95 protein-coding genes and 1 pseudogene (1 of these 96 running past the window's edge) are annotated in these 115,343 nt (G+C 53.4%); 22 read left to right on the top strand and 74 right to left on the bottom strand.

The window, feature by feature from the left end; translation table 11 throughout:
- From GYMC10_RS06225 to GYMC10_RS33200, 9 genes are all read right to left on the bottom strand, one after another.
- Window positions 1–594 carry the 5' portion of a sensor histidine kinase gene (locus GYMC10_RS06225; protein ID WP_012819368.1) on the bottom strand. 540 nt of this gene lie to the left of the window's left edge, so only the first 594 of its 1,134 coding nucleotides appear in the window; the start codon lies at window positions 592–594; the stop codon falls past the left edge of the window.
- 87 nt (window positions 595–681) lie between these two features.
- Window positions 682–1,758 carry a fatty acid desaturase gene (locus GYMC10_RS06220; RefSeq protein WP_012819367.1) on the bottom strand — a complete coding sequence of 359 codons (1,077 nt, stop codon included), beginning with the start codon at window positions 1,756–1,758 and terminating at the stop codon, window positions 682–684.
- Window positions 1,759–1,886: 128 nt separating this feature from the next.
- The gene (locus GYMC10_RS06215) at window positions 1,887–2,885 is read right to left on the bottom strand and encodes a Gfo/Idh/MocA family protein (RefSeq protein WP_012819366.1); all 999 of its coding nucleotides are present in this window, start codon (window positions 2,883–2,885) and stop codon (window positions 1,887–1,889) included.
- Between the two features lie 50 nt (window positions 2,886–2,935).
- Window positions 2,936–3,391, bottom strand: coding sequence for an acyl-CoA thioesterase (locus GYMC10_RS06210; protein WP_012819365.1), 456 nt, complete (start codon window positions 3,389–3,391; stop codon window positions 2,936–2,938).
- 285 nt (window positions 3,392–3,676) lie between these two features.
- A complete protein-coding gene (locus tag GYMC10_RS06205; protein WP_012819364.1) occupies window positions 3,677–4,672 on the bottom strand; it encodes an ABC transporter permease in 996 nt (331 codons plus the stop codon).
- Entirely contained in the window at window positions 4,669–6,159 is a 1,491-nt protein-coding gene (locus GYMC10_RS06200; protein ID WP_041622108.1) for a sugar ABC transporter ATP-binding protein, read from the bottom strand. The genes GYMC10_RS06205 and GYMC10_RS06200 overlap by 4 nt, the downstream gene beginning before the upstream one ends.
- A 144-nt stretch (window positions 6,160–6,303) precedes the next feature.
- A complete protein-coding gene (locus tag GYMC10_RS06195; RefSeq protein WP_012819362.1) occupies window positions 6,304–7,425 on the bottom strand; it encodes a sugar ABC transporter substrate-binding protein in 1,122 nt (373 codons plus the stop codon).
- 322 nt (window positions 7,426–7,747) lie between these two features.
- Window positions 7,748–8,383: an SGNH/GDSL hydrolase family protein gene (locus GYMC10_RS06190; protein WP_009589707.1), complete on the bottom strand. Its 636-nt coding sequence runs from the start codon at window positions 8,381–8,383 to the stop codon at window positions 7,748–7,750.
- A gap of 211 nt (window positions 8,384–8,594) precedes the next feature.
- On the bottom strand, window positions 8,595–10,337 hold the full coding sequence (locus GYMC10_RS33200) for an ABC transporter ATP-binding protein (protein WP_012819361.1): 1,743 nt from the start codon (window positions 10,335–10,337) through the stop codon (window positions 8,595–8,597).
- Window positions 10,338–10,482: 145 nt separating this feature from the next.
- On the opposite strand from GYMC10_RS33200, the gene GYMC10_RS06180 reads away from it, so the two are divergent.
- From GYMC10_RS06180 to GYMC10_RS06170, 3 genes are all read left to right on the top strand, one after another.
- The gene (locus tag GYMC10_RS06180) at window positions 10,483–11,925 is read left to right on the top strand and encodes an ABC transporter permease (RefSeq protein ID WP_012819360.1); all 1,443 of its coding nucleotides are present in this window, start codon (window positions 10,483–10,485) and stop codon (window positions 11,923–11,925) included.
- Window positions 11,926–11,938: 13 nt separating this feature from the next.
- Window positions 11,939–13,447 (top strand): ABC transporter permease, encoded by a 1,509-nt coding sequence (locus GYMC10_RS06175; protein ID WP_012819359.1) that lies wholly within the window; start codon window positions 11,939–11,941, stop codon window positions 13,445–13,447.
- 82 nt (window positions 13,448–13,529) lie between these two features.
- The gene (locus GYMC10_RS06170) at window positions 13,530–15,350 is read left to right on the top strand and encodes an ABC transporter substrate-binding protein (RefSeq protein ID WP_012819358.1); all 1,821 of its coding nucleotides are present in this window, start codon (window positions 13,530–13,532) and stop codon (window positions 15,348–15,350) included.
- Window positions 15,351–15,726: 376 nt separating this feature from the next.
- Here GYMC10_RS06170 and GYMC10_RS06160 read toward each other — a convergent pair whose 3' ends face one another.
- From GYMC10_RS06160 to GYMC10_RS06095, 14 genes are all read right to left on the bottom strand, one after another.
- Entirely contained in the window at window positions 15,727–16,269 is a 543-nt protein-coding gene (locus GYMC10_RS06160; RefSeq protein ID WP_012819356.1) for an alpha/beta fold hydrolase, read from the bottom strand.
- 342 nt (window positions 16,270–16,611) lie between these two features.
- Window positions 16,612–19,170: a beta-mannosidase gene (locus tag GYMC10_RS06155; RefSeq protein WP_012819355.1), complete on the bottom strand. Its 2,559-nt coding sequence runs from the start codon at window positions 19,168–19,170 to the stop codon at window positions 16,612–16,614.
- Between the two features lie 154 nt (window positions 19,171–19,324).
- Window positions 19,325–20,341 carry a glycosyl hydrolase gene (locus GYMC10_RS06150; RefSeq protein WP_012819354.1) on the bottom strand — a complete coding sequence of 339 codons (1,017 nt, stop codon included), beginning with the start codon at window positions 20,339–20,341 and terminating at the stop codon, window positions 19,325–19,327.
- A gap of 250 nt (window positions 20,342–20,591) precedes the next feature.
- Window positions 20,592–21,587, bottom strand: a complete 996-nt coding sequence (locus GYMC10_RS06145; protein ID WP_012819353.1) for a carbohydrate ABC transporter permease — start codon at window positions 21,585–21,587, stop codon at window positions 20,592–20,594.
- Between the two features lie 49 nt (window positions 21,588–21,636).
- The gene (locus GYMC10_RS06140; protein ID WP_012819352.1) at window positions 21,637–22,536 is read right to left on the bottom strand and encodes a carbohydrate ABC transporter permease; all 900 of its coding nucleotides are present in this window, start codon (window positions 22,534–22,536) and stop codon (window positions 21,637–21,639) included.
- Window positions 22,533–25,109 carry a DUF5696 domain-containing protein gene (locus GYMC10_RS06135; protein WP_012819351.1) on the bottom strand — a complete coding sequence of 859 codons (2,577 nt, stop codon included), beginning with the start codon at window positions 25,107–25,109 and terminating at the stop codon, window positions 22,533–22,535. The genes GYMC10_RS06140 and GYMC10_RS06135 overlap by 4 nt, the downstream gene beginning before the upstream one ends.
- Before the next feature lie 14 nt (window positions 25,110–25,123).
- Window positions 25,124–25,744 (bottom strand): Yip1 family protein, encoded by a 621-nt coding sequence (locus GYMC10_RS06130; RefSeq protein ID WP_041621936.1) that lies wholly within the window; start codon window positions 25,742–25,744, stop codon window positions 25,124–25,126.
- The gene (locus tag GYMC10_RS06125) at window positions 25,725–27,188 is read right to left on the bottom strand and encodes a gluconolactonase (protein ID WP_041621935.1); all 1,464 of its coding nucleotides are present in this window, start codon (window positions 27,186–27,188) and stop codon (window positions 25,725–25,727) included. Before GYMC10_RS06125 ends, GYMC10_RS06130 begins: the two co-directional genes overlap by 20 nt.
- A gap of 12 nt (window positions 27,189–27,200) precedes the next feature.
- A complete protein-coding gene (locus GYMC10_RS06120) occupies window positions 27,201–28,112 on the bottom strand; it encodes a carbohydrate ABC transporter permease (protein WP_009589726.1) in 912 nt (303 codons plus the stop codon).
- A gap of 4 nt (window positions 28,113–28,116) precedes the next feature.
- Complete coding sequence (locus tag GYMC10_RS06115) at window positions 28,117–29,085, bottom strand: carbohydrate ABC transporter permease (protein WP_012819350.1); 969 nt, start codon at window positions 29,083–29,085, stop codon at window positions 28,117–28,119.
- Between the two features lie 12 nt (window positions 29,086–29,097).
- Complete coding sequence (locus GYMC10_RS06110) at window positions 29,098–32,055, bottom strand: extracellular solute-binding protein (protein ID WP_012819349.1); 2,958 nt, start codon at window positions 32,053–32,055, stop codon at window positions 29,098–29,100.
- A 61-nt stretch (window positions 32,056–32,116) separates the two neighbouring features.
- Window positions 32,117–33,484 (bottom strand): ABC transporter substrate-binding protein, encoded by a 1,368-nt coding sequence (locus GYMC10_RS06105; RefSeq protein ID WP_012819348.1) that lies wholly within the window; start codon window positions 33,482–33,484, stop codon window positions 32,117–32,119.
- Between the two features lie 419 nt (window positions 33,485–33,903).
- A complete protein-coding gene (locus tag GYMC10_RS06100; RefSeq protein WP_009589697.1) occupies window positions 33,904–34,947 on the bottom strand; it encodes a LacI family DNA-binding transcriptional regulator in 1,044 nt (347 codons plus the stop codon).
- 223 nt (window positions 34,948–35,170) lie between these two features.
- Window positions 35,171–36,085, bottom strand: coding sequence for a hypothetical protein (locus tag GYMC10_RS06095; RefSeq protein ID WP_012819347.1), 915 nt, complete (start codon window positions 36,083–36,085; stop codon window positions 35,171–35,173).
- A 380-nt stretch (window positions 36,086–36,465) separates the two neighbouring features.
- On the opposite strand from GYMC10_RS06095, the gene GYMC10_RS06090 reads away from it, so the two are divergent.
- Complete coding sequence (locus GYMC10_RS06090; RefSeq protein ID WP_009594975.1) at window positions 36,466–37,515, top strand: S-layer homology domain-containing protein; 1,050 nt, start codon at window positions 36,466–36,468, stop codon at window positions 37,513–37,515.
- Between the two features lie 85 nt (window positions 37,516–37,600).
- On the opposite strand, the gene GYMC10_RS06085 is transcribed toward GYMC10_RS06090, so the two are convergent.
- Both GYMC10_RS06085 and GYMC10_RS06080 read right to left on the bottom strand, forming a co-directional pair.
- Window positions 37,601–38,026 (bottom strand): VOC family protein, encoded by a 426-nt coding sequence (locus GYMC10_RS06085; protein WP_012819346.1) that lies wholly within the window; start codon window positions 38,024–38,026, stop codon window positions 37,601–37,603.
- Window positions 38,027–38,134: 108 nt separating this feature from the next.
- Window positions 38,135–39,031, bottom strand: coding sequence for a putative RNA methyltransferase (locus tag GYMC10_RS06080; protein ID WP_012819345.1), 897 nt, complete (start codon window positions 39,029–39,031; stop codon window positions 38,135–38,137).
- A 432-nt stretch (window positions 39,032–39,463) separates the two neighbouring features.
- Between GYMC10_RS06080 and GYMC10_RS06075 the strand changes: the two genes are divergently transcribed.
- The 3 genes from GYMC10_RS06075 to GYMC10_RS06065 all read left to right on the top strand — a co-directional run bounded on the left by GYMC10_RS06075 (window position 39,464) and on the right by GYMC10_RS06065 (window position 41,782).
- On the top strand, window positions 39,464–39,979 hold the full coding sequence (locus GYMC10_RS06075) for a DUF6773 family protein (protein WP_012819344.1): 516 nt from the start codon (window positions 39,464–39,466) through the stop codon (window positions 39,977–39,979).
- A gap of 25 nt (window positions 39,980–40,004) precedes the next feature.
- Window positions 40,005–40,202, top strand: coding sequence for a helix-turn-helix transcriptional regulator (locus GYMC10_RS06070; protein WP_009594955.1), 198 nt, complete (start codon window positions 40,005–40,007; stop codon window positions 40,200–40,202).
- A 128-nt stretch (window positions 40,203–40,330) separates the two neighbouring features.
- A complete protein-coding gene (locus tag GYMC10_RS06065; protein WP_012819343.1) occupies window positions 40,331–41,782 on the top strand; it encodes an erythromycin esterase family protein in 1,452 nt (483 codons plus the stop codon).
- A 150-nt stretch (window positions 41,783–41,932) separates the two neighbouring features.
- Here the strand turns inward: GYMC10_RS06065 and GYMC10_RS06060 are convergent, their stop codons facing one another.
- The 3 genes from GYMC10_RS06060 to GYMC10_RS06050 all read right to left on the bottom strand — a co-directional run bounded on the left by GYMC10_RS06060 (window position 41,933) and on the right by GYMC10_RS06050 (window position 43,762).
- Entirely contained in the window at window positions 41,933–42,604 is a 672-nt protein-coding gene (locus tag GYMC10_RS06060) for a DUF4097 family beta strand repeat-containing protein (RefSeq protein ID WP_012819342.1), read from the bottom strand.
- Between the two features lie 146 nt (window positions 42,605–42,750).
- A complete protein-coding gene (locus GYMC10_RS06055; RefSeq protein ID WP_012819341.1) occupies window positions 42,751–43,236 on the bottom strand; it encodes a helix-hairpin-helix domain-containing protein in 486 nt (161 codons plus the stop codon).
- 37 nt (window positions 43,237–43,273) lie between these two features.
- Entirely contained in the window at window positions 43,274–43,762 is a 489-nt protein-coding gene (locus GYMC10_RS06050; RefSeq protein WP_012819340.1) for a DinB family protein, read from the bottom strand.
- Between the two features lie 111 nt (window positions 43,763–43,873).
- On the opposite strand from GYMC10_RS06050, the gene GYMC10_RS06045 reads away from it, so the two are divergent.
- The gene (locus GYMC10_RS06045) at window positions 43,874–44,821 is read left to right on the top strand and encodes a helix-turn-helix transcriptional regulator (RefSeq protein WP_012819339.1); all 948 of its coding nucleotides are present in this window, start codon (window positions 43,874–43,876) and stop codon (window positions 44,819–44,821) included.
- Window positions 44,822–45,041: 220 nt separating this feature from the next.
- Window positions 45,042–45,704, top strand: coding sequence for a CatB-related O-acetyltransferase (locus tag GYMC10_RS06040; protein ID WP_012819338.1), 663 nt, complete (start codon window positions 45,042–45,044; stop codon window positions 45,702–45,704).
- Window positions 45,705–45,834: 130 nt separating this feature from the next.
- Here the strand turns inward: GYMC10_RS06040 and GYMC10_RS06035 are convergent, their stop codons facing one another.
- From GYMC10_RS06035 to GYMC10_RS06000, 8 genes are all read right to left on the bottom strand, one after another.
- Window positions 45,835–46,998: an N-acetylglucosamine-6-phosphate deacetylase gene (locus GYMC10_RS06035; RefSeq protein ID WP_012819337.1), complete on the bottom strand. Its 1,164-nt coding sequence runs from the start codon at window positions 46,996–46,998 to the stop codon at window positions 45,835–45,837.
- Window positions 46,991–47,782, bottom strand: coding sequence for a glucosamine-6-phosphate deaminase (locus GYMC10_RS06030; protein WP_012819336.1), 792 nt, complete (start codon window positions 47,780–47,782; stop codon window positions 46,991–46,993). The genes GYMC10_RS06035 and GYMC10_RS06030 overlap by 8 nt, the downstream gene beginning before the upstream one ends.
- A 17-nt stretch (window positions 47,783–47,799) precedes the next feature.
- Window positions 47,800–48,828 (bottom strand): Gfo/Idh/MocA family protein, encoded by a 1,029-nt coding sequence (locus GYMC10_RS06025; RefSeq protein ID WP_012819335.1) that lies wholly within the window; start codon window positions 48,826–48,828, stop codon window positions 47,800–47,802.
- Between the two features lie 54 nt (window positions 48,829–48,882).
- Window positions 48,883–49,893 carry a Gfo/Idh/MocA family protein gene (locus tag GYMC10_RS06020; RefSeq protein WP_012819334.1) on the bottom strand — a complete coding sequence of 337 codons (1,011 nt, stop codon included), beginning with the start codon at window positions 49,891–49,893 and terminating at the stop codon, window positions 48,883–48,885.
- Entirely contained in the window at window positions 49,890–50,756 is an 867-nt protein-coding gene (locus GYMC10_RS06015; protein WP_012819333.1) for a sugar phosphate isomerase/epimerase family protein, read from the bottom strand. The genes GYMC10_RS06020 and GYMC10_RS06015 overlap by 4 nt, the downstream gene beginning before the upstream one ends.
- A 55-nt stretch (window positions 50,757–50,811) precedes the next feature.
- Window positions 50,812–51,636, bottom strand: coding sequence for a carbohydrate ABC transporter permease (locus GYMC10_RS06010; RefSeq protein WP_009594969.1), 825 nt, complete (start codon window positions 51,634–51,636; stop codon window positions 50,812–50,814).
- 63 nt (window positions 51,637–51,699) lie between these two features.
- Window positions 51,700–52,665 carry a carbohydrate ABC transporter permease gene (locus tag GYMC10_RS06005; protein WP_012819332.1) on the bottom strand — a complete coding sequence of 322 codons (966 nt, stop codon included), beginning with the start codon at window positions 52,663–52,665 and terminating at the stop codon, window positions 51,700–51,702.
- A gap of 29 nt (window positions 52,666–52,694) precedes the next feature.
- Entirely contained in the window at window positions 52,695–54,059 is a 1,365-nt protein-coding gene (locus tag GYMC10_RS06000) for an ABC transporter substrate-binding protein (protein WP_012819331.1), read from the bottom strand.
- A 194-nt stretch (window positions 54,060–54,253) separates the two neighbouring features.
- On the opposite strand from GYMC10_RS06000, the gene GYMC10_RS05995 reads away from it, so the two are divergent.
- Together GYMC10_RS05995 and GYMC10_RS05990 are read left to right on the top strand one after the other, a co-directional pair.
- On the top strand, window positions 54,254–56,122 hold the full coding sequence (locus GYMC10_RS05995) for a sensor histidine kinase (RefSeq protein WP_012819330.1): 1,869 nt from the start codon (window positions 54,254–54,256) through the stop codon (window positions 56,120–56,122).
- A complete protein-coding gene (locus tag GYMC10_RS05990; protein ID WP_012819329.1) occupies window positions 56,100–57,161 on the top strand; it encodes a response regulator in 1,062 nt (353 codons plus the stop codon). The genes GYMC10_RS05995 and GYMC10_RS05990 overlap by 23 nt, the downstream gene beginning before the upstream one ends.
- A gap of 16 nt (window positions 57,162–57,177) precedes the next feature.
- Here GYMC10_RS05990 and GYMC10_RS05985 read toward each other — a convergent pair whose 3' ends face one another.
- On the bottom strand, window positions 57,178–57,705 hold the full coding sequence (locus tag GYMC10_RS05985) for a GrpB family protein (protein ID WP_012819328.1): 528 nt from the start codon (window positions 57,703–57,705) through the stop codon (window positions 57,178–57,180).
- 186 nt (window positions 57,706–57,891) lie between these two features.
- Window positions 57,892–58,440, bottom strand: coding sequence for an NAD(P)H-dependent oxidoreductase (locus GYMC10_RS05980; RefSeq protein WP_012819327.1), 549 nt, complete (start codon window positions 58,438–58,440; stop codon window positions 57,892–57,894).
- A gap of 248 nt (window positions 58,441–58,688) precedes the next feature.
- Between GYMC10_RS05980 and GYMC10_RS05975 the strand changes: the two genes are divergently transcribed.
- The 3 genes from GYMC10_RS05975 to GYMC10_RS05965 all read left to right on the top strand — a co-directional run bounded on the left by GYMC10_RS05975 (window position 58,689) and on the right by GYMC10_RS05965 (window position 61,185).
- A complete protein-coding gene (locus GYMC10_RS05975; protein ID WP_012819326.1) occupies window positions 58,689–59,072 on the top strand; it encodes a winged helix-turn-helix transcriptional regulator in 384 nt (127 codons plus the stop codon).
- 371 nt (window positions 59,073–59,443) lie between these two features.
- Window positions 59,444–59,989 (top strand): PadR family transcriptional regulator, encoded by a 546-nt coding sequence (locus tag GYMC10_RS05970; RefSeq protein WP_012819325.1) that lies wholly within the window; start codon window positions 59,444–59,446, stop codon window positions 59,987–59,989.
- A gap of 44 nt (window positions 59,990–60,033) precedes the next feature.
- Window positions 60,034–61,185 (top strand): MFS transporter, encoded by a 1,152-nt coding sequence (locus GYMC10_RS05965; protein ID WP_012819324.1) that lies wholly within the window; start codon window positions 60,034–60,036, stop codon window positions 61,183–61,185.
- Window positions 61,186–61,198: 13 nt separating this feature from the next.
- On the opposite strand, the gene GYMC10_RS32180 is transcribed toward GYMC10_RS05965, so the two are convergent.
- Window positions 61,199–61,435, bottom strand: coding sequence for a hypothetical protein (locus GYMC10_RS32180; RefSeq protein ID WP_144374205.1), 237 nt, complete (start codon window positions 61,433–61,435; stop codon window positions 61,199–61,201).
- On the opposite strand from GYMC10_RS32180, the gene GYMC10_RS05960 reads away from it, so the two are divergent.
- Window positions 61,427–62,053, top strand: a complete 627-nt coding sequence (locus GYMC10_RS05960; protein ID WP_012819323.1) for a DUF3298 and DUF4163 domain-containing protein — start codon at window positions 61,427–61,429, stop codon at window positions 62,051–62,053. The two genes, GYMC10_RS32180 and GYMC10_RS05960, sit on opposite strands and share 9 nt — an antisense overlap.
- Window positions 62,054–62,169: 116 nt before the next feature.
- Here GYMC10_RS05960 and htpG read toward each other — a convergent pair whose 3' ends face one another.
- The 16 genes from htpG to GYMC10_RS05880 form a co-directional block, all read right to left on the bottom strand.
- The gene (gene htpG, locus GYMC10_RS05955) at window positions 62,170–64,047 is read right to left on the bottom strand and encodes a molecular chaperone HtpG (protein ID WP_012819322.1); all 1,878 of its coding nucleotides are present in this window, start codon (window positions 64,045–64,047) and stop codon (window positions 62,170–62,172) included.
- Between the two features lie 249 nt (window positions 64,048–64,296).
- Window positions 64,297–65,538 carry an MFS transporter gene (locus GYMC10_RS05950; RefSeq protein ID WP_012819321.1) on the bottom strand — a complete coding sequence of 414 codons (1,242 nt, stop codon included), beginning with the start codon at window positions 65,536–65,538 and terminating at the stop codon, window positions 64,297–64,299.
- A gap of 54 nt (window positions 65,539–65,592) precedes the next feature.
- Window positions 65,593–68,691, bottom strand: a complete 3,099-nt coding sequence (locus GYMC10_RS05945) for a glycoside hydrolase family 2 TIM barrel-domain containing protein (RefSeq protein ID WP_012819320.1) — start codon at window positions 68,689–68,691, stop codon at window positions 65,593–65,595.
- 150 nt (window positions 68,692–68,841) lie between these two features.
- On the bottom strand, window positions 68,842–69,654 hold the full coding sequence (locus GYMC10_RS05940; RefSeq protein ID WP_012819319.1) for a carbohydrate ABC transporter permease: 813 nt from the start codon (window positions 69,652–69,654) through the stop codon (window positions 68,842–68,844).
- Complete coding sequence (locus GYMC10_RS05935; protein WP_012819318.1) at window positions 69,651–70,664, bottom strand: carbohydrate ABC transporter permease; 1,014 nt, start codon at window positions 70,662–70,664, stop codon at window positions 69,651–69,653. Before GYMC10_RS05935 ends, GYMC10_RS05940 begins: the two co-directional genes overlap by 4 nt.
- A gap of 23 nt (window positions 70,665–70,687) precedes the next feature.
- Window positions 70,688–71,965, bottom strand: coding sequence for an ABC transporter substrate-binding protein (locus GYMC10_RS05930; RefSeq protein ID WP_012819317.1), 1,278 nt, complete (start codon window positions 71,963–71,965; stop codon window positions 70,688–70,690).
- Window positions 71,966–72,106: 141 nt separating this feature from the next.
- Entirely contained in the window at window positions 72,107–73,282 is a 1,176-nt protein-coding gene (locus GYMC10_RS05925; RefSeq protein WP_049788674.1) for a response regulator, read from the bottom strand.
- Window positions 73,260–75,005 (bottom strand): sensor histidine kinase, encoded by a 1,746-nt coding sequence (locus GYMC10_RS05920; RefSeq protein ID WP_012819315.1) that lies wholly within the window; start codon window positions 75,003–75,005, stop codon window positions 73,260–73,262. Before GYMC10_RS05920 ends, GYMC10_RS05925 begins: the two co-directional genes overlap by 23 nt.
- A gap of 217 nt (window positions 75,006–75,222) precedes the next feature.
- On the bottom strand, window positions 75,223–76,929 hold the full coding sequence (locus GYMC10_RS05915) for an amylo-alpha-1,6-glucosidase (RefSeq protein ID WP_012819314.1): 1,707 nt from the start codon (window positions 76,927–76,929) through the stop codon (window positions 75,223–75,225).
- Window positions 76,930–77,208: 279 nt separating this feature from the next.
- Window positions 77,209–77,907: a DUF308 domain-containing protein gene (locus GYMC10_RS05910; RefSeq protein ID WP_235201749.1), complete on the bottom strand. Its 699-nt coding sequence runs from the start codon at window positions 77,905–77,907 to the stop codon at window positions 77,209–77,211.
- Window positions 77,894–78,493, bottom strand: a complete 600-nt coding sequence (locus GYMC10_RS05905) for a TetR/AcrR family transcriptional regulator (RefSeq protein WP_012819312.1) — start codon at window positions 78,491–78,493, stop codon at window positions 77,894–77,896. The genes GYMC10_RS05910 and GYMC10_RS05905 overlap by 14 nt, the downstream gene beginning before the upstream one ends.
- A 171-nt stretch (window positions 78,494–78,664) precedes the next feature.
- On the bottom strand, window positions 78,665–78,862 hold the full coding sequence (locus tag GYMC10_RS05900; protein WP_009594397.1) for a hypothetical protein: 198 nt from the start codon (window positions 78,860–78,862) through the stop codon (window positions 78,665–78,667).
- 20 nt (window positions 78,863–78,882) lie between these two features.
- Complete coding sequence (locus tag GYMC10_RS05895; RefSeq protein WP_012819311.1) at window positions 78,883–80,091, bottom strand: hypothetical protein; 1,209 nt, start codon at window positions 80,089–80,091, stop codon at window positions 78,883–78,885.
- Complete coding sequence (locus GYMC10_RS05890) at window positions 80,088–80,555, bottom strand: RNA polymerase sigma factor (protein WP_012819310.1); 468 nt, start codon at window positions 80,553–80,555, stop codon at window positions 80,088–80,090. The genes GYMC10_RS05895 and GYMC10_RS05890 overlap by 4 nt, the downstream gene beginning before the upstream one ends.
- Window positions 80,556–81,074: 519 nt before the next feature.
- Window positions 81,075–82,031 carry an NAD-dependent epimerase/dehydratase family protein gene (locus GYMC10_RS05885; protein ID WP_012819308.1) on the bottom strand — a complete coding sequence of 319 codons (957 nt, stop codon included), beginning with the start codon at window positions 82,029–82,031 and terminating at the stop codon, window positions 81,075–81,077.
- A gap of 122 nt (window positions 82,032–82,153) precedes the next feature.
- Entirely contained in the window at window positions 82,154–82,672 is a 519-nt protein-coding gene (locus GYMC10_RS05880) for a TetR/AcrR family transcriptional regulator (RefSeq protein WP_012819307.1), read from the bottom strand.
- 246 nt (window positions 82,673–82,918) lie between these two features.
- On the opposite strand from GYMC10_RS05880, the gene GYMC10_RS05875 reads away from it, so the two are divergent.
- Complete coding sequence (locus GYMC10_RS05875; RefSeq protein ID WP_012819306.1) at window positions 82,919–83,386, top strand: DinB family protein; 468 nt, start codon at window positions 82,919–82,921, stop codon at window positions 83,384–83,386.
- 124 nt (window positions 83,387–83,510) lie between these two features.
- On the opposite strand, the gene GYMC10_RS05870 is transcribed toward GYMC10_RS05875, so the two are convergent.
- The 7 genes from GYMC10_RS05870 to GYMC10_RS05840 all read right to left on the bottom strand — a co-directional run bounded on the left by GYMC10_RS05870 (window position 83,511) and on the right by GYMC10_RS05840 (window position 93,818).
- Window positions 83,511–84,242, bottom strand: coding sequence for a nucleoside phosphorylase (locus GYMC10_RS05870; protein ID WP_009594362.1), 732 nt, complete (start codon window positions 84,240–84,242; stop codon window positions 83,511–83,513).
- A 1-nt stretch (window position 84,243) separates the two neighbouring features.
- The gene (locus tag GYMC10_RS05865) at window positions 84,244–84,918 is read right to left on the bottom strand and encodes a sulfite oxidase-like oxidoreductase (RefSeq protein WP_012819305.1); all 675 of its coding nucleotides are present in this window, start codon (window positions 84,916–84,918) and stop codon (window positions 84,244–84,246) included.
- A gap of 91 nt (window positions 84,919–85,009) precedes the next feature.
- Entirely contained in the window at window positions 85,010–85,933 is a 924-nt protein-coding gene (locus GYMC10_RS05860) for an ABC transporter permease (RefSeq protein ID WP_012819304.1), read from the bottom strand.
- Entirely contained in the window at window positions 85,917–86,984 is a 1,068-nt protein-coding gene (locus tag GYMC10_RS05855; protein WP_012819303.1) for an ABC transporter permease, read from the bottom strand. Before GYMC10_RS05855 ends, GYMC10_RS05860 begins: the two co-directional genes overlap by 17 nt.
- Entirely contained in the window at window positions 86,984–88,477 is a 1,494-nt protein-coding gene (locus tag GYMC10_RS05850) for an ABC transporter ATP-binding protein (protein WP_012819302.1), read from the bottom strand. Before GYMC10_RS05850 ends, GYMC10_RS05855 begins: the two co-directional genes overlap by 1 nt.
- Before the next feature lie 69 nt (window positions 88,478–88,546).
- Entirely contained in the window at window positions 88,547–89,584 is a 1,038-nt protein-coding gene (locus GYMC10_RS05845) for a BMP family protein (RefSeq protein ID WP_009594391.1), read from the bottom strand.
- A 391-nt stretch (window positions 89,585–89,975) separates the two neighbouring features.
- Complete coding sequence (locus GYMC10_RS05840) at window positions 89,976–93,818, bottom strand: S-layer homology domain-containing protein (protein ID WP_012819301.1); 3,843 nt, start codon at window positions 93,816–93,818, stop codon at window positions 89,976–89,978.
- A gap of 191 nt (window positions 93,819–94,009) precedes the next feature.
- Between GYMC10_RS05840 and GYMC10_RS05835 the strand changes: the two genes are divergently transcribed.
- The gene (locus GYMC10_RS05835) at window positions 94,010–96,631 is read left to right on the top strand and encodes a LuxR C-terminal-related transcriptional regulator (RefSeq protein ID WP_012819300.1); all 2,622 of its coding nucleotides are present in this window, start codon (window positions 94,010–94,012) and stop codon (window positions 96,629–96,631) included.
- 89 nt (window positions 96,632–96,720) lie between these two features.
- Here the strand turns inward: GYMC10_RS05835 and GYMC10_RS05830 are convergent, their stop codons facing one another.
- Entirely contained in the window at window positions 96,721–98,073 is a 1,353-nt protein-coding gene (locus tag GYMC10_RS05830) for an MATE family efflux transporter (protein WP_012819299.1), read from the bottom strand.
- Between the two features lie 397 nt (window positions 98,074–98,470).
- Between GYMC10_RS05830 and GYMC10_RS05825 the strand changes: the two genes are divergently transcribed.
- Window positions 98,471–99,745: a chitinase gene (locus tag GYMC10_RS05825; RefSeq protein ID WP_012819298.1), complete on the top strand. Its 1,275-nt coding sequence runs from the start codon at window positions 98,471–98,473 to the stop codon at window positions 99,743–99,745.
- Between the two features lie 121 nt (window positions 99,746–99,866).
- Here GYMC10_RS05825 and GYMC10_RS05820 read toward each other — a convergent pair whose 3' ends face one another.
- Complete coding sequence (locus tag GYMC10_RS05820; protein ID WP_012819297.1) at window positions 99,867–100,232, bottom strand: MmcQ/YjbR family DNA-binding protein; 366 nt, start codon at window positions 100,230–100,232, stop codon at window positions 99,867–99,869.
- Window positions 100,233–100,379: 147 nt separating this feature from the next.
- Between GYMC10_RS05820 and GYMC10_RS05815 the strand changes: the two genes are divergently transcribed.
- Window positions 100,380–100,772: a hypothetical protein gene (locus GYMC10_RS05815; protein ID WP_012819296.1), complete on the top strand. Its 393-nt coding sequence runs from the start codon at window positions 100,380–100,382 to the stop codon at window positions 100,770–100,772.
- A gap of 81 nt (window positions 100,773–100,853) precedes the next feature.
- Complete coding sequence (locus GYMC10_RS05810) at window positions 100,854–101,609, top strand: YheC/YheD family protein (protein ID WP_012819295.1); 756 nt, start codon at window positions 100,854–100,856, stop codon at window positions 101,607–101,609.
- Between the two features lie 113 nt (window positions 101,610–101,722).
- On the opposite strand, the gene GYMC10_RS05805 is transcribed toward GYMC10_RS05810, so the two are convergent.
- The 7 genes from GYMC10_RS05805 to GYMC10_RS05775 form a co-directional block, all read right to left on the bottom strand.
- Window positions 101,723–102,109 (bottom strand): RidA family protein, encoded by a 387-nt coding sequence (locus GYMC10_RS05805; RefSeq protein WP_012819294.1) that lies wholly within the window; start codon window positions 102,107–102,109, stop codon window positions 101,723–101,725.
- Window positions 102,110–102,191: 82 nt separating this feature from the next.
- The gene (nhaC, locus tag GYMC10_RS05800) at window positions 102,192–103,706 is read right to left on the bottom strand and encodes a Na+/H+ antiporter NhaC (protein ID WP_012819293.1); all 1,515 of its coding nucleotides are present in this window, start codon (window positions 103,704–103,706) and stop codon (window positions 102,192–102,194) included.
- A 148-nt stretch (window positions 103,707–103,854) separates the two neighbouring features.
- The gene (locus GYMC10_RS05795; protein ID WP_012819292.1) at window positions 103,855–105,027 is read right to left on the bottom strand and encodes a MalY/PatB family protein; all 1,173 of its coding nucleotides are present in this window, start codon (window positions 105,025–105,027) and stop codon (window positions 103,855–103,857) included.
- Window positions 105,028–105,084: 57 nt separating this feature from the next.
- Window positions 105,085–105,756 (bottom strand): transcriptional regulator, encoded by a 672-nt coding sequence (locus GYMC10_RS05790; protein WP_012819291.1) that lies wholly within the window; start codon window positions 105,754–105,756, stop codon window positions 105,085–105,087.
- 343 nt (window positions 105,757–106,099) lie between these two features.
- Window positions 106,100–106,609, bottom strand: a complete 510-nt coding sequence (locus tag GYMC10_RS05785) for a CYTH domain-containing protein (RefSeq protein ID WP_012819290.1) — start codon at window positions 106,607–106,609, stop codon at window positions 106,100–106,102.
- Window positions 106,610–106,739: 130 nt separating this feature from the next.
- Window positions 106,740–107,204, bottom strand: coding sequence for a DinB family protein (locus tag GYMC10_RS05780; RefSeq protein ID WP_012819289.1), 465 nt, complete (start codon window positions 107,202–107,204; stop codon window positions 106,740–106,742).
- A gap of 197 nt (window positions 107,205–107,401) precedes the next feature.
- On the bottom strand, window positions 107,402–107,716 hold the full coding sequence (locus GYMC10_RS05775) for a hypothetical protein (RefSeq protein WP_012819288.1): 315 nt from the start codon (window positions 107,714–107,716) through the stop codon (window positions 107,402–107,404).
- 273 nt (window positions 107,717–107,989) lie between these two features.
- On the opposite strand from GYMC10_RS05775, the gene GYMC10_RS05770 reads away from it, so the two are divergent.
- The gene (locus GYMC10_RS05770) at window positions 107,990–108,964 is read left to right on the top strand and encodes an aldo/keto reductase (RefSeq protein WP_012819287.1); all 975 of its coding nucleotides are present in this window, start codon (window positions 107,990–107,992) and stop codon (window positions 108,962–108,964) included.
- 86 nt (window positions 108,965–109,050) lie between these two features.
- Here GYMC10_RS05770 and GYMC10_RS05765 read toward each other — a convergent pair whose 3' ends face one another.
- A complete protein-coding gene (locus GYMC10_RS05765; protein ID WP_012819286.1) occupies window positions 109,051–113,109 on the bottom strand; it encodes a tail fiber protein in 4,059 nt (1,352 codons plus the stop codon).
- A gap of 263 nt (window positions 113,110–113,372) precedes the next feature.
- On the bottom strand, window positions 113,373–114,311 hold the full coding sequence (locus GYMC10_RS05760) for an aldo/keto reductase family protein (RefSeq protein WP_012819285.1): 939 nt from the start codon (window positions 114,309–114,311) through the stop codon (window positions 113,373–113,375).
- Window positions 114,312–114,471: 160 nt separating this feature from the next.
- On the opposite strand from GYMC10_RS05760, the gene GYMC10_RS05755 reads away from it, so the two are divergent.
- Window positions 114,472–114,810, top strand: coding sequence for a winged helix-turn-helix transcriptional regulator (locus GYMC10_RS05755; protein WP_009594357.1), 339 nt, complete (start codon window positions 114,472–114,474; stop codon window positions 114,808–114,810).
- 143 nt (window positions 114,811–114,953) lie between these two features.
- Here GYMC10_RS05755 and GYMC10_RS05750 read toward each other — a convergent pair.
- Window positions 114,954–115,160, bottom strand: a pseudogene (locus tag GYMC10_RS05750) (KGG domain-containing protein); the annotation flags it as partial.
- Window positions 115,161–115,343: the final 183 nt, after the last annotated feature.

Here is a 115,343-nt window from a genome sequence, read left to right as displayed (position 1 = left end):
GATAAGAGACAGCTTTTGCCCCAGCGTATCATGCAAATCCCGGGCAATGCGCTGGCGTTCCTCCAGCTTCACCAATTCCGAAATCCGTTTGTTCGCATCCTCCAGCTGGCCCTGCAGCTGATCGTTCTTATTCCGGTTATAGTTTGTCACAGGGAGCAGTATAACCCCTACCACACTCACAAGCACGAATGGCAGCTGCGTGATGAAGAACGGATTCCGCGTTAACAATCCATAATTCACCGTAATAATGGTCGTAACCAAGTGGATGGAGTACAGCGTGATAAACCCGGCCTTATTCTTGATGTTCCCGATGAAGAATGCCAGGAACAGCGAAAAATAGATATATCCGAATACCACGGACATCGTAACCGATATTAAAATTTGCAGACTCGTCCAGAAATAGACGAGCCAGCCTTTGGACAGAAATGACAGCACATAGAAAGCGAAGAACATCACGATCATCAGAACGCCGATCACGATCTGATAGGTCGAGGTCGACCGGAAGATGAAATAGAACGGAAGGATGTAGAAGACAACCCATACGTAAGGGCTCAGTCCCGTGCTTTTATGAAAGATCTGATACCATTTCTGCATGGAGTCCCACCTTCTGTCGATTCAAGCTTAATTCATTTACTAGCCTTAGCGAATCCGTGATCCATTATAGCATCATGACTCAGGAATCTATTCGCGCTGGACCCTGGGTCTTGGGCTCGCCAGGTTCTTCTCCGCCTTCGCCAGTGCGGATTCCTGCGGTTTACGAAGCGACCGACGCGCTTCCTTAAAGGTGACAAACACCTTTTTCTCTTCATCCCACAGACGGAAACGAATGGACTTCAAACTGGTCTTCAGCGTAATCGTGGTTGCCTTCTGCAGCGGAGGAGCGGCTTCATGCGCCTTCTCCAGGTTATAGTTAGGCACCTTCGGGCTTAAATGGTGAACATGATGGAAGCCGATGTTGCCGGTGATCCATTGCAGAACCTTCGGAAGTTTGTAATAAGAGCTGCCTTCTACGGCTGCATTGATATAACTCCACTCTTCATCATGCTCGTAATACGTTTCCTCGAATTGATGCTGCACGTAGAACAACCAAATGCCAAGCATCCCGGAAACCATGAAGATCGGAGCTTGAACGAGCAGAAATGCCTGCCATCCGATCGCCCAGCACAACAATGCATACAAAGCGACAATCAGAATATTCGTTGTATAGTTACTGATCTTCTCCTTGCGTCTCGCGCCTTTGCGGTTGAAACGGTAGGAGATCAGAAATATGGCGATGGGACCCAGACCGAACATCACGATCGGGTTACGGTACACCCGATAGTACAGACGCTGCCAAAAGGAAGCTGCCCTATATTCTTCAACGGTTAATACCCACATATCGCCGATTCCCCGCTTATCGAGATTGCTGCTCGTCGCGTGATGGATCGCGTGGGTGTTCTTCCATTGCTCGTAAGGGCACAGCGTAAGCACGCCCGTAATCGTGCCGAGAATTTTGTTAGCCTTGCGGCTCTTGAAGAAAGATCCGTGACAGCAGTCATGGAATATGATAAACGTCCGGACAACAAAACCCGAAGCAACCACGGCTATGGGAATGGTTAGCCAGTACGATACGGATAAGCTTAAATAGGCTGCATACCATAGCAGTATCAATGGAACCAGTGTATTGAAAAGCTGACCTATACTCGCCTTCGTGTCAATTTCTTCATAAGGGGCAACATTCTTTTTCAAGCTGGACAATTTGTTATCGGGTTTAGCCATAGTTGTCTTCCTCCTCGAAATGAAGCGCAAGGACGTTATCAAGCTATCACGCACTTGTCTAATTTAAGTATAGTTAGAATGTCATGCGCGTCGTAGTCATAAACGTCATTTCGGGAGTATGACAAATATCATATATCGGTGCGGGAATCCGCCGGGAACCGCAGTCCGATCTGGCTTCTGGCTTCCTGCATAATTTCGGCCGTAATGAGCGAGTTGGCATGGGTGTTGATTGAACTTTCCCGTTCGCCGCACCGGATCAAATCGATAAATTCCCGGGCTTCGTAATACATCGATTCATGCGTTTGCAGCTGGGTCACGTTCTCGATGGTGCCGTCTCTGTAGCGGATCTTCACATCGTACGGCTGATTGATTTTGTCGATGATCATCGTGCCGTTCTCGCCCTGAATTTCGGTAGGGGCAAGGGAATCGCTGATTTTGGAATGCATGATGACGGCATCCATCTCGGGATAGGACAACAGCAGACTGCCTTCGCCGTCAACCCCGGAAGACAGCATATAGCCGGAAGCCTTCACCGTGTCCGGTTTTCCGAACAGGGTCACCATCGGGTACAGGCAATAAATCCCCAGGTCCATTAGAGAGCCGTTGGAATATTCAGGGTTGAACGCATTCAGTACTGTCCCCTGCTTGAACGCGTCATAACGGGAGGAGTATTGGCAATAACTTGCAAAATAACGCCGTATCGGGCCCAGCTTGTACAAGTTGTCCCGGACGGTCTTGAAGTTCGGCATCAGCGTCGACTTCAATGCCTCCATCAACAGAACGTCATTGTTCTTCGCGGCTTCGATCATGGCGGCCACTTCGACCGCGTTGGAAGCCATCGGCTTCTCGCAGAGGACGTGTTTCCCGTGGTTCATGCATAAGATTGCCTGGTCCACGTGATAGGAATTCGGACTCGCAATGTATACCGCATCAATTTCGTCATCCTGCACCATTGCCTCAAGATCCGTGTAGACCTTGGGATCCGCGTACTTAGCCGCAAAAGCCCTGCCCTTCTCTTCCGTACGGGAGTATACGGCAGCTAGAATAAATTCTTCCGTCTCCAGTGCCGACTGGAGAAACCTCTCGGTGATCCAGTTTGTGCCGATAATGGCAAAACGGATGTTCATCCCTTATCCCTTCCCTTCATGGTTTATCCTGATTGATCTTTGTCGTTGGCTTACATCCATCCTTCAAAAGCCGAAATTCGTTCGCGTGCCGAATCCGGAATCGGCGTGCTCTTGCCTGAAGCGGTCTCGATGAGCACGATGGTTCCGCGGCCGGCTGCCTTCAAGGCGCCGTCCACTACGATCGCATATTGAATGTCCATGGAGGAGCGTCCGATCTCAGCCACCCGCACATGAAGCCTAAGCGGGTCCTTCAGATACATTTGCGCCAAATACTGGCACTCCAGATCCGCAACAACCGACACCTTTTGATCGCCGAACAGCTCGTCGGTCAATCCCAGATTCTCGAAATATTCAATGCGTCCCTGCTCGAAATACATGAAATAACTGACGTTATTGACATGACCCAGCATATCCGTTTCGCAATACCTAATCTTTATCGGAATTTCAAAGTGAAACGTGTCCATCCAGGACTTGGGATCCGGTTGTATGAAGGTTGTTTTTTTCATGATGAGTCCCCTTTCTCTTTATAAGAGGGAAATGTATGTACAATGCTAAACCAGTCTTATACAAGGATAATGAATACCCGCTGCGTCCGTCAACTAAATAACCAAATGATGGATATTATCCCTGACGCCCTTGGAATATGGCTTGAATTCATTTTCCTCCCATAGGTTGCCACCTACAGAAACAATCCATGAAAAAAACCATCCGCCCCCGATCAGGATCACGGGAGGGATGGTCTCGATAGTATGAATGGAACTAGGTGGGTCAAAGCATGTGCCGATTCGTCATCAATGTCTCTTCTTATAGTAGGTTAGGGCAAGCGCGAGCGCCAGCACCGAGCCCTTGACGATATCCATCGCATAATACGGCACGGACAGCATGATCAAACCGTTTTGCAATATACCGATCAACACAGCGCCGACAAAGGTCCCGAGCGCGTTCGGCTTGCCGGCTCCGAATACGGAGTATCCGATGAAAGTCGCGGCAACGGCATCCATAAGATAAGGTCCGCCGGAGTTGACCTCGGCCGTCATAACGCGAGCCCCGAGGATAATCCCGCCGATGGCGGCAAACAAGGCGGAGACCAGATAAGCGATCAGGCGGTATTTACTCACCGGGATCCCGGATAAAGCCGCCGCTTCGCGGTTGCCCCCGATCATGTACATGTACCGTCCGTGTTTCGTATAGGTCAGGAACAGATGGACCACGAGGACCACGAGAACCATAATGATAATGATCCATGGCACCTGCCCGATTTTCTCGAACAGCGCCGGAATTTTACCGGTGGCAAAGTCCCCGCTCGGCATGATCATATTCTGGGAGATGGTAGCGCCCCGGGTATACGTCAGGGCAACGCCCTGGAAGATAAACATCGTCGCCAGGGTCATCAGCATGTCGTCGATCTTGAAATTGATGACCAGAAACGCGTTGATCAGCCCGACGGCCAGGCAGAACAGCAGCGTGAGGCCGATGCCGATGCCGATGTTTTGCCCGTGCCAGACGAACATGGATATGACCAGCGCGTTTGCCAGGGAGGCCGTTGAGCCGACGGACAGGTCAAAGCCGCCAACGGCGAGCGATACGGTCAGTCCTACGGCAATGATCGTCACGATCGAGATCGAACGGAGAATGTTAATAATGTTGCTTGTATTCAAAAAGTTGTCGGCAACGGTCCCGAATACGAGAATAAGTACGAATACCGTAATCAACGTGCCGTATTTATACAGAAAATCGAATGCGAAGCTAGCCGCCGGCTTCTCCTTAACAGGTCTTGCTGTATTCATGTCAACCCGCCTCCTGTGCAGTAAAGCAATAATTCCTCTTCATTCGTTGACCGCGTTGTCAGCTCCTTCGTGATGCGGCCGTCATACATTACATACACCCGGTCGGTGATGCCCACGATTTCCGACAGCTCGCTTGTAGCGTACAGCACGCATTTCCCCCGCTTGGCCAGCTCGGCCACCAGCTTGAAAATATCCCGCTTCGCGCCAACGTCAACGCCCTTGGTCGGCTCATCGAAAATATACACGTCCGCGTCGGCCAGCAGCCATTTGCCGATCGCCACCTTCTGCTGGTTGCCCCCGGACAGGTTTCTCACCCGCGCTCTCTCGCTTGGAGTTTTGATCCCGAGCGACTCGATCATCTCTCTCGCCGCCTGTTTCTCCCTGCCAAAGCTTAGCCAGGAACCCCATTTGGAAAATTGGGACAGCACCGCGGCCGTTAAATTGACGGACACCGGCTCTTCCACGAACACGCCTTCCCGGCGGCGCTCCTCGGGTACGAGCGCAATGCCGTTCCGCACGGCATCATGCGGCGAGCGGATGCGCAGCTTTTTTCCATCCAGTATCATCTCGCCGGTTGACGTGCCGGAAGCCCCGAATACCGCCCGGCACAGCTCGGTTTTCCCGGCCCCGACAAGGCCTGCCAAACCGACGATCTCCCCTTGGCGGAGGCTCAGATCAACGCCGTTGATTTTGCCCGGGTCGTACATGCCTTTTACCTCTAACCGCGCAGGACCGATGTCTCGCTCGATGTGGGGAAACTGCTGGTCCATCTTGGAGCCCAGCATGTATTCCACCACTCTCGGCTGATCGATATTCGCGATGCGGTCGCTCTTCACCAGCAAACCGTCCCGCATGATCGTAATGTCATCGCAGATTTCGTACAGCTCCGGCAGCCGGTGAGATATGAAAATAATGCCGACTCCGTCCTGCTTCAGCTTGCGCACCAGCTTGAACAGCTGCTCCGTCTCGCTATGGCTGAGCGGCGCGGTCGGCTCGTCCAGCACCAGAATGCGGCACTGTTTTGAAACGGCTCTGGCGATCAGCACCATCTGCTTCTCCGCCAGCGTCAGCTCCGAAATCAGCTTTTTGACCGGGACCCGGATATTCATCCGCGCAAGAATCGATTCGGCTTCCCGATGGAGCTCCTTCCAACGGATCAAGTGCCGTTTGCCCATATCGTGAACCGTCCGGTCGAGCATGATGTTCTCGCCGACCGTCAGGTTCGGAATGAGCGCGGTATCCACCTCTTGATAGACGATCTGAATGCCCAGGTCCTTTGCTTCCTTCGGTGAACGGATGTCCGCCTTGCTCCCGTCGATCCAGATCTCGCCCTCGTAATGGGTATACGCTCCCGATAGGATCTTCATTAAGGTAGACTTTCCTGCGCCATTCGCGCCGATCAACGCATGAGCCGTCCCCGCAGTCGTCTGAAAATCAACATCGGTCAACGCCTTAACGCCTGGAAAAGAGATCGATATGTGCTTCATTTGAAGTAAGGGTGCCGCTCCCGAATTGTCGGTCGAGCTGGCAGTTGTTGGCTCCATCACGCTTCGCAAGTGTATTCTTCCCTTCAAATAGGATAGGGCGCCCCTATCGATGACCGACAAGAGCGCCTGTATGAATATTGCTGTTTATTTGCCGCCTGCTTCTTTCAATGCCTTCATCCAGTCCTCTTCGAATTCCGTGCTTGTTCCCCAGCTCGGGATAATATCGGCCAAGTTAACCATGTTGACCGCTTCGGTAGCACCCTCGAGGCCAGAGCGCTCGATCAATACAGGCTCCAGATTATACGTAGCAGGCGTTTCCTCGCCTGCAATCTTCTTAGCCAGCAAACGAACGTTGATGGCGCCGATCATCTTCGGATCTACGGCTGCGGTAGCCACCCAAGGGCTGTCCGGTTTCTGGATCAGCTCCAGGTCCGCGTTGGATACGTCGATGCCGTAAATCTTAACCTCGCTGCGTCCCGCTTCCTCCAGCGCTCTGGCCGCGCCGATGGCGAATGCATCCCAGGTTGCGAAGATTGCATCGATTTCGCCCTTCGGATATTTCGTCAGGATAGCGGATACCGCGTTTTGCGTTTCCAAGGAAGTCTGGTCACTCGCTACGCCGAAACGCTCCACTTCCTTGATGCCCGGGTTGTTCTTCAGCGTTTCCTGGTATACGGCATTACGACGCACCATCGGCGGGAATCCGTCTACCCAGAGGTAAACGATGTTGGCCTCCGGCCCTTGCTCTTCAATCAGCTTGTCCAACGCCAGCTTTGCGAGCTGCTCGTCATCCTGCGATGTCTGGGTTACCCCTGCAATGTCACCGATCTCCGGCAAGGAGTCGAAGGTGACGACCGGAATTCCCTTTTCGGTAATCTTCTTCACGTCCTGAACCGATGCAGGATCGTCGCCATGCGATATGATAAATCCATCGTAGTCGCTGTCAATGGCTTGCGCGATCGCGTCATGGAATTTAGCGGAGTCTCCATTCGCCGAGAAGGTATCCACCTTAAACCCGAGAGCCTCGCCTTCCTGCTTCGCCCCTGCCAAAAATTGAGCCGTGTGGTCATCGCCTCCGATTTTCCGAACGACCATCAATTTCACCGGATCCTTCTCGGCAATGCCTGCCGGCAGGTTCTCGACCTTGTCCGCCAGATTGCCCGACGCGCTGCCGCCGCCGCTGCCCGATTCGGCGCATCCGGTCAATACGATCACAAACGCCAGCGCCAGCGCCGATAATTTCCTTACATGTTTCATGGCTTTCATGTTCTCTCTCCCCCTGTTTTCCGTAAAAAAGACGAATATTAATTAATACAAGTAATCCTATAGGATTTAAAAGGAGGCGTCAACCATTATTTTTTTCGCTTTAATGCATTACACCACATACGCAAAAAAAATGAAAGTGATTTCTAACATTTCTAATTGTATCGGCAGCTATGAACCCATATTTCATACCTATAGCTATTCTCATTTAAAAAAAGAGATCGGGCACGACATTCGCGCCCGATCTCTTTCCATTAGGAGCACGGATTCCGTGCATCCAGCGTTTGTTGCTTCCAGCTTCAGCTCTAAGACCAACCGTTAAGCGTTAGCCCAAAGAAACGCCCATCGTTTCGAGCCAGGCCTTCGCGATCAGGCCGTGTCCGGCCGGTGACGGATGCACGCCGTCCGGCGCCCAGAAGGCAGCCTCGCGACGCACCGACGCCGCAGCGAACAATCCGTCCAGCGGCACCAGGAGGGCTCCGTATTCCACCGCCAATTCGCGGACCGCCGTGATTTTCGGATCCAGATCCTCGCGCCAAGCTCTCCGATCCTCCGGATGAGGCAGCACGAACGGTTCAACCAGAATCAGCTTGGCGTCCAGCGCTTCTTTCGTCCGTTCGATCAATTTGCGGTACCCGGCTTTATAATCCTCGGTGCTTGTCGGGTCCCCGCTATCATATCGGCGCCAAGTGTCATTGATTCCGATATAGATGGATACCCAGTCCGGCTTCAGGTCCAGGCAATCCTCCTGCCATCTGTTATTCAAGTCGACGACCCGGTTTCCGCTGATCCCTCTATTCAAAAAGGTAACGTTCAACTCAGGAAATTTCATGCCGAACAACGAGTCGATCAATAGCGGGTAGCCGTTCCCCAAGCTGCCGGAAAAGTTGCGGTCGCGACCGCAATCCGTAATGCTGTCCCCTTGAAATAATACGACATCCCCTTGCTGCAAACGATTCATTCCACTTCCTCCTCATCGGTATGTTGCTATTGTGCGTACACTTGGAAATTCGTAGGCTCATGTGTAGTGAGAACGCTTCCTAACATTTAAATATTTGCCGTGCAGGGCTCAATTCCTTTTTATGAACCCTGCAAATCGTCGATTCGCATCGATTTTTTTGGATAAAAAAAACCTGCCCCGACTCCGGTCGGGACAGGTTTGTTCTATTCGATTAGGCTCCGGTCGGCATGGCCACCCAGTGGCCTTCCGATACTTCCACAAGCTCGGAATGCTCCAGATTATATTTATCCTCTCCGGTGCGTTCTTCCAGCAGGACCCGCTTCTTCTTGGATTCGATCTTCGGATCGGGCACCGGAATCGCCGCAAGCAAGGACTTCGTATAATCATGCTGCGGATTGGAGTAGAGCTCCTCGCTTTCCGCAAGTTCGACGATCTTGCCCATATACATAACGGCAACGCGGTCGCTGATATGCTTCACCATCGACAGGTCGTGCGCAATGAACAGATAGGTCAAGCCCAGACGGTGCTGCAGCTCCTCCAGCAGCTTCACGATCTGCGATTGGATCGACACGTCGAGCGCGGAGAGCGGCTCATCGCACACGATGAATTTCGGCTCGACCGCCAGCGCCCGCGCAATCCCGATCCGCTGGCGCTGGCCGCCGGAGAACTCGTGCGGGTAGCGCGTCGCATAAGCCGGATCCAGTCCGACCATATCCAGCAGCTCCTCGACCCGTTTCTTCCGCTCCTGCTTGCTGCCGGTTAACTTATGGACATCCAGCGCTTCGCCGATAATGTCCACGACCTTCAATCTGGGATTCAGCGAAGCATACGGATCCTGGAAGATCATCTGCATATGGCGCCGCATGGCCTTCATTTCCGAAGGGGAGAGGCGATTCACGGACATCCCCTGATACAGCACTTCTCCGCCCGTCGGCTGATGAAGTCGAAGGATGGCCCGTCCCGTCGTTGATTTTCCGCTGCCGGATTCGCCGACGACCCCGAGGGTCTCCCCCGCCTGAATATGAAAGCTGATATCATTCACCGCTTTAAGCACATTCCCTTTGCCCATATCAAAATACTGCTTCAGGGATTTCACCTCTAACAGCGGTCCTTTGTAATCCGTGCTTGGCACGATGATCGGCGCCGGCTTCGCTTTCTTCTTCTCGTCGAGGCGCGGTAGCGCGTTTAACAGCTTCAAGGTATAGGGATGCTGAGGATTCTCGAAGATCTCCTCCGTCGTTCCCGTCTCCACGATCACACCGTCTTTCATCACGGCCACGCGGTCGCACATGCCCGCCACAACGCCGAGATCGTGCGTGATCAATATAATGGAGGAACCGAAGCGCTCCTGCATATTTTTCATCAGATTGAGGATTTGGGCCTGAATCGTTACGTCAAGCGCCGTCGTCGGCTCGTCCGCAATCAGCAGCGCAGGTCGGCACGCCAGGGCGATGGCGATCATCACCCGCTGCCGCATGCCGCCCGAGAACTCGTGCGGGTATTGATTATACCGCGCTTCGCTGTTCGGGATGCCGACCAGCTTGAGCATGTCAATCGCCTGCTGCTTCGCTTCCTGCTTGGACAGCTTCTGGTGTTTGACCAGACTTTCCGATATTTGTTCCCCGATGCGGATGGTCGGATTCAGCGAGGTCATCGGGTCTTGAAAAATCATCCCGATATCGCGTCCCCGGATGCTCTCCATCTCCTTCTCGGTTTTCTCGGCCAGGTTCTGGCCAAGGAACAGGATCTCTCCATCCTTCATATAAGAAGGCGGGGAAGGCAGCAGCCGCATGATCGAGCGTGCCGTGACGCTTTTGCCGCTCCCGGATTCTCCGACGATACCGAGAGTCTCCCCTTTCTTCACTTCAAAGCTGACCCCACGCACCGCGTGAAATTCTGAATCACGGGATTGAAAGGCCACGCTCAAATTTTTAACCTGCAATATCGGTTCCAACTCTGCTCACCTGCCATTATGCTTATGTCATTAAAGTAATATACTCTACAACTCTTATAATCTATTGACTTTTAAAATAGGCTAAAATAAAATATACTATATCACTCGGAATAATGCAATTTGAAACAAGGAGGAAAGGCACCTTATGGGGGGGACAGAAGCAGCAAGACCAAACAGACTCATAAGTTCGATAAGCAGCACATACAGTAAGATCCTTCTGAATCCTTCATATAGATACTTACTATTATTATTGGGAGCGCCCGTGAATCTCGTGGTCTTCCTATTTTATTTGGTCCAGAGAAAGAAGGATGACTACGCGGCGGCTGAGAACCGCATACGCAGCGAGATGCTGGCCGCCGGATATCTGGAGGCCCTTCGCTCCGAGATGATGGAGCAGCAGAAACGCAAGCATGAGTTTTTCAAGCAAAAAATCAGCGAGGCTCAGCTCCGGCAGGAAGTCGATAAGATCGCAGAGGCAAGGTTCCGTGAAGTCCTCAAGGATCGGACCGCCAAGGACCTGAAGCTGAACAATCGCAAACGGCTGACTCTGGCCGATACGTTCGGTTCTCTCATCGAGAACCCGTTGTTCTTCATTATATCACTTATTCCGGGCTTGCTGATGTACATCCTTATTTTTTTGTACAGCAATCCCTATCTGAAATATATTTTGGAGAGACTCGTGATGACGGTATTCGTTATCTTTGGCGTAGCGGTCCTCGTCTTTACGATTCTTCACTTGTCGCCGTTCAACCCCGCGGCCAACATATTGGGCGAGACGGCAACGCCGGAACAGATTGCGGCTTTCAACAAAATGCACGGACTCGATCAGGGCTATCTGACGCAGCTGTGGAACAACATTAAAGGCATCGCATATTTCGATCTCGGCAAATCCTTCTCGGGCAACGAAGAGATTACCTCCAGCATCGCCAGAAAGTTTCCGATCACGCTGACGCTTACGGTCATTTCGTTGATCATCGCGATTGCGATCGCATTGCCGATCGGGATTATCTCGGCCACGAGACCGAATTCGTTCTTTGACTATACGTTTATGTTCATCGCGCTGATCGGGCTGTCCATTCCGAACTTCTGGCAGGGACTGATCTTCATCCTGAATTTCTCGATCAAGCTGCAGTGGCTGCCCGCCACCTTCAATCCGGAGAACTGGCTGTCCATGATCATGCCGGTGATCGTGCTCGGGACGGGACTTACCGCTTCGGTGGCCCGAATGACGCGCTCCTCCACGCTGGAAGTCATTAATGAAGATTATATGATCACAGCCAGAGCAAAGGGGCTGGGCAAGCGCACCATTCTGATGAAGCATGCTGTCCGCAATGCCATCATTCCGATCATTACCGTCATCGGACTTCAGTTCGGCGGGATGCTCGGCGGTTCCGCTGTTACGGAGAAGGTATTCAACATCAGCGGTATCGGCAGCTATATCGTGGATAAACAATTTATCCCTGACATCCCGGCCATCATGGGCGGCGTGGTTTACACCGCCATCACCATATCGCTGGTGAACGTCATCATCGATATCTTGTACGCATTCTTCGATCCACGGATCAGGTCCAAGATGAAACAATACTAAAGCAGGTGTACTCATGATTAAGAAGCTTCTTTCCAAACCAGAAACCAAACACCAGCTGAAATCCTCACACGAGTACAGTCAAGCCAGCTTCACATGGGTTATCTCTCTGACCTTAACGGTGATCCTGCTTCTGAACAGCTTTGATTTCACTGGGGGAACCATCAAACCGTGGGTGTTCGCCGCCTTTGCGGCATATGCACTGTTTACGATCATACAGATCATCATTACGCTGCTGATCCGAAGGGATCTTCAAAGGGACGGAGAAATCCGGCGCTTGACCAGGATCCTGGGTTACGTTCAGCTGCTGAGCATCGTTACGGGGAATCTGTTTACCGTCACGTTCGGTTTCAATCTGATCAAAAAACAGAAGCCTCCCGAATATACGATTGCCGTTTACATGCTGCTAACCCAGCTGTTTGCCATCGCGATATCGGCGCTGAATCTGTTCAAGCCTTACGTCTCGAATACGTTCCTGCCGGCCATGGCCGTGCTTCTGGTTATAGCCGTCGTTCAGCTGATCGCGCTTATCCTCGTTGCCAGGTACGTAAAATCGAATTATGCGCATCCGGCATTGACCTGGCTTGCTTTTCCGATCATTCTGACTGCGGCAACGGGCAATATTTTTGCTCTGGTGCTTGGCATCAACCTGCTTGCGAAGATCCGCAAGAACGGCAATCCCGCGATGACCCGCTGGGGCGACGTATGGGTAAAGCTTACTGCCAATTCGACGGCCATGTCCGGACTGTTCTTCGTGATCTTCCTGTTCTGCCTGTCGGTGACCAGTCTGTTTACCTTCGATTACAGCATTGCGATCGATAACAACTACAGCGCCATCCTGCAGCCGCCAAGCCTGGCGTACCCCTTCGGTACGGACAACTTCGGCCGGGATTTGTTCTCCCGGATCGTATTCGGGGCCCGCATCTCGCTGATCGTCGGATTCGCTTCTACGGCGATTCCGGTTGTCATCGGCGGCATTCTCGGTGCCGTCTCAGGCTACTATGGCCGCCATACCGACAACGTCATCATGCGATTGCTGGACGTGCTGTACGCCATTCCGGGCATCCTGCTCGCCATTGCGATCATTGCCGCATTCGGAGCCAATACCGTCAACCTCATTCTGGCGCTCAGCGTAGGAGCTATACCGACTTATGCAAGAACCATGAGGGCGAATGTGCTCCTGGTCTCCACCTTTGAGTACGTCGATGCGGCCAGAGCTTTCGGCTCGAGCAATTTTTCGATCATTTTCAAGCATATCGTTCCCAACTCGCTCGCGCCCATGATCGTCAAATCGACGTTAACCATTGGTGCAGCCGTCATCTCGACGAGCAGCTTGAGTTATCTGGGTCTCGGCGTCGAGCCGCATATCCCGGAATGGGGGAATATCCTGAAGATCGGAAGCACGTACCTTGAGACGCATTCGTATCTGGCGATTTATCCGGGTCTGGCCATCATCGCGCTTGTCCTGTCCTTCAACTTTCTGGGCGACGGACTGCGGGATGCGCTTGATCCGAAGCTCGATTAAAGCTTTTCGTGCCCTGGGCACACTAACGTTGGTTTCAAAAAATATTTTATATATATATATACAACTCAGGAGGGTATCACCAATGAAAAAGAGTTCCTTGCTGTTATTGTTTCTCTCGCTAGTCATCGTACTGGCCGGATGCAACGTAACAACCAAAGATGATGCACAGCAAAATCAGCAAGAACCAGCGGATACAGCTACAGACACATCCGCTGTTAATATTGAATTGCTTGGCATGAGCTCTAACGAATCCGATGTCAACATCATTCGCGACCAGCTCACCAAGAACGGCTTCAACGTGAAGCTGAATCTGCAGCCGGACTACGGCAGCTTCAAGGCACAGCAGGATGCCGGCAATTACGACATCGCGCTGTCCAGCTGGACAACCGTAACGGGTAACCCTGACTATGCCGTTCGTTCCCTGTTCAAAACCGGCGGCGACTACAGCATCATGTCCGACGAGGAAGTGGACAAGCTGATCGACCAAGCGGCCACGCAAACGCCGGAAGACGCCGTTGAGACTTACAAGCAGCTGGAACAACGTCTGGTAACGGACAAAGCTTACATTGCTCCATTGTACATCTCCCTGAAGAGCCAAGCGTTCAACAAGGATGTGCTGGACGAGAATTCCGTTCGTCTTTCGAAATCCCGTTCCCTGCCTTGGGAAGCCGTCGATTTCAAAGACCAATCCAAGCGTGCGACGCAGCCGCTGATTCTGTCCCAATCGATCTCTGAACTGACTTCGCTTGACCCGATCAAGGGCAACGACGGTTCCATTAACATCATCAACACCAACATGAACGTACGTCTGATCAACCTGACCGACGATGACAAGATCACGTCCGAAGGCTCGCTGTCTTATAACCATGCCATCGGCGAAGGCAACTCGGAGTACTACTTCATTCTTAGAGACGACATTAACTTTGCAAAAATCACGAACAAAAAAGCGGAAGATTCCGGCGAACGCGTAGGCGCGGACGATGTCATCTTCTCCATGAACAGAGCGAAAGACAAAAATTCGGTGCCTGATCATCGTACCTACACGCTTCACGAGCACATCAACACCGTTGAAGCCGTAACCGACCTGAGCGTACTGGAAAACACCAAGGTTTCCGGCGGCAGCGAAAGCGTCAAGGAAGCACTGGAAGCCGGCTTGGATACCAAGATCGCTTCCCTCGTGGGCGACAAGAATCAAGCAAGCACGAAAGACGGCAAATACCAAGTCATCAAATTGACGACAACCGAGCCGTTCCCGCAAGTATTGAACTACCTGGCTCACCAATCGGCCGGTATCGTATCGAAGAAGCAAGTTGAATCCATCAATACGTATGACGTTGAGAAATTCGACGTGAACAAAGACATCCCTTACGGCGACCAGAACACGGTAACCGAAGGCGATAAATACAACAACACGCTGTATGCGAGCGGTCCGTATATCCTGTCTTCCAAGAATGACTATGAAGCCACCTTCTTCAAAAACCCTGGCTACATGAAGGGCACGGAGCACGAACCGAAAATCGAGCAAGTGAAAGTACGCTTTATCAAAGATGCGGACAGCACGCTCTCCGCACTGCGCAGCGGCGAAATCCACCTGTACTACGGCGTGCCGGAAACGAAATACGACGTAGTGAAAGGCGACAGCAAGCTGAAGCTGCAAACGATCGAAAGCAACGCCGTATCCTACTTGCTGTTCAATACGAAGAACCGCGATGTGGCGACAAGCGACGATCTGAGAAGAGCGGTGCTTTACTCGATCAACCAGGATGAAATCCTGGCCTACTACAACAACAACAAAATCAAAGCCTACTCCACCGTCAGCCCGATCGTCAAAACGGGCAACGAGCTGGTGGCCGATCCGGCGAAGGTGAAGGAATTCTTGAGCGCATATAAAGCGAGCAAGTAAAAAAAGAGGACGACATTAGCGAAAAGCTGATGTCGTCTTTTTTATGCGAGATTTATATGGACGGCCGCTTTACTTCTGGGTGGCTCCCATAGCATCGCAATGGGAGTGAGAAATTCTTCTGCATCGCTCTGGTTATTTGCATCGCTCCGCATGCGGATGATTCTTCCGATCTCTGTTGCCCCCAGATTTCCATGAATGGATTTTCTAAATGTAGAAATCCGGTGGCAAAGGAGCCCGCTTCGCTTCTCCAGAATCATTCCGCCTTCTCCGCTGAAGTCTGGCATGGACGGGCTGACTTTGGAAGCATATTCGAAGTTGCTTTTTAAAGATCAAAAGGACCGATGATTAGCCACGCGCAGCAAATGTCGTCCCTTTTTTATATCCGCTTGATATCGTCTACAAGCTCGGGCAAGCCCTCGCGGAAGTAGTGATCGTCACCCTCGTATACCCGGGTGACGGCCTCGGGAAGCTGCTTCGCGTAGTGCTGAGCATGTGCAAAAGGCACCACCGGGTCGTGCAGGCTGTGGTATAGGAAGAGGTTCGGGAGTTGCGGCAGCTTGGAAACAAATGAATCGGACAATGCATATTCTTCGTTTTGCCAATCGTCGTCTTTGCCCCAATAAGGGGCGGCAATCAAAAACAATCCAGAGACGGTTAGCTGCCCGTCTTCTTCCGAGAGGTGTTTCAACAGAATGGAACCGCCGAGGGAATGACCTACCAGCAGCACCTCCCCATCCAATGCCTTGATTTCATTGACAATCTGCGCTTTCCACAGAGCGTAATCCGGATCCGGCATGCCGGGAGATAAGACATGATAAGCTTCACCGAGCTGTTCTTGTAAATGGTCGATCAAGCCGCTGCTTCCTTGGCGGTTGCCTTGCGGGCCGGCACTATGGATGAACAAAACTTGTTTTTTCATGATCCGTCTCCTTCCCGAGCTTTGTTAATGGGTATGAGCATGTCCAACAGGATGTGTACCAACCTAGAATAACCGATAGCAGCATGCCGGACTTCTTTTCGTTTGCTGAAATCTGACCCCATCCGACCTGTATCAGAAACCCTTGGCATACCCTTTACCATATAAAGGTATGTCGAGTTCAAGGTGTCGAACCCGGGATCCCCCGCTTATGATGACGCCAACAAAGAAATGGTTTGCCGTTTCAGCATCAAATTCATGGCTCCATTAAAGACAAACAAAGCCGCCCCTGCACCGGAATCGGTTGTAGGGGCGGCTCTTTTTAGCGAATGATTGCAGGATGAATTACACGGTCTGCACCATCGCCGGGTCGATGCAATCGGCCATGGACCGAACCTCGGCCCGGCCCGGCTTATCTGTTACAAATGCCTGCTCTCCGTTATCTCGGCGGCTGAAGGATACGGTCACCGGGATGCCCGGAATCAGGTCAAAGAAGTTATCGCTGTAGAAGCCTTCCGCTTCGGCGGACAGCCATACGTGGCGGGCAAGCACGTTGCTCTCCAGCACGAACGTCGCGCCGTCGCTTCCCTCGACTTCTTTTACGCTGATGGTCGGGCTGTGCAGACGAAGATGCTTGTCGTTCACGAAATAGAATGTTTTGCTGTCAATCACGTCTCCATCCTGAAGCCATTGCGCCAGGAGCACAACCTCGGATGGATCATGTCCGTGGAGCAGCTCATCGGCCGCAGCCCGGAATACGACGAGCGACGCTTGCTCTTCCGCACGGATCGGCTGCTCGGATCCATAGAGCTCTTTTCCGTTAAAATCGAATAACTGAACCTTCAGCGTGCCCTGGACCGCTTCTGAAATATCGGATACGAGATGAACCCGAATCTCTTGTTCCTTGGATTCGATCGAGAGACTGACATCCCGGAAGCAGCGCTTGGCCACATACTGCAGCGCCTTCCATCTGCCGAGATAATCCATGCCTGCCCACGAAGCGACCGGCCAGCAGTCGTTCATCTGCCAATACAGCGTGCCCATGCAATACGGCTTGTTGCGGCGGTGGGCTTCGATCGCCGTCTTCATCGCTTCGGCCTGCTGGATCTGGCTCATGTACAGGAAAGCCTCGAAATCCTTCGGCTCGTTATAATATTGATCCATGTAACTCTTGATCAAGCGGTTGCCGGCGCCGTTCTTCTGATGCGCCAGCATGACCTTCGACTCCAGCTCCATATCGCGATCTTCCGCATATGTCCGCACCGTCTTCGGTTCCGGGAAGGACTGGAACCCGTATTCGCTCATAAATCGGCCGACGTAAACGTTGTAGTTGTCAAACGGCTCCGTGTTATGCCACACGCCCCAGTAATGAATATCCCCGCTCGTTGTGGAAGGATTGGCATGCTGCTCCTTGTCATGGCTGAGCGATACCAGCGGGGAGGAAGGCCAATACTCTGCTCCCGGAGCATAACCGGTTACGGCCTCAGGAAGAATTTCGTGGAATACCTTTTCGTAGTCGCTCCAGATCTTTTCGCGGAGCTCCTCGGTATAGTCCTGCTTCCAGCCCCAGCCGCCCTTCTCCTCATAGTGCGCCCAAGCGGAATCAATCTCGTTGTTGCCGCACCAGAGCACGATGCTCGGATGATTCCGCAGACGGACCAGGTTCTCCTCCGCTTCCAGCCGCACGTTCTCCAGAAACGCCTCGTCGCCTGGATACATGCTGCAAGCAAACATGAAATCCTGCCATACCATAAGCCCGTATTCATCACACAGATCGTAAAAAACGTCCTCTTCATAAATGCCACCGCCCCATACGCGCAGCATATTCATGTTCGATTCCGCTGCGGACGCGATTTCATGGCGGTAGCGTTCCGCCGTCACTTCCGTTATGAAGCTGTCGTTCGGAATATGGTTCGCTCCCTTGGCAAACACAGGCGTGCCGTTGAGCTCGATGTAAAAGGACGTGCCGCGGCTATCCTGTTCACGCACCAGCTTGACGCTGCGCAGGCCGGTCCGAACCTTTTTCTCCGCAACGGTCCGTTCTCCTTCCGCCAGCTCGGCATGGAACGAATACAGATGGGCCTCGCCCAGGCCGCGGCACCACCACAGCTTCGGCTCCGCAAGCGCAAGGCTCAATTCAACCGAATGACGGCCTTCTTCCAGCCGAACATCCTGTTCCCATGTCTGGCCGCCTGCACTTACCCGAAGCACGCCCTGCAAAGCATGCTCCGCTGCAATGGAGGCAACGGCCGTAACCCTGGCCATTTCTGCCGTAACCTCATCCTGGCGAATAAACAAATCATCCAGTCTGACTTCGGACCAAGCCTCGAGCCTGGCTTCCCGCCAGATCCCGCTGGTCACAAAACGCGGTCCCCAATCCCAGCCGTAATGATAAGGCGCTTTCCGGGCAAAAATACTTACTTTCTGGTCGCCCATCCCGCCAACCTCGGACTGGTCATTCGAAGCAGGCAGCGGATATCCGAGCTTCTCAAGCTTCGGCAGATCCTCCTGGATCGGAGAACGGAAGCGGATCTTAATCACATTTCCCGAATCCTTGAGCTGCGATTTCACATCGATCCGCCATGAACGGAACATATTATCCGCGAAAAGCACCTTCGTTCCGTTCACGAATACGTCCGCGTAGGTATCCAGGCCGTCAAATACGAGTTCAATGCGGGATTGGGCGCTCAAATTCGAATCCAAATCAAACGACGTCTCATATTCCCAATCCTTCTTATCGATCCACTGCAGGTCATGCTCATTCGTCCCGTAGAAGGGATCGGGGATGATGCCATTCTTCAGCAGGTCGGTATGAACGCAGCCCGGCACCTGGGCCGGAAGCCACTCGGATTCGTCGCACGCTTTGAATTTCCATTGATTTAAAGTCATAACGTTAAAATTCATGATAGTCTCTCTCCATCTCTATATATTGATTTTGATGCGGTTCGGTCATACTGCATAGCTGACGCGGCTTCTTTCGCACATCAGCTCGTTCTCCACGCTACGATCAGCTTCCCGGCGAGCGGCCTATAATCGGCATGCCTCACAGATGAAGCCGTCAGCCTTTCAGATCCGGAAGTTCATCCAGCGTGACCGTATACGGATGATGATAGGTGCGAATCAGCTGCAACTCATCCGTATACTCTTCTGAATACCTCCGGTTATTTCCTTCCCCTGTGAACACAAAGTTTCCATACCATGTGCAATTCCATGCCCACGGGCATCCGTCCTCCTGCATGAGATCGGGGTCGGGTATGACACCGTTCTCGGTCAGGGCAATGATTTTTGCCGCATCTGTATACGATGCAGCGGTACGGAACCGCTCGGATTGCGAGCCGTAATCCCGGGCAGGCGGATAAATGTCCTCACCGATAATATCGACGTAGGAATCGCCCGGATACCAATCCTTGTGCTGCCCGTTCCATACCCAGATCAGGTTGTTCAATTCGTGGTGATGCGTCATGCGCTCGTACATCAGCTTCCAAAGCGCGATGCAAGGCTCAGGGCCTTTGGCCCCCCACCAGAACCATCCGCCCGATGCCTCGTGAAGCGGTCTCCACAGCACCGGGATGCCGGCATCCTGCAGACGCTTGAGCTCGGCAGCGATCGCATCGATATCCCGGATGATAAGGCCGTACTCTTCCGATGATGGCTCCGCCATCGCCCGTGCGATATCAAAGGTTGTCGCATTGGTATAAAAGCCTCTGCCCCAGGTCCGATCCGGCGGCAAATCCACCAAATCCTTCGGGGCGTTCCAGTGCCAGCAGAAGGTCACGATCCCGCCGCGATTCCACCACTTTATCGCCAGATCCGTGTCCTGACACTCGGCTCCGCGCTCCACCCGTGAAGGCGAGTAATTCATGAAATCGAATCCGCCGACGGCAGGGTATTTTCCCGTGACCTCGTGGATCATGTCGAACTCCGGCGTGGATACAACGCCAATCTGCTGCCCTGTCAGCATCCGTTTGCCGTAGATGCTGCACAAATACCCCATTAACCGTTTGGCTTGATCGGAAGCGGCCGGGTTGATCAGGTTCGGCTGGACCTCAAAGCGGGTGCTGCTTGCTTTTGTCATGCGATTCACTCCTGTCCTGTAATTGCCGTATGGATGAAAGATCCTACAGATTTCCTTCATCCGTCATACAAATGGCACAGCCCGATTCCTGCGGCATACCCATCAGACAAGCACAAAACCTGTCTCACGCACCGCACTCATCATGCGACACGGCATCTCTCCTGCATCATGGCATCCATCCTGCAACATAACGTCTATCCTGTAACACGATATCTATCCTGCGACATAACCACCTGTCCTGCAGCAGCCACTACCCGACAACACCGGTACGCTCCACGCTCTCCACAAAATGGCGCTGCACGAACAGATACAGTCCGATCAGCGGCAGGATGGCCAGTAAAATTCCCGTATCCACCACGAGGGCCACATAGTTCGGATCGGCTTTGGCCGATGAACCGAGTCCCATCAGCGCCGGGAGAAACTGGTTCGCGTCCGCGGGCAGGGAAGCGATCTTCAGCGGCATCAGCGACTGCTCGCTCATAAAGAGCGAGGTATAGAAGGTGTCGTTATACTGCCAGACGAACGAGAACAGGGTCACCGTAATGAGCGGCGGAATCGCATTGGGCAGCATGATCGCAAAAAACGTCTTAATCCCGCCTGCACCGTCAATCAACGCCGCTTCCTCAATCTCCTTCGGGAGCCCCCGGAAAAATTGACGGAAGATATAAATGAACAGTCCGGCCTTAAGCCCGGTGGCCGTAGCCGAAGTAATGATCGAGGGCCAGTAGCTGTTCAGCAGATTAACACCTTCTTTTCCGGTAAACATGTGAACCAGCCCCAGAATATCAAAGCTGCGAAAATGCAAATACATCGGCACCATCAGCGTGCTCATCGGAATCAAGATCGTCAGCACGACCAGGCCGAACAGCAGATTGCTTCCTGGAAAGGTGAACCGGGCAAAGCCATACCCGGCAAGCGCGGTCGACATCGTGGTCAGCAGCATCGTGATGAATACGTAAATCATCGTGTTCAGCAGCAGCGGCCAATAATCCAGCAAGTCGAGCACGAGCTTGAAGTTATCCAATGTGAAATGCACCGGAATCATATAAATCGTTGGATTATAAATATCCTGTTTGTCTTTAAACGCCACAGAGAACTTGGAGATGATCGGATAGATAATGATGAATGTAATGCCGATGATCAGCAGATAGCGGAACACTGCCCACAGTATCGGCAGCGCCTTGTTCTTGAACCGGTTCATTCGTTCCTGAGCCGTTTCGTCCGAGCGATCCCGAATCGATGCCATAAGGACCTCCTTTTTTCCTGCACCAAGTCAGTCAGGAATCTCTTTGCCATTAGTTTTGATAAAAGGTTTTCCTTGAGACGATGATTCCCATCAACACCAGCAGCAAGCTGATAACGATGGTATACAGCCACGCCATCGCGGCACTGAGCCCGAAATTCTGCGTTTTGAAGGCCGTCTCATAAATCGTTCGGGTCACGGTGCTGTCCGCGAACGAATCGATGATGGTATAAATCATGTTCGTCAGGATGAGCGGGCTCACCATCGGAAAGGTGATTTTCCAGAACGATTCATAAGCGGTCGCCCCTTCAATCTTCGCGACCTCGTACATCGAGCCCGGGACGGCCTGCAGGGCGGCAAGGAAGATCAGAATCTGCACGCCCGAGCTGCTGATAATATCGTAGATCCTCATGACCGCCCCGATAATATACTCGGTTACGGTAATGGGAAATCCGGCCTCGGATAAGATGCGCACCATCGATAGCACATTGAATTGCCCGGAGGCTTGCCCGAGCTCCTCCGCCACCGTCGCGTTTCCGACCAGATTGATCAGGCCGGAGGTTTCCGCTGCTGAAATCGCGCCTGACGCCAGAATGACCGGCAGGAAGAAGATCGCTCTCGCAAGGGCTCTCCCCCGGAATTTCTGATTCAGCAGAACGGCCGAGAACAGACTGAAAAACAAGATCAGCGGAACGTCCACCACCATGCCCAGTATCGATTCCGTCAGGATCCGGTTGAAGTTCGCGTCCACGAACAGCGCGGTGTTGAAATTGCCCCAACCTACCGGCTCCAGCTCATAGCCTGTGGGAGAGATGTTCAATTTACTGAAGCTGAACAATATGGACTGAAACAGAGGCCCGGCAAACAAAAAGATAAAGCCGATCAACCATGGCGCGATGAAGAGGATTCCGAGCATGGATCTTTTCTGAGTCAGGGACAATCTCATTTTCATGCCCGGTCACCACCTACAGCGTAATTTTGCGGTTCCACCAGGACCCCGTTAACCTCAACCGCTTGATCGGTATAATTGATCAGAATCGAGGCGCCGTTCTCGTACCTTACTTCCACCACGCCGCCTTCATGCCGCTTATGCTCCACCATCCGCTGCGTCCGGAGCGGCGCCAGCACCTCGTTCAACTCTTGGTACAAGGAAACCGCTTCTTGGAACCAATCCTTGTAATGCGTGGAGTACATATCATCGAAACGCGTATACTTCAGCTTTGAGCTTTGTTCATAAGACCATAGGAAATGCGGAGCCGTTCCCAATTCCAGCGACTGCAGGAGCCCTTTGCGCAAATGTTGTTCATCCAGGTTATTGACCGCCGCTCCCGCATAATCCAGGTAGCCGTGAATGACCATTTGATAAAACGGCACGGCTTCATCCGTCAGCCCGAATCCGCTGCTCGACGTCGGGACATCGAGCACGTGGCCCGCATATGGCCAGCTGTAAGCATTAGCACCGGAAACCATCGTATCCGGGTATGCCTCGTGCAGCGCCTTCAGCTGATCGGTCACGATAAACTTCGCGGTTTCTCGGAAAACCACCCGCTGCACCCGGTAATCGGAGCTCAGGACATCGCCCAGGTCCCGCAATGACACGGCCCCCATGCCAAACCGTTCATATTGCCTTGTGAATCGGTCCACGTAATAGGGAAGCTTCGCCGGCGACATCAGGTTGTACGTGCCGTAATACGAGTTCATCCGGTTCGTGTTCCGGTCATACGGATGCAGCGCTGCCGTTTCCCTGGTCACGAAACGGGAGGCATCGGATGACGGCGTAAACGCCCCATCGTCATGGTAGACACGCTGTAAGGCAACATCGGGATAAAGCCCGCCGCCGGCGTCCTGCAATTGCTTGGACAGCGCCTTCAGCCCGGCGGCGTTTCCGACAACGCTGTCCGTCTTTACCTTCACCGGGGTTTTGTGATGGACGCCTTTGCCAAACCAGCCGAGGTAACGCATTCGGAGATTGGCGATGCCCTCGCCGTTCAGAAGAGCGGCAATCTCGCCTGCCTGCTCGAAGGTGGTCATCGAGACGACGGCATCATACGGTACGCCCAGAAAAGATCTCCGTTTATCCACGCTTCCCAGCATATCGAGATAGAATGGAATCCCCTCCGCTTCTTTCAGGGGAATCAGCTTGTTTTCCTTCGCAAGCGTTTCCTGATACAAGCGGGCCATGCCGGAGTAGCTTGCCTCTTCACCGGACAGGAAACGGTATTTGACGGACAGCTTCCCGTTGTACAGCTTGTCATTCAACAGCTGGATTTCCTGCACCGTACTTCCGGTGTAAAGCTCCAGCATATCCTCGCCGCGCACGGCAAAGCTGCTGAATACATGATTGTACGAATTCTGCTTCCCGCCGATATCGGCGGACACGCTCGCGATGGCGTCGCCTTCTTCAATCACGGCAAACCAGCCGCCGTCCCCGTTCTTCATGCCGAACACGGGCATTCGTGCCTGCTCGGCCACCTGTCCGCGGCTGCTGCTGTTATTATTCGGATCGGTGCCGTATAGACGCTGCACGTACTGTTCTTCCTTCACTTTGCCGTTATTCAGGTGGATCAGGCTGCCGCTGCCGTCCGGCACCAGCATATAACCCTCGGCCTTCGTTCCCGCCGCTCCGAAATAGCGAAGCAGCTCCACGCTGCGCAGGCGGTGATTCTCGCTTTCCGTTACCTGGTCAAGCGGTATCGTAACGACAAGCGAATCCTCTTCCAGCCGGTATTCGAGCGGAATCTTGAACTGCGGCTTCGAAGAGGCGCTTGCGGCGGCTCCCCCGCCCGCTTCGTTATCATAGGCAAGATCCTCCGCGGTGTAGCCGGCCTGCTCGAACGCGCCCAGCATTTTTTTCAGCACCAGCTCCTTCTTGATCTGGTCGTCCAGGCGCTCCAGCATCGCAGGGTTATCCTTCATGGGGTAATACCGCGCCTGCACGTATCTGGCCAATGACGCATCCAGCTTGCTGACCACCTTCTCCTGCAGCCGGTCCTGGGAGATGTATTTCGGCAAGGCGTCGATCCCGAGCGAGACATCTCCCAGCGTATACGTGACGCGAACGCCGTTGTCCAAGCCTTCCGCCGTATAGTTCCCGTTCATCACGCTCCACGTATAATTCGGATAAGACTCAAGCGTGCCGATCCCATCCCGGAACGTCAGCGTCAATTGCGAAGACAGCACTTCCTTCTCAAAAGGCGAAGCCATTCCGTCCTCCATCCGGTCTGGCGGATTGCTGTACCATACCGTATCGCTCCGCTTATCCCGTACCGCGACTTCGGTCGTATCCGGATGATAGTACAGCGCAAGCGCCTTTGTTTCCGCTACCAGATCCATGCCGGGCACGCCGCCTGTCAAATCGTTCAGGGCGGAGAGCTCCCTACCCTGCGCCGTCTCAGTCGCCGCAGCACTGTACGCAGCGACGTCGACCGCCGGCGCTCCCCGGTTCGCGTAGATCAGAAAGCTCGCAGCCATGCACGTTATAACGGTACATGCAAGCACCGTGTACAGCCATTTTCTTTTTTTCACGGCCCACGGCCTCCTTATTGCCTGAAAATGATCTCTCGGTAAACGTTGACAACGAACGTGTAAATCTGCTGCAGCATGCTCAGAACGAGCGTACCCAGAAATACGATAATGCCCATGACGATCAAGCTCAGAAACATCGTGACGACCGTTTTGCCGGCCGTGTATTGGTGGACCGTCATCGTGCCGACAAAAAGCAGCCCGATAAACCAGATCGCTGCTACCGTCGTTAGCAGATAATAGAACACGGTCTCTTCCTGGACCATGAACCGGCTCGCCAGCGTCATGGGCGGATAGATCAGAACCATCGGAATGAGGGCATATGCGCTGGCCATCACGATCTCCTTAAACTTCCCTTCCCCGCCCATGAGCGTGGTGACCGACCAGTTGGAGACGCACCACAGGAAGAACGGGAGGACGATAAATATCAGTTCGTCGATGCTGCTCAGCGTCCGCGGATCATTGTAGTTGACCAGAAATCCCGCATACTGCCGCTGCAGAATCGTGGCAATGACCACGAGCGCCAATACGAGATAAGCCACCCCGAGCCGTCCCCGGTTTTCGTACTTCAGGTCCCAATATCCGTCGAAGGGGTGAACGATCAAATGAAGGGGGAATTTAAGATAGTCCTGCTTCATGCTTTCCTGCCCTCCTTTGCTTTCGATATCTTACCGTTCTATAGACCGCGTAGAGCAGCAGGCCCCCGGTCCCTGCCGATAAAAAGGTGCCGAAATGCTCCTTCATGACCTCCCTGCGATATCGTTTATACGCCACGGAATAGTTCTTGCGGTCCATGCCCAGCTCAAAATATTGAAGGGCTTCCTTGTTCTCCCCCTTCATGAGCTTCGCTTTCCCGATGCCGATATACGCGATGTCATAATTCGCATTGAGCTGAAGCACGTGTTCCCAATACCTTTCCGCCTCCGCGTCTTCTCCCCGGTAATGGTTGCGGACGGCAAGGTTAACCTGCTTCCCGAACTCGGTCGGCTCGAACATGACGATGCTTGCCTTTCCCCGGTCCAGCACAAGCTGGCGGTCTCCAAGCCGTTCAATCGCTGCCGGCGTCTTCAATAGGCCCAGCTGATTCCCGATGCCGCCGTAGACATACAACAGGTTTCCGGTCTCATCATAGGTGAAGACGCGTCCTTGGGTAGAGTCCAGCGCGCTGTACATCCCGTCGCCGAGCACCTTAATATCAACGAATTTGGATGGCCCTACCGTTCTTCGATAATAAATATCTCCCGCAACCGGAAAGTAGCCGAAGCGCTTTAGCACATCCTCTCCCGAGGGATTGAGGCGTTTCAACGGTTCCTTGGATCCGACGTCAATATTCGTGGCATAGACGAACCCCTTGCCGTCCATATCCAGATTGGAGAACTCGGTCGGGATGAACAGTCTCATCTGGGCTTTCTGCGCGCTCGTCGATACCAATCTCCAGAAATAATCGCCATAATCGCGCTTTACCTTAATCGTTCCGACGTAGCCGAGAAAGGTACCCTCCTCCTCGAACTGCATAATGCCTTCGTAAACGCCGCGGGCGACGACGAATACCCGTTTGGCCTCATCCACCGCCACTTTCAGGGGAATGAATTGAAAGCCTTGAGGCAGCACATCCGACTCCGGCTGCTCCATGATGCGGACAAGCGCCCCTTCCGCCGTCAACACGACAACCCGCTGATGATCCGTATCCGCAACATAGATCTGCTCATCCCCGTCAATGAAGATGCCGGCAGGATTTGCAAAACCGTCCTCTTTCCCTTCGTTCATGAAAGAATCAATGACCCGGATCACGTTCCACGCATCGTCCAGGACGACGATCCGTTTGTTCCCGCTGTCCAGCACGTAGATGTTTCCGGCTTCCGACACATGCATATCGCTCGGATCCAAGAAATCTCCAATGCCCAGCTCCTTCCCCGTAACGGCGCGTTCCGGCAAATAAGCGGCAGGCACGGCAACCGTTTCCTCCCAATAGTTGTAGATATAGCTCTCGTACGGAGCACTGGCGGAGACGCTCCCCGGCATTAGGCCGGTGAGCAGCAGGGAGGCCGCCGCGAGAGTTAGCAACCATTTTTTTGCTGACATCTGATCCCCTCCCTAATCCTTCATCCCGGAGGTCGCCATCGTCTCGATGATCCGGCTCTGCGAGAACAGAAAGAGCACAATCGGCACGCTCATCAGGATGACTGCCACGGCCGCGCCTGCGCCGGCCCGGGAAATACCGCCCAGAATGATCTGATTGGATGCATAGTGCAGGGTCTTGAGCTGCTCGCTGTAAATAAAGCCGTTGCCGTCGGTTCCCCACAGGATCTGGAACAGCAAAATGATCAGCGTGAGCCATGCCGGCTTCACGTTCGGCATCACGATGGACCAGAAGATCCGGTATTCGCTGGCTCCGTCGATTTTGGCCGCTTCCAGCAAGGCATCCGGTATCTGTTCCATGAACTGCTTCATTAGATATAACCCTAGCGAATAGCCGAAAGCCGGTATAATGACGGCCCAGTAGGTGTCGATGAGCCCCAGCCACGACAGGATCATATAATTCGGCGTCGCCGTAACGACCGGCGTGAACATCAGCGAGAGCACGACGACCTGGAACAGGAACACCTTGCCCGGAAACTTGTGTTTGGCCAGCGGGTAAGCCGCGGCGGATGCAAAGATCACATGCCCGACAATGCCGACCCCGGTTATGAAGACCGTATTGAAGATATACCGCGAGAACGGCACCCAGGACTGGCCGAGCAGATTGATCAGATCGGAAAAGTTATTCCATGTCGGATTGCGGACAAACAGCGTCGGCGGAAACAGGAAAATCTCGTCCAGCGGCTTGAACGCGTTGTTGATGGCGTACACCAGGGGCAGCGCCATGAAAGCGCCGAACACCGCCAGCAGCGCAAACAGGGAGAAGGTGCCCATGAACGAGCGGTTTACCCGTTTGCTGCGAGCTTTAAGCCTGACGTTCAGCAGGCGGCCGTCCCGTTTTTTCGGAAGTTCGTATGTAACCCTCACGCGTCTACTCACCTACCTTGCGCAGCAATTTTTGGACGATCAGGTTGGTTCCCACCATCAGGATGAACAGCACGGTCGCAATCGCCGACGCAAAACCCATCTCGAAGCGCGTCGTGCCGAAATCGATGAGATGCGTGACGATGGTTTCCGCCGCGTAGTTCACGCTCGGGAAACCGGCCAGCGCAATCGATACGTCGGCCACGGCAAACGATGTCGTAAGCTGGATGACCGCGCCGAACATAAGCTGCGGCCGCATCGAAGGCAGCGTTATGAACCACAGCTCCTGCCAGCGGTTGCGGACTCCGTCCACGGCACCCGCTTCGTAGAGCGTTTTATCTACGGTTTGTAGTCCGGCGATGAAGGCCAGGAAGCCGGTTCCGAGGCTGAGCCACAGCTGGACCAAAATGATAATCGGCATGATCAACGCTTCGGTTTTCAGCCATTGGATCGGCTCCAGGATGAGGCCCAGCTTAATCAGCATGCCGTTCGCTATGCCGTAGCGATCACCCGAGAAGATCATCAGCCAGATGAAATAAATGTTCCCCGAGATCGAAGGCGCATAGAAGATCAGGGTCATGAACGCCCGCAGCCGCGGACCCAGCTCATTGATGACCCAGGCAAACAGGAAGCAGGCCAAATAACTGATGGGTCCTGTTATGGCGGCAAAGAGCAGCGTGTTCTTCAGCGCGACCAGAAAGATATCGTCCTCCAGGAACAGGCGCGTATAATTATCCCAGCCGACAAACCGCGGAAACTCCAGCATATTGAAATACGTAAAGCTTAGAATCATCGAAATGACGACCGGAAAAACGGTAAACAGCGTAAACAGGATCATATAAGGCGCAAGCAATATATAGGAATGCTTGCTGGCCTTCATCTCCGCCAGCTTCCGCTTCCACCAGGATTGCGGCTTGACGGGGCGGATAGCGGCAGACATCGTAACCTCAGGATCCTGAAGGCTGGCATTATGCAATTTGGACTCCCCCTATTCCTGCAGCTCGCCGAATTCTGCTTGCTTGGTCCGGATTTCGTCGTGAATATACTGCACCGAATCCATCAAGGCCTCCCGCGGCTCGATGCCGCTGATGACCGCACGATAGAAGGCATTGAACAAATGCCTGCCCGTCGAATAGCCGCCCGGCACCTCGGGTATTCCCTGAACCCATTCAAATTGGGATTTCAAATTCTCATAGTCGGCTACCGGCCATGGCAGACTGTCCAGCGCCTTGATGTTGGCGGTCGGATAGCGGGCGGCCGCGCCCATCAACCCTTCCATTTCACGGCCGAAATCCGTCTGTGTCGCATCGCTGGTCCACCATTTCAAGAATTCCCAAGCCGCATCCTTGTCCTTTGCATCGTCCAGCATCAGCACGGCGCTGCCGCCGCTCGGTACGGTGCGGTCAATCGTGCCGTCCGCCTGAACGGTTCCAGGCACGGGGGCGAAACCCCATACGCCGCGGATTTCCGGCGCGAACACGGACAGCTGGTTATAGGTGGTGTAATCGGAGATGCCGATCGGCATCTGTCCGGTACGGAACCGGTTCGCAAAATCGTATTCCCGCTCCAGCTTGTAGTCGGTGTAATACTCCGTCCACTGTTTAAATGCTTCCAGCCCGATCTTGGAGTCCAGATCCGACTCCCGGTCGTTGTTTCGGTAGAAATGCCCGCCGGATTGCATCAGGAGCGCCGCATACATCGAATTCGGCGGCAGCGTGGTCCACTGATCCGGTGCCTGCGCCACGACGGGAAGACCGAATTGCATATGATTTTTGTTCAATACGGCAAGCAGGCTGGCCACATCGTCCCAAGTCTTCGGAACTTCAAGACCCAGCTCCTCCAGCACGTCCTTCCGGTAGAACATCATGTTGAAGGTTTGCGTCTCCGGCAGCGCATATACGCCGCTGCGGTATCGGTATGGCACCAAGGCGCTGTCCCGGAATCTGGCAGCCACCGATTCGAAGTCAGGGAATTGCGTCAGGTCCGCCGCGGCATTCCGCATGGCAAAGTTCACCGGGAGGTCATTGCCGATCTGCATCGCGACCTCAGGTCCCTGTCCCGACAAAGTGGCGGGGAGCAGCGTCCCCATGTTCACCAGCTTCAGATTCACGTTGATGCCGGTCTCCGGCGTAAAGGTCTCGTCGATCATCGCCTTGATGGTATTGGCCTGATCACGGCCGCTGCCGATCCATACGGTGATTGAACGCTGATTCTTCTCATCCGTGACGTTACCGATATTGTTGTAATCAATGAAGAAGGAGCTGAAGAACGTCGACGCCTCATGCTTCACCTTATCGGCCGCCCCCAGTCCGCTCATCGGCAGCTTGGCATCGGCTGATGCAACATAGAGGGCATCGATCTCCAGCGGCTGCTCCCGTGCCTGCTGCAGCCATGTTCCGAGTCCGCCGGTATTCGTCTTGTAGGCCTCCAGCCTGCGCGGAATCGTATCCGGCTTCTCGATCATCTCATCCAGCTGAAGCGCCATGGTCTTCAGCAGTGCCTCCTGGTCGCCGGATTGACCCGACAGCTCAACCAATCTGGCCGCGACCGCCTTCAGTCTGCCGCTTTCGTACCGGAAAACTTCCAGCAGCTCCGGTATCCGCTGCTCTACACGGTAATCCCGGAATTCATCCGGATTCGTGCCGGTGATCATCAATATTTTGCGGTACATGGCATTCAGGTTAAGCAGACTGTCCTCCACCTCATGAATGAGGGGAGCGAATTCACCCAGACTCGCCTCGAGGCGTAACACATGCTTACCTTGCTCCAACCGGAACAGATAAGGTTCATCGCCCCCAAGCACGTCCATGCGATATCCGTTCTTAAAGCGGAAAGCGACGTGGTTCATTTCTTCAAACGGAACCTTCCCGTCGATCGTCAGCTTTCGCGTCGAGTACATGCCCCTTACAAAATTTTGCTGCGATTTGAATGCTATCTTATAGAGCCCGCTCTCCGGGACGTCCAGTTCCCATTCGATCCACTTTCCGGGCAGCCGCCAGTTGAAGCCGCCGATGGTGTTGATTCGGACTTTCGACGCGCTGTAAGGGCTGACGCTCGGACTCGAACGCTCGCTTAGCGGATACAGGGTCGGCGAGGATTTGGCGACTGCGTCCTCTCCCTGAATCGCCAGCAAGGTGCCTTCATTTCTTCGAATCCCTTCAGCCTCATACTGCCGGTACAGCTCGGCATACGTCGGCGGAATCTCCTGCTGGAACAGCTTGAGTTCCCCGATAACCATCGGTTCCCGCGCTGCCGTCAAGGATAGGGTATGCTCCCCCTCCTCAAAGTAAAAAAGAAGCGGCTCCGTGATGTAACCATCCGCATCCTGCAGCACTGACCTAGTCCAAGCGGGACGTTCGATTTGTTTCGGCCTCAGGTCATTGCCCTGGTTATCCTGATCGATGCCGTCCTTGGTGTTGTCCCATATCCGGTCGAATTGCAAATAGGCGGCCTCCTGAAAGGGGACCTCCCCGTCGATGCGAATGGAACGCTCAATGGAGGAACTCTTTCCTTCCACCGGATAATAGAGCAGGGACAGATTGTACAATCCCTCCTCCTCTACATGAACCTTCCATTCCACCTCACCCTTCTCCCCCGTAAACAGCGAGGTTCCGGGTTGGCCCTCATAGGCTTCCAGTCTTCGGAATTCCCCGCCCTCGGCACGGCTGTAATCCGCCGCAGGAATCGTGATTTCACGATCCGGCCGACCCTTTCCGTCATGTTCCGACAAATACTCGGTATAGGAAATGCTTTTCCCCGGCTGCATGCCGAGTTTGACCAGCGATGGGGGACGTTCCAATGTAAGCTCCGTCCCTCCGCCTTCCGGTCTCCCACCGGCTCCGGACTCATTTCCCCCTCTATTAAAGAACACCGTCAAAGCGGCCAAGATTGCCGCAAGAACCAATAACCGGGTCATCCATTTTTTTAGCTGCGTTTGAAGTGTCAATGTTCATCCCCCTGTTCAGGAGAAGGGGGCGCGGCCTTGCGCCTTAACGCCCCCGTCCATCTTATTTGCCCATCTTATCGACAGCAGCCTGTGCCTGTTGTTTATATTTCTCGGCCGTAGCGGTTACCGATTGATTGTTCACGATGATATCCTCTATGAAAGCGTTCGTAGGATAATCCGTGTAGGCTTCGTCCACCGTGATGACGCCGGTTCCGGCAATATGCTCACGAATCATGTCGATGTCTTCCTGATTGGTATAGATGCTCTCCAGGTAATCCTGTCCCGGGTATTCCTCGGTCGGCGGTATATCGAACGTCTCCTCGTAAATTTGGTAGACGATAGCCGGATCTTTTACGCCTTTGGCAATGAACTTCGCGGACGCGGCGGTATTGGCATACGTTGTGTCTGCCGAGCCCTGCGGACCGGCAGGAATCGGTACCACGCCAACCTCGAACGTAATGTCGCCCAGCATCCATTCTGCCGCCGTAAACATGGCTACGTCGCCGTCTTTAAAAGTGTTGCTTTCTTCCCAATTCGTTTTGTTGCCGCTCTTGACTTTCACAACCTTCTCCACGTTGTAGAGGCGGTTCACGAATTCGGCTGCTTCCAATGTCTTCGGATCGGACAAGCCTTCTTTGCCGTTGGAATCGTCTACGATTTTGCCCCCGTTAGCGGCGGTGAAATGCTTAACCGCATCAATGGCCCAGCCGGAGAAGCCCCATACGTCCGTTTTCCCGTCGTTATTCGTATCTTTGGTTGCCTGTTTGGCGATCTCCATGAATTTATCCCAGTTCCATTCTCCCTTGGCATACAGCTCCTGAAGATCCGGAAGCCCGTTCTTCTTAAACAGATCGCGGTTGTAATGAAGTCCGAGCCCGATGGAGGTCGGATTATCGAAGCCGTATTCCCCTCCGCCAATGGATGGATATTTCGTCTGCAGATCCGCATCGTTATTGATGTTGTTTTTGTCCGTGGTAAATTCGCTGATCGGCAGGATCTGTCCCTTCATAATCGCCGGCAATGCCGACTTGTACTCCAGCTGCACGATATCGGCGAACGGCTCGCCTGCCAGCACGCTTGTCGTGAATTTATTCATATACTCCTCAAAGGGAACGTTGACGAATTCGATTTTGCAATTGTATTTCTTCTCGATTTCGGCGATCTTCTCCAGGCGTGCCTTCTCTCCGGCCGTTGTGCCTGCCGGCTTCAGGTCCCACCAAGCGGCTACCTTAATCACGCGGCCGCCCAGATCAACAGGTTCTGCTTCAGGTTCGGCGGGTTCTTCTTTAGGAGTCTCTGCCGCGGTCTCCGTGCTGGGAGCCGGGGTCGCCGGCGGCGCCTCCGCCTGCTTGGCCCCTCCGCCGCTGCAGGCGGTTATCAAAAATAACAAACAGATAAGCAATAAAGAAAGCCCTTTCATTTTTCTCACGCTAAAAACCTCCCCTATTTGTTTAACGCCCTGTTAACGTCATGCAAGTACCCCCAAGATGATGTTGGATGCTTCATTCCCGGCAATCCTGTTGTTCCCCGCCCCCAATCTGTTATCCCTGTTTGCCAAAAAATATAACACCAGGATCGTAATTACGTCAATATATTTTATGATAATAATAACAATGAACCTAAATATTATTTTATAAATAACCTAAATAATTAGCGACAGCGTTTACATTTAACTTCAGCAAAAATCGGCCTTATTCGCTATAAATCCCTATATATCAACTGAAATTACTGTTTTTCTATCTTAATTGACTATCATCAAATCCGTATATTTGTTATTTGTTTGTTATGAATACAAAAAGGCCCGATGTCTTTAAGACATCGGGGCTAACTTAACATTACATGTACAGCTTATGGTTCGTCCGTATCCCGCGCAGCGTTATTCGATTCCCTAACAATGACATCGGCTTGAATAAGGAGACGCTCATAATTGGAATCCGGGTTCACGATCCGCCAAAGCAATTGATCAACGGCACGCATCCCCAGCAATTCCTTATCGATGTTCACCGTTGCCATAATCGGCAGGCTGTCGTACGTATTATCGAATCCGGTCACCTGTACGTGACCCGGAACGTCGATACCCTGATTACCGAGCGCCTCCATGGCAAACATGGCGGTGATATCATTAGCGCAAACGAACACTTCCGGAAGCTCGTTTCCGGCAAGAGCCTTGCCTAACGTTTCGTGTATGTTCTCTATCTCCGGGCTGATCAGAGAAGGCAGCTGCCGATGCTCGATTTTGTAATCGGCCAGCGCGGACGAGAAACCGATCCAGCGCTCGTAAAAGCTCTGGGCATCTTCGATGTTGCCGATGAACTGATATTTTTTATATCCTTTGCTGATCAGTTTGGTCATGATTTGTTTCATGCTGTGCATATTGTCGGTGAATACCGTGTCCGATTGGAACGCGGGGTCCATGTGGTCTACCATGACCACGGGAATGTTCAGCTTCTTGATATCCATTAAATTTTGCGTGGACACGGCTCCCACCGTTACGATCCCGAGAATGCCCTGGGGATTCAGGAGGGAGAACATGTGGTCATTCGAAGGCTCCGTCAGCGTCAGGATGTCGAGCCCTTTCTGATTAAGACGGGTCGATATTCCGTCAAAAACCGGCCCCCAATAGAGCGATTCGCGATTCTGATATCGGACATTCGGGAACAGGACCAGTACCGCCCCCGCCCATTTTCGGTTCTCCGGCTCCTGGAGCTGCTGGTTTCTTCCCGCTGCTTGGCCCGGCTGATCCTTGAAATACCCAAGCTGTCCGGCGGCCTTCAGAATCATGTCCCTGGTCTGCGGGCTGACACCGGATTTCCCCGACAAGGCCCGGGATACCGCAAATTTAGACACGCCCGTGAAATCGGCGATTTCCTGAATCGTCACTTTCGTTTTCATCGTTATCAACCTACTTAAGTGCGAATTTGTCGTTCAGCTTCCGTGTTATTTATGTTAGTTTTTGTTAGGTTACTGACATAATATTATGTGAAACAATCGTTAAAGTCAAAGAATATCCTACATTTTCTTGTTTTCATTTTTACAAAAATCAAAAGCTGCCCCTATGGTCATGTTCGGACCATCTGGGGCAGCTCTTTTCTTGTAGGCTTAGAAATATAGATAATTACGGTTTCTCCACGAGCAGCGCTTCCCATTTCAAGCCTTCTCCGGCAATTTCGATCCGCAGGTCGGAGATGCTCTTCAACGCCTCCTCGCGACGTGCCTCAAGTATAACCACCGTTTCCTTATATAGCTCGTCTATCTTCTTCTGCGTACCGCTTGCCATTTTCGTTATTTCGGATTTTCTTGCAGCATTGCCTTTGGAGATCGCGGTAGTCTGTTCCTTAAACAGCTTGCCGTATTGGCTCTTAGCTGTTGCTTTGCTGATTTTCCCTTGTTTGTACTTCCACATCGGACTGTTCAGGTACGACGTACTCGATCCGTTACGGAGCTTCCACATCGGGCTGTTCAAATAGCTTTCACTGACCGTTTTGCTGAATTTCCATGCGGAACTGTTCAAATAGCTCGGGGTGATCGTCTTCTTGTATGTCCACATCCAGCTGTTCAAATAATCCTCGTTCATTTCTTTGCTTAGTTTCCATAGGGTACTGTTCAAATAATTGCGGTTAGCGGCATTCGCATACTTCCACATCGGACCGTTTAAATAACTTGGATTGATGAACCGTTCATATTGTGCCAGCTTATCCTTTACGTCGCGGTTTCCCTCATACTTCAGCTTCAGCTGCTCCAAATCGGCTCGAAGCTTCTCGTCCCACTGCTTTTGATCCTCCAGCACTTTTTTCTCGAGCTGGTCCAGGGAGGCATGGCTGGCATTATAAAACGCCTTATATTTCTTGTCTACTTGTTTCTGGTAATTGTTATACGCATTTACCGTCTTCTTGTTATAGGATTTATACTCGCTCCATACTTGATTGATCCATTTCTGATCCGCTGCATGAACCGTTGTTAGCGGCACCAAAACCGAGACGGCAAGCAAAAGGCTGCATAAGGTTAATAACGATTTTCGCATCAATCTCATCGATTTTCGCCTCTCTTCTGTAGATAGTAAACAAGGGATATTTTACCTAATGGCAAGGCATCTTCCAATAGGAACTCCGAACCCCTAACTTTTAGACTAGAACCGATTTCTGGAACCTCCGGATATTTTCGCACGGCAGCGTGTCTCACTCCCTGGATGCTTCATGAAAAACATGTCTTCCCTTCGTATATCCCACATCAAAAACAGAAGATTTATGCACTTCCTTGGTCCTGTAGTCCCTTAGTATCGCTAAAGTTAGTTAGCTAGTTATAACAGCCCATCTTTGTTCGGAACCGCTTTCTGATGCTTGACCGCCCGAAAAATAGGCCTATACAATGTATTTTGTAGTATTTTAGCAAATTATAGATGGAGGATTGCAGATGTTGAAGTTCAGGACACTATGTGCGCCTATACTCCTGGCTGTCTCTTTGTTCGTAGGAGCTGGCAGCGCTTTTGCCGGGGTTACTTTTCGGGATATTGATAACCACTGGGCAAAAACGACCATCGAATGGGGCGTCGACAAGGGGATTGTCAACGGCTATGCGAACGGAATGTTCATGCCTAACCAGAATGTGACCGAGGCCGAATTCATCCGCATGCTGGTTGTCGGCATTACGGGCAAGGACCTGCAGGAGAACTATTTGACCGAACTATGGTCGGATAAATATTATCATTTTCTGCACTTCAAGAACTATCCTGTACACGGATTCGCTGACAAAACCAAGCGCAGCCAATACATAACGCGGGCCCATGTGGCCGAGCTGATATCCAGCGCCGACGGCGTGAACTACGGCGGGAATCAGGCCATTCAATACGTTCTGGGGAAAAAGTACGCGCAGGGCCGGATCAAAGGTGAAAATACGATTGAAGGCTATGTAGGCAGCGGCACCATCACGCGGGCCGAAGTGCTTCAGCTGATCAAAAACCTGACCGATCGCGGAATGTCGAACCTGTACGACCGCCCTACCGCGCCAAGCGCGGAGGCCATGCTGCCGAAGCTGCCAACCCCTTGGGACGTTTACCGGGACGAGATGTACCTCGTGATCCGCCAGAAGGTATTTCCGAAGTACAGCGGCTACCGCATTTATGACGACGGATCGAATAAAATCGTGATGACCAGCACGAAGCAAACCGGTGAGACGGATTACGCCGTGTCCGTTCAATTCGAGCCGCAGATTATGCAGTTCAGCGGAATCGCGCTTTCCAATGCCGCCGATAAAACCCAGCGCGGCATGCTGATCGAGCTCCTCCAGCTGTATGGCTTCCAGGTCGATTCCGCCTTCCTCGCGAAAATAGACTCCGCGGAGAAGAACAAGAAGGTGATCGAGTTGAAGGTGAGCGGCAAAACACTCGTTATCGATCCGCTCGTGGCAAGCCCCGCCGGGCATGTCCATATCTACTATAAGTGGTGGGACGGATCTCGGGCATAATTCAGGAAACTCGACTGCGCTGCAACCGAACAAAAAGCCCTGACGGCAAATCGTCAGGGCTTTTTGTTCATTTATATATCAGCTTCTACGCTTCCGCTTCCGTGGAGATATTCCAGTTCACGCCGAATTTGTCAGCCACGATGCCGTACGCCGGGCTCCAGAACGTCTCCTGAAGGGGCATAACCACTTGACCGCCCTCCCGCAGCGCTTCATATATCCGCTTAGCCTGTTCGGCCTGATCGGTCATGATACAGATCTGAACCTGATTGCTGGATTGAACCGGTTGACCGGGAAACGTATCGGAGAACATCAAATCCGTCTCTCCTACCTTCAGCAAAGCGTGGGAAATGCGATCTCTCGCGCTATCCGGCAGCGGAAAATCAGGGTTCGCCGGCATCTCGCCGAAGGTCTGAACCATGACGACCTGGGCATCCAACGCCTTCTCATAGAATTGAATAGCTTCCTTAGCATTCCCGTCCATCACGAGATACGGATTCATTCGAAGTGTCATATGATCGTCAACCACCTTATTTTCATATTTACAACGTTACTCCTATTATTCCCCAACCGGATCACTTTAGCAAAACATGAGGCATTTTCGTCTGAAGGACCGTTATGGTTATCCCTCATTCCATCCATACAGGATTTTGAAGTCCGCCGTGACCTCCATCGCTTCATCCAGCATTTGTCCGATGGCCTCGGGCGAAGCGCTCCAGGATAACGGCGTCATGCGAATCAACTGTTTCATCTGATCGTTATCCAGGACGACTCGATACTGCACCCGCTCGGCTTCGATTTGCTCAAAGTGACGGCTGAACAGCTCTATTGTGCTGTCATTGGAGTAATTCTCCTTGCCTGTGCCTGTATAGAACAAGGTTCTAAGCTCCTGCAAATACAGGCTGTCCGGGATTACCTTCACCAATGATCCGCCACTCGCAAGCAGCCGCCTGAACTCCGAATAATTGGACGGGGACAGAATGTTCAGGATGTAATCGAACTGTTGGTCGGCAAACGGGCTCCGGGACAAATCGGCCACGCACCATATAGAGTCAGGGGATGTCTTGGCGGCCATAACGATGCCCTCTTTGGCAATATCCATGCCTACGCCGAGAACATCCGGAACCAAAGGGTGCTCCCGAAGCTTATGTCCGATGGCGGATAGATGGGAGCCCTCCCCGCAGCCTGCATCAAGCAGTTTTACAGGCTTCACGGATTCCCGGGACTTCAGCTCCTGGATCAGGCGATTCGTTACCGCTTCTACCATGGGGCCGAAGAAGCCGCTGCCGCTGATCGTGTTTCGGGCCTCAAACAAAGCCTTATCATATTTGGTTTTGGATGAATGGTTCAGCAGGTTTACGTATCCCTGTCTGGATATATCATAGCAATGCCTGTTCTCGCATTCCAGGCTGGCCATGCGTTCTACCTTCATGGAACCGCCGCAGATCGGGCATTGAAACATCTTCTCGTGTATCGAAAGTTTTTGTGCTTTTTTTAACCATTTTTCGTTGTTGGACACAGCAAATCACCCTTTCATTCGATTGAACGTAATGAAAAAGGCACAGATAAATAAACTCAAGCCGCAGTTGTCAAAAAAAAGGGCCGAGCCTACTTGGATCTGTACCTCACATTAGCGTAAACGAATGAAATGGATCATGAAAAAACACGCTCCCGACATCAATTCGGGCAAGAAAGATGCCCTAATTCAATTCTAACACGCGAGCATAGAATGTAAACCTCTGCAAGCGTCCGGTTCAGCAAAATATATCAAGAATAAGTTCCTCCTATAGACTAGGATGAGTGTTTGAGACTCTTTTATCCACCTCCTAACCTTAAAAGACAAATATTAAATTCAAAATGACATATATATATTGCAAAAAGACGTAAATACTATTACAATTCATGTATCCAGAAAATCTCAGGAACGTATCTCTAACCAAAGGAAGGAATGATGAGCTTGAATTGGTTTAAGAAAAACTCGGTTGAGGATGAGCGTATCGTCAATTTAAAGAACAAGTTATATAAAGAGGTGTATACCTTGATCATGGTCATTTGCAGCATTTCCGTCATCATCAAATCTTTTGTGCTGCCGCGAACGGAACCCGTCTGGCTGGAAATGCTGATCATGCTGGGAGGAAGCTTATATTTCGGGATACGCAGCGTGGCGCTGGGGATTTACTCGGATGAAGTGGAGGTCCATGACCAGCGGAGCAAAATTTCGTTCAGCATGCGTACGGCGATATGGGGGCTTGTTATCGGTGTCGCACTTGCTCTTTTTTTCGGTATCCGCAGCGCGGTTCTGTTTGGCAATGACAACAGCGCGACCGAGCTCAAATATTTCTTTAGCGTTTTCCTCGTCTCACTGATCATCTACATCCCGCTCTTTGTCGGGGGGAATTGGTTGATCCACTACGGCGCCAACAAGGTAAGCCAGAAAATGTCGCAGAACGATCCATTCGACTCGTAGAAAGGGATATTAGGGGGACTGCCGCATGAAAAACATCAAATTGAAGATGGCCCGCGTCGAAAAGGATTTATCGCAGGAAGAACTGGCCCAGATCGTCGGTGTCTCCAGGCAGACCATCGGCCTGATCGAGCTGGGGAAATATAATCCGTCCCTCAGCCTGTGCGTTGCCATATGCAAGGCATTATCGCGTACGCTGAACGATCTGTTCTGGGAAGAAGACTAGGGCAGGGCTGCATTTCAATTCACTAACGCCGCCAGACAGTAATTGCGACCAGGTTAAGGAGGTGATGCCAACGCTTCAAGGCAAGAACTAATAACCAATCATCATAATAAGGAGTGACCTAATCTATCATGCCATTACATAAAGCCAGAAAAGCATTCACCGTGTTTCTGCTCACCGCTTCCCTATTGGGGACAACCTTCATCCCTGAAGGAAAAACATATGCTTCTGCCGCCGATCCCATCCAAGGCCAGGTTACGGAGGTTAAGACTGCTCGGACGTCGGATGAAAAAATTGCCGAGTGGGAGAATTGGGCCAAAGACCATGTATATCGACTGGATACGATTCACCCGGCCAACACAGCCAACGGCACTAACCAGTATAAGGATCTGGCTATGCTGAAGCCCTTGCTGCATGACAAACGTTTCGTGTTTCTAGGGGAGAGCTCCCACGGGGTTGGCGAGTTCAACCTGGCGAAGACCCGCTTGATTCAGTTCCTGCATCAGGAGATGGGGTACAACGTTCTGGCTTTTGAGAGCGGACTTGGCAACAGCTCCTTGGCTTACGGCAGGGCCGGGCAGCGGAGCGCGGAACAAACGATGAAGGATTCCATCTTCGGCGTCTGGTGGTCCAAGGAAATTATGCCGTTGTTCGACTACATTAAAACAGCACAACAGAGCAAGCAGCCGCTCGTGCTGACCGGTTTTGACATGCAGCTGCAGCATCCGCTGTTGGACGGACAATGGCTGCAGGATCAGGCCATGGCTAAGCGTCTATCGGAAGCTGAGAAGAAACTGTCCGACTACTCTCTTGGTATGGATCTAGACGCTTACCGCAAAGAGAAACATCAGCTGATTCAAGTGTACAAGGATGCTCTGGAATCCTTAAAGACGGAGGCAAACGAAGCTCATCTGAAACGGCTGTACCCGGATAACCCCAAACTGTCCATGCTGCTCGAGCGGACCCTGAACGACCGGATTCGGGTAGCCCGGGAATACGTGGAGCTCTCCATTCAATCAACGCTTGGCATGGAAAGCGGGGATTATGTCCCGTTCCTGGAATCGATGGAATGGCGGGACCAGGCGATGCATGACAATCTCATGTGGCTGGCAACCGAAGTATACCCGACGGAAAAATTCATCGTGTGGGGACATAACGACCACATCCGCAAAGCTCAAACCGAGGTGATGGGTACGCCATATCCGGTGACTTTAATGGGAGAGAAACTCTCGGATGAAATGAAAAAATACAGTTACGTGCTTGGCCTGTATCCGGCCAGCGGCCAAACCGCGGATAATATGGGGAATGTGCATGACGTTCTGCCGGCAGAGCCGGGCTCCATGGAATCGATCCTCTCGGCCGCAGGCTCGCCGTATACCTTCGTTGACCTGCGTTACCAAAAACGCGAGGCAGGCAACTCGTGGATGTTCGAGCCGCGTTTTGCCTATAGCTGGGGCATGATTCCGGAAAGCTTAATCGCCCGCGACCAGTACGACGGTATTCTGCTGATCGATGACGTAAACCCGCCCCAATATATGAGATCCTCCGCTTCATCCAAGGCTTCTGTGCCTGTTGAAGAATAAGGTGCTTTCATTCCTTGTTGTCATATAAGAATCTTTCATAGGTTGAGATGACAAGCATCCTCTGATGGTCTGCTCCAAGAGTCCGGAAGCAATGAACTCTTGGAAAGGACTAATCGGGGATGCTTTTTTCTTACGCTCAGTTCCGCATGGTTATTTTATCGAGATGTTCCCCGAGGAGGTTTTGAGCTTCACCTCAAACTCCCCGTCACCGGTGCGCCCTTCCGTCTTCCGGTTGCTCTCGTTCCTGTCCTGGATCGGAACGGCAATGGACCTCCGTCCGCTCCGGGACTGCAGCACCCATGTCGCATCAGGCGCCTCTTCATCGAGCTGTATGTTCACGTTTCCGCTTGTCGCCGATACATCCACATTGTTGTTCAAACGGGCGAACGCAAGGGAGATATTCCCGCTTTTACCCTTCACCTGAAGGCTGTGATTCTGCAAGCCGGTTCCCGTTACCTTGCCGGAAGAACCGTCAATTTCGACCTTCCCTGCATAATCCGCAGGAATTTTTACGCGAAGCTGCGGCATCCGGCCGATATTCAACATCCGAGTGATATCGTTATCTAAAGAAATCCTCACCCGATTATCTTTTTGATCGACAACGGCTCCTGCGGAACTGCCGCTTCGGAGCAGCGAAACCTCCAATGCTTCCACATCCGCTGTCTCCACGAACAAGGTCGTGCTGCCATGGTCGATCTCCAGCACTTCAACCTCATCAAGCGTTACGCGTTGGAGCTCCTCTTCTTCGCCCCTCGGACCGCATGCGCTGAGCAAGAACATGCCGAGGATCCATAGGATTGCAGCTGGTGCATATCGTTTCATTGCTTTACCTCCACCCCTTTTCTACTTTGAAGTCATTGTACAGGATGACGCAGCGTCGCTTTCAAGCGTTTTTTCAAGTTTGGTAAACAACAGGAAAAAAGACACCGCCATGTGGCAGTGCCTCCTGCTAGGTCAAGGTAGGGCCCCTACGGTTGTCCATCGTTGTCGTACCACGATAAAGTTGGACGGGTTGGAGGGTATCCGTGCTGCTCCCTGAATTGCTTACGCACTTCGGTAAAGTCATGCCAGCTCTTCCCGCTCCCCGGATGATTGGCATGATGTACGATGCAGCGAAACGCATCCTCCACGCAAGGATCCACCCAGAAACCGCTGCTCGCTTCCATCCGGTCCGTTAAAGAGGCAGCGTCTTCATCCTTGATATCTTCCAATGCGTAATACCCCAACTGGACTACGCGTTCAGCCACTTTCGGTCCGATCGAAGGAACCGTCTGAAACTGTGCCAGTCCCCGGATATATTGGGCGCGGCTATCCGAAACACCAAGCACGCCGGACAATAACTCGATATCCATTTGCGCAATATCGATAAGCTTCATTTTGTTTGACCGCAGCTTCGCCAACTCCTCGCCAGTTAACGGCAGCTTCGGCGATTTTCTCGGTACATGCCGCTGCATCCTTCTCACCCCTGTTCTCACTCTGCATACCTGACGTTTAATATAAATCGAACATATTTACTTCATAGCCTTGGGCTTTCAGGTAATTGAACATTTGCGCCCGGTGATGCTGGGCATGCGTGACAATTTCAATCAGCCACTTGGCTTGGGTTGAACCGTGCTCCAAATAGAAGGGTCTCGTTGTCTTCTGCATAAATTCTTCATCTGTCAGCCCATTCATGTAGGATTTTACATCGGCAAGTCCCTTTGTCATCCAAGAGATCAGCTTGTCCTTGTCCGTGCCGTCAGCGGCGATGCTTGCCTCCAGTTCCCGGATCTCCGCTTCGCTCTTCTCTTGCAGAATCAACAGGTCCGTCGCAGGCACCGAAACCAGATGATGCACGAGTTCCTGAAGCGATCTCATATTGTGGGCAGGCCTGTAATTCCAATGCGCTTCTGAAATTTTGCCGATCAGATTCGAACTGGTACGAACGATAAGCTCGAGCTCCTCGAACAACAGCTGCTTCATTTCATGCAATTGACTCACGTTTCATCACTCCATTTATTAGTTATGTGGGGGCTCTGGGTTCTACGGCAAGTATAGCGTATAATAGTGACAACTATTGTCATAGTCATTCCACGATTCGGAGCTGATCCTATGTCCAAATCCAAACGTCTCATCGAACTGATGATGACCGTTAACCGAATGCGAAAATTCACCGTAAGAGAACTGGCCGATCAATTCGGCGTGTCGTCCCGCACGATTTTGCGGGACCTGCAGGAGCTCAGCGAACTGGGAGTCCCCCTCTATTCCGAGGTAGGACCGCACGGCGGCTACCAGGTGCTGAAGGAACGGGTTCTTCCGCCGATCGCCTTCAGCGAGGAAGAAGCCGTCGCGATGTTTTTTGCCAGCCACGCCCTGCGTCACTATCTATTTCTTCCCTTTGAAGCCGAGTCCTCTACCGCACTTCAGAAATTTTATTATTACATGCCCGGGGATGTGCGCGACCGGATTGACCAGATGAAGAACCGGGTGGATTTTCTGACGCATACCAGACAGCAGAAGGCTGAATCTCTCGGGGCTCTGCTGGATGCCGCCGTCGACCAGCGGGTCGTTACGGTGTTATACGAGAGCAGGGAAGGTTATGCCGCGCGAAGCATCCAGCCCGTGGGCATCTATGCAAGCAACGGCTTCTGGTATTGTCCCGCTTATTGTTTTCTACGCGATGATTTCCGCCTGTTCCGCTGCGACCGCATGCAGTCTGTGGCTGAGGATGCAACCGGCATCGAGCCGCGGGATCACCGGCACATCCATCTGGGGAACTGGAGGGAATACGGGACGGAGAAATCGGTCTATGTCCGGATGGTCGTGGATTTGAGCCGGGAAGGCGTTCAGCGCTGCGAATCTGAGTTATGTCCTGTCCCCCATATCGCTAAGCGGCCGGATGGAAGCGGACGGCTTGATCAGAACGTCCCTGCCAGCGAACTTTTGTATTTTGCTAAATTTTTTATCGGATTAGGGAATGAAGCCACCGTGAAGGCCCCGCAGGAGTTGGTGGTTCGCATTAAGGGGATGCTCGCGGAGATGATGGCGAAGTATGGTTAGAGGCAGCTGACACTCCTTTGGGCTAAGAGTATGGATTATTTTATCGGAATCTTGCACCCGCGTACGTTTGACGAAAAGAACACGCCTTTCTACAATTTCATCAACAATTAGGAAAAGGATGAGGACGATGGTTCGTCGTTTGATCAGGTTTAAGAATGTAGCAACTGTATTCAGCTTCTAAGTAAACATGATCTATTCTACTTAGAAGCGAGGAAATAGAATGAAACAACATCGATTTGAACACTGGTCCGAAATTAAGTATCTGAAGGATATCGTCACAAACCCGATGATAAGCGTAGGAGAATACTCATACTATTCCGGTTATTACGATCATCATGATTTTGAAGATGGCTGCGTTAGGTATCTATGGGGGGATGCAAAATCCAAAAGGTTGTTTAACCCCATTGAAGACTATGGTTGGCATATCGATAAATTGATTATCGGAAATTACGTATGCATCGCAAGCGGCGTCATTATTTTAATGGGTGGAAATCACAACCATCATCCTGAATGGGTAACCGTATACCCGTTTGTCGATCAGATTGAAGCTTCTTACGCGCCAAAAGGCGATACCGTCATCGAAAGCGATGCTTGGATTGGAATGAATGCCATGATTATGCCAGGTGTGACCATTGGCGAAGGCGCCATTGTTGCGGCTGGTTCGGTTGTTACTAGAGATGTCCCGCCCTACAGTATCGTAGGCGGTAACCCTGCCAAAGAGATAAAGAAACGCTTTGCGGACGAAGACATCGAAAAGTTAATGGAAATGCGATGGTACGATTGGGAACGCGAGCAAATTGAACGAGCAGCACATATCTTGTCCAGTTCTTCCGTCCAACGATTATATGACTATTATCAAAAAGAAATAAAACCCTGCGTTTAAATTTCAGATGCCTCACTATAAATAGGAATGCGAATATCCCTTCTTGAATTCAAGAAGGGATATTTGTTGTCTTGGCCTCAAACTTGTGATCATCGTTCAAATTCATAACATCCTGTTTATGTTTCAACATCTATCGATCCGCCCGGTAAACCGAACGCCCTCCCTTGACGGTCTCCAGGATGCGAAAGACCTCCTCGCGCTTCTCCAGAAGCACGAAGTCGGCCTGGGCTCCTCTCATCAGCCCATGGCGTTCCCCTTGCCCCATGGCCTGGGCGGGCAGCACCGAAGCCATGTCCCATGCTTCAGAAAACGCGCACAGCCCCGACCGAGCCAGCCGCCAAACCGCATCGGCAAGCATCATGGCCGAGCCGGCCAGCAGCTCGGGCTTGCGGGCGAGATGCAGTCGGCCTTCGGGAGTCAAGACGACATGACCGCCGATGTGGGTCTCGTATTCGCCTGGCGGCATTCCGCTTAAATAGACGGCATCGCTGACCAGCACCGCTTTGGATTGCTTGGCGCGGAGCATCACCTTGATGACCGAATCCGGCAGATGGTACCCGTCCGCGATCATGCCTGCCCACAGCTGATCTTGGGCAAGCTGTTCCCATATATAATTCGGATGCCGCGGCAGCGTTAGATGCGCGCCATTGCCCAGATGGGTGGACATCGTCGCTCCAGCATCCACGGCTTCCCGAATTTGCTCAGGTGTGGCAGCGGTGTGCCCGATCGATACAACGACTCCCGATTCGGCGCACGCCCGGATAAAACCCGCGGCTTCCGGCCACTCCGGCGATAGGGTGACGATCCGAATCCGGTTCCCCGATGCCGCCTGCCATCTCGTAAACAATGCCCAGTCCGGCGCCTTGATGTACCGGGAATCATGGGCTCCCCTTGGCCCCTCCTCCGGAGAAAGAAAGGGGCCCTCCAAATGAATCCCGCCTATGGACGAACCGACCGCTTCATCCTCCAGGCAAGCCGCGTCGATAACTCTCAGCAGTTGTTCGATTTCTTCGTCTCCGTTGGTAATGACGGTGGGGTAGAACAGGGTTAGACCCTTCTCCCATAACCGCCGGGTTGCCTGGATGACCGTATCCGTTGTAAGCGGCAGCGAATTGAAGTCATATCCGTAACCGCCGTTAATCTGAAGATCGATCAATCCGGGAGCAACCCATATCTCCTCGTCCCCGCCGCGTGGAAGGACTCGCTCGATCCGGCCGTCCGGATTCCATGCCAGCTCCATTGGCTCACCTGTTGCATAATGGCGGCCTGCCCGAACCCGTTCGTGGCTATCCATTCCGTATTTCCCCGTACGACTCCAGGTCGACGTACAGCGTGCAATCCGGATGCCGCCGAAGAATGCTGGCAGGACAAGCCTCGCTTATCTCGCCTTGCAGCGTCCGCTGCACCGCTGCCCGCTTGCTTGCGCCCGGCACGACGCAGAACAGATGGGCACCCGACATTAACGCCGGAACGGTGAGCGTAAGCGCGTATGCCGGAACCTCCTCCAAGCTCGCAAAACAGCCGTCATTCACCTGCTGAAGGCGGCAAGCCTCGTCCAGCTCGACCCGCTTCACCCATAAAGGGTCGGCAAAATCGGCAACAGGCGGATCGTTGAAGGCGATATGCCCGTTCTCGCCAATGCCCAGGACCACCATATCGATCGGCGCGGCGGCGACCAATCGGCTGTATCTATCGCACTCAACTTCAGGATCATTCAAACCGTCGATCAGATGCACCTCTCCCGGAGATACCCGATCAAACAGCCGCCGGGATAAAAAGTTCCCGAACCGCTGCGGGGCCGACGGGGGGAGGCCGATGTATTCATCCATATGAAATGCGGTTACCCGGCTCCAGTCCAGTCCTTCCGCTTGAACCAGCGCGGCCAGGCACTCATTCTGGGACGGGGCGGCCGCAAAGACGATGCGAATGCGCTCTTTCTCGGCCAGCAGGCGCCGCATGGCCTCGCGGATATCGGCAGCCGCCGCTTTCCCCATCGCTTCGCGCTGGTCATAAACGCGGACCTTCAGTTGATCTTGAGCTTTTTCAAGTACAGGTTCGATGTTTCGCTCAGTCCTCATAAAGTCACCTCCATCCCTTACAACGCCGGCGTTCCGGTCAACAATTGAATTTCCTTGCGCTGCCTGGAAGCCTCGTAGGTACCGAGAATGATCTCCAGGGAATGCCGGCCGTCCTCCCCGGTGACGATAGGCTCGCGGCCTTCGCGAACGGCAAGCGCCATATCTTGAATTTGCAGGCGGTGGCCGTCAGGTATAACTTTGAACGCATCGAATTCAGGCAGCTGAACTTGTTCGCCATCGATTTCAAGAGATACGATCGTATCTTCTTCGATGACCAGCGCGCCCTTCTCGCCATGAATGACCAGCCGCTGCCCTTTCCCGTCGCAGGCTGTCGTCGTGATCTCCATGACGCCAAGCGCGCCGCTCGCAAATTCAAGGGCTGCGATCACGGTATCTTCGACTTCGATATTGCGCAGCACGGCTTTGGCTTTGGCAGACAAGGATGCAACAGGTCCAACGAGCCATTGCAGCATATCCACCGTGTGTATTCCCTGATTCATCATCGCCCCGCCGCCGTCCATCGCCCAGGTCCCGCGCCAGCCTGCACTGTCATAATAGGCTTGATCGCGGTAGAGCATGACATACGCCGAGCATAAACTGAGCTTCCCGAGGCGCCCTTCCTGAATGACCTGGCGGGCATATCGGGCTTGCGGGGACATGCGCCTCGGAAAGACGGTGGCGAGCAGCACCCCGCTCTCCGCACATACCTCGATCATGCGCTCGATATCGTCAAGCTTGATCGCCATCGGCTTTTCCACCAGCACATGCTTGCCCGCCCGGGCAACCAGCGCCGTTTGCTCTGCATGCATGCCGCTTGGCGTGCAAATGCAGACCACTTCCACATCCTCGCGCGCCAGCAGCTCCTCCAATGTGTCGCAGACATCTCCTCCATACGTTTCAGTCAGCTTGACCGCCGATTCCCGTTTCGTATCGAACACGGCGGCAAGCACGGCTTCCTCCGTGTTCATGATGCCTTTGGCATGGATATCCGCAATAATTCCGCAGCCGATGATCCCGAATCGAACCGGCAGCTTTTCCTTCGTCATGTTCCCTACGCCCCCTCATACCCGTTCTGTTTGCATCGAAGCCCGTGCTTTCTCCTATTCCCTAATCAGGATCCGTGCTCCCTCATCGGCCATCACCGTAGCCTCCGAGGCTTTGTAAATATCGTCATGCGTGATCAGGCCCGCTTCTCCCGCCACCCGATTCAGAAAATCCTGCGAGAGGGAGAACGCCGGAGCCGTTAAAGGCAAAGAACGCAGCTCCTGATCGGTGATCACAAGCGCTACCTCATCGTTGGACAGCAAGGGATCTCCTTCCAGCCGAATTTCGGCAATGCCGCGCGTCCCCGTAATGAATATCCGGCCGTCTCCCCAAGTCCAGCTGCCGGCGGGCGTGTGCCAGTCCGCGTATAGCTGTGCCGTGATCCCGCCAGCCATGAATACCTGCACGCCGGCGGCATCGTAAAAGGTCGGGTATTCAGGCAGAATATGCTTCGCCAGATAACCGGATGACGTCTCCACTTCCCGGCCCGTCAGCCACCTTAACAGGTCGAAGTCATGCACGAAGAGATCGTTGATGATGCCGCCGGACTGCGCTCTGTCAAAATGCCAGGCCGGACGGGTTTCCGGATTCAGCCGATGCGGCTTACGCATCGAGATATGGATGATGTCCCCCAATTCACCCGCTCGAATCATCCCGTGGACGGTATGGATAGAAGGACGGAAACGTTCGGTCAGCATCATGCCTACCTCGATTCTTCCTCGATCCAACAAGCCGCGCAGCCGGATGAGTCCGGCCCGATCCGTTACGGCAGGCTTATCGATCATGACCGGCTTGCCGTGCAGCTCGCACAGCTCCATGACATCCATTTTCTCATCGTTGATGGCCGCGCAGCCAATGATTCCTACGCCTTCGTCTGCCAGCATCGACTCCCGATCCCCCGTCAGCTCCAGGCCGTACCGGTCGGCGAGGGTGCGGGCTAACGTCTGATTGTCCGGTTCGTACACTCCTGCACATTCGTAGCCCAGAGCCAGCATCTCCTCGATAAACATGCCGATGTGGGCATGCTGGCAGCCGATGATTCCAAATTTCCGTGCGTTTCCCGTCATCCGGTCGACACCTCCACAGCCTGCAGCCACTCCTTAATGACGAGCAGATCATAAGCGAGCCGTTCCTTCGGCGGATAGGGAGCTGCGCATTCCAGCGTAAGCCAACCCGCGTACCGCTGTTCCCGTAATTCCCTAAGCAGCCCGCCGTGATCCACTTCTCCTTCGCCAAGGCGGCATTGCAGGAAGAACTCTTCCCCGTGACGGGTCAAATTCTTGAACGTTCCCGGGGCGCCCCCTTGCCCGATCCGCCGTTCATCCTTGATGTGCACATGGAACAAACGGCTTCCAAGCTGCCGGACCGACTCTTCCCCAAATTCCGTGTCCGTGATGTACATATTTCCTGCATCATGAATCAGGCCAACCTGATCATCGCCGATCAATTCCAAGAGCCGCAGTGCGCTGTCCGTCGTCTCCACCAGGCTCTGGTTGTGGATCTCCAGGACGATCCGTTTTCCTGCAGCGCGGGCTTCCTCCGCGCATTTCCGAATCCAGAAAGCCGCCTTGGCATAATGATAATCCTCCGCCAGGAAGGCATTCGGCCCTCCCTGAAAGATCCGGATCATGCCCGCCTCCAACATCACCGCGCGTTCAAGCAGGCCCATGAACTGATCATAGGCTCCGGCACATTCGGCATCCCCGCTTGTCGAGAAAAGCCCCATGTAACCCGCCAATGCCGGAATCTCCAAACCGTGCCCATCCGCAAGTGCCTTCATTTCGCGAACCCGCGGAAGCGATGTCTCCGGGCTCAAATGCGGTTCGCGGCAGGCGATTTCGATGCCGTCAAAAGCGAGTTCGGCCGCGATCGACATCGCTTCATGGATGCTGTAATCGATGAGTGACCCGCTGAATGCCGCTATTTTCATCTCGTCTTTCATCCTTTCGTCTGCATTTTCGCCTTCTCAAGCGCTGAATACGCCGTTATTTAATCCCGGCCATATTATGGTTCTGCACAAAATATTTCTCGGCGAACAGGAATACCAGCAGAATCGGAACGAGACTGACCAAGGCCGCCGCAATCATGAGCTGTTCATTGCCGGTCCACTGTCCCGACAAGGAGAGAATGCCGATCGGCAGCGTATACTTCTCGTTCGAGGTCAAATAAATGACAGGCGTCAGAATCTCGTTCCACTTGCCCATGAACGTAAAGATCGCCAGCGTTGCCAGCGTGGGCCTGGCCATCGGAATGAAGATCCGCAGATAAATCTGGAACGGATTGCAGCCCTCCATCTTGGCCGCTTCCTCATACTCTTTAGGTATATTCATAAAAGCTTGCCTCATGAGGAAAATGCCAAACGGTTGAGCCAGCCATTCAATGATCCACAGCGGCGTGAGCGTATCCAGCATGTTCAGTTTGTTAAAAATGATGAAATGCGGGATGATGATGACCACCGCCGGAATCATCATCGTCCCCAGCACCATCACGAACAGCGCGCCTTTCAGCGGAAAGCGCAGCCTCGCGAACGCATAGCCGACCATCGAGCAAGAGATTAGTGCGCCGATGACGGACAACGCGGCCACGAAGATGCTGTTTAGCGTGTAGCCGCCAATATTCCCAAGCTGGAACACCTGGGCGTAATTGGACCATTGGAATACTTCGGGAATCCAGCGGGGCGGAACCGTTGTATATTCCCTGTAAGTTTTCAATGAATTCATAAGCGCCGACAGAAACGGCACGATCATGATGAGCGAGCTGATCCCGATCAGCACGTATCCGATACTTTTTCCCAGCAGTCTTCTTCTCATTTGAGGCTCCTCCTTCCTCAGGTGCAGTTCCGCATTTGCAGTAGTTCCATCTTGAACGCCGGATCAGTCATAATGCACCCATTTCTTTTGAGCGCGAAGCTGTATGAGCGTCAGCAGGAACAGGATCATGAACAGCACCCAGGCAATGGCGGAAGCATAGCCCATCCTCATAAACGTGAACCCTTCGCGATATAAATACAGCATCATGACCAGGCTCGAGTTATTCGGGCCTCCCGCCGAGCTGATGTCGCCCCTGCCGGTCAGCACGTAGATCTGTTCGAATGCCTGGAAGGTAGAGATCGTGCTCATGATGACAACCAGGAAGGTGGTCGGCGAGATCAATGGAACCGTAATGTACCGGAATTTGCGCAGGGCTCCTGCGCCGTCGATTTCCGCGGCTTCATACAAATCGCCGGGAACGCTCTGAAGCCCCGCCAGATAAATGACCATGATATAACCGATCCCTTTCCAAACCGCAATGAAGACAAGCAGCGGGATGGCCAGCTTCGGATCCTGCAGCCAGCCTTGCCCTTCCAGCCCCAGCTTGGCAAGCAGCGTATTGGCTAAGCCGAAGCGAGGATTGAATACGGCGTCGGCGACGTACAGGATGACGGTCCATGAGGAGATCACCGGGATGAAATGGGCCATCCGAAACCATTTAAGCCCTTTCAATCGCTGGTTTAACGCGACAGCCAGCACGAGCGCGAGAAAGGTCTGGAGCGGCACGAACAGAACCGCAAAATACAGGGTATTCCACAAGGAACGCCAGAACATCGAATCCTCGGCCATGCGCCGGAAATTATCCAATCCGCTCCACTCGGGCGGATTCAGCATATCGTAATCGGAAAAGCTGAAGTACAGGGATGCGGCGAGGGGACCCGCCACAAAAATGATAAAGTGGAGAAGATAAGGGGAGGCCATAAGCAGCCCCCATCTCCCCTCATGATCCCATTTCCGTTTTCGGGCGGGCTTTCCATGCGGCATCGGATCGGCTTTGAGTGCTGCATTGTCGTTTAGCGTATTGTCCATTTCACTCCCGCCTTTCTTCTACCCTTGATTTATTTTTTATAAAAATCATCGAGGACCGCCTGAACGGCTGCGTCCGCTTCGCTTAACGCCTGATCGACGGTTGCATCGCCCAAGAAGGCTCGCTCCGCATTTTCGTTGAATTTGCCCACCCATTCTTCCCATACCGCGTTGTTGTCGAGCGTTTGGGCGAATTCCAGACTGTCCAGGAAGGCCTGGCGGTTAGCCGGCTGCTCTCCCGCCTTGAGGAACACTTCGGATTCCGCTACGGATTTTTTCACGGGCACGGCTTCGCCAAGCTCCGTCCACTGCTTCTGCACATCGTCTTCCGTAGCCCAGTATTTAATCCACTCCCAGGCAGCTTGCGCCTTCTCGTCGCTCGACTTCTGGTTAATCACCCACGAGTTGGCGATGACCGGGGACACCCGCTTGCCGTCAGGTCCCTTCGGCAGCAGCGTCACGTCGTAATTCAGGCCGGCTTCATTCGCTGCCTGCACCCGGGCATAAATGCCGATCCGCATGGCGGCCGATCCGCTTGGGAACACGGCGGTATTGCTCTGGAAGCTCTTCAGGTCGACCGGATCGGTAATAATGCCGCGCTGCATGCCGTCGACCATCCATTCGAACGCCTGCTTGTTCTCCGGGGAATTGATGATCGAGTTCTCTGCCTTCTCGTCAAGGGCACCGCCGCCGTAAGATTTCATCACAGAGAACCAGCCCTCGGTAATGCTGAAGAACGTAAGCCCGAACTGATTCACGCTGGCTGCGTCAAATCCGCTGTCCTCGGCTGTTTTTCCGCCGGCGTCCACCGTCAGCTTGGCTGCCGACGCTTTCAGGTCTTCCCAGGTCCATTCGTCCGTAGGATACGCTACGCCTGCTTTATCGAACAAATCCTTGTTGTAAAACAGCACGCCGACCTGAATGCCCTGCGGCACGCCCCAATAACGTCCGTCCGCGTCCTTGTTGAAATCGAGACCGTAGTACTCGTCGGCTTTCAGATCCTTGGCAATCCAATCGGTCAGATCCTTGGCTGCACCGCGCTGGGCATATTTCATGACGTAGACGCCGTCGGACAGCCATACGTCCGGCGCCTGGCCGGCCGCGATCTGCGTATCCAGCTTCTGATAGAACTGCCCGTAAGGCGCGCTCTGCGTCTTCACCGTAATGTTCGGATGCTTTTCCTCGAACTGCTCGATCAGCTCCTTCATCTTCGCATCGGAGCTGTCGCTCGAATAATATCCGAGCAGGATTTCTACCTTCTTATCTTCCCCGCCGCCTCCGGTGCCGGGAGATGCGGTGCCGGTCTTACCATCGCCGGCATTGCCGCATCCGCTTACAATGATGGATATCAGCAATAAGGCCGTTACCCAGCTGTAGAACCCTTTTCTCTTTTTCACTAATCGTCGCCCCCTATTAATGTTGAAATGGATTAATGAGATTGTAGTTGATAACGACCGTCAGCGCCCATGTACTTTCTTATCCCACTTGTGATTTCTTGCCGCGGCATCATGGTTTTTTATTTACAACTTGTGTTTTTTTGCTACAATGTTCCTTACATTCCTTACTTCAAAGCCAGGAAGGCGGAAGAGCGATGAACATCCAAGGCGTTTCCATCGGTAATCTGACCATTAACCAACGATTGTTCGTGCTGATCATCCTATTCATTGGCCTCCCCTTCTTTCTGCTCGGCAGCTTCTGGTACCAGTCGTCTACCGAAGCGATTGAACAGTTTGCCGCAGGCGCCAACAAACGTATCATCGAGCAAACCAACGTCTCGCTGGATTCTTACATATCCAATCTGGAGAATTCCACCTATCCCTTTATCCATAACCCGCAGATCCAGCAATTTCTCTCGACCACGGAGCTCACTCCGTATGCCTATTTTCAGCTTGCCAAAAAAGTGGAGGACGACTTGTTCGCCCAGATGATCTACGGGAGATCGGATATCATCGGGATCTCGCTCGTCGCCGAGAACAAGCGGCAAATTACCGATTACGAAAGCGCGCCGGGACTGCTCGATATGAGCGAAATCCGCAAACGCAACCGCTCCTTTCAAGCGCAGCTGGACCAATACAACGATTTTCAGATCATCGGCCTCAGCCGGGTAGGAAACACGCCTTCCCTCACCGTCGCCCGGAAGCTCTATGACAATTCATCCTTTCTCTATAAAGGCTTATTGATCGTCGACCTCAATCTGAAGCAGATTGGCGCCATCTGCTCCAACGATTCGCTGGGCGGCTTTGACGTCTGGATTATGGGCGGCGACGGGCATATGATCTACCATCCGAATCCGAAACAGATCGGGGCCGAAGTCGAGCCCGGGCTGTTATCGCGTATTCAGAACCGGGACTCCTCCTTCTTCCGGCATCAAGACGCGGTATCGGGCACCGAGAAGATGGTCCTCCATGAACGATCGCAGATCACCGGCTGGACGGTTGTCGCCGATCTGCCGCTGAACAATCTCATCGGCGATTTAATCACCCAGCGGAACTACTCGCTTGCGGCCGCGTCGATGCTCTTGATCATAGCATTAGCGCTTGTTGGCGGTTTTTCCTTGTCCTTGACAAGGCCGCTCTCCATGCTGCAGAAGTTGATGGCCCGCGTCGAGCGGGGCGATTTCGTTCTTCCCACCCATATGAACCGGTTCCGCAACAATGAAATGACCGCCGTGTTTCAAAGCTTCTACAGCATGACGGGAGAGCTGAAGCGGTTGATCCGGGAGGTCCAGGATTCCCAGCTGAAGGAGCGGGAGCTCATAATCAAGCAGAAGGAATCCGAGCTCCGCTCCATGCAGTCCCATATCAACCCGCATTTTTTGTACAATTCGCTGGAGATTATTAATTCATATGCCATCGCGGACGATCATATGGAAATCAGTCGCATGACGCGGGCGCTGGCCCATATGTTCCGCTACAATATCGGCCATGCCGGATCCGTTGTGCCGCTCCGGGAGGAAATGACGCATGTCCAGTATTATCTGGATCTTCAAAGCGCCCGGTTCCGCAAGCTCCGAATCGATATGGACGTGAACGAACGGGATCTGGATCGCGTTAACGCCGTCAGGCTGACGCTGCAGCCGATCGTGGAGAATGTGTTCATCCACGGATACCGGGGCAAAAAGCCTTCCTACCTCGGAATAAGCTCACGCGCGGAGGCGGGTTATTATGCGATCGTGATCCGGGACAAAGGGGTGGGCATGACGGCGCAAACGCTGCGGCAGATCAGGCGAATCCTGCAATCCGGCAAGAAGCCGGAAGGTGGCACCCTGCGAAACGAAGGGGACGAAACCACCAGCGGCATCGGCCTCTTAAACGTCCATCAAAGGCTCCAGCTTACCTTCGGGGACGAGTATGGGCTGTACCTTGTGGAATCCGTGCCCTCGGAAGGCACGATATTTGAAATCAGACTGCCATATAAGACTAGCGAGGAGGGACATCATGTACCGGATCATGATGATTGATGACGAATACGCCATTCATTTGAGTTTGCGAAAGCTTGTCGAGAGGTCGGGTCTTCGGATTGAGGTTGCCGGCGAAGCCGAGGACGGGGTTGAAGCCTTGGAAATGCTGGAGAACAGCCGGCCGGACATCATCGTGACCGATATTTGCATGCCTGAAATGGATGGGCTGGAATTTATTCGCCGTGTCCGTGAATCCCATGCACAGATGCATTTCATTATCCTGTCGGGCCACGACAACTTCGAATTCGCGCGTCAGGCCATGCGTTATGGCGTATCGGATTTCCTGCTGAAGCCCATCGACCCGGCGCAGTTCCATGCAACGCTGGAACGTGCCTGCAGGGAGCTGGATGAGCGGAAAGCGCGATTCTCCCGCCAGACGAAATGGACGCTTGCGCAGCAGCGCCATAAAGCCAGGCTCGCCGAGCTGCTGTGGTCTGCCGAGGAGCGGGAGGCCTTGGAACAAACCCATGAGATCATGGCCCTTTTTGAGACGATGGGACCGAAAGAGGTCAGCCTGTCACGGTACGCCCATATGCTGATATCGGAACTGCTGTCTGCGCTTGAAGAACGCGGGTTGATGCTGAACATGGACACCGGTGAGGAGCAGTGGGCGCAGGATGATCCCCTTGCCTGCCGCCGCCAAACAGAGGATAAGGTCAAGGAAATGCTGGCTTTGATTAAAGGCTCCAGAAATCTGGGATCCCGCCATAATATCCAAAAAGCCAAACGATTCATTGAAGAAAACTATGCGATGGAGGATTTGTCCTTGCAGGAGGTAGCCGATTCGGTGGGGATGTCGGTGACGTATTTAAGCCGTACCTTCAAAAGCGAAACCAATATGAACTTCGTGAAATACCTGGTGCAGGTTCGCATGGAAAAAGCGAGGGAATTGCTTGCGGAATCTGAGCTTTCCGCTCAGGAAGCAGCCTACCGCGTCGGCTTTTCGGACTATGTCCATTTCAGCAAGACGTTCAAAAAATTTCATGGCCTCACCCCTTCGGCGTACCGAAAGCAGTGCAAGGCCATGAATGGAGGATAAAGCAGGCGGGTGTTGATTAGCTTGTTCTCCCGTTCTTCCACTCCTTTGCTCTGGCAAGAAGCTGCTCAACGAACGCATTCTTCTCATCGGAGTATCGAAGCAGGGTCCGGGCTCCTTGCGAAACGATCCGCCGCTTGATCTCGCTGTAACGCTCGGCTTCCACGGCATGAGCCCGGAGGTAATCCCGAATTATGATGTTATGGTTCCAGATGTCGCCACGGTACGACACGATATGAACGTTATAGGCGAGCTCTCCTCTTTTGCGGAGGTAAATGCGGGCGGTGATCCCGGATTCGCCCAAGTTCTCGTAACCCATAGCAGCCAGTTTGGGAAGGATTTCATCCGTATGCCGGGTGTTCTCCACGCCCACCAGTATATCGACGATGGATTTGGCCGTCATGCCCGGTACGGACGTGCTTCCGAAATGTTCGATCGCAGCCGTATAAGGACCGATCTCCCCGATCAAGAGCCGATGTTCGTCGTTAAACCGATCCGCCCACTGCTTGTCATAGGGCTCCAAGTGAATGGCTTCGTCAATGGTCATGAAGGAACCTCCTTCGAATTGGTACGTACGTGCTGGTGAAGCTCCTCAAGCCAAAAGTAGCGGGCCCGTAAAAGGGCGTAGGGTACAGCTTCAGGCCACGCTCACGTAATCAGTATGACTCCATCATGCCCTATATGGTTTTAATCGACAAGAGCCAGTGTGCTATGCTTTATGGTCAAGCATGCCTTAATATCGACTTTCCACGACGGCAGGTGCTAGAACCTGCCGCGCATACCTCCCGGCCTCCGCCCGAAGTGTTTCATCGCTTACCCGTTCTACGTTATAGGTCACGAAGGCAGGCAGATAATGGACCTTGCACCGCTTCAACGTGGCTTGAATCGGCCGCAGCAGCTCACTCGCGGTGTACCAATTGTCCCCGCCTGCCTGATACCCTTGCTCCAATCCTGCCACCGTCGTGGCCAGCATGAATTCCTTGCCCTTCAGATTGTTGCCTTCCGGCCCGAACGCCCAACCGAAGGTCAGCACGTCATCCATCCATTTCTTCAGCAGAGGCGGGCAGCTGTACCAGTAAAACGGGAATTGGAACACCACCCGATCGTATTGAAGAAGGAGCTGCTGCTCGCGCTCGATATCGATAGTCCAATCCGGGTACTCCTTGTAAAGATCCCGGACATCTACATTTCCATTCGCATACAGCCCGTCGTGCTCCATCAGCATCCGATTCGCTCGCGAGTTGTCTAAATTCGGATGAGCCACAATCACCATGGTTTTCATACTCAGGTCTCTCCTGTCTCAGTTGATTTGTTTGACACCCCCATTATGTTTCGGATCGGTTTCGTTGAAAAGTACGCTCTTTTTCTGTACTTAGTCCGCTCTGGCGTACCTAATCATCCCATGCATAGTACGATAAAACGTACTAAGTACGAATAAGAATAGTACTGGGTTTAAACGGAATCCTGTGCTACATTACTATCATCCAAGAAACAAGATCGATCACACACTTCCAAGCGGGAGATGAGAATATGAGAACAAACGATCAACGGCCTAACACCGACGGCATCCTGACCACGCTGCAATTAATCGGAGGCAAGTGGAAACCGCTGATTCTGTTCATTCTGCTGCAGGACGGAACCAAACGGTTCGGGGAGCTTCGGCGTCTGCTTCCGGGCGTGACCCAAGGCATGCTGACAAATCAGCTCCGTGAACTGGAACAGGATGGGCTGGTCGTACGCAAGGTATATCAGGAGATCCCGCCCAAGGTAGAGTATTCCGTCTCGGAGCACGGGAAGAGCTTGGACAGCGTACTCACCGACATGTGCACCTGGGGATTTCAGCATCAGGAATATGTCAACAAGGTCAACGAACAGTCTGATGAGAGCCCAGGAAAAAATGCAGGCGGACTGTAACGAAAATAGCAAGCCGGAACAAGGGGCCGGGGATTGCTCGAAATATCGATCTCTTCGCATTCTTCAAGCCGTTCCTCTTGGGATCGGCTTCACCGGCTGCTCCTCTGCAGGCGGGTATTTCGTATAGTGCGTTTCATCATAAAACTCCCTTTTAACCCACAAATACTCCCTTACCTTTTTTCGTGTATCGAAAAAACATTTCAAACCGCTCTCTGCTTATCTTCACCTGTCACATGTCTGAATGAATAAGGGGCAAGCGGGTGGACCGCAGCTTGAAAATGAATCACGGAAATTCACTTCCACGTATTGCTTTTTTGCGTCGATACGATATATATTTATATCGAATCGACATATCATTGGAGGCGGTCTGTATGTATGAAATTTTTGTTCTGGGCGAATTAATGACCGGGGACAAACACGGTTACATGCTTCAAGAGATTCTAAAAAATGCAGGCGGGCCTTACCGCCAGATCAGTTCCGGAACGTTGTATCCCCTGCTCTCCCGGATGGTGGATCACGAGTGGATCCATCTCAGTCTGGACGGGTCCGGCGGAGGCAAACGCCCCCGAAAAATCTACGGGATTACCGATTCCGGCCGGCGGAAGTTTTTCGAGCTCATGGAGAAACCACTGGAATACAACATGGATACGGAGCAGATGTTCCATTTCAAAATGGTCTATTTCCGGTATGTTCCGAAAAGGGTTCGACTCGACTGCCTGCAGCAGTATTTGATTTATCTGGAGACCAACCTGAAGCATGTGACGGATTTTGAAGCGGAGATCGCGTTCTATAAACCCGAACCGGAGAAACAGCGATTACAATTGCTGAGGGTGCTGGATCACCGAAAGCAGATGGGGATGACGAATATCGAGTGGATCAAGAAAGAAATAGCGGCTGTTAAGTCCGAAGAGGACTAGCGTTCAAGCGTTGTCGCATTTGATATCATGGAGGGGATTACTGGATGGAACGTTTATGGACGAAGCCGTTTATTCAGATGACGGTCGGAATGCTGTTTCTGTTTACGGGCTTCTATCTGCTGCTGCCCACGCTTCCGCTGTATATCAAGCATCTGGGCGGCTCCGAGACCCAGGTGGGCTTGGCGGCCGGCGCATTTACGCTGACGGCGGTGGTCTTTCGCCCGATGGTCGGGGGATTGGTGGACCGGTACGGCAGAAGAGCTTTTTACGTTTGGGGTCTTATCTTCTTTGTTCTTTCGATGTACCTCTACGATTGGGTCGGCAGCATTCTGCTTCTGCTTGCGCTGCGGATCCTGCACGGCGCGAGCTGGGCTTTCTCGACAACCTCCATCGGGACGGTCATCACGGATTTAATCCCGATCTCCCGCCGCGGGGAAGGCATGGGCTGGTACGGTATGGCGATGACGGTGGCAATGGCCATCGGCCCGATGCTGGGTACTTATATCGTGAGCGGGTATTCGTTTCGGACGTTGTTTCTGGTCGCTACCGGACTCTCCCTGATTGCCTTCATACTGGCCTACATGACCAGAGCCCCTTACCAAGCCAAACCTTCGGCAGGGCGAATTCAGCTGGTCGAGAAATCCGTTCTGCCTGTCACGGCCGCCATCTTTTTCCTGGCGGTTGCCTACGGTGGAATTACGACCTTTCTTCCGCTGTTTGCCGAGTCCATCCGGGTCAATCCGGGAACTTTTTTCCTGGTGTACGCCGTCGCTCTTACCTTGATCAGGCCCTTTGCCGGGAAGCTGTCGGACCGTTTCGGCGAAGCGGCCGTCATCATTCCGTCCCTTGTCATAACGGCTGGTGCCCTGATCGTCTTAAGCCAATCGAGCGGATTGCCCGGACTGATTACCGCCGCCATTCTGTACGGCATCGGTTTCGGTTCGGCCCAGCCCGCCCTTCAAGCAGCCACCCTGCGCATTGCTCCCGAGAATCGGAGAGGCGCAGCCAACGCCTCGTTCATGACGGCATTCGATCTCGGCATCGGGCTTGGCGCCATCCTGTTGGGTCTGGTCTCCGAGCGTATCGGCTATGCCTATCTGTTTACGGTTACGGCAGTGTCTGTTGTCGTATCCTTGGTCATATTCGCGGTCTTTGTAAGAAGACTGCTTACGTCTGTCGCTGTAGAGAAGGAGTGAAGGCTACCCATTCTCAAGCAAACACGCCCGCGGACTTGGACCGCCGCGTCGTATTGGAGCGTTCTGTCGCAGTGGAGCACTCTGCCTGACCGAAGCCGTTCTGCCGGGTTGACCGGGCTGCCGTCCCTCTAGACCCGCCAGCCTCGGAAGTCCGAACTTCAGCCCCCTCCGGCTTCGTAACCTCCGAGTCCGCTTCCGAATAGGCTAACGTATCTGATGTTAGATTGGAGCGATGGTACGCATGGCGCAATATGTACCGCCGGTGAGCATCCATACACTCACGCATACGGCACCCGGTCTCGTGATTCATTATCCGCAGGTATACGGCCTCATGAATCCTGGAGCAGAAGAAGCCATCAACCGGGCCATTATTCTTCAAATCCAGGATATGCAGCGTGAACAGCAGCAGGTTCAGACCGGCACCAACCCGCAAACGACGGGCAACTTTGAGATTAAAACGAACGAGCGCGGCATTCTTAGCCTTGTGCTGACCAACTACACCTACTCCGAGCATATGGCGCACGGGTATACGGTGACAAAAGGACTGACCTTCTCCACGGCCACCGGACAATCCTATGCCTTATCCGATCTGTTCCGCCCGGGCTCCGGCTATCAAGCCGTCTTGGCCGCCGAAGTGAACCGTCAGATCAAGGAACGCGGCATTCCCGTGCTGGAGAACGTTCCGGTTACCGTTTCGCCGAATCAAGACTTCTATCTGGCCGATAAGTCGCTGGTCATCTTCTATCCGCTGTATGCCATCACGCCATACTATGTCGGCTTTCCGATGTTCCCCATATCGGTATACGACCTCTTGGGCTTGGCGCCCGAGAACGGATTGTTATCGGATCTTGCCGCGGACGTGGCGTAGGAAGCAGCAGCGCATTCAGGCGATATGCAGCAAAAAAAACAAACCCGATTCCCTGGCGCCTTACGCCAAAGCATCGGGTTTGTTAGTTATCATCGCATGAGTTTTGCTACTACGGTTTACACCATGATTTTGCAAATATCGTTCGTGAATTCCACCGGATCGGCAATCGGCAAGCCTTCGATCAGCAGCGCCTGATTGTACAGCAGATTCGTGTAGAGCTTCAGCTTATCCTGATCCGCTTGCAGCGCCTTCAGGGACTGGAACACCTCATGGTTCGTGTTGATCTCCAGCACCTTGTCGGCTTGGATATCCTGCCCGTTCGGCATCGCCTTCAGGATTTTCTCCATTTCGATCGAGACATCGCCCTCCGTGGACAGGCATACTGGATGGGATTTCAGTCGTTTGGAGGCTTTGACGGACTTCACCTTGCCGGCCAAGAGGCTGCCCATGGCTTCAAAGAGCTCCTTGTTGTCGCTCTCCTCGGCTTCATTCTCCTGTTTGTCGGCCTCGGAATCGATGCCGAGATCCCCGCTGGATACCGATTTGAATTCCTTCTCCTTGTATTTCATGAGCATCTTGATCGCAAACTCGTCGACATCGTCGGTAAAGTACAGGATTTCATAGCCCTTGTCCAGCACCATTTCGGTCTGCGGGAGCTTCTCGATCCGGTCGATGGAGTCGCCGGAAGCATAATAGATATACTTCTGATCCTCCGGCATTCTGGACACGTACTCATCCAGCGAAACCAGCTTCTTCTCCTTGGAGGACGTGAACAACAGCAGGTCCTGAAGATCTTCCTTGTTCATGCCGTAATCGTTGTAAACGCCGAATTTCAGGCCTCGGCCGAAGGATGCGAAGAATTTCTCGTAATTCTCCCGCTCGTCCTTCATCATGCCCTGCAGCGCGCTTTTCACTTTGTTCTTGATGTTCTTCGCGATCAGCGTCAGCTGGCGGTCATGCTGCAGCATCTCGCGGGAAATGTTCAGCGACAGATCCTCCGAATCGACCATCCCTTTCACGAAGCTGAAATAGTCCGGCAGGAGGTCTCCGCATTTATCCATGATCAGAACGCCGTTGGAATAGAGCTCAAGCCCTTTTTCGTATTCCTTGGTGTAATAATCGAACGGCGTATTCTCGGGAATGAACAGAATCGCGTTATATACCACGGCACCATCCGCTTTGACGTGAATATGTTTGAGCGGTTTATCGAAGCCGTAACGCTTCTCGTTATAGAAGTTGACGTAATCCTCGTCCGTCAGCTCGCCTTTGTTCTTGCGCCAGATCGGCACCATGCTGTTGATGGTCTGCTCTTCCTGAACTTCCTCGAACTCGTTCTCGGCATCTGCCTTCGGACGCTGCGTTTTCACGTCCATTTTGATCGGATAACGGATAAAGTCGGAGTACTTCTTAATGATCGCTCTTAGGCGGTATTCTTCCAAATACTCGTCATACTGATCGTCTTCCGTGTTCTCCTTGATCTTCAACACGATCTCGGTTCCGACGGAATCCTTCTCGGCAGGCGTAATGGTATACCCGTCCGCGCCTTCGGATTCCCATTTATATGCCTCGTCGCTGCCCAGGGCACGGCTCGTCACGGTAACGACGTCGGCCACCATGAAGGCGGAGTAGAAACCCACGCCGAATTGACCGATGATATTGTGTCCGTCCTTCGCTTCATTCTCGCTCTTGAATGCAAGGGAACCGCTCTTCGCGATGACGCCGAGGTTATTCTCAAGGTCTTCCTTGGTCATCCCGATCCCCGTATCGGCAATGGTCAGCGTGCGGCTGGCTTTATCCGCGGTAATCTTAACGTAGTAATCCTCTTTATTAAAGGTCAGGCTGTCGTCGGTCAGCGCTTTATAATAAATCTTGTCGATTGCGTCGCTGGCATTCGAAATCAGCTCGCGCAGGAATATCTCGCGCTGCGTATAGATGGAGTTGATCATCATCTCGAGCAGCCGTTTGGATTCAGCTTTAAACTGTTTTTTCGCCATGAAAAAATCTCCTTTCCAATCTGAACGAGGTTTCTTTTAGCACTCTTTACAACAGAGTGCTAACACTTCTTCTATTTAAACATGTACCAATTTTTGATGTCAATATGTTTGGAGACTTTCATGACTCAAACGCGGCAGCAACCTTTGATCGGCGATGCAGAAGATTTCGGATGAATCCCTGGAGAACGGGCAGCAAGCGCCGAAAGGGCTGTCTAAAAAGGAATCCCCTTTTTAGACAGCCCTCCACATTCATGGCTCGATGCTGCTGTTTAATCTCTTGGATAAAACCGGGCGAATCCACCATACGTAATACAAGCCGCATAGAAGCAGCACTCCGGCCGTGGCCAGGAAGGGGAGCCGATAATCCTGCCGGGCCAGGATCAGTCCGGCGACAAAGGTTGCCCCGGACGAGCCTAAGCTCCGGAAAACCGACCGCATGCCGGCGTACAAATTTCGCTCCTTTTCATTAAAGGCCGACATCAGCAGACTGTCCAGCAGATTGGACAGCATGGTCACGCCGCCGCCCCGCAGCAGGAACAGCCCAACAAACAGCCAAACGGGGAGTATCATGTATAGCGCGGAAAACAGCAAAATATTAACGATAAATACCGAGATAATGGCCGTGTTATAACCGAACCGCTCCATGACGTAGGGCGTCATCAATGAGCATACAAACAGCAGGATCGCGCCGATGGCCAGAATCAGGGATACCTGGTCGTCCATCCAATCCAGGCGGAACTTCACGATGACGTTCAGGAAGGAGCCGGTCATCGCGATGCAGCCGCCGAGCAGCGCCGTAAACACGGCGAACAGCCATAAGGTCCCTGACGATAGTGGCCCCGTTAACCTGGATATACCCTTAGAGGATGAAGCCGTCGCCGCTTCCTCATCCACGACTCTACGCTCGGCAGGCAGCCAAAATGCCCGGATGATGCCGTGAAGCACAAGCACCAGCCCGGTCAGCAGAAGCGACACTTCATAACCCCTGCTTCCTTCGAGCCCCTTCGAGATATATCCGGCCGCCAGCGTTCCGAGTCCCGTAAAAGCCGTAAAGACGGCAAACATCAGGGAGAATGCACGGGCTTCCTCTTTACGGGACCGGCAATAATGGAAGAGAAGCTGGATCTCCGTTGTCTCCACCAGCGTCAACCCGGCAGACACCATGACTTGAGCGGCATAGAACCACAGCAAATCATCGCTGACGGCAAACAGCACATTGCCTGCGGCGATAAAGAATACGCCGGTAACCAGCAGTTTTTTTCTTCCTGTCCGGTTGGCGAGCAGGGATACCGGAATGGCGAGCACGCCCATTATCAGAATGCCCATCGACACCAACGCGCCGATCTCGTCTTCCCTCAGCCCCCGGAAGAGCAGATGCAGATTCAGGACGAGTGTATAAAGGCCGATCCCGATGCCGTAGAAGGCCTCGCTTATCAGGAACCGGCGCACCCCCGTAGACAGCTGCAGCAGGTCTTTGATGTAAAAGGACATGTTATTCCCCTTCTCCAGAAAATCCGGTAACGATATGAGATGAACATCACCGGGTTACTCGTATAATCCCGCTTCCGAGCGCATCCGCCGGCTCAGCCGTACAGGATCGGTATCCTCGGCAGCGTAAGGCTTCAACAGCATGCGGAACGAGAACGGCTCCGGCTTGATCGAGTGCTCGGGAGCCTGTGCCGGACCGCAGCTGTTGCTGCCAAGCCCGTTCTGCCGGTAATCCAGATTCAGCGTAATGAAACGCTGCGGAACCAGATCGCTGGCATGCGCGGCAGACTCCACGTCCTGATCGGTGTAGCGGCTCGCACTGAAATTAAGGGAGGGCTCGCCTACGGCAAGAAGCCCCAACCCCGCACCATCCGCCAGCGAGACCCAGCGGACATCCGAGCGGTTCCCGTTTTCCTGCGGATAGATATAGGGCGTAAACAATCCGTCCACGGTGCTGCGGTATTCCCCGAACCGTCCCGCTTCCAGGCTGTCCGGGTAGCTTTCCCCAGGTCCTCTGCCGTACCACCGGACATGTTCCATGTCGCCCGCGACTTGCATTTGCAATCCGATTTTGGGCAGCATGCCGGGCGGCGTGCCGATCGGCTCACCCTTCACGTCTATGATGATCAGGCCGCTGGAAGTGATCGTATATGTCGTTTCGCAGCGGAAGCCCCAGTCGTATACCGGCGGAGCGATGCGGGAAACTCGCTTTACCTCAACGCATTCCCGGTCCAATCGCTTCCATTCGAAATGATCGACCCGCTCGGAGAGCCGGTCCAGATGGGCCTTACGCCAATCCGGAAGCACGTACATGTCGTTATCGATCGGCGGACGCCAGAAATTCAGCGCCGGTCCGCCAAGTGCAATTCTTTTGCCATGCATGGACAAGGTTTCGAAGCCGGCATGAAGGGCGCTGAGGGACAGCTGAAAGCTTCCATTCCCAACGTGCAGGCCATGCTTCTCCTCGCTAATCTGCAAAGCTCCCCGCTGTAAGGCAGCCGTCGGCTCGAATTCGGGCTTCGACGATTCCCGCAGCAGAAACTGGGACCATGCCACTTCATGTCCCCGTTCCGCCCAGCGGCAGTCCGCGGCCAGCGAGAGGGATACCTCCAGCCACAGCTCGGCAAACGGATTCACGCCTATTGTCGCTTGCTCCAAGGCCTTCAGGAGGCTTAGCTCCGCGCTTGTGCCTGCTTCGATGCGGGGAAGGTCCAGCGCTTCGCTGTGGACAAGCTGTCCATCGGACAGCACCCGGTAATGGGCCTGCAAATGATCCAGCGAAATGAAATCATAGCGGTTCATGATATGAAGCACACCGTGTCTTCGCATCGACATGCGGACAGGCTCAATGACCTTTTTGTATTCCAGAAGTCCGGGTGAAGGCGTCCGGTCCGGACGGACCAAACCATCGATGACAAAATTGCTGTTGTTCGGCACATCGCCATAATCGCCGCCGTACGCATAATCCATCCGGCCATCGGGTGTCCTTCTGCTCAGCCCGTGATCGATCCATTCCCAGACGAAGCCGCCCGCAAGCCGGGGATGCGCTTCAAAGGCATCGAAGTAGGGGCGCAGTCCGCCGGGCCCGTTGCCCATCGCGTGCGCGAATTCGCACAGAATATGCGGCTTGGGATGATCGGCCATTTTGCCGAAGCCCTCCATCTTCTCGACGGAGGAATACATGGTGCTCACCACGTCGCACACCTCGGCTTCGCGGTCCTCCTCGTAATGGATCAGCCTCGTGGGATCATGCTCCCGGCACCACTCCGCCATTGCGCGGAAATTGCAGCCGAAGCCGGATTCGTTGCCGAGGGACCAGAACAGCACGGACGGATGGTTCTTATCCCGCTCCACCATCCGGCGGACGCGGTCCACGTACGCTTCCTTCCAATCCGGATCGTCGCTTAAACGGGAAATGTTGCCGAGCGGCTCGAAGCCGTGGGTCTCCAAATCCGTTTCTTCCATGACGTACAGCCCGTACACGTCGCACAGCTCGTAGAATCGGGGGTCGTTCGGATAATGCGCCGTCCGCACGGCATTGATGTTGTGCTGCTTCATCAACCGGATGTCCTCCAGCATCGTGGACAGGGTGACGGTTCGGCCCGTATCCGGATGATGGTCATGGCGGTTGACGCCTTTCAGCAGGATCGCCCTGCCATTAACGAGGAGCTGTCCGTCCTTTACTTCGATGGAGCGGAACCCGACGCGCTGCGCCACCGTCTCCAGCGTCTCCCCCTGATTATCCAGCAGGGTGATCACCAGATGGTACAGCGCCGGTGACTCGGCACTCCATAAATCCGGGCCCGCCACCTCGATCTCGAAATTTTCCACGGAAGAGTGTCCGACGTCTTTGCCGGTTGACCCCATCTCCGCTCCAGCGCCATTCAACAGCCGCAACTGGACGGAGCCGCGCTCCGTACCTTCCAGCTCCAATCGCACCTGCAGCTTCGCGTTCCGATACTCGGCATCCAACTCGGTCGTTACGCGGAAGTCGTTGACGCGAAGAGCCGATGGCTCCGCGATCAGGTATACGTCCCGGAAAATGCCGCTCATCCACCACATGTCCTGGTCTTCCAGATAGCTTCCATCGGACCATTGGTATACCCGGACGGACATCTTGTTTACGCCGGGCTTCACATAAGGCGTCAGATCGAATTCCGAAGTCAGCCGGCTCCCCTGGCTGTAGCCGATAAACGACCCGTTCAGCCACACATGGAACGCGCTGTCCACCCCGTCGAATTTGACGCAAATTTTTCTGCCGTCCCAATGCTGCGGAAGCTTGAACTCGCGGACATAGCTGCCGGTCGGATTCGCATTTGGCACATGCGGCGGGTCCACGGGGAACGGATAGTACAGGTCCGTGTAATGCGGATGCCCGTAGCCCTGCAGCTGCCAGTGTCCCGGAACCGGGAGGTCATCCCAGGCCGATACATCATAATCCTCCCCATAAAATGCTTCCGGAGCGCTCTCAGGCTCCTCGGCATAGTGGAATTTCCACACCCCATTCAGCGATTGGTACCAGGCCGAGCTGCCTCTGTCATAACTGAGCGCTCCGTCCGCATCCGCGAACGGAATGAAATAGGCCCGGCTTTTTGCCCGATTTCGTTCCAGCACGCTCAGGTCATCCCAGTCGCGGCCGATACGATGGTCTTTCATCATGTCTCTCCATCCTTTCCCAAGCGGTCTAAGCTTCTAGAGGTCGTTCAAAAAGCCATCTTTCCATGACTTTTTGAACACGCACTTCTATGTTCTGATGCTGCTTCAAGCTCCATATCCATTGTGGATGCCTCTTATCGCCAGCACCGTTTACCCCTTGATCCCCGTTGTGGCGATGCCGCCAACGATATAACGCTGCGCGAAGAAAAAGACGGCCAGCGGCGGAATCGAGATCAGACAGGTGATGGCCATAATGGATTGCATGTCGACGCCGTGCATGCCCTTGAATTGGGATAACCCCAGCGTCAGCGTATATTTCGTCTGGTCGTTCAGGAAGATGAGCGGGCCCAGGTAATCGTTCCAGCAGCTCATCATATGGAACACGGCCACCAGGATGAGCGACGGACCCATCAGCGGCACGATGATCCGCAGCAGAACCGTCATTTTGCCCGCCCCGTCAATCGTTGCCGCTTCATCCAGCTCCTTCGGCAAGGTCATGATGAACTGGCGCAGCAGAAAAATGAAATAAGCGGAGCCAAACCAGGACGGAACGATGAGCGGTTTGAGCGTATTGATCCAGCCCAGGTAATTGAACTCCATATACTGCGGAATCATGGTCACTTCCCAAGGAATCATCATGGTGGCAAGCACGATCAGAAACAGCGCGTCCCGCCCCTTGAATTGAAACCGGGCAAACCCGTAAGCTACCAGCGTGCACGAGACGAGCTGCCCGAGCGTCGACAGCAGCGTCACAATCAGCGTATTTTTCAAAAACAGGTTAAAGGGCTGAATGCTCCAGGCCTCCGCGAAATTGCTGAACCTCCACACGGATGGAAACCATTTCGGAGGAAACAGATACAGCTCCTGCTGCGACTTCAGCGCCGTCGTGACGGCCCAGAAGAGCGGAGCAATGAACAGCAGCGAGCACAGAATGAGCAGTGCGTACGTGATCACCTTTTTCATACAGAACCTCCCTCCCTGCTGGCTTGAACCCCTTGCTTGGCACGCTTCGGCTTCGCCTTCTCCTTCTTTGTCTTCATCTCGCCCTCATAGAACACCCAGGCCTCCGAAGACTTGAACACGAGGAACGTCAGCGTCAGCACGATCAGGAACATGAACCAGGCGTTGGCTGCGGAGTACCCCATCTTGAAGTATTTGAACGCATTCTCGTACATGTACATCGCATAGAAAAACGTCGACTTCAGCGGGCCCCCGCCCGTGAGCAGAAGCGCCAGCGTCAGCTGCTGGAACGCGGCAATGATGGACGTAATCAGGTTGAACAGCAGCGTCGGCGTGATCATCGGAATGGTCACATTGAAGAACTGCCGAATCTTGCCCGCCCCGTCCATCGAGGCCGACTCATACAGGTCCTTCGGAATTCCCTTGAGACCCGCCAGAAAAATAAGCATCATCGAGCCCTGTCCCCATAGGCTTGCAATGACCATGGCGACCAGGGACCACTTCGTATCGTTCAGCCAGTCCGGCCCTTCGATGCCGACCAGCGATAAGAAATAGTTCAGGATCCCGTAATCCCCGCTGTATACCCAGGACCAGATCATGGCGAGGGCCACGCCGGAAATGACCGACGGCAGGTAGAAGGCGGTGCGGAAGAACGCGCTTCCTTTTACCTTCTGATTCAGCAGCATGGCAAGCCCCAAAGCCACGATGATGTTCAACGGCACGAACAAAGCCGCGAATTTCAGCGTAACCAGCAGCGATTTCCAGAACAGCGGATCGTTCGAGAACATCTCCACATAGTTGTCGATGCCGACAAAGGTCACTTGGCCTACGATCGGCCAATCAAAAAACGAAATGACGAGGGAAAACAGCAGCGGGCCAAGCGTGAAAACCAGGAATCCGAATATCCATGGAAAAATGAAGAGGTAGGGCACGGCCCCACCCCAACGTTTTGGTCCAAGTCGCTTCGGGGCCGCTGTCTGCTGTTGTGGGTAAGGCACTTGCGTTTGGGCCATTTTCGCGAACCTTCTTTCTTCGATTATTTCAAATAGCGTTCGCTATCCTTCACCGCCTGGTTCAGAACCTCCTGCGCATCGCTGCCGAACATGACGGATTCCACGGCTGCCGACAGCTGGCGGTTCACTTCGTTCCACTTTGGATTCAGCAAAAAGGCCGGCGTATTGTCCGAGCGCTCCAGCATCGTGTAATACGGCTTGTAGAGCGGATCCTGGTCCTTCTTCAGCTCGTTGACCACGCTGACCCGGACCGGAAGGTCGGCCACGCGCATTTTGATCGCTTCATCCGATACGTAGAACTTGATGAACTCCCACGCCAGATCCTTGTTCTTGGAATCCTTCGCTATGGATAACGCGGATTCGGCCAATACGCCCTTCACAGGCTTGCCCTCAAAGGCCGGCATCTCTACCGTGCCCACATCGATTCCGGCTTCCCTGAAGGATTCCAGCGGCCAGATGCCGCTCTCCCACATGGCAATCTTGCCCGCTTTGAAAATATCCTCCCCGCTCTGCTGCCCTTTGCCTCCGGTCAGGACCGCCGAGCCGTTCTTGAGCATATCGCCCAGCATCTGAATGGCTTCCGCCGTTTCCTTGCTGTTCATGTAGCCTTCGATCGTTGTGCCGTCCTCCGAGATGAAGGATCCACCGTTGCTCCATACGAACCCTTGAAGGTCATACGTATCGTTCTCGGCCCGTACGCCGAAGCCGTACTGCTTCTTTGATTTATCCGTCAGCTTCTGGGCGATTTCCTGGAATTCCGCCCATGTCCATCCATCGCTCGGGTAAGCAATGCCCGCATCGTCGAACATCTTCTTGTTGTAGTACACCACCCGGGTCGTAAAGCCCGCCGGGATTCCGTACAGCTGATCGTCGATCTTGCCGTAGTTGAACAATCCCTGGTAAAAATCATCGATGTTCAAATCCTCGTCCTTGGACGCGTAACCGTCCAACGGCTCCAAGGACTGGTGATACGTCGGAAAATCCCACATGTACATCACGTCCGGCGGATTGGCTGCGCCGAATCCGGCGGCCAGCTTCTGATCGAATCCGTCGGCATAGGCCTCGACCTGCACCTTCGTGCCGGGATGCGACTCTTCGAACTTCTTGGCGATCTCCTGCTCGATCTTCAGCGCATCTCCCGTATCCCATGTCGCGAAACGAAGCGTCGTTGCCGCCTCCGATGAGCTTCCGTCCGGCTGCTTCGGGCTGCCGGTCCCGCCGCTGCCGCCGCATGCGGCCAGCAGCGATGCCATTAACGTCATAACCGAAACCATTGCGATCCATGACATTCTCTTTTTCATATTGTCAGCTCCCCTAAAGTATTGAGTTGATATGAATTGAACCGCTTTCATCATAACTCGGATGAAAGCGGTTCAAAACGTGCGCTGATTCGCAGATGATCGTATTTTTGTTCGAACTTTAGCCCGCGGGTGTTCATTTGTTTACGATGATTCCCCTTTTTGTTCGGCACGGTATTGGCTTGGCGTCTGACCCGTGCAGCGCTTGAACCATTTGCTGAAATATTTGCTGTCTCCGAGTCCCGTCTTCTCGGCGATCTCCTGCATCGTTAAGGAGGTTTCGCGCAGCAGGCCGTAAGCAAGGCGGAGCTTGCGCTTATATTGGAACGCGATGAAGCTGTCGCCGACCGTTTTCTTGAACAGGATCGAAAAATGGCTGCGGCTCAGCCCCACCTGCTGGGCCAGCTCCGCTGCCGACCACTCGTCCGCGGGATGTTCGTGCAGCAGATGAACCGCCTGCAGGATCGGCTCCGGCCACTGCTCTCCGCTCAGACCGTACACCCGCTCCAGCTCGGCTTCCTTGTGCAAGGATTGAAAGGCTTTCTGCACATCCTCCGAGTCCTGAAGGCCTCCCCTCCAATTCCAGGCAAGCTTCCCGCATCGGCTCTTGATCTCCACCAGCAGCCCGTCCGCCGCTTCCTTATGTTCATCCGGCACGGCCCAATAGCAGCTGTCCGCGCCGTACGGGACCCGCTTGCTGCTGCGCAATCCCGGCTCCTCGGAGCCCTGCTCCTTCAGCAGGTGCTCCCAACTGCCGCTGCAGCCCGCCGTTTTGATCAGATACAGCGAAATGCGCTTGCCCTCTCCCAGCCCGGCGCGGCTGCAAAGCTCCCGGAGTTCGCCGGGGAAACGGTCGCTGTGCCCGTTAAGCCAAGCAAACAAATGGGCGGAAACCTGTTCTTCCAGCCCGTACACGTTGGCCGGCGCATCAGACAGCTCGCGTTGAAATTTACCCAGCATCGCTTCGAGCTCTTCGTCCTCGAAGGCGGTTTTCAGCAGATATCCGGACGCGCCAAGCCGCATCCCTTCCTGGGCATATTCGAAATCCCGGTGGCAGCTGAGCAGAATGATCCGGGTTTCCGGCGCAGCCTCCTTCACCTTCCGGGAGAGCTCGATCCCATCCATCTCCGGCATGACGATATCCGTAATGACGACCTGCGGCCGAAACTCCAGAAAAGCCTCCCAAGCTGCCTGGCCGTTGGGGCTGTCCGCCACAACTTCCATCCCGAACCGTTCCCAGGGCACCGTGGAGCGGAGTCCCTTGCGCACAATGCTTTCGTCGTCGGCAATCATCACTTTAATGTTCCCTGTATTCATCATAGAAAGACTCCTCCCTTTTCGGCCAGCGTATGATGATCGTTGTTCCTTCTCCCTTAACCGAATGCACCTTCAGTCCGTAGAGCGGACCGAAATGCAGCTTGAATTTCTGGTCGGCGTTCCGCACGCCAAGCCCGCCGCGGCCCTTCCGCTTCGTCTCCGGCGAAAACAACCGCGCCAGTTTGTCCTCCCTGATGCCGGCTCCGTTATCGCGGAGTGTGAGCACAAGCTCGTCATGATCCTCCTCGACCTTGACATGGATCTCTCCCTGCCCGTCCGTAAAGGCATGGAAAAATATATTCTCGAACAGCGGCTGAAGCGTCATCCGCGGAATCAAATACGGCAGAAGCGAATCATCGCAATCCAGGCGATAACGAAATACTTCGCCGTACCGGATTTCCTGAATCTTCAGGAAGTGGCCGATCATGCGCAGCTCCCTGTTTAGGGTAACGAGCTCCTGGGAAATATCCAGATTTCCCTCCAGCACCATCGTCAAATGGTACAGCATCTGGCGAATGTCCTCCGCGCCTTGCAGCCGGGCCTTCCACTGGATGGAATTCAGGGTGTTGAACAGCAGATGGGGGTTGATCTGATAATGGAATGCGCGCAGCTCGGCCTCTTTTTTCAGCCGCTCGCTCTGCTCCACCTCGCCAATCAGGGTCTGCACGCCCGTTACCATCCGGTTAAAACTCATGTCGAGGCTGCCCAGCTCATCCCTCCCCTCGATCGGCGTACGGGTATCCAGCTTGCCGAAGCTTACCTTCTGCATCGAGTCCTTCAAGGTCCGGATCCGCGAAGTGAACCGGGAGGAGAACAGATAGGCGATGCCAAAAGCGAGCAGGCAGGAGACGATGGCAACAACCATCGTGTTCGCCCGGATCACGTCCGAGGATTGATAGAACGCCTTGGCGGGAATTCTGGCTTCCATGGTCCATTGGTTGGCGTCAATCGTCCGGGTCCAGGCCACATCGCTGTCATGGGGCGTATACGGAGCGTCCGTCTCATACACGACCGTGCCGTCCGGCGATGTAATAAGCAGGTGGGCATGCGTGTCGGCCTCGAACTTGGCATAACTTCGCAGCAGCTCCTCGGCGTTCTCCTCGATCAGGATGACGCTGCCGTTCTGAGCCTTGTCCGGGTGATGGATCGGCACCGCCAATCCTAGGACAGGCACGTTGTCGCTATCGCTGTTATTAATGGAATGATCCTGCGGATAGAAGCCCAGCCAATAGGTGCCGGCATAGGCTTTCGGCCTGGCGTTCCACGCCGGGATATTGCCGAGTTTGTTCACGTCCAGGTTGTTCTCCCCATAGTAATAACCGGAGCTCGTTATGATGTAGATTCCGGCTGTCAGCTGCGTCCGCAGGGACTTCAACAACGATTCGAAATCGTTCTTCTCCATGATGTCGCCATAGGTGGACGGCGTCCCGTTCCCGATTCCCGAATGGCTCGGGTCCAGCAGGTAGGAATAAATCGTCTCCGCCGTCTGCTTCATCCGCCCCAAAGCCGAACTGGTCTGCTGCTCCAGCTGCGCTACGGCATTATCGCCGTATTTGCCGAACTGGGAGTTAATCACTTTAGCGGATTGCACATAGGAAAGTCCGCCAAGCGAGAACAGCGGAATCAAGGTGACGACTAAAAAACAGGTAAGCAACTTGGTTCTTATACTGTGATAGGTGCCGGTGAACATCCGTCCGGCTCGGTCTTTGATTCCCTGAAAATTCATGATTACTCTCCCCATTGTCGTATCGAATCGTATCGTGAACATCCATCCGATCGTTCGCCATGCGGCTGTACTGCTTACGAGATCCCGTGATACCGCTTTCATTATAAACCTGAACAAAGGGCTTGTAATTAGGCGGCAACTGGAAAATGAGAGGAAACGGAAAAAGCACCTCCTCCGCAAGGTCAAAAGCCCGGGAAGAAGTGTCATTCCGTGACAGTTATAACGTGTATTCATGTCCCAAAATCAAAAATACGCTGGAGGTCCAGGTGAACGCCCGATCGCGCAGCCCGGCTCCGGTCAGGGCATCAAAATTCTCGGCCATGCCGCTGAGACTGACCATTCGGCAGTACCGCTGCGCAATCTCCATGGCCAGCTCCTTATCGCCGGCCGCCGCCACCCCTTCGACCAGCAGCATCGTGGAAGGAGCCCAGATCGGTCCGCGCCAATATCCGTCCGGCTTATAGTATGGGCTGCTTACGCTTTCGGTCGCCCAGCCGTTGCTCGTCAGAAATCGGCTTTCATCCCGAAGCCCTTCCAGCAGAGCCGTGCGGATATACTCGGGAAGGCGTTTACCCAGCAGGATAGGAACGAACAGCAGCAGGCTGTCCCCTTCGGACGGCTCATGCGTTCCCGAACGGCAGGCCGTAAACCGGCCGTCCTTCCAGAAGTGCCGAATCATGCGGTCCAGCGTATCGTCCGCTCTCCGTCTCCATCCGGCCGACTCCTCCGACAGGCCCAGCAAACCCGCGATTTCGGCCAGCGTCTCCATCTGGATAATCAGATAAGCGGCAAGGTCGGGACTCTCGACGGGAATGCCGTTATTGAACGCCGTGCTGTTGTCCCAGCCCGAGTCGTTGCCGTGGTTATACTGGGGAATGCCGTCGCCGTCATGATCCCGGTGCGTGAACCACCACTGCGTCCATTTCGCTAGAGGGCCATAGACCTCGCGCAGCTGGGCCTCCTTGATGTAATCCGTCCGACGCATCATCCAGGCCAGCGTCCAGCCGTGAATCGGCGGTTTGTTGCAATTCCAAAGCTCGTATTTATCGTTCACGAAGTCCGGGATCAGGCCGCTCTCATCCTGCCGGTCAAAAAAGATCATGAGCTGGTCCCAAGCCAGCTCCGGCTGATGCCGCACGAGAGCCATCGCGTTAAAGCAGTTATCCCAGCTCCAGATGTTGGTCATCCAATTCTTGGACATATACATGGCCGGGCGGGTCAGGCAGCCTTCGGCGGGAACCACGCAGGACCAGGTAATATAGGCGGCGAGCTCCCTTGCTTCCTGCCACTGCTCAGAAACGGCAAGGGTGCTGTTCAGCCATCTGGCGTAATCCTCGCGAGCGCTTACAACCGCATCGTCGAAGGACTCCCATTCGCCGCGCGGCTTCAAGACGGTCATGAACTCTTCGACCGCAAATTCGGCCACATTGTGTGCAGGATCCACGAAGAAATCGGCGGTCACCCGCGAGCTCTTGATCTCGTTCCATTCAACCTCCATGCCCATCTGGCCCGCAAGCCGGGTCAGCATGAAGCGGCAGCCATGCGTGAAGCTGTTCACCTCCCAGCTGTCCGGATGGGTCTCATAGGCGTAATCATACGCGGCGGGGAAAAAGGTAAGCCGGATGCCGCAGCCTTCCGAGCGGAATCGCACGGTCCGGGAGTCCGATATGCAAATATCCGCATGGCCTAACGAATCGGATGCCGTTAGCCTGATGTTGTCGGGTGATGCAATAGGTTCAAACGGAACCGGCTCGTTCTGCCGGTTTAGCAGTTCTATCAGAAACGCCTCGCCAAACTTGTCATCCCCTCCGCGGACGGTTCGCAGGTAAAGACCTTGTCTGCGATCCTTGGCCGCTGGCAGGAGGGATATCGCCAAGAAGGACTCTCTTCGGCTGAAAGGTACGATATTCAGATCAAAATTCATAGGACATCTCCTTCGCTGAGGTATCGCTTTCATTGTAAAACTTCCCAAGGAAGGAGAGGACTGACGGATGTCTTGCCGATAGAGGGATATTGTTCGGGGCACGCTTGCTTTAGCGAGGGAGGTGTCATTTTGTTCGATATGAGGGGATACAAATGTGCGGGCGAATGTCTGGGGTGACCGCAGCCGATGACGGTCATCCCGGTCGGAGGGAACGGATTCAATCTCCGTCCGGGATCGTCCGTTTATCGGACCAGTCAGCCCTCATGATTGCTATGCCTGTTATGGCTTCTGCCCGTGCTGACGCCAATATTGTCTTTTTCCGTCATCGCGCACGGTAATGCCCAGCTTCGATAGTTCACCGCGCAGATCAGCCGCGTCCTCTCGATCCTCGTTCTCGATGGCCTTCTCCCGTGCCAGGAAGAGCGCGTTCATGCTAGGCGTCAGTTCCGGCGAATCGGCAACCCATCTGACGTAATGATCGGCGAACGGATCGCGGTCTTTCCAGGAGTAACCGTGCCGCTTGAAGGCTTCGGCCACCGTTTCCCGCTTGGCTTCGGGTTTCTCGCGATAGAGCTCCTCCCCTTCCTTGCCCAGGAGGACCAGCTGCTTGCCGTCCATAAAGGCAGCGGAAACTTCTTCTCTCGTAAAGGTTTGTTCAGCTTCATGAACGCGGAGTGTAATCTCCTTGTCCGACAGGCGAACCGCAAGGCTTTCTTTAATGGCTAAGTGAGAGAGCACCGTACCAGCAAGCAGTCCCACAACAGCGGTTACGATAACAACCCATGGGCCCTGGATCGATGCGATCAACTCCAAGGGTCCTTGAAATGGAACCCAAGCCAGGCCCGTGGCCCAATCCGCAATCGCAGGCAGAAACCAGCCGACCACCGCGCCTAATAAAGGCGGCACCGCCCATACCAGCATCCGGTCTGCCCATGATAATCCGAGATCACTGTATTCCCTCTCGTTATTCAATGGCATCCGCTCCTTTCCTGAGAACGCTGTTCACCGCTTCTTTCCAGACCGCTTGATAGTCCAGTGGAATCTCCATCAGGATATAACTCGTGATATTATCGATGACCAGAGCCAGAACATAGGCCTTGGAATCCGCATGCTGACGATCGACGAGCCCGAAGTCGACCCCCAGCTTCATGAATTCCCGAAAGCCGTCCAGGAACGATTGCTGCATAGCAGCTACCCGCTGGCCGTAATTGGCATTCCGGTTTGCGGTCAGCATGAACTCGTTCAATAGGCGCATCACCGGCACGAAGGCTTCTTCCTCCTCGGGAAACATGCGCAGCCCGCCCTGGTACAGCTGCTCCGCGAAGTTAAACTCATTTAGCCCGGTTAGGGAGAAATAATGATCGAAATGATAATCGCTGAACATGTATTCAAAGACCCGCTCCACCAGTTCATCCTTGGACGCAAAGTGATAGTAAATCGACGGTTTCGTAATGCCCACTTCGCCGGCAATCATCGCCAGGCTGGTCTTCTCGATGCCATGTGTCGCAAACAATCCGATGGCAGCCTCGACGATTTGCTGCGAGGTTAAATCCTTCTTTTTCACGCTGTCATCCGCCCCTTTTTTTACCTACCGATAGGTAGAATTTTAAGATGGATGATGGAGGATGTCAATTTTTTTTTAACTACCGGTAGGTAAAAAAACTAAAAATCGCCGATGCTTATCGCATCGACGATTCATAAGAATTAGGATTTGTCGCTTAACCGGCTCAACCGATTAAAGCATTCTTCTTCCCATCATGATGATGGTTTCAAGCAGCGCCTTCCACTTTCCTTCGACCGTGCGTGCGGTCTTTGCGGCGTGGGCCGCTGCATTGCGTTTCGAGCGCAATTTCGTTGCCATCCGGCATCGTTCCAGTTCCTGACGGAGATCGCGAACATGCTGTTTGGCAATATCTTCATTATTGATATTCATGTTTCATTCCTCTTTTCTTTTTATAGCGACAACATTCCGACATTACCAATACCTGCAAGCTCCTCTTCCGTCCCCTTCACTATAATACTTCCATTGTTTGCCCGAAGGTAAGGGTACAAAATGCCTTTAATTCTTTTTTCCCCTACAACGACTTCGCCGAAAAGATCCAGGGAGGACATCGAAGCCTTAATATCTTCCTCGGTGACGTCATCGTCAAAGGTCAGCGTCCCGTCAACAATGAAGCTCGCCGGCTGGCCCAAAGCCGCAAGCTGATCCCTCGACCAGGTCTCCTCGCCGCTGATGAACACAAACAGCCGCTCATAACTTACGATTTCCGTATTCAGGTTGGGGCAGCGCTCCCAGACCAGATCTTCGATCTCTTCGCCGCAAATGATGAACGAAGTGGACTGTATCTCCGACACGGCCTGGCTGAAGGCGTCCCGGGTCACGTCCGCCTCGAGAATGAGCGGCTTATTCGTGTAGAGCTTATGGCCTTTAAATCGACGCACGCTTCTTGCGTTTAGCCGTAACGGTTTGGTTACATACTCGAATCCTGCCGGGATCACCTCGACCAAGCCGTTAATCTTTTTCAATTTATCGTAGAAATAAGGGGATTGATGTTCATGGATAATCGCCTTGCCGTTGACTTGGATCTTTTCAATCCGGGCCGAAAACTGCTCCATATCCAGCTCCTTATCCAGATGAACCATGCCGTTCAAGACCAACTCCATAGGCTCGCTGCTGGAAGCCAGATATGCATTGTTCAACTGCACTTTCCCGGACTCGAACCGGGGTTCGTATTCGTAAGCGTGAATCTCCGCGCTGGCGCCTCCCACTTTGAGGAATGCAGAGGTAACGGCAGCGGCCAGATGCCGTGGAGCATAGACCTCGCCGTTAACCACCAGGTGCAGCGTGCCGCTCTGGAATGCTTCAAGGGATACTCCTTTATCGATAATGACCGTGCCGTTAACGAATACGTGGTCCGGCTGCTCCAAGAGCTGAAAATATTCCTCGTTCAGCCGCAGCGTGCCGCCGTAATAACGGTGTCCCTCGGGGATTTCAATCGTCTTGCCGATATTGCCTGTGTTTTTCAACAGCGTGAGGAGGTGTGCCGTCTCTGCTCGGTATATTACGAGACCTACGTTTCCGATCCGTTCGATGCTTGTTACGGTTTCCTCCGTTGCCTGCGTAAGATCCAACATCCCTACATTTTCGATGATTCTGCTCATTTCATATCTTCCTCCCATAGTTTTCTCAATTTTTTGATGGCGGTTTGCAATTTGTAACGAACCGTGGCTGCCGGCATACCCAGCTGGTCGCCGATTTCCTGGCTGGACATCCCGAGCCAAAAGCGCTTAAACACGATATCGCTCTGCGATTGCGGCAAACGGGCGAGCCATTCCGTCATTTCTATATTGCGGCTTGAAACGGGGAGCTCGGCGAAGACCAGATCATCCTCCCACGATACGAGCCGCTTCTCCCGGCGGCTAATATCGATCATGCGATTTTTGACGACTCTGAAGAACCAGGCCTTTTGCTTGTGAAGGGGCAGTTCTGCCAGGTTCGGCTCCTTGATGGCTTTCATAAAGGCATCCTGGACCAGATCATCCGCTTCGTAAGCATGCTTGGCGATGGATCTGGCATAACGCTGGACATCGTCCTTCAGGTTTTCATAGAGATCACATACTTGCATTAGCCAACCTCTCACTTTTCGTTTTGTCTTTTCTGTTAATATAACGTTTGGGAAAAAGAAACTGATGGATATTCTCAAAATTATTTTTCAACCAATCAAAAACACGCCGACCGTCTTCGCGGTCAGCGTGTTAACGAACATTAATCCCACATGGAGAACAGCACCAGCAGTACGGCTGCAACACCCAGCAAGAGCGAGTGCCTGGAAAACCATATCGAACGCATCTCTTCCTTCATGCTTGCATCCTCCTTCTATTTTCATTTAGCCGCTAACAACTCCTCTTCCCTGATGCCTTAATCCCACCAGCTAAGCATGCACACCAGCATAACCGCCGCAAAGAAACCGTCCATAAACTTGAGCTGAAGTTTAGCCATATTGGATTCACCTCCTTCGAAGAGACAACAACTCGAGAGAGAAACCCTCGACTTATTATTGATTGATCAATTACTAATATCTTAAAAATAATTCCTTCGCATATCATGATATCGCTGCTGCGCCACTCTTTATGACTTCCGCTGCTCATGCGCGTTTTTTCATTAAACTCCTCATAGTCGCCGCAATCGCCTGCTCATGAGGCGTCCATTGAATCGGACCGATCAGGCGCTCGTATTTCTCGCCGCTCAGCACCAAAGGCTCCTCGGTCAAATACAGCATCTCACCCACCTCTTTCATCACCGGATTGAATAACCCGATCAGGGAGAGCCCGATTCGTCCGAGCGGCATTACCGCCTTGCGCTTTCCGGCAGCCTGCTGCGCAATCCGCACCAGCTCATGGCCTGAAATCACGCCCGGTCCGGGGATATGCCAGTTCTGCCCGTAGGACTCCTCTCTCTCGGCAATCTCTACGATCATGCGGGCGGCATCCGGCAAATAGACGTATTCTCGAGGAACGCTCATGTTGCCGATGAAGGCGGTTGGCTTCCCGGCCGCAATGGCTTCCATCGTGACGGATAAATAGGATGCCTGCGCAGAAGGGCCATAGTAGTCGGGCAGTCTTACGATAAGAGGGTTTGCTTTATGCCAGCGCGACGAGAAGATCAGCTGCTCGTAGGCCAATCTTATTTTGCCCTTACGGGTATGCGGTTTTTTGGGGTGATCCTCCGTTACCTTTTCCATTAAGCGTCTGCCATACGGATAAATTCCATCTACCACCACAACCCTGGTCCCCAGCTTCTCCGCAGCCGTCATGACCGATTCACCCAGCGGCAGCAGCCTGGATTCCATCTCGTGGTAAGGCATGTTCGCACTGTGAAAAATAACATCGGCCCCTTCCGCGGCTCTTCGGATATCCTCCGGTTTAAAGGCATCTCCCGTTTCCAGCGTAAGCAGAGGAGAATAGTCCAACCGCTCAGCCAGCTCATTCAGCTTCTTAACGGAACGGCCGAAGGCTACCGTTTGAATTCCGCGCTTCACCAGTTCCGCCGTCAATGGGGCCCCTACGCCGCCTGTTGCACCCAAAACAATCGCTTTTTTCATCGTTAATCTCTCCTCACATTAAAATAATTGATTGATCAATCACAATTGATTGAAAAAGAAATGCCCTTTCTCCACCGCGCACAACCTGATGCAGTACGCGGTGCGGCACATCGACGCGCGCCTTATCTTTTGGGCATCATATTCGGCATATCCATCGCCATGGCTACATTGCACAGCATCCCCCGGGCCAGAAAATCGGAGGTTTTCTTGTCGGCATCCTCGAATCCCGCTTTCACGAAAGCATTCTGGACCAGGTCCTTCACCTCGTTCATTCCCTGCTGCATCGCTTCGCGGATGGGCGCTTCCTGGATCGTCTGCGCCTGCATCTGCAGCAAGATTTCGCTGCGATGGGATTGCACGATCCCTTCGTACGCCCGGATCAGGCCCGTCTCCAATTCCTCCGGAGCAGCGGACTCGATGACCCCCTGAAATGCCTGCACGATGCGCTTCCAGGAGACCGTCAGCGATTCCACGAGCAGCGATTCCTTGGTAAAGAACCGATAGACGTAAGGCTGGGATATCGCTGCCCGTTCGGCAACCTGAGCCGTGGTCGCGCGATAGTATCCGATCTCTGCAAACACTTCGATTGCTGCTGCCACGATTTCATTTCGCCGATTCGCAGAGGTTGAAGCTCTAGCCATTCAACCAACCTCCTCTCACTCGTTTTAATTTATTATTGATTGACCAATCACTAATTGAACTCAGTATATACGGTCCATTTTCCTTTTGCAACTGTTTTCTTCCAAAATTATTGAATTCAACACCTGGGATAGCTAGAGCATAGGGGAGGAATCCGCTATTTCTTATCGAATTGTGTTTATGAACCGCAAATAAGACGGGAGCCTATTCCAAGACTTTATCCTGTAATCGATCAAGGAGGATCAACCATGAGTCATGAAGGTCAACAGCAATTCGAACGATGGCATAGACACCGTACGGTCTTGCTTCAGCTGCTGCAGGACGTACAGAGCGAGCATTTGGATTATAAACCGTGGGAAAATGCCTATACCTTGGGCGGATTAGCTGTTCATATTGCGGCAGCCTCGGATATGTTCCTGCGTTCCATTGTAAAAGGTTCCTTCTCTCCACCCTCTATTTCCACCGAATTCGAAACCATCGATGACATAAGAAATATCGTGCAGGCTTCGACCGAATCGTCTACGGCTGTTTTTAATGAATTGTCTGACTTCCTAATGGAGCAGCCGCTGGACTTCAATGGGTTCACAGCGCCCGGCAAAGTGTGGCTAAGCAATATGGTCGACCATGAAATCCACCATAAAGGGCAGTTGTTTACTTACGTGCGGGCTGTCGGAATCGAGAAGGTTCCCTTCTTCACGCTTCAGCCGGCCAAGTAGTAAAAACAAGACACGGCTGGATTTGCTGTTTTAAGTTATCAAAGGAATTACATCTTGCTCAAAATAGAAAGCCGGATTTCCTGCAGCTTACGCTGAGGTAAATCCGGCTTTCTTCTATCCCTGGCTAGCCTTGCTTCGCCAGCTTCACCACGGCCTGCAAAGCGGTGTTAATCTCGCGCTCCACCGCGTCGGCAACCACGTTTGTGTTCGGGTCGTACTCGGCCGCAAGGTCGGCGTCGGCAAAGCCGTCCATGGCCACAATCGCGCCGGCGCGAACGCCGCGGATCGCCGCAACGACGTACAGCGCCGCAATTTCCATCTCGACGCCGAGCGCGCCCGCCGCTTTATATTTCTGGTGCGGCACTTCCTCGACTCCGTTAAAGAACACGTCCAGCGTGACGGTTATGCCCTTGCGCACAACGCCTTCGCCGATCGCGAGCGCGGATTCGTACAACGCCTCCGCCACCTGGCTGTCCGCAACCGCAGGAAAACCGTCCGGTACCAGCTGCTTCGTCAGACCGTCCGTACGGATCGCCGCGGTGCTGACCACAAGGCTCCCCGCCGGGGTGTCCGCCCGATAAGACCCGGCGGTGCCCACGCGAATCAAGGTCTTCGCCCCCGCGCGGATCAGCTCCTCGAAGCAAACGGCCGCTCCCGGGCAGCCGACGCCATGGCTGGTTACCGCCAGTTCAACGCCTTCATACGTCCCCACGAAAGTGCGGTACTCGCGGCTGAACGCCAGCTCGCGCGCATTTTCGAGCTTACGGGATATCGTCTCCGCGCGTTTCGGATCGCCGCAGACGATCACAAATTCAGGTATATCCTCTGAGTTCACTTGCAAAATAGGCATCAACATATTAGTCAAACTCCTTACGTGTCCATTCGTCTTCGGGTATATCCAGCGCCTCGCCGCTAAACCGCTCTTCCTTGAACGGGTCCGCTTCGTTGTGGAAGCCGTTGCGTTCCCAGAAGCCCGGGCGGTCTTCCTTCATAAACTCGATGCCGCGCAGCCATTTGGCGCTCTTCCAGAAATAGCGGTGCGGCACGACCGTGCGCAGCGGCCAGCCGTGCTTGTCCGTCAGCGGCTCGCCGTTGAAACGATAGGCCAGCAGCACATCGTCACGGAGCAAATCCTCGATCGGCACATTCGTGTCATAATCGGGATCGGCATGAAACATGACGTATTTGGCATCCGGCTTGATTTTCAAGCCCGCCAGGAAATCCCGGAACAAGATGCCCTCCCATACCGTATCGAACTTGGACCAGCGCGTAACGCAGTGAATGTCGGTGTTCACGGTTACCGTTGGCAGCGCCAGAATATCTTCATACGTAAAGGTCCGTTCCTCTTCCACTTCGCCGAAAACCCTGAGGGTCCATTCCGACATGTCGTAATGGGGAACCTCCCCTTCATGCAAAATCGGGAACTTCTCGGTCAGCGTCTGCCCCGGCGGCAGCTTGGCCCGCTGCTCTTCGGTCAGGTTGCCCACCGCCACCGGCTTCATTTTCTTCAAACGTTCTGCTTTTTTATGCACCAAGTTCATCTCCTTTACGCTTGATCGCTTTCGCATCCGCTTATCGACGGGATGACTTCAATCACAGATTATCGCGGCACGGGCTGCGCGCTTATCTGGAGCTGGATCCTTGCTTCAGCGCGTCCTGCTGGAAGCTTTTATCCTTAAAGAAGAACATCGCCAGAATCGTTACGACATAAGGCAGCATCTGCGTAAAATGCGTAGGCAGCGCCAGCCCCTGGAACCGGATGCTGAGTGCATCCATAAAGCCGAACAGCAGGCTTGCCGCCGTCACCCCAAGCGGACCCGATTGGCCCAGCATCGTGGCGACGAGCGCGATAAAGCCGCGGCCGGCCGTCATGCCTTCCGTAAACATCGTCACCTGTCCAAGCGACAGCTGCGCGCCTGCAAGCGCACATAACACGCCGCTCGCGAGCACGGCTCCATACTGATACCGTCTTACACGGATGCCCACGCTTTTGGCAGCGAGCGGATTCTCGCCGGCAGCCAGAAAACGAAAGCCGTTCTTCGTGCGATAGAAATAATACCACATGAGGCCCGCAATCAAAAACGACAGATACACAAGCGGCGTCAGGCCCGCCAAAATGGGACCGATCACCGGAATATCCTCGATAATCGGAATGTTCCATTTCGGCAGCCCGACCATCGTATTATCATAAAAAGCACCTTTCACATCAAAAATAGCCCGCAAGCTGAATGTGGTCAATCCTGCCGCCAGCGCATTCATCGCGATACCGACCACGATGACGTTGGCCTGCAGATTAATGCTGAGGTAAGCAAAGATAAAGGAAAAGATCGACACGATCGCAATCGCGAACAAAATCGCGTAAAACACGTTGCCGAAAAAGTGGTTCCCCACCACGGCTGAGAAAGCCCCCAGCAGCATAAAGCCTTCCAAACCGACGTTGAACAATCCGACGCGCGAACACAGGGCACCGCCGAGAGCCGCAAGCAGGATCGGAGTGAGCACGCGGAGGGCCGAGTTGATTAAAGCAAGGTCAAACAGCTGTTCCATCGGATTTGTTCCCCTTTCTGCGCTTCAGGAAGCTGTATGTGAATCGGGCGGAGATAAACAGAATCAGCACGGCTTGGATGATCGCTCCTACCTCAAGCGGCACTTCCGTATTCCGTTCCACGCCCATGCCGCCCGTCTGAAGCGCGGCCAAGAAAATCGATGCAATCAGCGTGCCGATCGGATGCGACCCTGCCAACAAGGCAGCCATGATGCCCGTCCAGGCATAGTCGGCCGTAGATAACGCACCATCGATATAACGATACTGGGAGCCCAGGATTTCAACGGCCCCGCCAAGTCCGGCCAAGCCGCCGCTGAAGAACATCGCGCCAAGCATCATCGGTCCGCGCTTAACCCCGCCGAACAGGGCAAACAGCGGATTGCCGCCTAGCATCCGTACTTCGTAGCCGATCACGGAGCGCTTCAACAAGACGAATATAATCAACGCGGCCAGCACCGCGAGCACAAAGCCGACATGCAGCGGCATGCCGGAGATCAGCTTCGGCAGCCAGACGCTGTTATCGAGCATTTCGGATTGCGCCATCGCGGCCGAACCCGAGCGGTCCTTCAGCGGATAGGCGACCAGATAACCCGCAAACAATACGGCCACATAGTTCAGAAGCAGCGTGGAGATCAGCAGGTTCACCCGGAACCGGGCATCAAAATATCCGGCCATCACCGACCATAATCCCCCTGCAACAACGCCGGCAAGAATCGCAACGATGCACACCAGCCAGCCCGGACCCGGCATATACAATCCGACCAATGCGGCGGAAAGCGCGCCAAACACCATTTGTCCTTCCGCGCCAAGGTTAAAGAAGCCTGCACGGAAGGCAAACGCCGCGCCCAGACCGATCAGAATGATCGGGGTCGCGCGGGACAGCGTATTCGTAAAGAAATACATCCCGCCGAAGGCACCCTTCCACATCTCCGCGTAGGTCTGCAGGATATCGCCGCCGGCAATCATGATCGCGATGGCTCCGGCAAGCAGCCCCACGATGATTGCGGCAATCGGCTGAAGCAGCGGAAGCGTAAATTTAGTCCATTTGTTCATTACAGAGTTCCTCCCGCCATCAGAAGTCCCAATTTCTCTTCTGTCGCTTCCTTCGCCGACAGTTCGCCCGCGATCCGGCCTTCATACATGACCAGAACACGGTCGGACAGCTTCAAGATTTCCGTTAATTCCGACGATACCAGCAAAATTCCCGTGCCCTCTTCGCGCCGCTTGAGCAGTTCGCCATGAATTGTCTCCATGGCACCGATATCGACGCCGCGCGTCGGTTCCGCCGCGATCAGGAACGGAGTTCCCTGCTCCAGTTCCCGTGCCACGATCAGCTTCTGCAGATTGCCGCCGGACAAATACTGCGTGCTGGTCTCCAGAGAGCCCGTCTTGATGGAGAATTTCTGAACCCATCCGGATACAAGCGAACGAATGTCCTTGAGTTTGAGGAAGCCGCCCTGCTGCAAGCGACGTTGGTGCCCCATAAGCCCGGTATCCATCACGGTAGCCGTTCGATTGGCACCCCATACGTAGCGATCCTCCGGAATATGGGCTAACCCGTGCTCCCGTATTTCTCTTGTCGACATGCCGGTTACGTCCTTGCCCGACACGGCAATCCGGCCGCTGTCCGGCTGAGCCAGGCCCGAGATCACTTGAAGCAGCTCGGATTGCCCGTTGCCTGAAATACCGGCAATCCCGACAACCTCGCCGGCCCGTACTTCCAGGTTTACGCCGTCCAGAACCGGCTTGCCTTTCGTTCCGCGGATCGAGACGTCCGATACTTCCAGCACCTTCTCGCCCGGCGTGATCGGCTTGCGGTCCAGTTCCATCAGCTCGCGGCCGACCATGAGACGGGAGAGCTGGTGGGCATCGGTGTTCCCCTTCTCCACCACGCCCGTGACGGCACCGTCACGGAGCACCGTAATGCGATCAGCCACGTCAAGGACCTCGTTCAGCTTATGACTAATCAGGATAAAGCTTTTTCCCTGTTTGGAGAGCTGTTTAATGGCATCCAGGAGCTCCTGCACCTCGAGCGGCGTCAGCACACCCGTCGGCTCATCCAGAATGATGATTTCAGCTCCCTGATACAGCACCTTCAATATTTCAACCCGCTGCTGCACGCCGGGGGCGCTGCTGCTTACGGTGGCGCGCGGGTCCACCTTCATGCCGTATTTTTCGCAGAGTCCTTCAACGATCTTCACGGCTTGCTTGCGGTCAAACCCGGCACCTGAGCCCGGCTCATTGCCGATCACGATATTCTCGGCGATCGTAAACGTAGGAAACAGCATGAAGTGCTGATGCACCATGCCGATTCCGCCTTGAATCGCGTCAAGCGGGCTTGCAAACGAAACTTCCTTGCCATTCAGCCGAATCGTACCCGAGGTTGGCTGCTCCATCCCGTACAATATCCGCATCAGCGTCGTTTTGCCTGCACCGTTTTCCCCGACTATCGCATGAACCTCACCCGCGCGCAGCGAAAAATCAATGCCGCGGTTTGCGCTGAACTCGCCATACTTCTTCGTAATATTGTCCATCTGGAGTAGCATCGAGTCATGCCTTCCTTTCGTTTCTGAATGAAAGACCGACTGCCCATGTGCAGCCGGTCCAGGTAAGAACTAATTTTGTTCCAATGCGTTCGTTACTTTAATCTTTCCGGCGATGATATCGTCGGAAATCACCTTAAGCTGATCCACGATGTCTTGTCCAATGAATGGGTTAAGCGGCGTTTTGCTCTCATGCGTAACGTAAGTGAGACCTACGGCGCCTTCTTTCAGGCCGTAGTCACGAATATCGAAAGTATAGTTGCCCTCTGCAAAATCCTTCACCGTTTCGTATACGACAGCGTCGGTACCTTTCAACTGCGCAAGCACCACATGCTCAGGCTCGGTATTGTCCGTATCTTGTCCGGAAGTGTAGAAGCCCTTCTCTTTCGCTGCTTCGAACACGCCCAGATCGCCAACGGCGGACATGCCGGCTACGAAATCCGCGCCCTTGGAGTTCTGCAGAAGCGCAAGCTCCTTCGCTTTTGCCGGATCGTCGAATCCGCCTACGAAGTTAACGAAAATTTCGATGTTCGGATTGACCGATTTCGCGCCTTCCTCAAAGCCGGTCATATATTTATGCATAATCGGAATGTCGTTGGCCACAACGTTGCCGACCTTGTTCGTTTTCGTTGCCAATCCTGCAGCCGCCCCCAGAAGATAAGCAGCCTCATGCTCGCGGAATCCGACGCTGCGGACGTTCGGCAAATCCACGACCGTGTCAATGATCGCAAACGGCACGTCCGGATTCTCCGGTGCAACCTTCTTCAATGCATCCTCCATCTGGAAGGTGGATGTGATGATCAGATCATACTTCTCGGCAACCGCCGTGCGGAGGTTCTGCTCGATCGAAGCAGGGTCTGTCGATTCAATCGTTTTGACTTCAACGTTGAAATCGGCAGCAGCCTTTTGCAATCCCTCGTCCATCAAGGCAAAGAATGGATTCACGCCGATCTTCTCAGGAAGAACTAGTGCAATGCGTTTCTTATCTTGAGATCCTTCGGAACCGCCATTAGCTGCACCACTGTCAGTAGACTTATCATCGTTGCCGCAACCTGCAAGCAATCCAACGGATAATACGAGTGTTAATAGAATTGACCATGTCTTTTTCATTTCCTGACCTTATCCTCCTAAGTGAGCACTTTTTATACTATTATCCTATGGTATAGACAAGCAGATGTCAAAACAAAAATTTTAGCGTTTTATGTAGTTTAATGTGTTTTTTAGCAAAAATTTGGTGGAAAACTGCGTATATCACAGAACATTACCTTGTCAAAATGTCGATAATGTTCGGAAATTGCCAACATTTGATCAAACGCTTCCGGCATGGATCCGGGATGAAAACGCATTATTTTCAAATTCCTGGCATCACGCAAACCTGGATTCTCTCTATCTATATAAAAAAGGATGCCGTTCGGCATCCTCGCTCTGCATGATTTCTATTTAGATGAAGCAACATACGAAATGTTGAATTCTTCGACTCCAGCCTGCTTCCACCGCCGATTCAATCGATCAGCTCTGAACCTTTCAATAATCGCTGCAGCATGACCGCTGCTTCGCCGCGGGATAACTTCTGGAGCGGCTTAAGCCCTGCGCCCGACCCCAGGACAATTCCTTGCTTCACAAGGGCGGCCGCAGCCGGTGTGGCCCAGTCGGACAGGTCTTCACGGTCCTGGTAAGGGGAGAGGATGGCTGCCGCTTCCATCTCATTCACTGCGCTCGTTATTCCCGCCAGCTCCATCACTCTCGCCATAACCGCTATGGCCTCTTGACGCGTAATGCCTTGGGCCGGCCTGAATTGGCCGTCCTCATACCCCTGAAGAAGCCCATACTGCACAGCTTGCGTTATGACGCCGTTATGCCAGTCCTCTGCGTCGACATCCCGGAAAGCAGGAACTCCGTCCTTCACCTCATCCAAACCGAGCGCCCTCACGATCATGGCGGCAAACTCGGCACGGCTCACTTGGACATTCGGCGCGTAATGAATCGCCCCGGGCTGATTCGCATTTGTGTCTGTCCCACCTTCGGCAAGTCCGGTTCCGTTCAGAATCATCCGCGAAGCAAGATCGTTCACCGCATCCTTGGACCAGTGGAACGATACATCAGCAACTCGCACTTGATAAGATATAAAAGCAATCGTACCTGCTGATAAGGAATGCAGAATCGCCTCGCTGCTTCCGTCCTCCTTCAGCTCGAAGCGCGTCGGGATCGGGTGGAAGCTGCCGTTCCGATCCAGCAAGACAGCCGTTGTCATGCGGCCCGGCATTCCCTGCGGCCAAATGATTCGCTGCTTCATATATTGCGGGAATGGATCTAACTGCAGTGCCGTGTCCTGAGCTTTAGCCGTGATATCAAACTCGATAGGCAAGCCGATAAGCGTAATGCCGGATTGCAATGCGGCCTTCTTAACGGCCTCTACCTTGGCAGCGTCGCTGGCAGCCATCGTCAGGGTTACCGAAATTTGATCCGCGGCCGGCAAGTCCATGCTTCCTGGCGCCCTCCAGCGCGATGATGCCATCACGGCCGCTGGAACGTGGAAATGACCAAGCGCCGATCGGATTTCAATGGCGCCCTGCTTGGCGTTAAGCAGGTCAAGAGCAGCTCCGCTGGTTTCCAGGGAGACCTGATCCGCGGGCCGTGCCAACGCGATGACGATTACCGGATTGTAGTCCACTGTCTCTAAACGGGCTTCCAGCTTAGCCGTATCCAATTTCATCGATACGACGGTATGTCCATTGGCCTCATGGAACAAACCTGTAACCATCCCTTCCTGAGATTCATCGTTTATCGTAACTTTGACGTCTACTCTATTCGAAGGTGCGGCATTGCCTGATGGGCCCGGTATAGCCGATCCTTGGCCGGAACCTCCTGGCGACGAACCTTCCGGTTCTTCAGGCGTTCCGCCACCGCCTCCGGATGAAGCTCTAATTACCGTCGTTCTGTATTTCATGTGCTGGCCGTCAGGCGCCGTCACCACGACCTCGATGGCCTGGCTGCCTACGGCGACGGGGAAGGACGGGCTCTCCTGGCCGGAGAGGAGAGCCATCGGCCCCCATACCAAATTTCCGGCCTCGCCGTACACGCTGGCCGTTACCGACGACCTCGCATCATATACCTGTGCCGTTATCGTGAGGCGGTCCGTATCGCTGGCGATCTGCGCTTTGTAATCATAGTGATCTCTGGCGAACACAGGGCTCAGCGCTACTTCTCCGCTCGACGATCGCAGCGCCAATGCTTGCAAATCAGTGTCGTAGGCCGGAGCCTCATGTTCCCTGACCGTAAAGCTCCAAGCATCCGCCCCCTGAATGCCGGCAAAGCCGGTACCCGAATGGTTACCGATAAAAGCACCCGGCTCGATCTCGACGTAATAGGCTGCTCCCGCATCAAAATCATTCAGCGGATCTATGCTCGCCGCGTTCCCGAGAATCGTGACGCTCCCTGCATCGACGGTCTCGACGACGCGATGATCCGAGGCCAGCCTAATCGCAATCGATTTACCGGACATCGCCGTCACTTCTTCATTAAAGACAACCTGCAAGGTTACATCTTTTTCCACGCCGACAGACTGGTGGGATGGCGTGTAAGATACGGCCTTAAGCTCGGTCGGTGCCTGGATCGCCTTCCATTGGGCATACAGCGTGACGTCCTGCGTACCGAATATAAGCTTGCCACCGGCAGGATAATCGATTCCGCTTCCGTCGGCCTCCGTATTCCAGCCGTCGAAGACATGTCCATCCTTGCCCAGCTGCCCCGTATTGCCCGCCACGACCGCTTCGTCGCCTCTGGCAAACAAACCGCTGCTTACCGGAACATTCCCTGCGGTGTGTCCGTTGCCGTCATAGGTTAACGAGTAGATTTGCGGCCATAGGGTTGTCACCTTCAGCATGCGGTATGCGCTTTTCCTGCCTACGGCATCTTTGACCATGACGTTAAAATAATGATCCGTTCCTGCGGCAAGCCCGTTCACCACCATCCCGGTGTGATCCGCCGCGTAGTTTTCGAGGGGCTTCCCGTTCCTCTCCATTTGGCTGACGTCCCCGATATTCGGGCTGCCGGACGAATATAACAAATACTGCAATTCGTGCTGCTCCGTCATATTGTCCGAGGCTTTCGGCCATTCCAATGCAACGGAGTCTGACGTGATGCTGTGCGGATTCAGGCTACCGCTGCCCGTATCCGGAGACGTCGTATCCAGCACGGCTTTGGTCAGGGTAGGTATTCCCCTCGTATTGTTGTACGTCCCGTCTCCGATCTGTCCTCCGGAGTTATAGCCCCATCCCCAGACGGTCCCATCCTTTTTCATGGCCACGCTATGAAAGCCGCCGGCGGAAATTTCGCGTACATGCTCGATCCCCGGCACAGGGACCGGAATGAGGCTGGAAGCATTCGAGTTTAGGCCCAGCTGCTGTTGACTGTTATCTCCCCAGCTCCATACGTTTCCTGCCCGGTCCACTGCAAGGCTGTGATAACCTCCACCCGCAACGGCAACGATATGCTGCAGGTTTCGAACCTGCACGGGTCTCGTCCGGTGCGTTCTCGTACCGTCGCCAAGCGTACCGTACGTATTGTTTCCCCATGCCCACACGGTGCCGTCTTGTTTAATGGCCAAACTATGGGAACCGCCGGCGGCGATCGCCATGACGTCCGTCAGCCCGGCAACCTGTACCGGAACGTGCCGGTCCGTCGTTGTCCCGTCTCCAAGCTCCCCGCTTCCGTTCACGCCCCAGGCCCATACGGTGCCGTCCGATTTTAAGGCAAGACTGTAGTATCCTCCAGCCGCAATCGCCGTCACATCGCTTAGACCGGCCACCAGAACCGGGGAGTTTTGTTGTATCGTCGTTCCATTTCCCAGCTCGCCGTTGTCATTCTTCCCCCAAGTCCAAACGGTGCCGTTCTCTGAAAGCGCCATGCCGTGATAGGCCAATCCGCCCGATATTGCCTTGATCCCGCTCAGACCCGGAACTTGCGCGGGCGCGTTCACATTCGTTATCGTTCCAATCCCTAACTGTCCGTTCTCGTTTGCCCCCCAGGTCCATACCGTTCCATCCTGCCTTAGCGCCATCGAACTGCGGACGCCGGAGTGAATGTCAATGACATGGTTCAAATTCTTCGCCATGACCGGAGTCGTCCGGGTATTCCAGGTGCCGTCACCCAGTTGCCCCCTGTCTCCGTATCCCCATGAGTAAACTTCACCGCTGCTTACGAGCGAAGCGGTATGATAGTACCCGGCTACAATCTTTGGTGCAACGGCCGCAGCCGCAAAGGCTTGGCGATATCCCAATAACCCATCCAGCTGCAGCAGCAGCAAAGCCGCACACAGCAGGATTTTTCCTGAACGCCTTAGCATAATCTCCTCCTTCGTTTCATCAGCGTAATGATAGCTGCGGCCTGGTTAGGACCGCGGCACCAAGGATGCTATCAAATTTATGGGAGGGAAACGATTGACAAACGTTAACTTTTCATCTTTTTTTTCATATAATCTAGTTATCGCGACTCAATTTCCGTAAAATAACGTTTCGTATATTGCGAGGGTATCCTATGAAACTACTGACCGACTCACCCATTTTGAAAATGAAAATAAGCCTTCCCGGTCTGAAGGAGCATCTGATTCGCCGGGACCGGCTGCTGCAGGATATGGCAGCAGGCCATAAGGGTCAGCTGACAACCATCATCGCGCCTGCCGGATACGGCAAGTCGACGCTGCTCGCCCAATGGGCTCATGAGACCGACGAACGAAGCGCCTGGGTTTCGCTGGACGAACGGGATAACGATCCCGTCCGCTTTTGGAGATACGTGGCGGCCTCGCTGGCCTCGATTCTTCCCGAGGCGCAAGGAGCTCGTCTCATGCACCATACGCAGCTGCTGCCAAGCGCCTCGATCGAAACCTTTCTGGATACGCTGATCAGTGAATTATACGAGGATTCCGAGCCCCTCAATCTCATTCTTGAGGACCTGCACAGTATTCACTCTTCAACCATCCATGGAGGGATTTCCTACTTGATCGACTACCTCCCCGAACATATTCATCTTCTCATCTCGTCCCGGACCGAGCTTCCATTCCCCACGATCAAGGGCGTGGTAAACCATGAGGTCTATCTTATCGGCATGAAGCAGTTGGAATTTACCTATGAGGAGACGGAGCGTTTGTTCCGCCATGCGTCAAACGGTGGCCATTCCAATCTGACCTCGATGGAGCTCGATACGTTACGGAACCAAACGGAAGGCTGGGTTACCGGGCTCCAGCTTGCCGTGATTACCATGCGAACCGGCAGCGGACTGGAAGGATTCGTGGATGATATGAAGGGGAATCCGCTCCTCGTATCCAAATATCTGTTTCAGGAAGTCGTAAGCAAGCTGTCACCCGACGTGTTCTCCTTTTTGCTCCAGACCGCCGTCCTTTCAGAGCTGCATCCGCAGGTTTGCGATGCCGTAACGGATCTCAGCGACAGCCGTCCGATGCTGGAGGAGCTGCAGAAGCTGAATCTGTTTCTGGTTCCGCTGGACGAACACCAAACCTTCTTTCGTTATCATCATTTATTCTCGCAGTTTCTGCTCGACCTGCTACAGCGCGAGTTTGACGGGGAATATACCAAGCGCCATCGGCTCGCCGGGCAGTATTATGCCTCCGTCGGCTCCATGGATGAAGCGATTGACCATATGTTGGCAGCGCAGGACTTCGGGCATGCCGTGAACTTGCTCGAGCAGCATATGCAATCCGTGCTCGAACTTGGAGAGATTGCCACCTTGCTGAAATGGTTTGACCGCATCCACCCCAGCTATCCGATGACACCCGAAATGTCGCTGGCGCATGCTTTTGTCTTGGTACTTACAGGAGATCTCGAACGTTCCGAGCGCATGCTGATCCTTATTGAGGAAGCCTGCGCTGCGCTAGAATCATCGGAACGAAGGGAGCAGCTTATGAGTTCCATCCTGTTCGTGCGGTCCAATCTTGTTTTTCTGAACGGTGACTTCGGCAAATGGTTCGCCTTCAGCGAAGGCATCCTCGACAACCTGATGCCCGACAATCCGATGTACTACCAGTTCGATTACAATCGGCGGGAGCCTTATGTCAGGCGTACCTCGCTCGGCATGAAGGGAACTCTCTCCGCCGATACGGAAAGAATCGCGCATCTGTTTACCGGTGTGCTGGAATCCCACGGGTGGGCGCATTCGCTCATGAACTTATATGTTAAACAATCCTTGTGCGAGGGATATTATGAGTGGAACCGGCTGGCGGAATGCCGGCAGCTGCTGGTGCAGATCCGTAATGCGCCGCCCGCCAAAGAAACGATGGGGCTGTTCGTGCCGCTGCATATCACCGAAGCCAGGCTGTTCGCTGCCGAGGGCAAATTCCATCTAGCCCATTATGCTTTGGATGAAGCGTGCTCCGCTGCGCTTGCCAGGAAATCGAGCCTTTGGCTCGCCCCGTTAAAGGCCGTCAGAAGCTTGATCTATATCCGGGAAGGGCGCATAGCCGAAGCACGGAAGGAAGTGGCCGAGCTCCCCGTTTCCGTCAAGGACAAGCCCGCCTATAGCCGGGAAACGGAATACCTGGCGTTGGTCCGCATGTTAGGCAGACAGCGCAGGGAAACCGAGGCGCTGCGCCTCCTGGAGCTGTTGAAACCTCAGGCGGAGCGCGAACAGCAGCGATCCAGCATCATTGAAATCACAAGCCTGCAGGCGCTGCTGGAACATCAGCGCGGCCAGCGGCAGCAGTCGCTTCATCTTCTTGGCGAAGCCTTGCGTGTCGGGGCACAGAACGGTTATGTCCGTACCTTCCTCGACGAAGGGGAGGACATGTGCCAGCTGCTGCAGCTGTATTCGAGCCGACTCGGACAGGAAGACGGCTTAAGCCTGGAGGAGCTTCGGACGCTTGAATATGCACGCACGCTCGTGAAGCGTTTCCCGGGTTATTCCGAAGCGGATATTTCTTCCGCCGAGACACCCCAGCAAACTCTTCCCGAACGGCTGAATCGGAACGAAATGAATTTGCTGCATCTGATTCGCCAGGGCGCCGCGAATAAACAGATGGCCGCAGCACTCGGCCTGTCTGAAGGAACGATCCGGGTGTATTTGTCCAGACTGTACGGTAAGCTCGGCGTGACGACACGCACGCAGGCTCTGGTTAAAGCCCAGTCGCTGAACCTGCTGGAGGATTAATTGGATAACCCTACAAAAGAACCCCGGGACACGCGTTCCCGAGGTTTTTTTTACGCTATGGATTTACCTTATCATACCCGTCCGCACCATCATGAGCTGAAGGATCGGATCCATTTGAACCGGTTCACCTTCACGATCGCCACAAAACACTTCAGGATTTGATCCGATTTCAGGCAGATGAACACGGCAAGCGGCGATAAATGGAACACAAAAGCGCATAAGGCGGATGAGGGCAGCACGATCAGCCACATAAATATCAAATCGTTGTACAGCACAAAGCGGGTGTCTCCGCCGCTCCGCACGATGCCCGTTAAAGCCGGCATCTGGTAGGCCGTTCCGACCACGGTGATCGACAGCACCGTCATGAAATGCAGGGCAAGCGTTTTGGCCTCATCGGATATCGAATAGAAGCCCAGCACGAAATCCTTGATCACAAACAGCACGGCCCCCGTCAATAAACCGAGCAGGATATACAGAATCTGCAGCGTTTTGGCATACGATATGATTTTATCCATCATGCCCTCGCCGATGGTCTTCCCGATCAGCACGGCCGTTGCGCTGGCGGAAGCGTACACGATGACCGTCACCATCTGGAAAATCGTTGTAGCAATGCTGTTGGCGGCGATCGCGGATTCCCCCATATGCCCCAGGATGGCGGTTTGTGCCGCCATGGCAAGCCCCCATATCGTATTGGACATCAGAATCGGGGAGCCTACGCGAATGTACTGCTTGAAGAGCTCCATATCGAACTTCAGGAAATCCTGCAACTTTAACAGGATCTTGCGATCGAACCGCTTAACATACACGATGACGATCACGCATTCAATAATCCTCGCCGTCAGGGTAGCGATAGCCGATCCGGACACGCCCAGCTCCGGAAAGCCCATATACCCGTAGATCAGGATGTAGTTCAAGCAGATGTTGATAACCAAGGTGGACAGCGATACCACGAAGCCGATTTTTACCGTTTCCACGCTTCTTAAGGAAGCCAGCAAGGAGCTGGTGACGGCAAAGAAGATATAAGAAAAGCAGATGATGCGCAAATATTCCACGCCGGCAGCTATGACATTCTCTTCCTTGGTAAACAAGGACAATACCTCGTGCGGGAAAAAGAACACGATGACCCATAACACGATGCTGAGAAGGATGGCCATGCGCATGCCGATGCTTGCCGCTTTTTTGATCAAGCCTAAATCCTTGGCTCCCCAGAATCTGGACGACATGATGACCAAGCCTTCACATACGCCCAGAACCAGCATGTGCAGCAGGAATTGGATCTGGTTCGCCAGCGCGACGCCTGACAGCGCCGATTCGCTGTATCCTCCCAGCATGACGTTGTCCGACAAATTCACGCCGACCGATATCAGGTTCTGCATCCCGATCACAAGCGTCAGCCAGAAAAAACTTTTGTAGAATCCTTTTTCCCGAACAAATAAACTCATGTCAGCTAACCTTCTTCGACTATAAGATGATGAATCTCTAATATATACGAAAATATGCAAATGAACAGAACCAAATGAAGTGAAACATCCTTACCGCCGTGTAGTAGATTCATAGAATCAAAAACATAATAACATTATAATGTTTTTACGTTTAAAAACTAGTCGTCTGGTTGCACTACACTACGAAAGTCGGTAATCGAACTTCGACGGCATCCTGGAGGATTCCGCAGCAAATCCCCTGCCCCTTGTCTCATCTCTCCCCGCTTGATCGCCCAATAGGTCATGTACAATGCTAAATTCGCGTTATGCCGTGGGATTTCCTGACTATGTACAAAACGACATACCGTATATATGATGGCAATGTAATTCCATCCCAACGATATAGAGGAGAATGTGTATGACCGTGTGGAAATATCCGTTATCCCGCAACATGGTTCAGCGCAGCATGATTGCAGCCCTCAGCGCTGTCCTCCTTATGACCCCGCTTCAAGCCCTTGCTGCCGATGAGGCGCCCCAAGCCGAGGCATCGCCAATGAAAACGCCGTCCAGCATCCCGACCGACACCACGGCTTTCGCACAATTCACGGGGAATCCAGCCGATTCCCTGGTGATTGGGGAGCACCGTTTGATCAGCCGCAAGGAGATCGACCGGCACTGGGACGGCCTTGATCCGGATTACACGCCGGAAAAGTCGATCGAAGCGGTTAAAGCGCTGCTGTCGGAGGAAGACTTCGAGGCTTTATTTCCTTACAGGCTAGGTTCGGCCGCATGGTTTAACGTCGCCAAGGGCAAAGAATACTATAAAGCCGATCAGACGGACTATTTCTCTTACGACAACCTGATTCACGCGGTGGCCGAGGTGTCCAATCTGAAGATCAAGATCCGCACGCGGCAAGGAGCCCCTTCCGCCCAAGAGATTTACCGATTGGACAAAGATGCCCGGGTCGAAACACTCGTCGTGCGTTCGGCGGATTTCTATTCGGCCGAGAACCTTAACCAAGCGATTGAAACCGTTATCATTGACGGCGGCACCTTTCTCAAGGAAGGGTTCAAGAAGGACCGCAAGCGCGAACTGGCCGCCTTCCTGGCCAATCTCTCCCACGAAACCGGCGGGGGCTGGGCTGCCGCTCCCGGCGGCCCGCTTCGCTGGGGATTGTTCTGGAACGAAAACATCGCCGGCCGGACAGGGGTCAACATGGATGCCTTCGTTGATCCGGCAAGCGCAGAGCTGTATCCCGGATCGCCGGACAAGCGCTATTATGGGCGGGGACCGATCATGCTCAGCTGGAACTTCAACTACGGACTCTTCAGCTCCATTATCTATGGGGATAAAAGCGTGCTGCTGGACCATCCCGAGATCGTTGCCGCCGACGGCAAGATCGGCTACATGACCGCCATCCTCTTCTGGATGACGCCGCAGGACCCGAAACCTTCCGCCCATGACGTGATGGTCGGCAGATGGAAGCCTTCCCCGCTCGAGAAGTTCAGGGGACTGGGCAGTCCCGGCTTCGGCACAACGGTGATGGTCTTGAACGGCCTGGAAGCGAACCTCGGGGAAACCGAGGGCAGTCCCGTGCAGCGGCGCGCCGGGCATTACCGCGATATCACGGGCCGTATGGGCGTCGATATTACCGGAGAGAAGGTCGATACATTAGGGATGAAACCGTTCTGATGCGGAACCCGCCTGAAGCTCGGATCCATCACGTTTGATGGATCATGCAAAATCGCCCTTGGCGGATGGATGGCTTGCAGCCACCACGCTGCCATAGGGCGATTATGTTGTGGAGCAGCCTTCATACCAGTCGCTGGGAGATGGCAACACGCTGCGCTTTCGGCAAACTCTTCAGCACCAAATCGTAGGAATGGTCGATCATATCGTGCAGGTCTGCTTCCGTTAGGGAGCCATCGACGGTCACCGTGTTCCAGTGCTTCTTATTGAGATGGTATCCGGGCTGCACGGCGTCATGCTGCTCGCGCAAATTCTCCGCGATGACCGGATCGCATTTCAGGGAAATATGGCTGACCTTCTCCCCTGCCGTGGTGGTAATCAGGGCAAACATTTTGCCGCCGACCTTCATGACGATCGGAAGCGGTCCGAACGGATAATCCTCGGCTGCGGCTTTCTTCGAAAGACAATAAGCAATGAGTGGGCTTCGCACCTGGAAATTCTCTCCTTCAAGATCAGATCTATTTGATTATAGTAGATGATGTTTCCCTGTTCAATTCCGTTTGATATGTTGTTCATGCTCCGTTCATACAACTCTTGTATATTGGGACTGATTCAAGATGCAAGGGGGAATTTATCCATGTTGAAATACAGCAAATGGCTGATGCGCATCGCGGCCATTTATATGCTCATCGGCGCATTGATCGGAGCGGACATGGCAGGCAGAAGCAGCTACAGCATGGTTGCAGGCCACGCCCATATCCTGGTGGTAGGCTGGCTGACCTTGTTTGCCTATGGCATGTTCTACTACGTCTTTCGGGACAAGCTCAGCATGAAAAGAACCGCCGCGATGCACTTCTGGACGAGTTTGCTCGGGGGCGGGATCATGCCGCTGGGCATGCTGATGTATTACCAAATGCAGAATACGGCAACCCTGCTGGCCTTTATCATTCCCGCGTCGATTTTGCTTGTTGCAGCAGTTTTATTTATCACCTTATTGTTTTTCGATAAAAAATTGTTTTCGAGCACATAGCTTGGCTCAAGGCCATCGTGGAGGCTTGCTCTACTTTATCGGCATATGCTGAACAAAAAAAGAGAGGTGAGCCTCTTAACTATGAGCTATAAAAGCAGTACCATCAAAAGCAAGTGGAAGAAAACGAAATGGTTGAACGAAGATGCTTACTTCAGGCAGTACGTGCCCCACACGCTGCCGTTCAGCAAAAAAAACCTGAATGCTATGCTGGCGGACTACACCACGGTTTTCTTCAAACCTACGGATGGCTCTGGCGGCAATAACATTATCCGGATCCGCAAAACCGGCGGAGGCTACCAAAGCCAGCTGAACACGACGAAAACGTCGTACTCGAGCTCATCTCAGCTGTACCGCGACCTGAATCGCTTTGCAGGGAGCAGACCTTATCTGCTGCAAAAAGGAATTCGCTTGGCCAAAAGCAATGGCAAGCCGTTCGATATCCGGGTGATGGTCCAGAAAACCCGAGAGGGCGCCTGGGTCGGCACCGCCCTGTTCACGAAGGTCGGCAACCCGAACAAAGTTGCCACCAATTATAATCAAGGCGGCTCCATCGGCACGTTCAAGAAAACGATGAGCGGCGCCAATTTCGACTCGGCCTTCATCCAGCAGCTCGAGTCTGAACTCAAGGGACTCGGCGTTGCCGTAGGCAAAAACTTTGACCGCCATTATAAAGGATTCAAGGAACTTGGCCTGGACGTGGCTGTCGATTCCAAAGGCAGACCGTGGATTCTCGAGGTCAACACCAGACCGCAAATTTATCCGCTCAAAAATCTAAAGGACCGCAGCCTCTACCATAGAGTGCTGTCTTACGGTAAGCATTATGGGCGTACGAAATAAACGAGGATACTTCAGCCGCTTAAACCAAACGGCCGGGCATCATGCCCGGCCGTTTTTGGCTGTAATCTCATTTTAAAAACTTATTATCAAGATACCTGGAAGAGCGCTTATTATTACGGCTTGCTGGCTACCACTTCAATCTCAACCAAGCCATCCTTCGGCAATCGGGCTACCTCTACGGCGCTCCGTGCCGGATACGGTTCTGCAAAGAAAGAAGCGTACACCTCGTTGACCGCTTGGAAATCGTTCATGTCCTTCAGGAACACGGTCGTCTTGACGATGTGCTCCATGCCGAAGCCGGCAGCCTCCAGAATCGCCTTCACGTTAAGCAGGGAACGCTTCGCCTGCTCTTCTACCGTCGGCGCGAAATGCCCCGACGCATCCATGCCGAGCTGGCCGGAGGTAAACAGCAGATTTCCGTATTGCACGGCTTGGGAATAAGGGCCGATTGCTCCTGGAGCCTGCTGGGTTGCGATGGTTTTTCTTTCTTGTTGCGTCATGGTGTTCTCTCCTCTGTAGCGCATAGTATTACGCATTTATAATTATGGTTGGTTACCATCTTCCAAAACATCATCATCTGTATTAATGGGCCGATGCAGCTTCTGCAGCGTCTTTTCGGCTTCCGTGATGCGGATCATCGTATTCCTTCAGCATTTCCTTTTGCTGCTCAGGCGTAAGTTTGGCAATGCCGAACCCGGTAAAGCCCCAAATCGTTGCAAAAATAATGCCTGTCCAGCACAGCACCGCCCAAGGCAAATAGGATAGCGTTGCTACGCCAAGCGTTCCGGCCATATAAGCACCGGCTGCCGTCCATGGCAGAATCGGTTCGGTAATGGCGGCGGAATCCTCCACCGTCCGTCCCAGATTCTTCGGATGCAGACCGCGGCGGATGTAAGCCTCGCGGAGCATCTCGCCCGGCATCAGGATGGAGACTTGTCCGTTGCTGGTTACGCCGATCATGGTTAGCCCCGTTGCAATCGTCGCCAGGATCAAGGAGCCTGTGGAACGCACATGCTTCAAGAGCCTGTCCACGATCAGCTCCAGCGACTTGGTCAGCGATATCGTGCCGGCGAATGTGATTGCGCTGAAACAGATAAGCAAGGTTCCCATCATGGAACTCATGCCGCCCCGATTAATAAGGCGAGGTATGTCCGCAATGACGGTATTCGGATCAAATCCGCTGACATGAACCATCGCGATATCGAATCCGCTGACAACCGAGGTTACCACGTCATGCAGCGTGAAGCCGTGAAAGATCATGCCGTTGGCCATCGCCACGATCGACGACAGCAGCATGACGGGAATCGTAGGTTTCTTGGTGATCGAGCCGTACAGCACAATCAGCACAGGCAGGATCAGGAGCAGGTTCCAGTCGTATATCGTTGCCAAGGTGTTCATGATGTCGGTTATCTTCTCGGGAACTCCTGTACTGGACACATGCGTGTTCAAGCCCGTGACCACGTAGACGATCCCCGCCACGAAGAAGGACGGCAGCGTCGTGTACAGCAAATGGCCGATATGCTCATACAGGTTAACGCCGGTCGACAAGGCCGCGATGTTGGTTGTATCCGAAAGCGGCGAAAGCTTGTCCCCGAAGTAAGCCCCTGCTACAACCGCGCCGGCCACAGCCGCGAGATTGGCGTCCATTCCGGCGCCAACGCCCATGAAGGCGACCCCGATCGTACCCGCGGATCCCCAGGAAGTGCCCGTACATACGGAGACCACGGACGTAACGAGAAAAGCGGTGATCAGCAAAAACTGCGGATCGATGATTTTCAGGCCGTAGTAAATCATCATCGGGATGGTTCCGCCGACCATCCACGCGCCGATCATAAATCCGACCACAATCAGGATGAGGATGGCGGGCATGGTTTTGGCTATTTTCTGCGAAATGGATTCCAATATATCGTTGTAGCTGTACCCCAGCTTAATCGCGATCAAACCTGCGACGATGGCGGATACAATAATCAGCGGCTCGGGCGGCAGCTCGAACAATACGTAACCAAGGCACAGCAAGATTACCATGGTGAAAATCGGAAGCAGCGCCAGAAACATGGTCGGCTGCTTAATCATTCGTTCCTCTGTTGGCTTAGCCATTATGAATTCCCCCTGGATGTAAATAAGAAAACGTCTATCGACGTAACCTTCTGTAGAAGACATACCGCATATAGCGGAAGTTTTTCCTGCGTGATAAGGTTGGTAAGCCTTTGAAATTTATTCCTTCTGATCTCTTAGACTATGGTTGTTAACGCTTTAGTGGATAAGCCGCAGCAAGCCGCTTCAGGCCTTCCTGCAACACAGGGCGTGGCGCAGCCACGTTGACCCTGATATAGCCTTCACCGCCGGGCCCGAAGGATGAGCCGAAGCTGACGCTGACGCGCGCCTTTTCCTGGATCCACTCCACCAGATCCTTTTCATGACAGCTCACTGCCTTACAGTCGATCCATAGCAGGTACGTCCCTTCAGGATCGATGACGTTCAGCTCAGGCATATGATCGGCAATGAAGGTTCGAGCATAAGCAATATTGTCTTTGATATAAGCGCGCAGCGCCGTCAGCCATTGATCGCACGAAGTATACGCAATTTCCAGCGCGGGCACGGCGAAGAATGTGGGATTATGAATCCCCGCCTGCTGCAAACCTTGTTGAAACTGCTCCCGCAGCGCAGCATTGGGAATGATGATGTTGGCGATTTCGAGACTCGCCAGGTTAAAGGTTTTGCCCGGCGACGTGCAGATTATGGAACGGTTCGCAACCTCTTCGGACAGCTTGGCGATGACGGTATGCTCGTGACCTTCATGAATGAAATCGGCATGGATGTCATCGGACACAATCAGTGCGTCATACCGGATGCAAAGCTCCGCCATGCGTTCAAGCTCCTTCCTCGTCCATACGCGGCCCACCGGATTGTGCGGGGATATGAGCAGGACCATCTTGACCCCTTCCTGCATCCGTCGTTCCATATCGTCAAAATCGATCTCGTATCGCCCGTCCGCAAGCACAAGCGGACTTTCAACCAATATCCGGCCGTTTAGCGTAACCGCTTTCGCAACAGGCTGATAAACAGGCGTGTGGACAAGGATCCTGTCTCCGGCTTCCGCGAATTTCTGAACAATGACCGAAACGGCCTGCACAATGCGCGGACAAAATACGATCCACTCGGGCTCGACCTGCCAGTCATAGGCCTTATCGAGCCAAGCACGGACCGCTTCGAAGTAAGGCGGAAACGGATCGGTATATCCGTAAATGCCGTGACGCGCCGCCTCCGCTACCTTGTCCACCACCATGGGCGGTGCCGGCAGATCCATATCCGCCACGGAGAGAGCGATCATGTCGTTCCCCATGCTCTGCGCCATGCCGTCCCATTTGGCGCTGTTCGTTCCATACCGGCTGACGACCTTGTCAAAGTTATATGTCATGATGTCACCTTCCATTGTCTCAGGATGCAATGCATGTTTAACAGGATAAACGGCCGCTTATTTCAGCTTCTGCAAATAGCGATACACGGTAGGCTCCGATATGGATAAAGCAGCGGCAACCTTGGAAACCCCGCCCTTCAGCAGGAATACGCCCTGCTCGTTCAATTCCTTCACAATCTCGATCTTCTCGTTCGAAGATAAACGGTCCGCCGGAATGCTGATTTTGCCTAGGACGGTCTGGATGATGTGCTGAAGCAAATCGTCCACGTTCCCCTGCAGGTATTCGGTAGAAGGCTTGTCGTCCTTGGGCGCATCCAGGGCGGCCGGCGGCGTAAGCGAACCTCCCCGCAAAATGCTGTTGATCCAATCAGCCGCAACCTCCATATGCGTGATGTCGATGTTCAAGCACATAAGTCCGACCAGCTCGCCGCTTCCGTTCTTAATAAAGTACGTAGACGATCGGAAGGTCTGCCCCCGAGCGCCGGAAGCTTTGTAGTTCGCGATGAACTGCTCTTCGCGGTAGGCCTCCGCCTTCAAAATCTTCAACACGAGGTCGGTGGAGGCATCGCCGACCCGGCGTCCGCTAATATGGCCGTTCTCGATAAAGATGATAGAGCGTTCCGGATCGCTGATATCGTGCACGACCACCTCGCATTGAGGTCCGATGATCGCCGCGATAAAAGAAGCGATCGGAAAATAGCTTTCAAGCAGCTGCTGGTTTTCATTCATAAAGAGCCTCTCCCTTCTCTGATACGCCATCATTTTTATGGATATCGTCCATTGAAGAATAATAATTAATTATCATGATAATATTATATTATAATAATAAACCGTTTACAATAATCTTGTCAAAAAAAGTCGATGACTGTCCGAATGCTCGAATAAGCAGGCATCCGGCGAAGGTGTATCTCGATAGCTGCGCGCTCTGTTTGCTCCATGCCATAGGAAAAGGCTCTTGCGAACCTGCCGCAAGAGCCTTTGTTCTAACCGTATGGTAAGGGCGTTGTCCCTCGTATCTGAACTGATCGCGCTTGTCCCAAGCGCCTGTCGTCCTATCCAAGCCTTATTCGGCTCAGGCCTCCCTGCCTGCTTGAAGCTGCAGATCCCGCCATACCTTCTTGTTGCTGTATTGTTTGTCCGTGCTGATATCTTGTCCGAACCATGCCGGCGGCACAAAGCCGTCAGCGGCTTCCAGGGAAGGAAATTCGACTTCCAGCACAAGCAAGCTTATCTGCGCATAATCGTCGATTTCGATGATCGTGCTGCCCCATCGGGCGGTTACCCGTCTCTTGGTCAACGGAATTGCCCCATGCGCCTTGACTACCTGACCGTAGAGACCTTCGGAAATCGCATATTCAACTTCTTCCCGGGCAATTCCCCACCCTTTTTTGAACGTATGGGTGAATTCGAGCCGACCCGATGTCAGATCCGTTATTTTGCGGACCCGCAGCTCCTGGTCCCCATCCAATGCCAAATACGTCTGCTCGATGAACTGCTCCTTCACGACCACGATGATTCCTTCCTGAATCAACTCATCGGGGTAAGCCTCCATAAGGTATTTGCGTTCGATTTCAATCGCCATGAGTGTGATGTCCTCCATTCGTCATTCCCATTCTGCTGATTCCATTATAAGGACCCGCTGCCCCAGCGACAAATAAAAAACGATAGAAGGTATACGCAGGGGCATACTTCTATCGCTTCGAGTTCAAACATTACTTTATCAATTTTTTATAAGCCTTGATCACCTGCGTGTGCATGCCTTCGTGGTACAAGCTGAACGTAAGAAACTCGCCAACGGTTTGGAACGTCACGGGACCGATCGTCAGCGGGTGGGCCGAAGCCTGGTCCAGGCGATTCGAGAAGGTTTCGCGGATCCGGGCGGTTTGCTCCTGCAAAAGCTCCGCCAGCTCGGACAGCGCAGGCGGCTTCGACGTCCAATCGGCCGGCTTGGTTCCGGTTGCAAACCATGCCTCGAATCCTTCCGGAAGACGCGGCTGCTCGCCCGCGGTCGCAAAAGCGAACTGCTCGGTTACGGTGTAGATATGCCCGAGATTCCAGCGAATGCTATTCGCAAATCCTTCCGGGATGATATCCGCTTCCTGTTCCGTTACATGTTCCACTGATTTCAAGGTTGCTCCTCTGGCAAAATCCAATTGGTTGAAAATCGCTTCATTCATAGCATAATCCCCCTTCCAATTCGTACGTAACTATCCTATCGTACTATTTTGCCTATCGCAAGGAGTCCTAAGACAATTCGCGTAACCTTTCGAATTTAGACACGAATCGCTTCATCGATTAGCTTAAGAATATAGTAAAGCCTGGAGCTGTGAATGAAAGATTCACTCAGTTCCAGGCTTTATGCATGCAGATAGAATTATGCCGCTCTAGCGATGATGCGGTTGTTCTCAAGAACGGCTCTAGCTTCCTCCGTGGCAGGACGATAGCCTTTCTCCAACAGCTCCTTAATATATATCTTGTTATACACGAACGAGAATATGATTCCGCTGATCCAAGCCCCGATTCCAAATGTAAAAGGACCGACTACGGCAGAGATAATAAACATGATGACTGCCCACTTCAGATCGCCTCGGAACAATGCCGGGAAGAATGCAAAGAATAGCGTCGTCCAGCTAAAACCTACCTTCACTTGTTTCGTTACCCCAGCATCATTTTTCAGATAAATCTTCATGATTCACACTCCAACGATTAGTGAAAAAAGAAGTCGTACTCCAACATCCGAAGTAGTTCTTAAGCAGTAAATCTCATGGTTAATCCGAATCTTTTCTCCTACGACTATATTACCATTTCATGGTATGGAAGTTAATCACTTTTTTTAGATATTGTCGAAAAAAGATGTAGAATCTTACATCTTCATACCTTTTATGCGTTCGATCCATTTGAAGCGCCTCTTGGATCATGTTTATACTATAGGAAATCTATACATAAAGGAGTGGGATCAAGCATGAATTATCGCCGTCTTGGCAGCAGCGGCCTCAAGGTTTCAGAGCTGGGGCTCGGCACGAACGCTTTTGGCAAAAGAGCCGATCAAGAAACATCCACCCGGATCCTGGATCACGCGCTGGACCGTGGCATCAATTTCATCGATACCGCCAATATTTACGCCGGATCGGAATCCGAGCGCATCATCGGTGAGGCGCTGGCGGGCAAACGTCATAACGTCGTATTAGCCACGAAAGCCGGACTCGTGAACGGCCAAGGACCGAACGAACGGGGCTCCTCCCGCTATCATCTGCAGCAAGAGCTGGAGAACAGCTTGAAGCGGCTGAAGACCGACTATGTAGACCTATATCAGATCCATACGTTTGATCCGGACACTCCCCTTGAGGAGACCCTGCGCACGCTGAACGACATGGTAACATCGGGCAAGGTCAGATATATCGGCGCCTCCAACTATGCCGCCTGGGAAATCATGAAGGCGCTCGGAATCAGCGAATTGCGCGGATATGCCCGTTATGTATCGACCCAAACGAGTTATTCCCTGGCAGACCGTACGCCGGAGCTGGAGCTTGTCCCCCTCTGTCTCGATCAGGGTGTTGGCATCATTCCGTATTTCCCGCTGGCCGGCGGCATTCTCACCGGCAAATACGGTCAGGGCACAAGCAAGCCTGCCGGCTCCCGTGCAGAAACGGACCCGAACTTCAATCGCTTCCTCGAAGAGCACAATCTGAGGCTCGGTCAACAAGTCAGCCAGCTCGCAGCAGAGCACGGCCATTCTCCCAGCGCGCTGTCCATTGCCTGGCTGATGGACCGCCCTGCCGTCTCGACCGTCATTGTCGGGGCTACGAAGACCGAACAGCTGGACGATAATCTGAAAAGCCTGGACATTAAGCTGGACGAGTCCCTGCGCACGAGCCTGGATGAAATCAGCGACGGCTTTGTTCATGCCAAGCCGTTTGCGACGTATCGGCTGGGGTAAGCTGCGATGTTCCGCTAATACAAAGAGCTGCTCCGGGACCAACGGCCCTTCGGTGCAGCTCTTTTTCTTCTATACTCGTATAGGCATTATTTAGACGGCATATCTCCGATCATCCCCGATGCGGATAGCATCCGTAGAAGAATCGTTGCCGTTTCCGCCCTGGTCATATCACTCCGCGGTCTCAGCTTGGCATCGTAACCGCTCATGAGTCCGCTGTGAACCACTTCGGCTGCAGCCGCCTTGGCCCAACTAGCCAATTCGGCACGGTCTTGGAAAGCAGCCAGCACAGCCTCCGAATCCATGGCCTCTACCATTGGGGAAACCTCAGCGAACTTTAACGCTCTTGCGAAAATAACCATCGCCTCCTGTCTGGAGATCAAGCCATTCGGCAAAAAGGTCCCGTCGGCATAACCGTGTATGAGTCCGCTTCCGCTTGCCGCCGATACGGCCCCCACATACCAGTCCCGGGAAGTTACATCTTGAAACGTGCTTGTATTGCTTTGCTCCGTTAAACCGAGCGAGCGTACCATCATGGTGACGAATTCAGCACGGGTTACCGGTTCATTCGGATGGAATCCGGCGGCGCCTCTGCCGCCAACGAGAAGGCGTGACGCCATCTCGTTCACCGCCGCCCCGGCCCAATGGCCTTTCATATCCGATAATTCTTCGTCGTGGCTGATTAAAGCATACGTCCCGCTGTATAAACCTTTTATTATGGCGTAAGTACGGCCTTCCCTCGTAACCAGCCGGGTTGGTGCGTGATGAACCTTCCCTTGATCATCCAGCAGGACGGCCGTTGTCACGATGGCAGCTGACCCCTCTGCCACGGGAACTTCCAGCTCCACATAAGAGGAATAGGTATTTCCGCTCAGCCGTTTTCCTTGATCATAGGCTGCGACGCTAACGTCTATGGAGCCATAATGTTCACCAAAATACTTCCCGTTCCCGACCTGCTTCAGCTTTGCGCTGATCGCGGCGTTGCCATCGGCTAGCCCAAGTTGAATCGTGCCTTCCTTCGTTCCGGCAAGACTGCCGATCTGTTCGGAAATGGCTTGAACCGGAATACGGACGCTGCCTGCCAAGGTCTCGAATGCAATCATCGCTCCGCTTGCTTCAAGCGCTTTGGCTGATTTGCCATCCAGAACCACCACGGCTTGATCAAGCCCCTCCGTGGCGCGCAGCCGGACGATCGGTCGGCTGTTCTTCTCCTGTGCCAGCAGCGATTGGAGCCTGTCTCCGTTCATCTTGACGGTCAGCACGGTCTGTCCATTCTTTTTCGTTATCTCCGATAATATCAAGCCGGTCTGCAATACATCATTGAAATACGACGTGACGTGGCTGCTGCCTGTCGGGCTCTTCCCTGAGCCTGCCCCTTGACCTGCTTGAGAACTCCCGCTTACGCCAGGTCCTTGACCTTCCGAAGATCCTGATCCGCCCCCCGGCGTCCCCGGATTGGAAGGATTTCCGGGTTCAGGTTCAGGTTCAGGAGAAGCGGCTGCCTCTCTGGTCACATCCACCGTGTAAGTTTTCGCAGCTCCGTTCTGAGCCGTAACCATAAGATGAATGGTGTTGCTTCCTACCGCTAGGCTGATCGAATCTGATGCCTGTCCGGCGGAGACAGCCTTACCGTTTATCGTCACCGTTGCCTGAGGATCGGAAACGCTCGGCGTTATGCGGATCTCCGTTATACGGTTTCCAACATGGCTAATGTAGCTGGTGACAGCAGGGTTGAATGCCGGAGCAAGCGTTCCATGCGATAATGCTAATCCGCTTAAATCCGCATCGCCCGGAACGGGTATCTCGGCACCGGCCGGTCTTGCGCTCACCTCTTCCGAAAATGCGCTGGAACCCCCGACGTTACCGGCTTTCACCGCAAAATAATAAGTCGTTCCGTTCAGTAAATTCCCTGCCGAATACGTCGAACCCGTAACCGTTGCGATCGGTGAGCTCCCGTATACGCCGGACTCCGTCCCGGAATAAATATCGTAATAAGTCGCACCCGTAACGGTGGACCACAGTAAGGTCACCTCACCATCTCCTGCAGTAGCCGTCAAATTTGCAGGTGCTAACGGTGCTGCGACAGGCCCAGCCTCCGTTGTAAAGTTCCAATCTCCAGGGCCCTTCATGCCTGCATAGAGGTTGCCTGCTGTATCCTGAAATGCGCCATCCTCTATTTGGATGTAATAACGCGTAAGATACGACAGCTGTCGCGTCAGACTTACCGCAACCTTCTCGTCGATCACGCTGACGCGGGAGCTATCGGTTACGTCGATCGACTCGATCTTTTGATGGTCCGCCGCTCTCATAATCGATATGTATTTGCCGCTGCTTGCGGTTACGGGTTCATCGAACGTGAATTCAAGTTTCGTCCCGATCGGCACGTCATCCGCCAGATGCAGAGGAGCCCGATCGACCACGACAGGCGCATCCGCATCATTCCATTTGGCATACAGCGTCAGGTTAGCCAGAATGGGTGTCTTAAAATCAAATGGAAGCTGAAAGATTCGATCCATATACCACCCTCCGAAGGCATAACCGGGTTTTACCGGATCAACGGGCTTCGTTGCTGTTGTATGATAAGGGACGACCTCATCTGCCACGGGAGAACCCCCGTTGCTGTCGAACGTCACGGTTTTAGGGAAATAGATCGAGAATTGAACCTCAGACTTATTCCCTGCACGGTCGGTTACGACGAGATCGAATTCCCCTTCCGTGTTAACCCTGTCTCCGCTTTGAAACGCTTGCTGATTGAGCGTTGCGCTCCCTTCATTGAAGAAGATTTGCAGCTCCCGATCGTATTGGCCTCCATCTGCCACGCCTGAAACCAGAGGCGCGGTTTGGTCGATCTCAAAATCGGCCTTGACCGTTTTTCCGCGAGGCGACTCGACGACCAGTCTATACTGGCCATCCTTGCGGATGGTCGTACCGCTGGCAAAGGGCTGCCCGTCCAGCGTTCCCGTGCCATGGGTATAAACAGGCGTCACTTCGTGATTATAAATTCCTCCATTGGTTACTCCGCTTATCCGGGGTTCAGGCTCTGCCACGTGGATGGTAACGCTGGTTACGCTGCCGCTCTTGTTATTATTGCTAGCGATATATGTAAAAGAATCTGTGCCAACAAAATCGGCATCCGGCGTATAGGTAAAGGAGCCATTCTTATGAAATGTTATCTTTCCATGAGCAGGCAGATCCACGATGTTGGCGATCATGACATCGGAATCATTTTTCAGAACACCCGGTGCAGGAACGCTTAATACGGTGGACTCCGCCGTCGTGTATTGATCCGGCACGCTAACGGGCTGAACCTGCTGCAAGACAGGAACGATTCCCGTTTGGAATACATAATACGTTGTCAGCGGATCGACTCCAAGATCGGGAATCGCAAACGTTTGATCCGGCGATCCCCCGAAAGCGTTGCCGATTAAGCCGTACAGCGCCATGTTCGAGGCAACATTCAGCAGTTTACCGTCCGCCTTAAAGGAAGCGAGGGCAGGGATATCCAGAGGAAACTGACGTGTCTCGCCCATGTATACGGCACCAGCCGTACTGGGTTGGATCCCGGACTTGGCGGCGAAATACCGGATCTTGGGCTGCACAGGGTCAATCTCCGGCAATTTAAAGCTGCCCTGCCAGTCTTGGCCGAATGCAGTGCCGTAGATGCCGTACAGAGGGTCAGAATTGCTTAAAGCGGTCCCGTCAGCCGCGACCCAGTTATCATTCATCTCCATATAGTAGGGAAAGAGCCGAAGCTCTCCCAGCATCGTATTGGAGGTCAATCCACTGCCTCTCGGAAATAATCCCTCAGCCGCGATATAGTATCCCATGCCCGGTACCGGTTCTTCCTCCCGTAAATCAGGCAATGCAAACGTCCTTGTGCCATCCCCGCCAAAGTTGCTGCCCAGTAGAGTAAACAAAGGCGAATTTTCCTGATTTATCGTTAACACCTGCCCTGCACAGTATATCCACCCTTCGGGACCATCCCGGTAAGGAAATAGACGGATCTCCCCCAGATATTGAGCGTCTGGAAGATTAGCCTTAACCGTCTTCGGAGATGCGAACACACCCAGTACAACCTCCAAACCTATTAGAATGGACAACATCACCTTCAACCATTTCGCGGATGCCATCTGCCTTCGTTTTTGCATATTGCAACTTCTCCCCCTAATGCATTTGTCCTATTATAATACTAATCAATATTATAATATTACTAGAGAGTATTAAAGGACAATCGGTATTTTTCAAGCATCTAAACATCCGCCAAGCTGAGTGAAGAAAACTTCCTGATCAGGAGTATGCAAAAAAAGATGGCCCTGAACCAAGTCAGAAGCCACCTTATTAAACCAATCTATTATGTTGTCCCCGGGTTTCTCTTGTCTCCCAGATCACTGAGATAGGGTGCATTCGATTCCTATTTCAGAATCTCCTCGATGCGAGTCTGAACATCTTCGTTAAGTTCGATACCGGATGCCTTCGCATTCTCGGTTACCTGCTCCGGACGACTTGCGCCGACCAGTGCGCTGGCTACGTTCGGCTGACGCAGAATCCACGCAAGCGCCAGATTGCCCACGGACACGTCAAGCTCTGCCGCAATCTTCTCCAGCTCGCGAACCTTCGCGATTTTCTCCTCGGTAATGCCTTTGCGCATCCATTCCAGCTTCGCAGCTCGGCTGTCAGCCGGAATATCGGAGGCAGAGGTATATTTCCCTGTCAGCAGGCCTTGTGCCAACGGGGAGAATACGACCTGCCCAATGCCGGAGCGCTCGCTGAGCGGAATGATTTCCTTTTCAATATAACGTTCAAACATATTGTAGATGGGTTGATTGACCACGATGCGGTCGAGGAGGAAACGATCCGCTACCGTCAATGCCTCCGCAATTTGCGATGCCTGCCACTCGCTGACGCCGACATAGAGCACCTTGCCCTGGCGAACAAGGTCGTCGATCGCGCGAAGCGTCTCGTCCAGCGGCGTTTCCGGATCATGGCGGTGGCAGTAGAAAATATCCACGTAATCATGGCCAAGACGCTTCAAGCTGGCATGCGCCTGCTCCATGATATGCTTGCGGGACAAACCCCGATCGTTCGGGCCGTCGCCCATCGGCCAGAAGGCCTTCGTGGCCAGCACGTACGATTCGCGCGGATACGCTTTCAAGGTTTCGCCTACCAATACTTCGGCTGCGCCCTTCTCGTAAACATTCGCCGTATCAAAGAAGTTAATGCCCAGATCATAAGCCGTTTTAATCGCGTTAACCGCATTCTCGCGTTCAACGTAACCTCCGTATGTAAGCCAGCTTCCCAAGCTGACCTCACTGACCTTGAGACCTGTGCGTCCTAATCTTCTGTATTTCATGGCAAATCCTCCTTCAATAGATTAACTTGGATGCTACATGAACTATTCTAAAGTAGTTCCTATTCCCACGGAAGAAGTGAAATGTTCTTCACTATATTATAGGAAGGATAGCTGATATACTGGAGTATAGTTAATAGAATACCGGAAGGAGCCTATGGTTATGGGAAATAAAGCGAGCAGTTACATACCGAAAACTCCCGAACATATCGAATGCAATATCGAAAAAACGTTGCTGGTCCTAGGGGGAAAGTGGGCTTTTCTCGTCATTCGGGAGCTCTTTGGAGGCACGAAACGATTTGGCGAGCTGCAGCGGCAAATCCCGAATGTCAGCCCGCGGGCACTGACCACGACGCTTCGCCACTTGGAAGAACAGGGCGTGCTGGAGCGCGAAGTATTCCCTACCGTTCCGGTTACGGTGGAATACACCCTAACGCCGAAGGGCATGGACCTGCATGTCATCTGCAAGGAAATGAAGCTGTGGGCAGCACGGTGGACTTAAATTCAAGATAACCAGGATCCCCTTCCGACTAACAAGCCGGGCCCGGGGGATCAGCTCAAAAAAAGCAGCGGCGGATTCCGTTCAACGGGAACCGCCGCTGCTTTGTTAAAAGCTTGCTATTTTTAGATTGTAGATTTCATTTAATCGTTATTGTTTTGATTGCCGCGGGATTCTCCGCCTTTGCGGCCGATTTCCTCGTAGAACTCCTTATCGTGGGAATCCGATGTGGCCTCTCCGCCCTTACGGCCGATTTCTTGGTAAAACTCCTTGTCGTGATTCTTGGCCGTTGCTTCGCCGCCTTTGCGTCCGGCTTCTTCTCTGCTCATTTTGTTGCCGTTGTTGTTAGCCATTGTTCATCACTCCTAAGTTGTTTTTTGTTGCTGCTACGTCATCTATTTAACCCTTCGGAAAAAAATTAAACATTACTTTTCGATTCCTTCGCTCACCACATAGGGACCTGTTCCCAGCGTAGAGTGCTGGTTTGGCGGGAGGATTTAATACGGGAACGTCGCCATAAGCCGCCGGATTCGCCA

It is taken from the genome of Paenibacillus sp. Y412MC10, assembly GCF_000024685.1.
Classification (GTDB): domain Bacteria; phylum Bacillota; class Bacilli; order Paenibacillales; family Paenibacillaceae; genus Paenibacillus_AQ; species Paenibacillus_AQ lautus_A.
The sequence above is the reverse complement of the archived record's forward strand: the minus strand, read 5'-3'. Positions and strand labels throughout refer to the sequence as shown.

Coding starts and splice junctions, on each gene's coding strand:
- GYMC10_RS06220 (WP_012819367.1), bottom strand. CDS start 1,758: ATGGCTAAACCCGATAACAAATTGTCCAGCTTGAAAAAGAATGTTGCC.
- GYMC10_RS06215 (WP_012819366.1), bottom strand. CDS start 2,885: ATGAACATCCGTTTTGCCATTATCGGCACAAACTGGATCACCGAGAGG.
- GYMC10_RS06210 (WP_012819365.1), bottom strand. CDS start 3,391: ATGAAAAAAACAACCTTCATACAACCGGATCCCAAGTCCTGGATGGAC.
- GYMC10_RS06205 (WP_012819364.1), bottom strand. CDS start 4,672: ATGAATACAGCAAGACCTGTTAAGGAGAAGCCGGCGGCTAGCTTCGCA.
- GYMC10_RS06200 (WP_041622108.1), bottom strand. CDS start 6,159: ATGAAGCACATATCGATCTCTTTTCCAGGCGTTAAGGCGTTGACCGAT.
- GYMC10_RS06195 (WP_012819362.1), bottom strand. CDS start 7,425: ATGAAAGCCATGAAACATGTAAGGAAATTATCGGCGCTGGCGCTGGCG.
- GYMC10_RS06190 (WP_009589707.1), bottom strand. CDS start 8,383: ATGAATCGTTTGCAGCAAGGGGATGTCGTATTATTTCAAGGGGACAGC.
- GYMC10_RS06180 (WP_012819360.1), top strand. CDS start 10,483: ATGGGGGGGACAGAAGCAGCAAGACCAAACAGACTCATAAGTTCGATA.
- GYMC10_RS06175 (WP_012819359.1), top strand. CDS start 11,939: ATGATTAAGAAGCTTCTTTCCAAACCAGAAACCAAACACCAGCTGAAA.
- GYMC10_RS06170 (WP_012819358.1), top strand. CDS start 13,530: ATGAAAAAGAGTTCCTTGCTGTTATTGTTTCTCTCGCTAGTCATCGTA.
- GYMC10_RS06160 (WP_012819356.1), bottom strand. CDS start 16,269: ATGAAAAAACAAGTTTTGTTCATCCATAGTGCCGGCCCGCAAGGCAAC.
- GYMC10_RS06155 (WP_012819355.1), bottom strand. CDS start 19,170: ATGAATTTTAACGTTATGACTTTAAATCAATGGAAATTCAAAGCGTGC.
- GYMC10_RS06150 (WP_012819354.1), bottom strand. CDS start 20,341: ATGACAAAAGCAAGCAGCACCCGCTTTGAGGTCCAGCCGAACCTGATC.
- GYMC10_RS06145 (WP_012819353.1), bottom strand. CDS start 21,587: ATGGCATCGATTCGGGATCGCTCGGACGAAACGGCTCAGGAACGAATG.
- GYMC10_RS06140 (WP_012819352.1), bottom strand. CDS start 22,536: ATGAAAATGAGATTGTCCCTGACTCAGAAAAGATCCATGCTCGGAATC.
- GYMC10_RS06130 (WP_041621936.1), bottom strand. CDS start 25,744: ATGAAGCAGGACTATCTTAAATTCCCCCTTCATTTGATCGTTCACCCC.
- GYMC10_RS06125 (WP_041621935.1), bottom strand. CDS start 27,188: ATGTCAGCAAAAAAATGGTTGCTAACTCTCGCGGCGGCCTCCCTGCTG.
- GYMC10_RS06100 (WP_009589697.1), bottom strand. CDS start 34,947: ATGAAAACGAAAGTGACGATTCAGGAAATCGCCGATTTCACGGGCGTG.
- GYMC10_RS06095 (WP_012819347.1), bottom strand. CDS start 36,085: ATGAGATTGATGCGAAAATCGTTATTAACCTTATGCAGCCTTTTGCTT.
- GYMC10_RS06090 (WP_009594975.1), top strand. CDS start 36,466: ATGTTGAAGTTCAGGACACTATGTGCGCCTATACTCCTGGCTGTCTCT.
- GYMC10_RS06085 (WP_012819346.1), bottom strand. CDS start 38,026: ATGACACTTCGAATGAATCCGTATCTCGTGATGGACGGGAATGCTAAG.
- GYMC10_RS06075 (WP_012819344.1), top strand. CDS start 39,464: ATGAGCTTGAATTGGTTTAAGAAAAACTCGGTTGAGGATGAGCGTATC.
- GYMC10_RS06070 (WP_009594955.1), top strand. CDS start 40,005: ATGAAAAACATCAAATTGAAGATGGCCCGCGTCGAAAAGGATTTATCG.
- GYMC10_RS06065 (WP_012819343.1), top strand. CDS start 40,331: ATGCCATTACATAAAGCCAGAAAAGCATTCACCGTGTTTCTGCTCACC.
- GYMC10_RS06060 (WP_012819342.1), bottom strand. CDS start 42,604: ATGAAACGATATGCACCAGCTGCAATCCTATGGATCCTCGGCATGTTC.
- GYMC10_RS06055 (WP_012819341.1), bottom strand. CDS start 43,236: ATGCAGCGGCATGTACCGAGAAAATCGCCGAAGCTGCCGTTAACTGGC.
- GYMC10_RS06045 (WP_012819339.1), top strand. CDS start 43,874: ATGTCCAAATCCAAACGTCTCATCGAACTGATGATGACCGTTAACCGA.
- GYMC10_RS06040 (WP_012819338.1), top strand. CDS start 45,042: ATGAAACAACATCGATTTGAACACTGGTCCGAAATTAAGTATCTGAAG.
- GYMC10_RS06035 (WP_012819337.1), bottom strand. CDS start 46,998: ATGGATAGCCACGAACGGGTTCGGGCAGGCCGCCATTATGCAACAGGT.
- GYMC10_RS06030 (WP_012819336.1), bottom strand. CDS start 47,782: ATGAGGACTGAGCGAAACATCGAACCTGTACTTGAAAAAGCTCAAGAT.
- GYMC10_RS06025 (WP_012819335.1), bottom strand. CDS start 48,828: ATGACGAAGGAAAAGCTGCCGGTTCGATTCGGGATCATCGGCTGCGGA.
- GYMC10_RS06020 (WP_012819334.1), bottom strand. CDS start 49,893: ATGACGGGAAACGCACGGAAATTTGGAATCATCGGCTGCCAGCATGCC.
- GYMC10_RS06015 (WP_012819333.1), bottom strand. CDS start 50,756: ATGAAAATAGCGGCATTCAGCGGGTCACTCATCGATTACAGCATCCAT.
- GYMC10_RS06010 (WP_009594969.1), bottom strand. CDS start 51,636: ATGAGAAGAAGACTGCTGGGAAAAAGTATCGGATACGTGCTGATCGGG.
- GYMC10_RS06005 (WP_012819332.1), bottom strand. CDS start 52,665: ATGGACAATACGCTAAACGACAATGCAGCACTCAAAGCCGATCCGATG.
- GYMC10_RS05995 (WP_012819330.1), top strand. CDS start 54,254: ATGAACATCCAAGGCGTTTCCATCGGTAATCTGACCATTAACCAACGA.
- GYMC10_RS05990 (WP_012819329.1), top strand. CDS start 56,100: ATGTACCGGATCATGATGATTGATGACGAATACGCCATTCATTTGAGT.
- GYMC10_RS05985 (WP_012819328.1), bottom strand. CDS start 57,705: ATGACCATTGACGAAGCCATTCACTTGGAGCCCTATGACAAGCAGTGG.
- GYMC10_RS05980 (WP_012819327.1), bottom strand. CDS start 58,440: ATGAAAACCATGGTGATTGTGGCTCATCCGAATTTAGACAACTCGCGA.
- GYMC10_RS05975 (WP_012819326.1), top strand. CDS start 58,689: ATGAGAACAAACGATCAACGGCCTAACACCGACGGCATCCTGACCACG.
- GYMC10_RS05970 (WP_012819325.1), top strand. CDS start 59,444: ATGTATGAAATTTTTGTTCTGGGCGAATTAATGACCGGGGACAAACAC.
- GYMC10_RS05965 (WP_012819324.1), top strand. CDS start 60,034: ATGGAACGTTTATGGACGAAGCCGTTTATTCAGATGACGGTCGGAATG.
- GYMC10_RS05960 (WP_012819323.1), top strand. CDS start 61,427: ATGGCGCAATATGTACCGCCGGTGAGCATCCATACACTCACGCATACG.
- htpG (WP_012819322.1), bottom strand. CDS start 64,047: ATGGCGAAAAAACAGTTTAAAGCTGAATCCAAACGGCTGCTCGAGATG.
- GYMC10_RS05950 (WP_012819321.1), bottom strand. CDS start 65,538: ATGTCCTTTTACATCAAAGACCTGCTGCAGCTGTCTACGGGGGTGCGC.
- GYMC10_RS05945 (WP_012819320.1), bottom strand. CDS start 68,691: ATGAAAGACCATCGTATCGGCCGCGACTGGGATGACCTGAGCGTGCTG.
- GYMC10_RS05940 (WP_012819319.1), bottom strand. CDS start 69,654: ATGAAAAAGGTGATCACGTACGCACTGCTCATTCTGTGCTCGCTGCTG.
- GYMC10_RS05935 (WP_012819318.1), bottom strand. CDS start 70,664: ATGGCCCAAACGCAAGTGCCTTACCCACAACAGCAGACAGCGGCCCCG.
- GYMC10_RS05930 (WP_012819317.1), bottom strand. CDS start 71,965: ATGAAAAAGAGAATGTCATGGATCGCAATGGTTTCGGTTATGACGTTA.
- GYMC10_RS05925 (WP_049788674.1), bottom strand. CDS start 73,282: ATGATGAATACAGGGAACATTAAAGTGATGATTGCCGACGACGAAAGC.
- GYMC10_RS05920 (WP_012819315.1), bottom strand. CDS start 75,005: ATGAATTTTCAGGGAATCAAAGACCGAGCCGGACGGATGTTCACCGGC.
- GYMC10_RS05915 (WP_012819314.1), bottom strand. CDS start 76,929: ATGAATTTTGATCTGAATATCGTACCTTTCAGCCGAAGAGAGTCCTTC.
- GYMC10_RS05910 (WP_235201749.1), bottom strand. CDS start 77,907: ATGCCATTGAATAACGAGAGGGAATACAGTGATCTCGGATTATCATGG.
- GYMC10_RS05900 (WP_009594397.1), bottom strand. CDS start 78,862: ATGAATATCAATAATGAAGATATTGCCAAACAGCATGTTCGCGATCTC.
- GYMC10_RS05895 (WP_012819311.1), bottom strand. CDS start 80,091: ATGAGCAGAATCATCGAAAATGTAGGGATGTTGGATCTTACGCAGGCA.
- GYMC10_RS05890 (WP_012819310.1), bottom strand. CDS start 80,555: ATGCAAGTATGTGATCTCTATGAAAACCTGAAGGACGATGTCCAGCGT.
- GYMC10_RS05885 (WP_012819308.1), bottom strand. CDS start 82,031: ATGAAAAAAGCGATTGTTTTGGGTGCAACAGGCGGCGTAGGGGCCCCA.
- GYMC10_RS05880 (WP_012819307.1), bottom strand. CDS start 82,672: ATGGCTAGAGCTTCAACCTCTGCGAATCGGCGAAATGAAATCGTGGCA.
- GYMC10_RS05875 (WP_012819306.1), top strand. CDS start 82,919: ATGAGTCATGAAGGTCAACAGCAATTCGAACGATGGCATAGACACCGT.
- GYMC10_RS05870 (WP_009594362.1), bottom strand. CDS start 84,242: ATGTTGATGCCTATTTTGCAAGTGAACTCAGAGGATATACCTGAATTT.
- GYMC10_RS05860 (WP_012819304.1), bottom strand. CDS start 85,933: ATGGAACAGCTGTTTGACCTTGCTTTAATCAACTCGGCCCTCCGCGTG.
- GYMC10_RS05855 (WP_012819303.1), bottom strand. CDS start 86,984: ATGAACAAATGGACTAAATTTACGCTTCCGCTGCTTCAGCCGATTGCC.
- GYMC10_RS05850 (WP_012819302.1), bottom strand. CDS start 88,477: ATGCTACTCCAGATGGACAATATTACGAAGAAGTATGGCGAGTTCAGC.
- GYMC10_RS05845 (WP_009594391.1), bottom strand. CDS start 89,584: ATGAAAAAGACATGGTCAATTCTATTAACACTCGTATTATCCGTTGGA.
- GYMC10_RS05840 (WP_012819301.1), bottom strand. CDS start 93,818: ATGCTAAGGCGTTCAGGAAAAATCCTGCTGTGTGCGGCTTTGCTGCTG.
- GYMC10_RS05835 (WP_012819300.1), top strand. CDS start 94,010: ATGAAACTACTGACCGACTCACCCATTTTGAAAATGAAAATAAGCCTT.
- GYMC10_RS05830 (WP_012819299.1), bottom strand. CDS start 98,073: ATGAGTTTATTTGTTCGGGAAAAAGGATTCTACAAAAGTTTTTTCTGG.
- GYMC10_RS05825 (WP_012819298.1), top strand. CDS start 98,471: ATGACCGTGTGGAAATATCCGTTATCCCGCAACATGGTTCAGCGCAGC.
- GYMC10_RS05815 (WP_012819296.1), top strand. CDS start 100,380: ATGTTGAAATACAGCAAATGGCTGATGCGCATCGCGGCCATTTATATG.
- GYMC10_RS05810 (WP_012819295.1), top strand. CDS start 100,854: ATGAGCTATAAAAGCAGTACCATCAAAAGCAAGTGGAAGAAAACGAAA.
- GYMC10_RS05805 (WP_012819294.1), bottom strand. CDS start 102,109: ATGACGCAACAAGAAAGAAAAACCATCGCAACCCAGCAGGCTCCAGGA.
- nhaC (WP_012819293.1), bottom strand. CDS start 103,706: ATGGCTAAGCCAACAGAGGAACGAATGATTAAGCAGCCGACCATGTTT.
- GYMC10_RS05795 (WP_012819292.1), bottom strand. CDS start 105,027: ATGACATATAACTTTGACAAGGTCGTCAGCCGGTATGGAACGAACAGC.
- GYMC10_RS05790 (WP_012819291.1), bottom strand. CDS start 105,756: ATGAATGAAAACCAGCAGCTGCTTGAAAGCTATTTTCCGATCGCTTCT.
- GYMC10_RS05785 (WP_012819290.1), bottom strand. CDS start 106,609: ATGGCGATTGAAATCGAACGCAAATACCTTATGGAGGCTTACCCCGAT.
- GYMC10_RS05780 (WP_012819289.1), bottom strand. CDS start 107,204: ATGAATGAAGCGATTTTCAACCAATTGGATTTTGCCAGAGGAGCAACC.
- GYMC10_RS05775 (WP_012819288.1), bottom strand. CDS start 107,716: ATGAAGATTTATCTGAAAAATGATGCTGGGGTAACGAAACAAGTGAAG.
- GYMC10_RS05770 (WP_012819287.1), top strand. CDS start 107,990: ATGAATTATCGCCGTCTTGGCAGCAGCGGCCTCAAGGTTTCAGAGCTG.
- GYMC10_RS05765 (WP_012819286.1), bottom strand. CDS start 113,109: ATGCAAAAACGAAGGCAGATGGCATCCGCGAAATGGTTGAAGGTGATG.
- GYMC10_RS05760 (WP_012819285.1), bottom strand. CDS start 114,311: ATGAAATACAGAAGATTAGGACGCACAGGTCTCAAGGTCAGTGAGGTC.
- GYMC10_RS05755 (WP_009594357.1), top strand. CDS start 114,472: ATGGGAAATAAAGCGAGCAGTTACATACCGAAAACTCCCGAACATATC.